We start from the raw sequence: 113,094 nt of genomic DNA, 5'->3' as shown, positions 1-113,094 counted from the left end.
CCAGGCCGCGGGCCCACGGCCGAACTTCCAGATGCCGTTCCCCTGCGGTGAGACCTGGCGGATGGCCACCTACTACGGGCATGACGACTACGACATCGACATGACCTTCACCGGCGGGGCCAGCAACGGCCGGCCGATCCTCGCCTCGTACGCCGGCACCGTCACGTTCGCCGGCTGGACCAGCGGCGGCGGCTGGTACGTGGTGATCGACCACGGCGGCGGCTGGCGGACCAGCTACGCGCACATGATCGAGTCGCCGCCGGTGCGCGCCGGGCAGTGGGTGTCGACCGGCCAGCAGATCGGCCGGGTCGGCAGCACCGGGAACTCGACCGGCCCGCACCTGCACTACGAGCAGACGCGCGACGGCGTCAAGTCCGAGGCGTACTTCAACGGCGTGCCCTCCGGCATCACCTCCGACGGCAGCCCGAACACCGGGCCGCTCTACGTCTCCGGCCCCGTCTCGTCGGCCCGGAACATGACCAGCCGGAACTGCGGGCAGGTCAGCTCCAACCGCCAGGTGTACGAGTCCGGCAGCCACAGCGGCTGGCAGATGCTGCCGGTCAACAGCATCACCGGCTCGACCACCGCGTCGATGGTCATGGGCACGAACAAGCTGCTCTACACGGTCAACGACGGCCGGGTGTACGAGGCGGCCAGCGACACGGGCTGGCGCAACCTGTGGACCGGCATCTCGGGCGTCAGCAACAACGCGCTCGCCGTGATCCACGTCGACGGCGTCAAGTACATCTACACCGTGATCGGGGGCATGGTCCACGAGGCGGCGAGCAACAACGGCTGGCGCAACCTGAACACCGGCATCTCGGGGGTCAGCTCGAACGCGTTGGCCGCGATCAGTCACAACGGCGTGAAGATCATCTACACGGTGGCCGGGGGCATGGTCCACGAGGCGTCCAGCGACATGGGGTGGCGCAACCTGAACTCCGGCATTTCCGGGGTCAGCCCGAACGCGTTGGCCGCGATCAGTCACAACGGTGTGAAGATCGTCTACACGGTGGCTGGCGGTACGGTCCACGAGGCGGCCAGCAACAGCGGGTGGCGCAACCTGAACTCCGGCATCTCCGGGGTCAGCCCCGACGCGCTGGCGGCGATGGACGTCAACGGCGTCAAGCACGTCTACACCGTGGCCGGGGGCATGATCCACGAGGCGGCGAGCAACACCGGCTGGCGCAACCTCAACTCCGGCGTCCGCGGCACCACCGTCTCGGCGACGAGCCTCAACGGGGTGAAGATCCTCTACACCGCCTGACGGCGACCGGACCGTGTCGGGGGCACCGCCCGCCGACCGCCCGCCCGCCGGTGATCAGAGAAGCCGGCGGGCGTGGCGGCCCGGGCGAGGGCGATCAGTCGATTACCCGACGTAGTCAGCTTGGGGATAATGCCTGGTCACGTGACTACATAGCGTGAGCGCGTCAATCGCAGCGCCTCGTCACGGTCGCCCCCCGACATCTGCGGGAGGTCACCGCCGAGGCGACAGACAGGAGAGTCCCCATGTCAGCTCAGGCAGCCGCCCCCCGGCTCCGACCCCACGCGTTCACCCTCATCCTCGGCGTCGCCGTGGCGGCCGGGGTGGTCGTCCCCGCCGCTCCCGCCTCGGCCGCCGTCCCCGGCCTCGTGCGCATCGCCGCGACGAGCGCCAGCGACTCGACCGACTTCCGCAGCGTCACGGCGACCTGCCCGGTGGGCAAGGTGCTCACCGGGACGGGCTACGAACTCAACGGGGCGACCGGCGAGGCGGTGGTCGACGACCTGCGCCCCAACGGCGGCCCGGCCACCGCGCCGACCGCCGTCACCGTCGGGGCGTACGAGGCGGAGGCGTTCGCGGGCAACTGGTCCCTCACCGCGTACGCCATCTGCGCCAACCCTGTCGCCGGTCTGGTGCGGGTCTTGGCGACGACCGCCAGCGACTCGAACGACTTCCGCAGCGTCACGGCCGCCTGCCCGGCGGGCAAGGTGCTGATCGGGACGGGCTACGAGCTCAACGGCGTCATGGGCGAGGGCGTCGTCGACGACTTCCGACCCAACGGCGGCCCGGCCGCCGCGCCGACCTCGGTCTTCGTGGGCGCGTACGAGGCCGACGCCTTCGCCGGCAACTGGTCCGCGACGGCGTACGCGATCTGCGCCAACCCCCTCGCCGGCCTGGCCCGCATCGCCGCGGTGAGCCCCAGTGACTCGAACGACTTCCACAGCGTCGCCGCGGCCTGCCCGATCGGGAAGGTGCTGACCGGAGCCGGCTACGCGCTCGACGGCGTCATGGGCGAGGGCGTCGTCGACGACTTCCGCCCCAACGGCGGCCCGGCCGCCGCGCCGGCCACCGTCACCTCCGGCGCGTACGAGGAGGACGTGTTCACCGGCAACTGGACCAACACCGCGTACGCCATCTGCGCGACGGCGTAGTCACCGGTGCCGGCCAGTGGTGCCGCCCCGACCCGGGGGTGGTGTCACCGGCCGGCGTACGTCAGGCGAACGTGTCACCGAACTCGCGTACCCCGTCGACGTCGAGGGTGATCCGGCTGTTGTCGGTCCACTGGCCGGTGGCGGTGCGCCAGCTCGGGTCGTCGCGTTCGTCGATGTCGGTCCACCCGGGCCGGTGGTGGCGCAGCTGGATCGGCCCGGACGATGCGCCCGGGGCGAGGACGCCCCCGGTGAAGGTCAGCTCCACCCAGCCGGGGACCGGCGTGCCCGGCAGCGGGTACCGGGTCGGCGTCGGGGTGGGCGTCGGTGTCGGCGGGCCGCCGGGCGGCAGGGGCGGCGGGAAGAACGTCATGCTGCGGCGGATCCGGTCGCAGCCCAGCGCCGCCCAGTCGCAGTTCGGCACCAGCGAGGTGTCGCCGCCCTCGAAGGTCAGGTGGTAGCGCACCCGCACGGCGGTGAGGTCGAGCGGCCCGGTTCCGGTGTTGGTGACCTTCAGGACGTGCTGGATCTGGTTGTCCGTCGGCGACCAGTCGAGGTTGAGGTAACTGACCTTGGCCCGCCCGTACGCCGTGCGGACACCGGTGACGGGGGAGGGGTCGGAGTAGCCGCCGAGGGTGTAGGCGCTGACGACGAGCCGGTACTCGCTGCCCGGCGCCAGGTTGGTCAGCGTCAGGGTGGTGGCGGTGGTGCTGCCGAGGCTCCGGTAGACGTACGGGCCCAGCCGCGCCCGCACCTCGTACGTGATCGGTTCCTCGCCGGCCGGCTCGCCCGCCCAGGTCGAGGGCGTCCAGGAGAGGGTGAGGCGGTGGGGCTCGTCGACCACGACGACGGGGCTGCCGGGTGTGGTGAGCGCCGGGGCGTCGTCCGCCCGCGCGGCGCCGACGGCGAACGGGCTCAGCAGCGCGGCGAGGACGGCGGCGAGGGTGATGCGACGGGCACGCATGGTGACGATGCTACGAGTGCCGATGGATGCTTATCAATCGTTAGGTGGCCGTCCGGTCGGTGGGGGCGCAGTGCACAGTGCGCGGGAATGCGCCGCCGTCGATCACCGGTTTTCATGTCGGTTCACCGATAGAGCGACGTCTCCTTTGATCTACGTCTGTGGATAGCGTGTCGTGGCAAAGGCCGTCCATGAAAGGCGGGCCATGAACGAATCCCATTCCCCACTTTCCCGGCGCCGGATCCTGCTCGGCGCCGCCGCGGCCTCGGCGGCCACCGTCGCCGGAGCCAGCGCCGCACACGCCGCGCCACCCGCGGGGGCAGCGCCCCCGGCAGGACCGGCCCGGCGTCCCGTCGCCCGGGACCGGATCGCCACCGCCCGGCTCGCCGGCGGACCGGCCCGCCTCCAGGCGGACTTCCACGAACGCCTCGACGCCTGGCTGGCCTTCTGGTCGGCCAACTCGCCCCGGATCTGGAGCACCCCGACGGAGGTCGAGGGCCAGGCCGGCGGCGACGGCGACGCGTTCACGCTGCACGCCATCCGGGTCATCCGTGACGACGAGACGCGGGACGCCTTCGCCGCCGGGCGCTCGGACGCCGCACACCTGGCCACCCTCGCCAGCCTGCACCACCACTTCCCGTCGGTACGCGTCGAGGCGGGTGGTGCGCTGCGGGTGGCCGACGGCCCCGCCGGCTGGACCGGCTCGGCCGGACAGGTCGCGTTCGCGACCACCGCCTGCCGGGAGTTGTGGGGGCTGCGCGCCGCCGACGCGACCGACTGGCGCGAGCACCTGAGCCGGGCCGGGCACGGGGGCGACCCCACCTCCCGCTCCGGCTGGGCGGCATTCACCAGGGCGAGTCTGCGGCGCGGGCTGCGGACCGATTCGTACTGACCATCGGAGGTAGGACATGGCACGCAGCGAGTTCCGTTTCGTCGTCGACGGCGTCGACCTGACCGTCGAACAGCAGAGCCTGATCGCGAGCGAGATCCAGAAGGCGGGCCTCAACGCCCTCACCACCGCCGGCAAGAGGCTGACCAACCCGCTCGCCGTCGGGCACGCCAACATCAAGCTCCGCCCCGAGTGGTACGGCCTGTGGGTCATCGACGGCCCGTTCGCCGAGGAACTGGGCCAGAAGATCAACGACATCGGCTTCTGGATGCAGCGGTGACGGACACCGCCCACCGGCCGGACCCGCCGGAGCGGATGTGCCCGAGCACCCCCGCGGCCAACGCCACGGTGTTCCTCGGCATGATCACTCCGGCGGGGCGGGTCGCCTACGTGACGCCCCCGCTCCCCGCCGAGGTCGCCCTCGCCCAGGCCGGCACGGACACCCCGGTCGAGTCCCGGTACCGGTTGGCCGGCCCGTGCGTCACGTCGAAGTGCGGCTTCTGGACCGGCGCGCACTGCGGCCTCGGCGAACGGGTGGCGGCGTCCTTCCAGGAGGTCGCCGGTCCGGCGGAGGAAGACCTGCCGCGCTGCGCGATCCGCCGGACCTGCCGGTGGTACGCGGAGCAGGGCCGGGCCGCCTGCGCCGCCTGCTCCCACGTGGTCACCGACGCCCGCTGAGCACCCGACCGCCCGCCTGCTCGTGGGCGACCGCCCGCCGGGCGGACCCGCGCACACGGGCCGGGCGGCGGCGTCGCCCCGCGTAAAGGGCTCGCGATGTCCCACCGTTCCGCTACGGTCTGGGCGTCATGGATCCGCGGTACGACGGGGACGTCATCGGGCGGGAGCATCCCGCAGGTCTGCTGCGCGCCGAGATCGACCGGGTGACCACCAGCCACGGCGGTCTGGTCCTCGTCGCCGGGGAGCCCGGCATCGGCAAGACGACGCTGGTCACGGCGGCGGCCGGCGAGGCCCGCCGACGAGGCGCGCTGGTGCTCGGCGCGGCCTGCTGGGATTCCGACAGCGCCCCCGGCTACTGGCCCTGGGTGCAGGTGTTGCGCGGCCTGCGCCGCTCGACCGACGACTGGGCGTTGGCCCGGGAGTCGGCCGAGCCGGCCCTGGCGGCGCTGCTCGGCGAGGCGGCCGGCGGCACCGCCGGGGAGTCGGCGGACGGCGAGGCGGCCGGCCGTCGGAGCGGTGACGACCGCGTCGACCAGGAGGAGTTCGCGCTGCACGACGCGGTGACCACCGCGCTGGTCGCGGTGTCCCAGCGCCGGCCGGTCGTGGTCGTGCTCGACGACCTGCACTGGGCCGATCCCGCCTCGATGCGGCTGCTGCGCTTCGCCGCCCAGCACACCTGGTTCGAGCGGCTGCTGCTCATCGGCACCTACCGCGACGCCGAGGTCGAGTCACCCGAGCACCCGCTGTGCGGGCTGCTGATGCCGCTGGTGGCGAAGGCGACCACACTCACCCTCACCGGCCTGTCCCGCGACGAGGTGGCCGCGCTGATGACCCGGACGGCCGGCCGGGCACCCAACGCCGACCTCCTCGACGAGGTGCACCGGCGCACCGGCGGCAACCCGTTCTTCGTGGAGCAGACCGCCCGGATCTGGCGTGCCGACGGCCGGATCGGCACGATCCCCCCGGGCGTACGGGAGGCGGTGCGAGGGCGTCTCGCCCAGTTGCCGGCGGCGGTCGTCGAAGCGCTCACCGCCGCCGCCGTGCTGGGCCGGGAGTTCCACCGTCCGGTCCTCGCCGCCTGCACGGGCACACCGGCGGCGCAGGCCGACCGGCTGCTCGACCGGGCGGTGACCGCCCGGCTCGTGGTGTCCCGTGGCGGCGGCCGGTTCGCATTCGTCCACGACCTCGTGCGGGAGACCCTCTACGACGCGCTGCCCGACGACGACCGGCGCTCCCGGCACGCGGCGGTCGTCCGGGCCGTCGACGGCGCGCCGGCGCTCGCCGAGCGGCTGATCCCCGCCGACCTGGCCCGGCACGCCCACCTCGCCGGCGCCCACCTCGACCCGTCCCGCGCCGCCGAGCTGCTGGTCGCCGCGGCCCGCGCCGCGGTCGGCCGGCTGGCCATCGACGAGTCGGTGGTCCACTTCCGCCGGGCGCTCGACGTCGCCGACGACCCGGCCCGACGCGTGAAGATCATGATCGAGCTGGGAGAGCTGCTGCACCACTCGGGCGCGGGCGACGAGGCCCGGCGGCTGCTCGCCGAGGCCACCACGCTGGCCGTGGCGGCCGACGATCCGGTGGTGCTGGCCCGGGTCGCCCTCGTCGTCCACCGCCGCCACACCGACGGCCCCGGGCGGCTCGCCGATCCGGAGGACGTGCTGCGGGAGGCGTACCGGCGGTTGATCGGCGGGTCCGCGGGCGCCGTGCCGGTCGGCACGATGGTCACCGACCTGATCGCCGCCACGGAGTCCCTGGCCCGGCGGGGGCACGACGACGAGGCGCTCACCTTCAGCCTGTGGGCCCGCCACGACACCACCTGGGGGCTGGGCTCGGCCCGCGACCGGGCCGCGATCACCGCCGAGATCCGGGACGTGGCGCGCCGCGGTGGCGACCAGGAGACGACGCGCTGGGCGACCGCGCTGCGCTGGGTCGCCCTGCTGGAGCTGGGCGACCCCCGCTACCAGGACGAACTCGCCACCTTCGTCGCCGGTGCCCGCCAGGGCGACGCCCGGCACCGGGCGGCCGCCACGATGGACGACGCCATCATCGCGGCCTTCCGTGGCGACTTCGCCCGGTCCGACGAACTGGTCGGCGAGCTGACCGCCCTCACCGAGTGGGACCACTCCGACTTCGCCTTCATGGGCCACCACCTGCGCTGGTCGCGCCTGCACCTGCAGGGCCGGGCCGACGAGGTCGACGCCCTGCTCGACGAGCTGTCCTCGACCGGCTACCCCCATCCGGAACTCGTCCGGGGCATCACCGCGGCCGAGCGCGGCGACGTCGAGACGGCCCAACGGGTGGTCGCCGGCATCGAGTCCGCCGGCACGACGTACCCGGGATCGGTGTCGCCCCTGTGGCTGCGGCTGCGCGCCGGGCTCGCCGCCGTCAGTCGCGACCCCCGGCGCTGCGCCGAGGCCCGCGACGCGCTGCGACCGCACCGCGGGCAGTGGATGTCGGCGTTGTTCGGCTGCGACCTCAGCGGCCCCGTCGACCACTGGCTGGCCCTCGTCGACGCCGCGCAGGAACGCTGGGACGACGCGGTGACCGGCTTCTCCGCCGCGCGCGACTCCGCCGACCGGCTGGGCGCCCGCCCGTGGTCGGTCCTGGCCCGCGCCGCGCTGGCCGACGCGCTGACCGGGCGGGACCGCCCTGGCGACGCGGCGTCCGCCGCCGCGCTGCGCGCCACCACCGCCCGCGACGCCGACGACCTCGGCATGCACTCGACGGCCCGCCGCCTGGCCGGCGCGCCGTCCACAGGGGCCGAGGCGTTGCCCGCCGGCCGGCCGGGGGTCGTCGCCGCGGTCGTCGGTCCGCGCCCGGCGTCGACCGTCGCTCCGGCCGCCGGCCCAGCTCCGGCCCGGGCCGTCATGGCCGGGCCGCCCGGCGCGCCGACGGTGGGGACCGGGGCGCCCGCCACGCCGGCGGTCGCCGCCGGGCCGCACCCGTCCGCCGCGGGACGGCAGGCCGGCCAGGCGTACGGGTTCCGCCGCGACGGGCCCGTCTGGCAGCTTGCCTACGCCGGCGTGGTGGTGCACCTGCCCGACGCGAAGGGGCTACGCGACCTGCACGTGCTGCTCAGCCGGCCGGGCGTCGACGTCCCGGCGGTCGAGTTGCTCGACCCGGCCGCCGGGCCGGAACTCGTCGCGGCCCGCCGGATGGGCGGCGACCCGGTCCTCGACGACGAGGCCAAGGCCCGCTACCGGCGGCACCTGGAACGGCTCGACGACGAGATCGACCGGGCCGCCGAACGCGGCGACGAGCGGAGGTTGGCCGACCTCGACGCCGAGCGCGGCGCCCTGCTCGCCGAGCTGCGCGCCGCCGCCGGGCTGGCCGGCCGCAGCCGACGCCTGGGCGACGAGGCCGAGCGGGCCCGCAAGACGGTCACCGCCCGCATCCGGGACGCGCTGCGCAAGCTCGACCAGCGCCACCCGGGCCTCGCCGCCCACCTGCGCGACACCGTCTCCACGGGTAGCACCTGCCGCTACCTCCCGCCCGAGCCGCTGCCCTGGCGCCTCTAGCCCCCGGGCACCGGTCGCGCGTCGTCGGCGAGGGCCGGTAAACCCCGCAGCCCTCCGCGGTGTCTTGCTGACTGAGAGACCCAGGAGGGTAGATGCGAGATCCGCATGGCACGGAGTTCGACGACTTCGTCCGTACGAGGTCGGTGGCGCTGTTGCGGGTGGCCTACCTGCTGGTCGGCGATCGGCACGCGGCCGAGGACCTGCTCCAGGAGGTGCTGGAGCAGATGTACGTGCGTTGGCGCCGGGTGCGGGAGTCACCGGAGGCGTACGCCCGGCGGGCCCTGGTGAACCGGTCGATCAACCGGTGGCGGCGACGGACCCGGCGGCCGGAGCAGGCACTGGGTGACAACGACGGGGTCGCCCGGGACCACGCCGACGACATCGCGCTGCGCCAGGCGGTCGTCGCGGCGCTGCGTACCCTGCCGCCCCGGCAGCGCGCCGCCGTGGTGCTCCGCTACCTGGAGGACCTGTCGGTCGCCGACGTCGCCGGGGCGCTGCGCTGCTCCGAGGGCACCGTGAAGAGCCACGCCTCCCGGGGCCTCGCCCACCTTCGGGAGGCGCTGGCCGGATCAAGTCTCGTCCTGTCCGTCCCGACCGATACCAGGAGTGCGCGATGACCATCGAAGAGCGCGAGGTGCGGGGCGTCCTGCGCCGGGTGACCGACGACCTCGTCGGCCCGCCGACCCTGCTCGACGACGTGCGACGGGGTGGGCGTCGCCGGTTGCGGCGACGTCGCGCCGTCCTGGCCGCCGTGTGCGCGGTCGTGGTGGCGGTGCCCGTCGGCGGTGCGCTCCACCTCGCGGACGGCGGGGCCGCGGCGGAGGTCGCCTCGCCGCTGTTCGACAAACCCACCCGCGGCGATCTGGCCGGCGACGGCGCGTACCTGCGGCAGGTTCGTGAGGCGTGGCGGCAGCAGGCGAGGCAACTCGGAGGCGACTTCAGGGGCGATCCGCACGTGGTCTGGGCGGGGAACACGCCGGCCGGGCCCGCCGCCTACGTCGCGCAGCGGACCGTCGACAACCCGGTCGTGTCCTGGCCGGACAGCGCCCGCGAGATCGGCCTGGCCGCGTTCGTCGAGCCCACCGCCGCAGGGCCGCGGGTCATGACGCCCGAGAACCTCGTCGACGCCAGTACCCATGGCAGCTGGCAGGCAGCGCTGCTCGGATCGCGACGCGACGTGCTGGTCGTGCTCGACACCGGACACGCGGTCGAGTTCTCGCCGACGTTCCGGTACGCGGCCGACGGCCGGATCGAGCGCACCTTCCAGCGGGTGGCGTTCCGGGACGGGGCCGCAGTGCTGTTGGTGCCGCCGCAGCGCGACAGGGTGACCGTCGCCCTGGCCAGGAAGCCGGTCAGTGCGACGACCGCCGTCCACATCGCCAACGCGAACGAAATCCTCCTTCCCGACCGGCAGGCCAGTCCGCAGCGGTCGGTCACCTACACGCTGCCCGGCGCGGAACGGGTGTGGGGCGACAGCCCCGCCGCGCAGGTCGGCAGGAACGTCTACGAGACGGAAGCGCTCGCCGCCTACGTCGATCCCGGCGGCACGCACCGGGAAGGGGAAGCTCCCCACTTGGTCGTCTACGGGGCGACCCCCGACGGCCGGCAGCTGCTGCTCGAGAGCCACCAGTACTACGGCGATCCCACCCGCGCGATCGCCCTGCTCGCCCACGCCGGCGCGCCCTTCCAGCCGGTGGCCAGCGGATTCATCGACTGGAACGCGCCGCTGCCGGTGCGGCTACGGCTGCCCGACGGGCAGGGTGTCCTCGTCGCCGCCGAGGGCGCGGCGCTGAGCTACCGGGTCGGCGCGGGGGAGTGGCACGACGCCGGGCGCGGCGCGGCGCTGCTACCCGCCGACGCCACCGAGGTACGCGTCACCGCCGCCGCCGGCGGCACGGCGACCACCGTCCGGGTCGACTCCTAGCCGGCCACCGAACGACGACGGGCACCACCACCTCCGAGGCGGTGCCCGTCGTCGGCGGGATCAGCGGCGGTTGTAGCGGTACATGGTCAGGGTGCCGAAGACCACCACGAAGCCGGCGCTCCACAGCAGGGTCCACATCGTGGCCGACGCGTCCCAGCCGCCCGACATCGCCGCGCGTACCGAGGCCACCAGCTGCGTGATCGGGTTGACCTTGACGAACGCCTGGAGCCAGCCGGGCATCGTGCCCGGGTCGACGAACACGTTGCTGAGGAACGTCAGCGGGAACAGCACCATCATGCTCGCGCCCATCACGGACTTCTCGCTGCGCAGGACGAGCCCGAAGAACGTCCAGACCCAGGAGAACGCGAACGAGAAGACCACCAGCAGGCCGATCCCGGCCAGCACGCCGGGCAGCCCGCCGTCGGGCCGGAACCCCAGCACCAGCCCGACGCCGAGGATGACCACGGCCGCCAGCACGTACCGCAGCACGTCGCCGAAGATCATGCCGACCAGCGGGGCGGGCCGCCAGACCGACAGCGTCCGGAACCGGTCGAAGACGCCCTTCTCGATGTCGGTGTTCAGCCCGACGCCGGTGTACATGGTGATCATCACGACGCTCGTCACCATGATCCCGGGCAGGAAGAACTGGAGGTAGTCGCGCGGGCTGTCGGCGAGAGCGCCACCGAACAGGTACGTGAACATCAGCACCATGATGATCGGGAACGCCGTCACGTCGAAGAGCTGTTCCGGCACGTGCTTGATCTTCAGCAGCGCGCGCCAGCCGAACGCGAGCGACGCCGACAGCGCGCCGGGCCTGGGCGGTCGCGCGCCGGGCGCGAGGACGGTGGCGAGCGCCTCCGTCGAGGGTACGTAGACGGACGGGGCCCGCCCGGTCGTGGTGGCGTTGGTCATCGGGCTGCCTCCAGCTCATCGTCCCGCTCGTCGGCCGCGACGGCGGGGTGGTCGGTCAGGGCCAGGAAGACCTCGTCCAGGCTCGGCTGACCGAGGGAGAAGTCGTCGACGACGATGCCGGCGCGGGCCAGGTCCCCGAGCGCGCGGGCCGCCTGCTCGCTGGCGTCGAGGTCGCTGCCGTCGCCGCCGACCCGCGCGGTCAGCGCGACCGGGTCGGGTGCGAGCTGCACCGGAACGCCGAGGGCCGCCTGGAGCAGCTTCTCCGCCTCCGACCGCCGCCCGGGGTCGCGCAGCCGCAGGTGGACGGTGCCGGAGCCGACCGAGGACTTCAGCTCGCCCGGGGTGCCCTCCGCGATCACCCGGCCGTGGTCCACCACCGCGATGCGGCCGGCGAGCTGGTCGGCCTCGTCCAGGTACTGCGTGGTGAGCAGCACCGTCGTGCCGTGCGCCACGACGGCCCGGACGATCTCCCACACCTGGTTGCGGCTGCGCGGGTCCAGCCCCGTCGTCGGCTCGTCGAGGAACAGCAGGTCGGGGGTGTTGAGGATGCTCGCCGCGATGTCGATGCGCCGCCGCATGCCGCCCGAGTACTTCTTGACCTGCCGGTCGGCCGCTTCGGTCAGGCCGAACGCGGCGAGCATGCCCTCCGCCCGTTCCCGGGCGGCCGGCTTGCGGTGCCCGAGCAGGCGGGCGAGGAGCATCAGGTTCTCCAGCCCCGTCAGGTCCTCGTCCACGGAGGCGTACTGGCCGGTCAGGCTCATCCGGGCGCGCACGGTGTTGGCCTCGGTGACGACGTCGTGCCCGAAGACGCGGGCCCGTCCGCCGTCGGGGCGCAGCAGCGTCGCCAGCACCCGTACCGCCGTGGTCTTGCCGGCGCCGTTCGGGCCGAGCAGCCCGTAGACGGTGCCGGCGGGGACCTGTAGATCCATGCCGGCGAGCGCCCGGGTGTCCCCGAACGACCGGGTCAGGCCCTCGGCCTCGATGGCCAGGCCGGTGGTGCGTGTCATGCTCCCTACCTTCCTCAGGTGTCACACGTTCAGGAGACGTACGGGCGCGCGGCGCGACCCTCGCGCAGGGTCAGGCCCCACCAGTGGAGCTGGTCGAGCAGGACGTCGGCGGCCCGCTCGCACCGGTCGGCCGTCGGGGGTGACGGCGCGCCGTCGAGCAGGTCGACACCGACGACGTCGCGCATGGTGACCGCGTGCAGTGCGGTGAAGACCGTCCGGAGCTGGTCGACCGCGTGCAGGCCGATGGAACCGCACCCGTACGACACGAAGCCGACCGGTTTGGCCTGCCACTCGTCGTACGCGTGGTCGATCGCCTGTTTCAACGAGCCCGGGAAGCTGTGGTTGTACTCGGGGGTGACCACGACGAACGCCTCCGCCCGCGCGATCTGCGCGACGAACGACCCGATCGCGGGAGTCGGCTCAGCCGGGCAGCTCGCGGGGAGGTCGTGGTCGGCGAGGTCGACGACCGTCACCGCCAACTCGTCGCGCCGCCGTGCCCGGTCGACGAACCAGCGGCCGATCCGGTCGCCCGCCCGCCCCTCCCGGGTGCTGCCGATGATCACGGCGAGGCGCAGTGGCGTCATGGCTCCCCCTCCCGGCTCCGGTTCCACCCGTCGGGCGCGAGACGGCGGCCAGCGCCCCGCCAGATCGAAACTGGCGGGGCGCGATGTCGGCGGCGGGTGCTGCCACGGGCGCCAGGGGAGGGGAGGGCCGGCGGGGTGACCGGGTGCGCCGGGGTGGGGGCGTCAGGCCGGGACGTAGTCGAAGGTGTCCGGGTTCGGGCCCTGCCGGCCGGCCTCGCCCCGGTCCAGCCCGGTGATCCGCTCGGCGTACCCCTGATCGGGGCCTTCCAACCGGTGATCAGGCCGGCTCGTCGAAGAGCACCGGCCAGGGGCGGGGCGCCGGCCCGGGCGGCGGCGCCGGGGGCTCCGACCCGTCGGCCAGCACCTCCGCCGCGAGCTGCCCGAACATCGGCGCGGCCGGGTGCGCGGCCCGGCGCGGCCAGGCCGCCGAGGTGCGCCGGACGAGCGGCGACCCGGCGACCGGCCGCCAGGCGATCCGGGGCTCCCGGCGCGCCGTCGCCGCCGGCTCGACCGCGACCCCGCCGCCCGCCAGCACCAGCCCGAAGAGGAACTCCGGGTTCCGCGCCGGGCGGACCCGCCCCGGCGTGAACCCGTGCCGGCGGCAGACCTCCAGCAGGTGGTCGTGCCAGCCGGGCGCGGTGGCCCGGGGCGCGGTCACCAGGTCCAGTCCGGCCAGCGCCGCCAGCTCGACCTCCCGTCCCCGGGCCAGCGCCGAGGCGCGCGGCAGCAGCACCCCCAGCGGTACGTCGACGGCGGCACCGAGGCGCAGCCCGTCGTCGGTGACGGGATGGTGGAGCAGGCCGACGTCCAGCCGCCCCTCGCTGAGCATCCGCTCCTGCTCGCCGCTGGTCAGCTCGTGCAGGTCGACGTCGAGCCCGGGGGCGCGCTCGGCCAGCCGGTCGAGCAGCTCGCGCAGGGTCACGGCCGGTGTCTCCGGCGGCACCCCCGCCCGGAGCACCCCCGACACGCCGTCGCGCACCTGGCGCATCAGGTTGCGCAGCCGGCCCTCCCCGGCCAGCAGTTCCTCGGCCTCGCCGACGAGCAACTGGCCGGCGGTGGTCAGCCGCACCTGCCGCCGGGACCGGTCGAACAGTTCGACCGCCAACTCCCGCTCCAGGCGCTGCACCGACTGGCTCAGCGGCGGCTGGGCCATGCCGAGCCGCTCGGCCGCCCGCCCGAAGTGCAGCTCGTCGGCGACCACCACGAAGTGCCGCAGGTGCCGGAGCAGGTCCACGGCCGGACCCTACGCCAGCGCGAGATCTTGGTACCGAAGCGCCCCTCGGGGGGCACTTTTCTACCAAGATCTGGTGCCGAGCGGCCGAGCGGCCGAGCGCTGCGTCCAGCGGGCGCGCGGTGGGCGGGGGCGGGGCAGCGGCTACCGTGCGCAGTGTGGTGGCGGAGCGGATCGTGGAGATCTTCGAGCGGGCCGGGGTCACCGGCTGCCTGCACGTCGTCGACCTCGACGCGGTCGACGGCGGTGCCGGTACGGGAGAGCCCGGCGGCCGGCGGGAGGTGGCGGTCCGGGCGGACGAGCAGGTGGTGATCGCCTCGATCTTCAAGGTGCTGCTGGTGCTGGAGTTCGCCCGGCAGGTCGTCGCCGGCCAGCTCGACCCCCGGGAACGGGTCCTCGTCACCGCCGACGACCGGCTCGGCGGGTGGGGGATCGCCGGCTGCGCCGACGACGCCGAGGTGTCGCTGCGGGACCTGGCCTACTTCGCCATGTCGGTCAGCGACAACACTGCCGCCGACCTGCTGCTGCGCCGGGTCGGGGCGGACGTGCTGCCGATGCTCGCCGCCGAGCTGGGGCTGCCGCGTACCCGGATCGCCGGCGGTCCCCGGCACCTGGTCGAGACGATGCTCGCCGACGTCGGCGCGCGGACGGAGGCGGACTTCGCCCGGATCTTTCCCACCCTGCCGCCCGAGCGGGTCCGCGCGATGCGGATGTTCGATCCCGCGCACACCACGTCGAGCACCGCCCGGGAGATCACCCGGCTGCTCGGCCTGATCTGGCGCGACGAGGCCGGCCCGCCCGAGGCGTGCGCGATGGTCCGGGGCTGGATGGCCCGGCAGCTCTTCTGGACCCGGCTGGCCGCCGGCTTCCCGCCGGGCGTGCGGGTGGCCGGCAAGACCGGCACCCTGCCGGGCCTGCACCTGGAGGCGGGCGTGGCCGAGTACCCCGACGGCGGGCGGTACGCCGTCGCCGTCTTCGTCCGCGCCACGCAGCTCGCCACCCGCCGCATCGACGTGGACCTGGCGATGGGCCAGGCCGCCCGAGCCGCCGTCGAGGGGCTGCGTGCCGGCTGAGTCTGTCGGCCGCAGGGCGGTGCCGACGACCCCGCTGAGCTGCTCCGATATGCGTCGGGATATCGACCGTGTCGGGCATGGATCTTGGACCTGGCGGGGGTCGTGCTGGTTGGCTCGGCACCGACCGATCAGCACCACGACGGGGAGAGTTCCGCATGCCCAACATCGACCGCCGCCGCTTCCTCCGGGACGCCGCCGCCAGCACCGCGCTGGTATCCGCCGGCGGGCTCGCCGGCGCCGCCCTGACCGGCCCGGCACACGCCGCGCCGCCGGCCACCGCGCCGGTCGCCGCCGCACCGGCCGGCCGCCGCAGCGGCCCGGTCAGCTTCCGCTGGTGGGGTACGTCCGCCTGGCGCATCGACGTCGGCGACCGGACCGTCCTGGTCGACCCCTTCCTCAGCCGGATCGACACGGGGCTGTTCAGGGGCGCCTTCGACCAGACCAAGAAGCTGGAGGTGCGCACCGACGTCGTGGACTCCCTGGTGGACCGTGCCGAGACGGTGCTCGTCACGCACACCCACTGGGACCACTACATGGACGTGCCGCACATCGCCGGCCGCACCGGCGCCCGGGTCTTCGGCACGCTGACCGCCTACCACCTCGGGCTGGCGTACGGGCTGCCGTCGGGGCAGCTCAGCCCGGTGCGGGGCGGGGAGGTGCTGGACTTCGGCGCGTACACGGTGGAGGTGATCAGCTCCCTGCACAGCCGCAACAAGTCGTACTCGATGGCCTTCCCCGGCGTACGGGTCAGCCAGCCGGCGAAGCCGGAGACGATCGCCGACCTGCCCGAGGGCGACACCCTCGCGTACCAGCTGCGGGTGCCCGGCGGCCCGTCGGTCTTCTTCATGGGCGCGAGCGACTTCGCCGAGCGGAACCTGACGGGACTGGCCCCCGACGTGGCCATGCTGGCGCTGCCGAGCACCACGGTCACCGCCGACTACGCCGAGCGGCTGCTCGACGCGCTCGACCGGCCGAAGGTCGTGGTGCCGGTGCACTTCGACAACTTCGAGACCGAGCTGCGCAACCCCGTGCCCATGGCGCCGACGGACCGCGAGCGGCTGGACGCGTTCCTCGCCGCCATCCGCCGGGTCTCCCCGCGCAGCCGGGTGATCGTGCCGGAGTACCACACCGCGTACCACTTCTGAGCAACGCGCGACGGGCCGCGGGCGGCAGCCCCCGGCCCGTCGTCGCGCCCGGGTCGGCCGCCGATGCGGGACCGGGCGGCGAGGGCTCAGCCCGTCGACATCCCGGCCAGTGCCCGCACCGAGCGCCAGTTGCGGGTGGTCGCCACCACGCCGAGCTTCTTCTCCAGGTGGTTGTTGGTGAACTTCGACCGGCCGTAGCCGCCGTCGGGATGGTGCAGGTAGACCTCGCGACCGGCGACCGTGAACGCCACGTTCTCGCCGTCGGGCACGGTCAGGGCGGCCACGGCGGCCGGGTCGGGCGCGGTCGCGAGGAAGACCACCATCAGCCGCGTGGGGTCGTCCTCCCGCCCGGCGTACGGGTTGCCGCCGGCCACCGCCGCCAGTTCCCGGCCGCTGCGCACCAGCACCGGCACCGTCAGCCCCAGCTCGTCGGCGATGGCCCGCTCGATGCCCCGCGCCAGCGCGTCGGCGTCGCGCACCGTGCTGCCGAAGACCACGTTCCCGCTCTGCAGGTACGTCTGCGGGTCGTGGTGGCCGAGGCCGGCGACCAGCCGGCGCAGGTCGGCCATGGCGACCTTCGCGCCGCCGACGTTGACCCCGCGCAGCAACGCGACCCACCTGTCCACACGACCTCCTCGACCCGCCGGTACGGGCCAGCCTAGGGCGTGGGCGACGTCGGTCGCGGCCGTCGTCGCCGGGGCGGGGCCCGCCGCTCAGCACACCGCGCTGGAGTGCCGGGTCCGTGATCCGTACCATCGGTTCTCGACAGCGGCCCCCGGCAACGGGTGCCGCGAGCGGAGCGGGACCACGGACACCGGCATGCGGGCTCATGCCGGTCGACCGGCGTGCGACCGCCTCAAGCGAGAGACCTCGCCCAGCGGTCCGCGCGCACCCATCCGTACCGGAAGGACACCGCCATGCGCGCTCCCTGGACGCGCCGTCACCACCTTCTGCCGGGGCTGCTGGCCCTGGCCTGCCTCGCCACCGTCGCCGTGGCCGCCGCCGTTCCACTGACCAGCCCGCCCGCCCGCGCCGCCGAACCCGTCGTGGTGCTCGACGCCACCTTCGAGGACGGCACCACCCAGGGCTTCCGGCCCCGGGCCGGGGAGACCGTCGCGGTCAGCACCGCCGTCGCCCACGGCGGCACCCGCAGCCTGCTCGCCTCCGGCCGCACCGCGAGTTGGCAGGGCCCCGCCCTCGACCTGCTCGACGAGATGGTCAAGGGCACCCGCTACACGCTGACGGTGTGGGTGCGGCTCGCCGCCGGTCAGCCGCCCGGCCAGGTCCGGCTCAGCGTGCAACGCGACTCCGGCGGCACCTCGGCCTACGACCAGGTGGTGGGCGACACCGCCGTCACCGCCGACGCCTGGGTCCGGCTCACCGGCACGTACGTGCTCGCGTACGACGTGGACGGGTTGTCGGCGTACGTGGAGACCGCCAGCGGCACCGCCGACCTGCACATCGACGACTTCACCATGGCGTACCAGCCGACCAAGCCGGTGCAGACCGACATCCCGGCCCTGCGTGAGGTGCTGGCCGCCGACTTCCCGATCGGGGCGGCGATCGGCAACCGGCAGATCATCGGCGACCAGGCCACCCTGCTGCGCCGGCACTTCGACACGGTCACCCCGGGCAACGCGCTCAAGTGGGACGCCACCCAGCCGGCCGAGGGCACCTTCCGGTGGGCCGACGCCGATGCGCAGGTCGGCTTCGCCACGGACAACGACCTGGCGGTACGCGGACACACCCTCGTCTGGCACCAGCAGACCCCGGCCTGGGTCTTCACCGACACCGACGGCACCCCGCTGACCTCGGACCCGGCCGACAAGGCCCTGCTGCTGTCCCGGCTGGAGGCGCACATCCGCGCGGTCGTCGGCCGCTACGGCGACGCCATCGGGGTCTGGGACGTCGCCAACGAGGTGATCGACGAGAACCAGTCCGACGGGCTGCGGCGCAGCCGCTGGTACGAGATCAGCGGGCTGGACTACCTGCGTACCGCGTTCCGGGTGGCCCGGGAGGTCGCGCCGACGGCCAAGCTCTACATCAACGACTACAACACCAACGTGCCGGCCAAGCGCGACAAGCTGCGCAACCTGGTGAGCCAGCTGCGCGCCGAAGGGGTGCCGATCGACGGCGTCGGGCACCAGATGCACGTCAACGTCCAGTGGCCGTCGATCGCCGAGACCGAGGCGATGCTCCAGGCGTTCGTCCCGCTCGGGGTGGAGCAGCAGGTCACCGAGATGGACGTCAGCATCTACGTCGACAGCAGTGAGTCCTTCCCCACCCCGCCGGCCGACCGGCTGCTGACCCAGGCGTACCGGTACCGGGACCTGTTCGCCCTCTACCGCCGCTACGCCGACGAGTTGACCTCGGTGACCCTGTGGGGGCTGGCGGACGACGACACCTGGCTGGACACCTTCCCGGTGGCCCGCAAGGACGCGCCGCTGCTGTTCGACACGGAACTCCAGGCCAAGTCGGCGTACTGGGGGATCGTCGACCCGACCCGGATCAACCCCACCCCGACGCCGACGGTCAGCCCGACGGTCTCGCCAACCGCCAGCCCGACCGTTTCGCCGACGGTCTCGCCGACCACGGGGCCGGACGCCTGCCGGGCGACGTACACCGTCTCCAACCAGTGGCCGGGCGGCTTCCAGGCGAGCGTCAGGATCACCAACACCGGCGGGCGGGCGCACGACGGCTGGACGGTGCGCTGGCGGTTCCCGGACGGGCAGCGGATCAGCCAGCTCTGGAACGGCACGGTCCGGCAGGACGGCCCGGACGTGTCGGTCACCCCCACGTCCTGGAACTCCGTCCTGCCCGCTGGCGGGACGGTCGAGTTCGGCTTCCTCGCCGGGTGGTCCACGAGCAACGACCGCCCGGCCGGCTTCACTCTCGACGGACTGGCCTGCGCGACCGGCTGACCCACCGGCCCGTCGTACCGCCACCCGACCTGCCCGCCTCCGGTCGGTGGCCGGCCGCCGTACCAGCGCGACGGTGTCTGGTGGAAGGGCCGTACCCGAGGTGTCAGCGGGCGACGGTGGGCGATGGCCGGGCCGGGCAGGCCCGGCCATCGCCGTGCCCGGCGCCCGGACGGCGCGGCGGAGCCGGGCCGGGACCCCCACGGATGCCGGAGACGCCGTCCGCTCCGGTCCGGCGTCAGAGCCGGCGGAAGGCGGGGTCCGGCGTCAGAGCCGGCGGATGGCGGCGGAGGCGAGGCGGAAGCCGATGGTGCGGTCGACGATGCGGGCGACCAGGTCCGCCTTCCGCAGCCCGCCGACGCCGCGCAACTCCAGGCTCGCGGCGAGCACCCGCAGGTCGCGGGCGGTCCAGCCGGAGAGGTACGCCGTACCGTCGTCGCGGCGGGACATGGACGCCAGCGCGGCCCGGGCCGCCACCGGGTCCGGCGCGGACGCCGCCCGCCGGGCTGACGGGCGCGCGGGGGCCCCGCCCCGGCCGGCGGATTCGGTGGCCGGCTGCCCGGCGGAGGCAGTCCCGTCGGCGGATTCGGCGGCCGGTTGCCCGGCGGGACTGGGCCGGTCGGCGCGTGCGGTGGCCGGGTGCCCGGCGGGGGCGGTTCCGGCGGGCGGTGGGGCGGGTGGGGCCGGGTCGACCGGTACCACCGCGAGCCGGGCCCGCCCCTCCGCCAGGGCGGCGAGGTCGGCGGCGGGCAGCCCCCGGAGCAGCGCGGTCACCAGGTCGGCGACGTCGCGGGTCGGGTCGGTCACGCCCCGGCCCGCTCGGGCTGGAGGTGGTCGAGGAACTCGGTGGCGAGCCGGCGCAGCTCGTCGCGGACCGCCGGGGTGGCGATCCGGTCGCGGAGCACCACGGGCACGCCGCGCGGGGTGTTCGTGGCGAACACGGTGACGTTCTCCCGCAGCGGGGTGGGGAAGACCGGCAGGCCGAGCGCCCGGACCTGGTCCATGTAGCCCTGGTGGGCGGCGATGGGCCGCTGCGCCATGAGCTGGATCATCGTGAACACCACGCCGGCCACGTCGGGGGCGACCTTGTGGTGCCGGCGGGTGGTGGCGAACCGGCGGGCGTCGGCGTTGTACTGGTCGACCAGTTCCCGGACGTTGCCGTGCAGGTAGTCGATGCCCAGCGTGGACAGGTAGTCGGCCTTCGCCGGGATGAGCAGGTGGTCGCTGGCGATGATGGCCGACTGGGTGACCACGTTGAAGTTCGGCGGGCAGTCGATCAGCACCATGTCGTAGCCGCCGAGCGCGTCGTCGTGCAGCCCCTCGGCCAGGGAGCCGCGCACCCGGAACAGTTCGGCGTCGTACTCGTCGCCGTCGGCCACCGCCCGGGCCAGCGCCAGGTCGATGTCGACGAGCTGGAGGTGGGACGCGATCAGGTCGAGTCGGCCGGCGCCGCTGAGTCGCGCGTTGGCCGGGCCGGGGGAGACGACCAGCTCGCCCAGGGTCGTCGCGGGGGTGTCCCCGCGCAGGCCGTCGTACCAGCGCTTCACCGTCCGGCCGTCGCGCAGCCGGTCCCGCCAGTCGTCGGGGTCGTAGAAGCCGAAGGTGAGGCTGGCCTGTGGATCGAGGTCGATGAGCAGCACCTTCATCCCGCGGTTGGCCAGCTCGGCACCGAGGTTGGCGGTGACGGTGGTCTTGCCGACCCCGCCCTTGTAATTGATCACCGATACGACGTACACCGGCACCTCCCCAGACCGGGAACGGTAGCGGGCCGGCGGACCGGCGCGGCACCCGCTCCGGCGGTCCGCCTTTGCACGTAACTACGTAAGTTCGTACTATCGACGTATGGCGGAGATCGAGGAGCGGCTGAGCGCGCTGGAGGCGCAGGTCGCGGCCCTGACGGAGCGAATCGGGGCGGAGCCGCCCCCGGCCGAGGCGCCCCCGGCGACCGGCGACGCCTTCTGGGCGCTCGACGGGCTGAAGCAACGGATCCCGGTCGACGGCGGCGGCGCGGTGCTCTACACCGGCACCGTCCGCCTCGACGACCAGCGCTACGACTGGCAGTACGGCCTCATGGTCGACGACGTGCTCGCCGGCGACTGGACGGAACTGGCCGGCGTGCTGACCGCCCTCGCGCACCCGGTGCGGCTGCGCCTGCTGCGGGAGATCCTCGGCGGCCGGCACGGCACCGGCGAGCTGGCCGAGATCGAGGGCCTCGGCACCACCGGCCAGCTGCACCACCACCTGCGCCAGCTCACCGCCGCCGGCTGGCTGCGCAGCGCCGGCCGGGGCCACTACGCCGTCCCGGCCGAGCGGGTCGTGCCGCTGCTGGCCATCCTCACCGCCACCCGCCGCTGACCCGCCGCACCCCGCCGCCCGGTCGAAGCCCCGCCCGGTCCGGTGGGCGCCGACCCGCCGAAAGCCCCCGACGGAGGGAAGCACCATGCGCAAGCCGATCGTCCTCGCCCTGGTCGTCGGTCTCGTCGGCGCCGTCGCGGCCATCGGGATCATGCCGCGCGAGCCCCGGCTGACTGGGCAGAGCACCGGCGACACTTCGCTGGCCGCCGACGTCCGCGCGGCGCTGCCCGACGCCGGGGGCCACCGCGGCCTCGCCGTCGCCGTGCTGGAGAACGGCCGCGTCCGCACCGCGGGCCTGGGCGACCGCGACCGGGCCGGCCGCCCGGTGGAGCCGGGCACCCCGTTCGAGATCGGTTCGATCACCAAGGTGATGACGGGGATGCTCCTCGCCCGGCAGGCCGCGACCGGCGCGGTACGCCCCGACGACCCGGTCGGCGCCGTGCTGCCCGAGCTGAGCGGGCCCACCCGCGAGGCGACCCTCGCCGAGTTGGGCAGCCACCGCTCCGGCCTGCCCCGCCTTGCGACCACCTCGGTCGGGGACCTGGTCGGGGCCTGGTGGGCGAACCTCACCGGCGGCAACCCCTACGCCGGCCGGGACGCCGGGTGGCTGCTCGACGCCGCTGGCGGGGAGGAGCCCGGCGACGGGCGCGGAGAGGTCCACTACTCGAACCTCGGCGTGGCGCTGCTCGGGCAGGCGCTCGCCACCCGGGCCGGCACGTCGTACCCGGAACTGCTCGACCGTGAGCTGCTGCGACCGCTCGGCATGACGTCGACCGTGGTGGCGACCGACGCCGACGCCCTGCCGCCCGGGCGCGCCGAGGGCTCCACGGCCGGCGGCCGCGCGGTCGAGGCCTGGGTCAGCGGCGGCTACGCGCCAGCCGGAGTCGGCCCCTGGTCGACCGCCGGGGACCTGGCCCGGCTGCTCGGCGCGACGCTCGCCGGCACCGCGCCCGGCGCCGACGCGGCCACCCCGCGCTTCACCGAGGACGATCGCAACCGGATCGGCTACGGCTGGTTCACCACCCGGTACGGCGACCGCGAGATCGTCTGGCACAACGGCGCCACCGGCGGCTTCCACGCCTACCTGGGCTTCGAGCGGGCCACCGGGCGGGGCGTGGTGGTGCTCGGCAACACCGCCAAGGGCGTCGAGCCGATCGGGCTGCGGCTGCTCGGCGTGCCGGCGCGGGACGCCGACGGCGACGGCCCGCCGCTGCCCGTCTGGATCGGCGCCGGGCTCGCGGTGGTGCTCACCTTCCTCGGCGGGCTGAGCCTGCTCGGCACCACCCGCCGGGCCCCCGACCGGCTGACCCTGGCGCCCGCCGTCGCCTGGGCGGTGCTCTACCCCGCCCTCGGCCACCGGCTGGGCGACTGGTCGATGGTTCCCGGCTGGCTCTGGCCGCTCGGCGCCGGCGTCTCGGCGGCGGGGATCGTCCTGGCCGCGTACCGCTGGCGGGGGTTGCCGTCGCTGGGCGGCGCACCGCCGTGGCGGCGGCTGACCTCGGCGGCGTTCTCGGCCCTCCTGGCGATCCTGGCCATCCTGATCCTCACCGCCTGACCCCCGCCGGCGACCACAAGGTTGGCGGAGGGAAATGCCGGAATCCCCGCCGGCGATCCCATGATCGACGCCGGAGTGGGCGGTGGGCGGGGCTGTTAGAGTCGCGCTGCTCGTCGGTGGGGTGGGAGGGGGCGACGGTGGTGGTGCCGTTCCGTGACGCACTGTCGCAGATGCTCAAGGCGCGCTTCCCGGTCCTCTACGTCGAGTCGTCCGAGGAACAGCGGGTGGTCGCCGAGGTCTGCGCCGTCGCCCGGGACGCCACCCTCGTCCGCACGCCACGGGCGGTGTGGACCTGGTCGCTGACGACGGGGCTCGTGCAACCCGACGGCGTCGCCCGCAAGGGCACCACCGACCCGGAGGACGCGCTGGCCGCCGTGCTGCGCCTCGACCACCCCAGCGTGCTGATCTTCAAGGACCTGCACCCGGCGCACGGCAGCAGCGACCGGCCGGGCACCCCCGGCGTGGTCCGCCGGCTGCGGGACGTGGTGGCGGCCTTCAAGGCCGGCCCGGTGCCGCGCACCCTCGTCCTGGTCTCGCCGGTGCTGCACATCCCGGTGGAGCTGGAGAAGGACGTGACGATCATCGACTTCCCACTGCCCACCGAGACGGAGATCCGGCGGGTGCTCGACGGCATGATCGCCGCCAACTCCGCCGGCGGCCGGATCCGCGTCGCCCTGGACGACCTCGGCCGGGAACGGCTCGCCAAGGCGGCCCTCGGGCTCACCCTGCACGAGGCGGAGAACGCGTTCGCCCGCGCCATGGTCAACGACGGCGTGCTCGACGGCAGAGACCTCGCGGTCGTGCACGAGGAGAAGCGGCAGACCGTACGCAAGTCGGGGCTGCTGGAGTTCGTCGACGCCCCGGTCGACCTCGCCGACGTCGGCGGGCTGGAGAACCTGAAGCGGTGGCTGGCCAAGCGGGACGGTTCCTGGCTGGCCGAGGCGGCGGCGTACGGGCTGCCCGCGCCCCGGGGCGTCCTGATCACCGGCGTCCCCGGCTGCGGCAAGTCGCTGACCGCGAAGGCGATCGCCTCGGCCTGGGGCCTGCCGCTGCTGCGGCTCGACGTCGGCCGGGTCTTCGCCGGGCTCGTCGGGTCGAGTGAGCAGAACATGCGCACCGCCATCCGGACCGCCGAGGCGACCGCACCCTGCGTGCTGTGGGTCGACGAGATCGAGAAGGGCTTCGTCGGCGGGGCCAACGACTCCGGCACCTCCGCCCGCGTCTTCGGCTCCTTCCTGACCTGGATGCAGGAGAAGTCCCGGCCCGTCTTCGTCATCGCGACCGCCAACGACTTCGAACGGCTGCCCCCGGAACTGCTCCGCAAGGGGCGCTTCGACGAGATCTTCTTCGTCGACCTGCCGACCCGCGCGGAGCGCGCGTCGATCTGGCGGGTCCACCTCGCCCGGCGGCTGCGCAACCCGGCCGTCGCCGGTGCCCTGACGCCCGACGACGCCCTGCTCGGCGAACTCGCCGGGCTCAGCGAGGGCTACTCGGGGGCCGAGATCGAGCAGGCCGTCGTCGGCGGGCTCTTCGACGCCTTCGCCGAACGGCGTCCGCTGCGCCGCGACGACCTGGTCCGGGCACTGGTCAGCATGGTGCCGCTCAGTGTCACCCAGGCGGAACGCATCGACGCCGTACGCTCCTGGGCCGACGCCCGCGCCGTCGCCGCCACCGCCGCCGAGGACTGGGACCTCGGTGGTCGTCCCGTCGGCCCGGGCGGCGCCCGCCCCGGCGGTCCGGGGCAGCAACGGGGGCAGGGCGGGCGAGCGGTCGAGTTCTAGTCTGTGGGTCGAAACCGAGGGAGGGGGCCCCGATGAGCGTCTCACTGATACTCCTGCCGCTGGCCGTCGCCGCCGTCGCCGCGACGCACGCCGCGACCGCCGGACGGGACGGGGAGGGGCACGTCGTCTGCCAGGTGCAGACCCGGATGCGGGACGAGACGCTGCTCGTCGCCGCGCTGCGCGACACCGGCGCGGTGGTCACCACCGAACCGGACGCCGTCATCGCGGACTGGGCCGACGTGCGGGCCGGCTTCCGGCGCGGCGAGGACGGCATCTGGTCGGCGCACTTCACGGGCGAGGTCGACGAGCCGCGGGCCGTCGAGGCGGTCCGGGCCATCGACGCCGCGTACGGGCGGCAGGTCCAGCGGGCCGTGCTGGAGCGGCTGCGCGAGCAGGCCCCCGCCGCCGGGCTGCGGCTGGAGTCCGAACAGGTCACCGAGGACGCGAGCGTCCGCCTGGTGTTCGCCGTCGAGGGCAGGTCGTGATGGGCGGGCAGCCGCGGATCGTGGTCACCGTGACCAGCGAGGGCGTCGTGAGCGCCGAGACCAGGGACGTGCTCGGCGACGGGTGCCTCGACTACATCGCCGTGCTGGAGGACCTGCTGGCGGCCCGCACGGTACGCAGCGCGTACACCGCCGACCGCGACCGCGCCGCCGTGCCCGAGTGGCAGGAGCAGCGCGATGTCGAACGCGCCTAACCCCGGCTGGCCGCCCCCGGCCGTCCCCCGGCCGAGCACGACGTGGCAGGTGTTGCAGAGCTGGTGGCTGTTGCTGCCCGTCCTCGGATGCAGCTGCCTCGGCGGCCTCGGATTCATCTACGTGGGCCTGCGGGCCCAGCGCGCGGCGTGGTGGCTCCCCGGCATCTTCTACACCGTGGTGGGCTCGGCGGCGTTCCTCGTCGTCGGCGAGTCGGACCAGGAGAGCGCCCTCAGCGACTGGGCGGTCGGCGTGCTCCTGGCCGTGTGGATCGCCAGCATCCTGCATGCCGCGCTGATCAATCCGGCGTGGCTGCGCTGGCTCACGGACCGCCGCGCCAGGTTCGCGGCGACGGCGTGGCCCGGCGGCGCGTACCCGCTGGCTCCGCTGCCCGGGGCGGCTCCCGCCGGCCCGATCCCCCGTCCCTACCCGGGCATGTCCCCGACGTATCAGCCCGGTTCGACGGCGGGCTACCCGTCCCCGGCCTACCCGCCGGGGTACCCGCCCGCGTCGCCCGCCTATCCGCCGGGGTCGTCGGCCTACCCGCCCGAGTCGTCCTACCCGCCGGGGTCGCCGTCCTATCCGTCCGCGTCGTCGTCCTACCCGCCGGGGTCGCCGTCCTATCCGCCCGCGTCGTCGTCCTATCCGCCGGGGTCGCCGGTGTACCCGCCCGCCTCTACGACGGGACATCCGCCCACGTCGACGGGGTATCCGCCGCTGGCGGCCGACCCGACGTTGGCGCCGGCCGTCGACCCCTTTCCCACCGGGCCGATCACGTCGCTTCCGTGGCAGCCGGACGCGCCGGCCCCGGGGCAGCCGGACGCGCCGGCCTCCGGGCCGCCGGCTGGACCGCCGATCGACGTCAACGCGGCCGGGCCGGGCGACCTCGCGGCGCTGCCCGGCTTCGACCCGCAGCGCGCCCGGCAGGTGCTGGCCGAGCGGGAGCGGCGCGGGTCCTTCGGCAGCCTGGCCGAGTTCGCCGCCGCCGCCAACCTGGCCCCCCACGAGTACGCGCGCCTGCGCGACGCCGTGGAGTGCGTCCCGCCCGCCGGGCCGGCGCCCGACCGGCCGCCGCCCGGCCGGGTCCTCGATGTCTGACGAGGGTCCCGGGCCGCGCCCGCCGGTGGGGGTGGAGACGGTGGCGGTGGCGCGCTTCCTGGCCGCCACCCGCGCCGAGGGCCCGGGCGAGCGGACGGCCGTCTGGGTGCAGGGCTGCGCCATCCGCTGCCCCGGCTGCTTCAACCCGCACCTGTGGAGCTTCCGGGGCGGGGACCGGGTCGCCCCCGCCGACCTGGTGCGCCGGGCGCTCGACGCCGGCACCGAGGGGCTGACCCTGCTGGGCGGCGAGCCCTTCGACCAGGCCGCCCCGCTGGCGGCCGTCGCCACCGAGGTACGCGCCGCCGGGCGTTCGGTGATGACCTTCACGGGCTACACCCGGGCGCAGTTGCACCGGGCGGTCGACGCCGGCCGGGACGACGTCGCGGCGCTGCTGGCGGCGACCGACCTCCTCGTCGCCGGGCCGTTCCTGGCCGATCGGATCGACACCCGGCGGCCCTGGGTGGGTTCCACCAACCAGGAGTTCGTGCTGCTCGGCGACCGCTTCCCGGGACTGCTCGACGAGGTGTCGCACAGCCCGGACCGGGTCGAGGTGACCGTCGACGCCGCCGGCCGGATCGCGGTGAACGGCTGGGCCGAGGTCGACGCGCTCGACGAACTGCTGGCGTCGGTGACCAGCCCTCGGCCCCGGCCCGCGGGCGTACCCCGGCGAGGGTAGCCGCGCCGGTCCGGCCGGGAGCGCCCCGTGCCGGGCCGCGGCACCCGGCTCACTCGGCGATCGGCAGCACGACCTCGTTGTGGCGCAGGAACCACGGCTTCCACGGCGGATCGAAGCGGGCGTACCGGACCGCGCCGGTGGGGCGCAGCCCGGCCGCGGTGACCGCCCGGCCCAGCGCGGTCGCCCGCCGGTCGAACGCCCGGGCCGTCCAGCGGCCCGCGAAGCGCGTCGCGGCGGCGAGCTGTGCCGGGACCAACCGGGTGCGCACCCGGGGGTCCGCCGGCTCGGGCAGCGTGTCGGCGGTGAGGCCCGCCGGCATCACGAGCCACACCAGCCAGTGGCCCGGCCGGTCCCCCTCCTCCTGCACGAACGGGACCGTCATCGCGATCGTCTGCGGGCCCGTCTCCCGGTCGGTCGCCCGCCGCGCGCGGTTGGCACCGCGCAGGTACGCGCCCAGCGGCCGGAAGGCGTCCCGGGCGGCCTGCTCGAACGCGCCCTCCGCCCGCACCTCGGCGACCAGGTGGGCCGGGTAGCGGCGCAGCTCGAAGCCGGGGTGCCGGGCCACCACCCGGTACGGCTGCTGCTCGGTCATCGCGCGCTCCCCGTGCCCCGGGACCCGTCGGGAGCAACGCTACCGGCCCTCGACCTCCGGCTCAGCCGAAGTCGCGTCCTCCGACCTGGTGCGCGGGGCGGCACGGGTCAGCCGCCAGTACTGCCGCCGGCCGTCGTCGCGGACCACCACCCCGGTGCGGCCCAGTTCGCCGCGCAGCTCCCGGGCCTCGCCACCCCGGTCGGCGTCGAGTGCCCGCTGCCGGGCCCGCAGCAGTGCGTCCGCGCCGGTCGGCAGCCCCGGCAGGTCCGGCACCCACCGCCGGTACGCGTCCCGGTGCGGGTCGCCGTCGGTCCACGGCCAGCCGTGCGTCCGGAAGGCGTCGCGCAGCCGGTCGACGGCCAGGTCCGACCGCTCCCGGACCAGTTCCTCGTCGTCCGCGCCGAGCAGCACCAGGTCCTTGCCGTCGACGAAGACGGCGCGCGCCGGTCGCCGCCCGACCTGCCGGTCCTTGCGGTCGCGGCGCAGCCGGACCCGTTCGGTGTCGACGGTGACGGCGAGCCGTTCGGCGGTGCCGACGGCGGCGACCAGCAGGCCGCCCAGCGTGCCGACGGCCAGCCCGCCGATGCCGGCCTGCGGGTCCGGCAGCCGGGCGACCAGCTCGAACAGGTCCTGCGCGGGAGCCCAGGACAGCCCGGCGATCCACTCCGCGCCGGCGACGAGCAGCCACCCGGCGCCCGCGCCGAGTGCCGGGAACCCGCCCCAGAGGATCGCCAGTTCCGCCGCGCCGCCGTCGACGACGGTGGGCGCACCGTAGCCGTCCACCGTCAGGACACCTCGCGCCGCAGCGTGCGGATCAGCCCCGCGACCAGCGGCACGGCCAGCCAGACCAGCAGCGACACGGCGAACCGTCCCCACTGCCCGGCGGTGACGTCGGGCGTGAGCAGCGGCTCCATGGTGCGGCCCGTGTCCAGCCAGCCCGCCGGGCCGCGCAGCGGCCGGATCATCTCGCCGAGGATCGACCAGACGGTCGGCAGCAGCAGGTAGCCGACGATCGCCAGCGGGGTGTTGAGCAGCAGCAGGCCGAAGCCGGCGCCCATCAGCACGTTGGCCACCTGGAGCGCCACGGCGTGCAGCACCAGGGCCCACTCCATGCGCCAGGTGCCGGCGCCGCCGGTGGCCGCGGCGACGAGCGTGCCGGCGGCGGCCACGCCGAGGCTCACCAGCACCGACGCCAGGGCCGCCAGCACCATCGCGACCAGCTTCGCGACGATCACCCGGCCCCGCCGGGGCACCAGGGCGAACGTGGTGAGCGCCGTGCGCTGGGACCACTCCCCGGTGATCGACAGGATGCCCAGCACGGGCAGCAGCAGGCCGATCGGCAGCATCGAGGGGAGGAAGAAGTTGGGGAAGGTCTGCTCGGCGTCGTCCGACCAGATCAACTGGACCACCACGAGGGCGGCGGCGAGCAGCCCGATGGTGATCAGCAGCCAGAGCCCGGCCCGGGTGTCGACGAGCTTGCGCAGCTCCACGCCGGTGAGCCGGAGCAGCGACGGCCGGCGTACGCCGGAATGGCGCTGGGGCGCGGTGGTGGCGGGCGGGCTGGCGGTGGTGGCGGTGGTCATCGGACGGCCTCCTGGGTCGACGCGCCGGCGGTCAGGGTGAGGAAGAGCTGTTCCAGGCCGCCGCTGCCGGCGGACCGCAGTTCGGTGAGGGCGACGCCGGCGTCGGCGGCGGCCTGCCCGACCGCCTCGGCGTCGGCGTGGACCAGCAGCCCCTCGGTGCCCTCGGTGGCCGTCAGCCCGGCCCGCTCCAACGCGCCGCGCAGCGCCCCGCCGTCGCGGGCCCGCACCAGCGTCCCGCCGCCGGCCAGCAACTCGGCCTTTTCGCCCTGGGCCACGATCCGGCCGCCCCCGATGACCACCAGCTGGTCCGCGACCGCCTCCACCTCGCGCAGCAGGTGGGAGGAGAGCAGCACGGTGCCGCCCCGGTCGGCGAAGTCGCGCAGCAGGCCGCGCATCCAGAAGATCCCCTCCGGGTCCAGGCCGTTGGCCGGCTCGTCGAGGATCAGCACCCGGGGGTCGCCCAGCAGCGCGTGCGCGAGGCCGAGCCGCTGCCGCATCCCCAACGAGTACGCCCGGAGGCGGCGCTTCGCCGCGACCTCGTTCAGCCCGACCAGGTCGAGCTTGGTGGCGACCTGCCGGCGGTCCACGCCCATGGTCGCCGCGGCCACGGTCAGCGCCTCCCGCCCGGTGCGCCCGGCGTGCTGGGCCGAGGCGTCCAGCAGCACGCCCACCTCCCGCCCGGGGTTGGGCAGTTCCCGGTACGGCCGGCCGCCGACCGTCGCGCCGCCGCCGCTGGGCGGGGTGAGCCCGCAGATCATCCGCATGGTGGTGGACTTGCCGGCGCCGTTCGGTCCCAGGAAGCCGGTGACGGTGCCCGGCTCGCAGCGGAACGACACGTCGTCGACGGCGGTGTGCCGCCCGTACCGTTTGGTGAGGTGTTCCACGCTGATCATGCCGGCCACGCTGCCGGAGCCACCCGGTCGCGCGCTGCGGCCGACGGTCTCGTCCGGCGGCTACCTTGGTCGACGCCAGGGTCTCGACTTTGGTAGCTGGTCGGTTCGCCGGGCGGCTGCCTAGCATGGTCGCGTGACCAGTGCCGCCGTACCGGAGCACCCCTGGCTGCTGCCGGGGGCGCTGAGCGTCGATCCGGCGGCGCGGGTGGGGCGGGGGCCGCGTCGCACCACCCGCGACTGGGTGGTGGACGGCTTCTGCTTCCTGCTCTCCCTCGGCTGGGTCCTGCTCGCCACGGCCGACGCGGCCTCGGCCGACCCGGAGTTCGCCACGCCGCTGCCGCAGCGCTGGATGGTCCCGGTCGACGCCCTGCTTGGGCTCGGCTGCTGCGCGCTGATCTGGCTGCGGCGCCGGTGGCCGGTGGGGCTCGCCGTCGCGACCGTGCCGCTGACGCTGTTCTCGATGGCGGCGGCGATCCCGCTGCTGATCATCTACTTCACCGTGGTGGTGCACCGGCGCACGGCCGTCGCGCTGGGATTGACCGCCGCCGGCCTGGTCACCAACTTCGCCTTCAGCTACCTGCGCCCGGACCCGCAGATGCCGTACTGGGCGACCACCGTCTGGGGGGTGGTGCTCAGCCTCTCCGTGCTGGCGTGGGGGATGTTCGTGCGGGCCCGGCGGCAGCTCGTCGTGTCGCTGCGCGAGCGCGCCGAGCGGGCCGAGGCGGAGCAGCAGTTGCGGGTGGCGCAGGCCCGGCACCTGGAGCGCACCCGCATCGCCCGCGAGATGCACGACGTGCTGGCGCACCGGATCTCGCTGCTCAGCCTGCACGCCGGCGCGCTGGAGTTCCGGCCGGACGCGCCGCCGGAGGAGGTGGCGCGGGCGGCCGGGGTGATCCGGGGCAGCGCCCACGCCGCGTTGCAGGATCTGCGCGAGGTGATCGGGGTGCTCCGCGCGGAGACCACCGCCGAGGAGGATCCCGAGCGACCGCAGCCCACCCTGGGCGATCTGCCGGCGCTCGTCGAGGAGTCCCGGTCGGCCGGGGCGCGGATCGGCGTCCGCGAGGTGGTCACCTTGGCGGAACGGGTGCCCGCTGCGGTGGGGCGCAGCGTCTACCGGATCGTGCAGGAGGGGCTCACCAACGCCCGTAAGCACGCCGCCGGCGCGGCGGTCACCGTCGACGTGGCCGGCGCCCCCGGCGACGGGCTGACCGTGGAGATCCGCAACCGGTGGCCGGTCGGCGGCATCGCCGGCCCGGAGATCCCCGGCGCCGGTACCGGCCTGGTCGGCATCGCGGAGCGGGTCAGCCTGGCCGGCGGCCGGCTGGAGTACGGGCGGGACGACGCGGGCGACTTCCGCCTGGCCGCCTGGCTGCCGTGGCCGGCGTGAGCGGGCCGGGCCCCGACCCCGGCCGGCCGGTACGGGTGCTGCTCGTCGACGACGACGCGCTGGTGCGGGCCGGCCTGTCGATGATCCTCGGCGGGGTGCCGGACCTGCTCGTGGTCGGGGAGGCCGCCGACGGCAGCGAGGTGCCCGCCGCCGTGGCCGCCTGCGCGCCGGACGTGGTGCTGATGGACATCCGGATGCCCCGGCTCGACGGTCTCGCGGCCACCGAGGCGCTGCGCGCGTCGCCCGACCCGCCCGAGGTGCTGGTGCTGACCACCTTCGACGCCGACGAGCAGGTGCTCCGGGCGTTGCGGGCGGGGGCCGGCGGCTTCCTGCTCAAGGACACCCCGCCGGCCGAGATCGTGCGGGCGGTGCGCCGGGTGGCGGCGGGCGAGGCGATGCTCTCCCCGGCGGTGACCCGCCGGCTGATCGACCACGTGACCGCGCCGGGCGCGGCGGGCGGCCCCGACCCGCGCCGGGAGCGGGCGCTGCGGCAGCTCGCCGGGCTCAGCGACCGGGAACGCGAGGTCGCGGTGGCGCTCGGGCAGGGCCGGACGAACGCGGAGATCGCCGCCGAGCTGTTCATGAGCGTCGCGACCGTCAAGGCGTACGTGTCGCGGCTGCTGGTGAAGCTCGGCCTGAACAACCGGGTCCAGGTCGCCCTGCTGGTACACGACGCCGGCCTCGTCTGAGGCGCGATTGAACCTTCCGGGGGCGGGGGCCGTACCAGTCGCCGAGGATGCGGTGCGGCGGGTCAGCCGCACCGCTGCCGGAGCCACGGGAGGCCTGCCGTGCGGGTTGGTGAGCAGTCGACGGATCCCATCGACCAGATCCTGGGCGAGGTGCCGGTGCCGGCGCCCCTGACCCCCGAGGACGTCCGGCTCGCGGTCCGGGCGGTGGTGGTGCACGCCGCCGAGGAGTGGCCGGCCGGGCCGCTGTGCCGCAACGACGGCGCGACGTACCCGTGCCGGCTGCACCGCTGGGGCCGGCGGGTGCTGGCGCGGCACGGGCTCAACGAGCGACAGATCGACGCCCTGGTGCGGCACGGCAACCCCTTCGTGCACGTGCCGTTCCCGTTCACGGTGACCGGCCCCGCGCCGACCACCCGCGCACCACGTACCACCGGCGGGCACCCGGGCGGCCCGCGCGCGGTCGCGCCCAGCGCCCGTCCCGCTGCCCCCGCCCGGCCGGTGGCTCCCCCCGCCCCCGCGCCGCGCTGGCCCCGGGCGAGCTGAGCGGATTCGTCCGCCGGCGGGACCGCCGGTCCCCGGCACGTCGAGCGGAGGTACGCCCGCTCGGCGGGACGCGCTGATCCCCGGCACGCCGGGCGGAGGTACGCCCGCTCGGCGGGACCCGGGGACACGACGCCGGCCCGGTGCGCGGGGTGGCACCCGCGCCCGGGCCGGCGTCGTCGTTCGCCCGGCTCGGCGTGGCCTGTCCGGACCGGCTCGGCGCGTGGTGCCTGTCCGCCCGGTTCGGCGTGGCCTGTCCGACCGGCTCAGTCGCGGCCGGCGCCGATGCCGCAGTCCGGCGCGGACCAGCTGGTGGTGTTCGAGGTGTCGTCGCTGTTGTTCTCCCGCCGCGAGTCCACGTGCACGTGGTCGTCGTGGTCCGGGTAACCGGGACCGTAGATCCCGCTGAAGCCCCGGTTGCGGGCGTCGCGGGCGATCTGGCACAGCGAGCTGGTGCGCGACACCACGTCGGCGGCGTTGCCGTAGAGGTGCTGGCTGTCGGACGCCCCGCCGACCTGGTTGTTGCAGGCGCGGCTGCGGAAACCGCTGCTGACGAGGAGGGGCTTGTCGCCGAGGCTGCGCCGCAACGCCTCCAGCTTCCACATCGTGCGCAGCGCGTTCTGCCGGGTCTGCGCGGCGGAGAGCGGACCGCCGCTCCAGCCCCCGCGACCGCAGCCGTCGTCCATCTCGCTGTAGCTGAAGTGCCGTGGCGTGCAGTCGTCGTCCTGGAGGTCGTAGAGCTTGCCGTACGTCTGCGGTCCGGCGATGCCGTCGGCGCGCAGCCCGTACGCGGCCTGGAACCGCTTGACCGCGGCGGCGGTCTTCGGTCCGTAGCGGCCGTCGTTCTCCACGATGTCCCGGTTGCCGGCCCACCCGGCGACCCGGATCTGCAACTGGCGGACGTCGTCGCCGGAGCGCCCCTGGTAGAGGTTGCGCTGCCACGTGTAGCAGCCGTCGGCATGGGCCGCTGGCGCGGCGGCCACCGTGGCGACAGCGGCTGCCGGCAACGCCAGGGCGAATGCGACAGCCGCCCGTTTCAGGGTGTTAACGCGCACAGAAGTCCTCCCGATAGGAGTGGGAATGGGGTGGCATCCGGGACATCGGCCTGCCCGTCCCGCATTTCCACCCTGGCAGGCCGACGGATGGTTCGCGGCGATTAACGAGAATTGTCCTCACGATTCGCCGTTCCTGGGTGTTGCCTGGGCATTACGCGAATTGCGAAACGCCCATTGATCGGCAACAGGCCACAGGAAAGCGCGAACGGCACGCAAGGCCGCAGGTCGGCACGCGCCGGGTGATGTTCTCCCGCCGGCCCGACCCGGTAACGTCAGCGCCGGCGGGACCGGGGGAGGGGGCGGCATGGCACGTGGTGGCGTCTTCTGCATCGAGGGCCAGTGGCACCGCGACCTCAACGAGCGCGGCTCCGTCCTGCCCACCCTGGAACTGCTCGAACGGCTCGGAAAGATACGTTTCATCCACAAGGACGCGGCCACCCGCGACGAACTCTTCTACTTCGTCGACCGCTGGCTGCTCAAGCAGTACGCCGACCACCGGGTCGGCTTCTTCGCCATGCACGGCGAGCCGAGTCGGCTCTGCCTCACCGACTGGGAATCGGTGGCGCTCGCCGACGTCGCCGAGCTGATGGCGGGCCGCTGCGAGGGTCGGCGGCTCTATTTCGGCAGCTGTTCGGTGCTGCGCGCCTCCGACGCGGTGCTGCGGGACTTCCTCGACGCCACCGGAGCGGCCCTGATCTGCGGGTACACCCGGGAGGTGGACTGGGTCGAGTCGGCCGCCTTCGAGACCGTCCTGCTCGACGTGCTGGCCAACGGGCAGCGCCACAACGCCGCCGAGCTGCGGATGGGCTCCGCGCACTGGGCGCCCCTCGCCTCGTACCTCGGCTTCCGGGTGATCTACGCCAACGGCCGCGCCTGGCGGCCCTCGGTCCGCCCCCGGGTGCCGGCCCAGCCCGCCGCCGGCCGCGCCGCCCCGCGACCCCGCTGAGGCCGCCGCGCGATCCCGGTGTGCGTCGGGCCCGTTCCGTCCGGTGCGGTCGCCGTGCGACGGAAGCCCTGGTAGGAACGAACGATGGCACGCAGCATCGCGACGAACACCCGGGTCGACCGGGCCGGGCTGACCGAGTTCCTCCGACCGCGGCACCGGGTGGTGCTCATGACCACCCGCGCCGACGGTCGGCCGCAGTCGTCCCCGGTGTCCGCCGGGGTGGACGGCGAGGGCCGGTTGGTGATCTCCACCTATCCCGAGCGGGCCAAGGTCGCCAACATCCGCCGCGACCCACGGGTGTCGGCGTGCGTGCTCTCCGACGACTGGAACGGCCCGTGGGTGCAGCTCGACGGTACCGCCGAGGTGCTGGACCTGCCGGCGGCGCTGGAGCCGCTCGTGGAGTACTTCCGCTGCATCTCGGGCGAGCACCCGGACTGGGACGAGTACCGGGCGGCGATGGTCCGCCAGGGCAAGTCGCTGATCCGGGTCACCATCGACGCCTGGGGCCCGATCGCCACCGGTGGCTTCCCCGCCCGCCTCGCCGACTGATCCAGCGCCCACGGCACCGCTGCGGCCGCCCCGCGCCGCTCAGTACGCGGCGGTGAAGCGGGCGTTCTCGTGGCGCGGCTGTTCGATCTCGTCCACGATCGCCACCGCCAGGTCCTCGTAGCTGAGCACCGAGCGGCCCTCGTGGTCGGTCACCGGCTGGTCGCCGCCGGTGCGGTAGTGCCCGGTGCGCTCGCCCGGATGGAACTCCAGCGGCGGCGGCGAGACGTACGTCCAGGTCACCCCGTCGGCCGAGGAGCGGTAGAAGTCGAGGGCCTCGGCCTGCCCCCGCGCCGCCTCGCGGTACTCCTCGGGGAAGTCCGGCTCGTCGAGGTAGCGGGTGCCCTTCGGGGTGAGCAGGGTCGAGCCGCCGCCCACGTGGATGATCCGGGGCGCGGCCGGCATGCCGCGCAGCGCGCCGACCAGGTTGCGCGCCGCGTCGAGCCAGAGGGCGTGCTCACCGCCGCCGATCGCCACCACCATGGCGTCCGTGTCGGGCGCCAGTTCCCGTACGCTCCGCTCGCTGGTGGCGTCCCCGGTGACCACCGTGACCGCCGGCGGCAGGTACGAGGTGGCCTCCGGCCGGCGCACCGCCGCGGTGACCCGGTGCCCCCGGCCCACCGCCTCGGCGGCGATCCGCGATCCCGCGGTGCCACCCGCGCCGAACACGACGATGTTGCTCATACCGCCTCCCGCCAGGCCCGTCCGGCCCGGCGGACGTGGCTCGTCTCCAGGCTATTGACCGGCGACATCGCGCGCTGGCGGACCGTGGATCCCGCGCGGCGCAACCGCCCCTTGCGTCGTCGCACGCTTCGGGGTGCACTGGTGTCGGACCGTGACGTTGGAGGCGGGGGTGGCGCCATGACGGAGCAACGTGACCCGCCCGAAGCGCCGACCGGGCGTCCCGGTCCGGTGGAGGGGCAGTCGGAGGGGCCGAGGCCGGCCCGGTCCGATCGGGTGCGGGCACTGGTGCGCCGGCTCTCGCCTGCCGGGCCGCCCGCCGGCCGCTGGTTCGCCGGGGTCCTCGCGGCCGTCGTCACGGCGATGCTGACCGCCTGGCTCCTCGCCTGGGGACTCCTTCCCGTCACGCCCCCGCCGCCTCCGCCCGGCCCCGACGCGCTGCCGTTCACGGTCGCGGTCCGCGTCGGCCACGACCCGCCGGACGGCTGGGTGGTCGAGGCGCCGTTGGCGCACGTCCCCGCACGACCGGCCTGGTCGGAAGACTGGTCGCGGTGGGCCAGGGATGCCGCCGCAGTGCCGGCCTCCCGGCAGCACGTCTCCTTCACGGTGCAGGGGGTCGACGAGGCCCAGGTGACCCTCACCGACCTGCGGGTGCGGGTGGTGGCGCGGCGTCCCGCCCTGCGGGGCGTGTTCGCCGCCCCGGGCGGAGGCGGCCCGACGGCCTACCGGTGGGTCCACGCGACCCTGGACGAGGATCCTCCGCTGCTCACGGCCGGCCTGTTCGAGGAGGGCGAGGAGTTCGTCCCCGAGCACGAGCGCAGGGAGATCCGCTTCCCGTACCGGGTGTCCCTGTCCGACGCCGAGACGTTCCTCGTCATCGGCTACACGGAGAACTGCGACTGCGACTGGAAGGTCGAGGTGGACTGGGCTGCGCAGGGACGCATCGGCACCGTCACGGTCGACGACGCGGGACGCCCCTTCCGGGTCACCGGCGCGGCCGGGGTGCGCACGGAGTGCTGGACGTCCCCGGACGGGACGGAGGAGTGCCGGCAGCGGTGACCCGGCTCAGTCGACCAGGGCGGAGTAGACGAGCTGCCGCAGCTGCGGCCGGATCGGGTAGGTGCTCGACGGCATGAGCTGGGTGAAGAACAGGGCCGTGACCTCCTCGGCCGGGTCGACCCAGAAGGCCGTGCTCGCCACGCCGCCCCAGTAGTACTCGCCGGGGCTGCTCGGCACCCGGCTCGGCACGGGGTCGTCGACCACGGCGAAGCCGAGCCCGAAGCCGATCCCGTCGAGGGTGGTCTCGGCGAAACCACCGGCGGAGAGGGTCTCCAGGTCCTGCCCGCCGGGCAGGTGGTTGCGGGTCATGAAGCGCACCGTGCGCGGCCCCAGCAGGCGGGCCCCGTCCAGCTCGCCGCCGCGCAGCAGCATCTGGGTGAACCGGTGGTAGTCGGCGGCGCTGGAGATCAGGCCGCCGCCGCCGGAGAGCAGCAGCGGCTTCTCGTACGCCAGGGCGCCCAGCTTGTCGTAGCGGAACGCGCGGCCGGTGCGCGGGTCGGGCGCGTAGAGGGCGGCGAGCCGGTCGGCGGTGTCGCCCTCGGCCCACCAGTGCGTGTCGGTCATGCCCAGCGGGCGGAAGATCCGGTCGGCGAAGAAGGCGTCCAGGCTCTGCCCGGAGACCACCTCCACGAGCCGGCCGAGCACGTCGGTGGCGACCGAGTAGCCCCACGCGGTGCCGGGCTGGAACAGCAGGGGCAGCTCGCCGAACGCCTGGCAGGCCGTCGCCAGGTCGACGTCCGCCGGCGGGTACAGGTCGTAGCCGGCGGCCCGGTAGATGCCGTCGACCACCGAGGTCTGCATGAAGCCGTACGTCAGGCCGGCGGTGTGGGTGAGCAGGTGCCACACCCGGATCGGCTCGGCCGCCGGCACCGTGTACGGCTTGAGCGCCGAGCCCTTGGAGTAGACCCGCAGGTCGGCGAACTCGGGCAGCCACCGGCTGATCTGGTCGGTCAGCTCGAAGCGGCCCTCCTCCCACAGGATCATCGCGGCGACGGAGGTGACCGGCTTGGTCATCGAGTAGATGCGCCAGAGCGTGTCCGCCTCGACGGGCCTGCCCGCCTCCGCGTCGCGCAGCCCGTACGTCGACGAGTGGGCGATTTCGCCGCGGCGGGTGACCAGCACCTGCCAGCCGGCGAGGCGACCGTCGTCGACGTACCTGCCGAAGTGCTCGTCGATGCGCGCCAACCGCGCCGGGTCGAAGCCGATCTGGTCCGGGTCGATGCTGCGTGCCACACTCACGTCGCCGAAACTACTAGCCGGTACGCCTCGCCGGAAGGGGCAGCCCGCCGTTGTCCCACCACCTCGATAGCCTGGCCCGATGCCCGAGCTGACCGAGGACGAGACCTTCCGCAACGAGGACTGGTACGCCGAGGAGCTGGTGGACCGGCACTTCGTCCGCTGCACGTTCTTCGACGTCGACCTGTCCGAGGCGGTGAGCCGGGGCGCGGTCTTCGACGGCTGCACCTTCGGCAACACGCGCTTCAACTCCTCCCGGCACACCGACTCGGCCTTCACCCGCTGCACCTTCCAGCGGTGCAACCTCTTCGAGGCGGAGTTCACCGGCTGCAAGCTCGTGGGCAGCACCTTCACCCAGTGCGACCTGCGACCGCTGACGGTCGCCGGCGGCGACTGGTCGTTCGTCGCGCTGCCCGGGGCCGACCTGCGCGGGGTCCGCATCACGGACGTGCGGATGCGCGAGGCGGACCTGACCGGGGCCAACCTGACCGGGGCCACGGTGACCGGCGTCGACCTCTCCGCCGCGCAACTGCACCGCTGCCGGCTGACCGGGGCCGACCTGCGCGGCAGCGACCTGACCGCGCTCGACCCGACGGCGGTGGAGCGGGCCGGGGCGATCGTCGACGCCGCGCAGGCCATGGTGATCGCGCAGGCGCTGGGCTTCGAGATCCGCTGAGAGAGCCGACCCCGGGCGTCCCGATCGCCTGCCGGGCCGGCGGCACCGACCCGAGACCACCGTCCTGGTCGATGTCCGCTACCGTCCGGTGACGAACTGGACACGCCCGTCCGTCCGGCGCGACGGACGTGGCGGTGCGGGCGCGGGCCGCCCACAATGGACGTCCGCGTCCGGCCGGGGCCGGTGGGGAGTGGAGGGCCGGTGGCGGAGGAAGACCTCACCCGACAGCACATCCGGCCGTCGGGATACGGCGACCCGGCAGCCCCGCCCGGGACCCGGCAACCGCCCCTTCCGCCGGCCGGGCACACCCGCACCGGCCTGCGGCGGCTGGCCCGGGCCAGGCAGCGCCGCCGGTGGGCCGTCGAGGGGATCGCCGTGGTCGCCTGCCTGGTCGCCCTCGTGTCGTACCTGACCGCCGGCGACCCCGAGCCGGGCGGGGAGACCGTCGGCGACGTACCGGCGGACGCCGGCCGGCCGAGCGGCTTTCCCGGGGTGGAGGGGCGCGACCTCGACGCCGGCCTGGTCTCGCCCGGGCTGCGGCCCCGGCAGCGTCCGCCGAGCCCGTCCCCGACGCCACCCACGCCACCCACGCCGTCGACGTCGGCGCCACCGGTGCGGGCGGTGCTCGCCGCCAGCATGGCCGAGGCGCCGGACGAGGTCGACCTGACCACGGTGGGCCGCCGCGACTGGGTCCACTGGGGCCTGCGCGGCGCGGAGTCGACGGTCCGCAAGCGCGGCGGCTCCGGCGAGATCCGCGACGAGGGCGGCACCGGCCGGCGGGGCGGCTGGGACGACAACCAGGAGAGCTTCAGCTGGCGCGACGGCAGCCCGGTGGCGTCGGCGAGCGGTTCGCCGCACGGGGTCTACCGATGCGGCGCCGGCAGCGGCTTCACGCTCGCGGTGGCCGCCGACGGCCAGGCGCGCACCGTCCGGCTGTACGGCGGGGTGTGGATGGCCAGGGGCCGGCTGGACGCCCGCCTCTCCGTCGGCGGTCCGAGCCGGACCTTGCGGATCGAGGACCGGCACACCAGCCGGTCCACCGAGTTCACCATCCGGTTCCAGGCGCCGAAGGGCAGCCGGCTGGTGCTGACCTGGACGGTGGAGCAGGCGTTCAGTGACGACTGCGGCAACGTCGGCGTCCAGGCGGTCGCGCTGGGATGACCCGGGTGCCCGGGCGGCCCCGTTCGCCCGGCGACCGGCCGCTGCCCGGAGTAGCGTGATCGCGACGACCGGGTGCGCGAGGGCGAACGGGAGGGCCGATGGGCGAGCAGGTGCTGGACAGCCCGCAGGGCTGGGTGGCCGACCACATCCGGCGGTACGTCGAGACCGGCGGCGCCGAGGGGCACGAGTGGCAGCCCGGGGTCTTCACGCTGCTGCTGACCACCCGGGGACGGCGCAGCGGGAAGCTGCGCCGCACCGCGCTGATCTACGGCCGCGACGGCGACGCCTACCTGGTCGTCGCCTCGCAGGGCGGCGACCCGAAGCACCCGGCCTGGTACCTCAACCTGCTCGACGAGCCGCTGGTCGAGGTGCAGGTGGGCGCCGAGCGGTTCACCGCGCGGGCGCGTACCGCGACGGCGGGGGAGAAGCCGCGCATGTGGTCCACGATGGCCGCCATCTGGCCGGCGTACGACGAGTACCAGGAGAAGACCGACCGGGAGATCCCCGTCGTCGTGCTCGACCGCGTCTGAGCGGGGCGACCCGCCGTCGTTACCCCACGGGTAATCGACGCCGGGCACGCGCCGGCGGGAGACTCGGCGTACCGCCCCGGTCGTCCGGCCGGGCGGACCGGCTCCCGGGAGGCACCATGCCCGCGTTCGCGCTCGCCCACCTCTACGACACCCCGGCCCACGAGGACATCCTCACCTACATCGAGCGGATCCAGGCCACGCTGGACCCGTTCGGCGGCCGGTTCCGGGTGCACGGCGCCGAGGTGGAGGTCAGGGAGGGCGACTGGCCGGGCACCGTGGTCATCATCGAGTTCCCCGACCTGGACCGGGCCCGGGCCTGGTACGACTCGCCGGCGTACCAGGAGATCCTGCCGCTGCGCACCCGGCACATCCCGGGTGCGGCGCTGATCGTCGACGGCGTCGCCCCCGACTACGACCCCCGCCGGACGGCCGCCCGGCTGCGGGAGCGGGCGGCCGGCTGACCGGCGGCTCCGCCCCGACGGTGGTCCCGCCCGGACCGCCGTCCGGTGCCGGCGGGCGGGTCGGTGTCCACCCTGCGGGACAGTTTGTCCGTCGCGCCGCGTCGCGCCTGTCGTAACTTTCTGCTGTCCATCTCCGACCATCCCTTGTGGAGGCCACACCGATGAGCAGCGTCACCGCCCGCACCGTCCGTCCGACCGCCCCCCGGGGCGCCGGGGAGCCGTCCGGGGAGGTGCTCCGGGATATCCCGCTGCCGCCGTACGTGACCGTCGAGGACGCCCAGTTCGCCGTGCGGGCGGTCGTGGTGCACGCGCCCCGGCACTGGTCCGGCGGGACGGTCTGCCGCAACGACGCCAGCCCGCACCCGTGCCGGCTGCACCGCTGGGGTGCCCGGGTGCTGGCGCAGCGCGGCCTGCGTCCCGCCGAGATCGCCGCGCTGATCGAGCGCGGCGACCCGGCGGCCGAGCTGCCGCACCGCCCCGGCGCCTGAGCGCCGGCGGGGCCCCCGCACCGGGCCCCGCCGGCCGGTCAGCAGGCGTTCGGCTTGACCCAGGCGCACTCCAGGCCCTCCGGGACCCGGGGGGTGTCGGGCGCCGTCGGGGCCGCGGCCCGCGCGCCGGTCACGCCCCTGCCCGTGTACGAGGCCAGGGCGATCGCGATCTGGTCCTCCAGCGTCTTCACGGAGGAGGCCAGGTAGTTGTTGAGCAGGATCGAGAACGCCAGCACCCGCCCGTCGGCGTCGGTGACGTAGCCGGAGAGGCCGGAGACGCCGGTCAGGCTGCCAGTCTTGGCGTGCACGTTGCCCGCCGCCGCCGTGCCCCGCATCCGGCTGCGCAGCGTGCCGCCGACGAACCGGTCCGCCTCGCCGGCGACCGGCAGGGCCGCGTACCAGGTGTCGAACCAGGGCTCGTCGCGCACGGCGGTGAGCAGGTCCACGAACTCGTCGGCGGGGATGAGGTTGCGCCGGGAGAGTCCGGAGCCGTCGCGCTGGCGCAGCGTGCCGGTGTCCATCCCGGCGTCGGCGACGTACTCGCTGATCGCGGTCAGCCCGGCCGACCAGGTGCCGGAGCCGGAGAGCACCCGGCCGATCTCCTTGGTCAGCACCTCGGCGTGCCCGTTGTTGGACAGCTTGAGGAACGGCACCATCAGTTGGGCCAGGGGCATCGAGCGGTGCCGCGCCACCTCGGCCGCGCCCTCCGGGGTGGCCTGGCCGAGCACCGTCTGACCGAGCACCCGTACGCCGTGCCGGCGCAGCGCCGACCGGAAGACGTCGGCGGCGTAGCCGGTGGGCTCCCAGACGCTGACCCAGTCGTTCGCCGGCGCGGCGCCGAGCGCGATCTGCCCGGTCACCACGACCGTGTTGCTGCCGTGCGCGCGCTCGAAGGAGACCGACGTCTCCCCGCCGGCGACCGTCTCGGCCCGGTTGTCGATCTTCAGGTACCGGGTGGCCGGGGTGGTGGTGACGACCGGACGCGCGCCGGCGGTCGCGCCGGGGGCGGCGTGGACGATGACGGTGCCCGCGTCGTAGTCGGTGTCCGGCGCCACGGTCAGGGCGGAGACCTGCGCGGCGTAGTAGTACGGCTCGTCGTCCCAGGTCCAGTCGGGGCCGAGGCGGGTGCTGTCGTAGCGGGTGTCGTCGGCCACCAGGTTGCCGGTGACCACCCGGACGCCCGCGGCGGCGACCCGCGCGGCCAGCGCGTCGTAGTCGGCGGCGAGCATGGTCGGGTCGCCGCCGCCGCGCAGGTAGAGGTTGCCGGAGACCAGGCCCGCCCGGCGGGCGCCGCTGGTCCGCACCTCGGTGCTGAAGTGGTGGCCCGGCCCGAGCAGTTCCAGCGCCGCCGCCGAGGTCAGCAGCTTGGTGTTGGAGGCGGGCACCAGGCGGCGGTCGCCGTTGCGGTGGTAGACCGTCTCTCCGGTGGTCGCGTCCTTGACCACCACCGAGGCCTGCGCCCCGGCCAGCCGGCTGTCGGCGAGGATCGCGTCGATGGTGGCGTTCAGCCGGGTCGCCGCGGGGGTCGGGGACTCGGCGGTGGCGGTGGGCGCGCCCGCCGTGGCTGCGGCGGCGACGAGTGCCACCAGCGCGAGCGTCCGGGGGAAGAGACGACGATGCATGGGGTGATGCTGCCATGCAGGTATCTGCCAGAAAAGAGCGTCGATGGAAAGAAATTTCCGTGGGCCCGGCGGGCTGTGACCGGCGAGACGCTCCCGGCGGGCAGCGGGGCCGGCCCGCCCGTGTTGTACCCGGCATGGACGAGCGCTCCGTCGACGTGCTGGTGATCGGGGCCGGGCAGGCCGGCCTCTCCGCCGGCCACCACCTGGCCCGCGCCGGGTTCGCCCCCGGGGACGGCTTCGTGATCCTCGACGGGGGCGACGGGCCGGGCGGGGCGTGGCGGCACCGCTGGCCCACGCTGCGGCTCGACCGGGTGCACGGCTTCCACGACCTGCCCGGCCTGCCCTTCCCGGTGGCGGGACCCGACCGGCCGGCGGCCGAGGTGGTCAGCGCCTACTTCGCCGCGTACGAGCGCGAGTTCGACCTGCCGGTGCGGCGGCCCGTGCGGGTCCGGGAGGTGCGCGACCGGGCCGACGGCCGGCTCGCCGTGCACACCGACCACGGCTCCTGGACCACCCGTGCCCTGGTCAACGCCACCGGCACCTGGACCCGACCGTTCTGGCCGCACTACCCCGGCCGGTCGACCTTCCGGGGCCGGCAGTTGCACACGGCCGACTACCGGGGACCGGCGGAGTTCGCCGGCCGGCGGGTCGTGGTGGTGGGCGGCGGGACGTCGGCCGTGCAGTTGCTCGCCGAGGTCTCCACCGTGGCCGCCGGCACCACCTGGGTAACCCGGCGCCCGCCCGACTTCCGCGACGAGGAGTTCACCCCCGAGCGGGGGCGTGCGGCGGTGGCCCTGGTCGACGCGGCGGTACGCGCGGGCCGCCCGCCGGACAGCGTGGTCGGCGTGACCGGGCTGCCGCTCACGCCGGAACTGCGCCGGCTGCGCGAGCGCGGCGTGCTCGACCGGTTACCCGTCTTCGACCGGATCACGCCGGACGGGGTGGCCTGGGACGACGGACGGTTCGTGCCCGCCGACGTGATCCTGTGGTGCACCGGTTTCCGGGCTGCGCTGGACCATCTCGCGCCGCTGCGCCTGCGCGCGCCGGGCGGCGGTATCACGATGGACGGCACCCGGGTGGTCGCCGACGAGCGGATTCACCTGATCGGGTACGGCCCCTCCGCGAGCACGATCGGCGCCAACCGGGCGGGCCGCGCGGCGGTACGCGAGATCCGGGCCCGGTTCGCCCCGGCCCGTGCCGTGCACTGACCCCGCTCTATTTGACGGATGCCCCGGCAGGGGGCACCGTAGGCCGTGGAGGGGCCCTGAGCTGCCCCGAAGCGCGACGGCGATGTGCGTGTCGCCCTTCCATCGCCTCCCACGTGTGCTCGCCCGCGGGCCGAGTCCCGGTCCCGCACCGCGAATCCGAGAATCCACGAGGAGTTCCGCCATGCTCACCATGACCGACAACGCCGTGCTGGTCATCCGAGACCTCGCCAACCAGCAGGACGTCGCCGAGGACGGCGGAGTGCGGATCGCCGCCGACACCGACGCGGGTTCGCTCACCGTCGAACTGGTCGCCGAACCGATCGAGGGCGACCACGTGGTCGACAATCAGGGCGCCCGCATCTTCCTGGACTCCGACGCCGCCGAGCTGCTCGGCGACGCGTCGGTGGACGCGAGCGTCGACGACGAGGGCATCGTGCAGTTCGGGTTCACCGAGAAGCAGTGACGGCCGGGCGCCGCCTCCGCACCGGTGCCCGGCGGGGAGGCGCTCAGCCGGCCCGGCGGGTCTCCCCGTTGCGGTGCGGCCGGGCGGGACGGCCCCGCTCCGGCGGCGCCTGATCGGATCGCCACGGCCGGGACTCCCGCCCCCGCTGCGGCAGCGCGGCCAGCACGTGCGCCAGGTGGTGCGAGGTGCTCCACGCCGCCCAGTTGCTGGCAGACCCGGCACCGGCGCCCCGGCGGGCCCGCCGCAGGATCTCGTGGTCACCCCAGGAGAAGGCCGCGCCCGTGGCCGGCCAGTGCGGCGCCGAGACCACGGTGCGGCACAGGTCCGCGAAGCGGTCGTCGCCGCGTCCGCCCCGCCGCGACCAGCGGTACACCCACCAGGCGCCGTCGGTGGTGTAGCGGACGGTGGGCAGCCGGTCTCCCGCCTGGTCGGCGCCGGGCACCGCGGAGCCGACGCCGTAGTCGCCGTACCCGACGCCGAGGTCGGCCAGCCGCTGCCAGAGCTGCCAGTCCCAGCGGTCGACGCGCACCGGTTCGTCGGTGGGCAGGGCGGACACCGCCGGGGGCATCCCGCCCGCCGCCACGCTCACGGAGGACCAGGCGTGCCGGCGGGCCCACTCCGACAACCGGCGGACCCGGGGCTCGGCCACCCGTACGTCGGCCCGGCAGCACACGTCGCCCGCGTCGAGGAGCAGATCGCACTGCTCGGGCACCAGGCCGGTGAGCCGCCAGACCCGCTCCGCCGCCGCCGTGGCCGCGTCCGGGCCGGCCCGATCGTGGCCGACCCGCAGCCGGACGACCGCCCGCTGGGCGTGGGCCCGGGCCGCGGCACCGTGCGCCACCAGGCGCCGGTCACTGTCCGCGAGCCCGATCACCGGCACCAGCGGTACGCCCCAGCGGACCAGTTCGGCCTCCGGGACGTCGGGCAGGCCGGTGACGTCGACCGCCGTGAGCAGCCCGTCGGGCAGCCGACGGAGCACGTCAAGCGTGAACTGGTCGAGGACGGACACCTGGAGGACCGGGGCGAGCAGGGGGGCGACGACGTCGTCGAGATGACCGAGCGCCTCCAGCTCACCCCGCCGATTGGCGAGGATGGGGCGGTAGACCGGTTCCGCCGCCCGGCCCTCGTGGGCGGGCACCATACCCCAATGTAGCCAGACATCGGTGTCGGTCACAGGGCCGACCGGCCCGTCCCGCCCGCCAGGGCGGGCGGCATCCGGCGGCGACAGCTCGCCCGGAGGGCGTCGGGTCGCCGGCGCCGTTCCCTGGGCCGGGCCCGCCCGCCGCACCCACGCGCCGCCGCAGCCCGCAACGACGACACCGCCGCCCCGCAGTGCGGGACGGCGGCGCTACCGGCCACAGGTCAGTCGTCGTCGCCGTCGTCGTCGTCCGAGTCGTCATCGTCGTCGTCGTCATCGTCGTCGTCGACCGGCTCCTGCTCGGCCTTGACCACCGTGCCGTCGCCCCGGTCGACGTCGATCTCGTGCTCGGTCTGCCCGGCCACGATCTCGACGCTCCACACGGCCCGGCCGTCCTCGTCCTCGCGCTCGACCTCGACGATCTTGCCGCCGCCCGCCCGGGCCAGCGCGATCTCGCCGGCCCGCTGCTCGCTCACCGCGTCGCCGCCGGTGGCCGGCGCACCACTGCCCGACGGGGAGCCGGGCGCCGCCGGGGTGCCGCTGGCGGTCGGGGCGCCGCTCGTCGCCGGGGCGCTGCTCCCGGTGCCGCTCGGGGTGCCCGGCGTGGCCGGGGTCGTCGGGGCGGTGGTGGCGGCGGCCAGGGTGGTCGCCCGGGCCGCGCCGTTGTCGGCCGCCGCGACGCCGAAGGTCGCACCGGTCACGACGAGCACGGCCGCGCCTCCGAGCGACGCCAGCATCAGGGACTTGCGCTTCATCTCGTTCACCCTTCCTCGGTTGCTGGTTCCCAGGATCGCGCCCGTCCGGATAGCGCCACGCTGCCCGAACGCTAAGGCCGGGTTAAGCCTGTCCGGGCCCGGACCGGAGGACGGGTCAGGACGGAGGCGGGCCCAGTTCGAGGCGCACCTCGGCGCCCCCGGAGGGCGCGGCGTGCAGGGTGAGGCGGCCACCGCTGGACTGGGCGGCGCGGCGGGCGATGTCCAGGCCCAGGCCGGTCGAGCCGGCCGTGCTCGCGCCCCGGCCGATCGTGCCGGGCGGCATCCCCGGGCCCTCGTCCGCCACGACCAGCGCCGCCCGGCCCGCCTCCTCCGCCGTCAGCCGGACGGTGAACGCGGTGCCGTCCGGGGTGTGCGCGAAGACGTTGCCGAGCAGGGCGTCCACCGCCGCCGCCAGCTCGTCGGCGGGTACGCCCACCGGCAGCGGCCCAGGCGCCAGGCCGAGCGTCACGGCCCGCCCGGTGTCCTCGGCCAGCACCGACCAGAACGCCACCCGCTCGGCCACCACGGCCGCCGCGTCGGCGCTGGCCGCTCCGGCCGTCGGCACGCGCCACCGGGCCTGTCGGATCAGGCCCGTGACCGCCCGCTCCAGCCCGTCCACGGCCGCGGTCACCCGGGCGGCGTCCTCCGGGTCGCGCAGCGACTCGGCCTCCAGGCGGAGCGCTGTCAGCGGGGTGCGCAGGCGGTGCGAGAGGTCCGCGACCTCCTCCCGCTCCTGCACCAGCAGCACCTGGATCCGGCCGGCGAGGTGGTTGAGGGCGCCGGCGACCTCGCGCAGCTCCCGCGGCCCGGCGGGCGTGACGCGCGCGGCCAGTTCCGCGTTCGCCAGCCGGTGCGACACCGCCGAGAGCTCACCGATCGGCCGGACCAGGGTGCGGGCCAGCCGGTCGGCGACGGCCAGCCCGATCAGCACCAGCAGCACGCCGAGCAGGGCCAGGACCAGCCAGGACCGGGTCACCCCGGCGGTCAGCTCGGCGGGCGGTACCACTGTGCGGATCACGCCGGTGCCGTCCGGGCGGCCCTGCACGGCGATCACCACCTCGCGCCCCCGCCCGGACTCGGCGGTGAGGCTCTGCCCCCGCTCCGCCAGCGCCACTGCGGCCGTACGGGGGGCCGGGGCGCCGAGCACGGTGCCGTCGGGCAGGAACACCGTGACCGGCCGCGCGGACTCCGTGGCCAGTTGGTCGACGGTCAGCCGGATCGTCGCGGTGTCGGCGGTACCGACGACGGTGACGAGGCTCTGCGCGTCGGCCGTGGCCCGCACGGTGGCCCGGTCCGCCGCGACCGTACGCACCAGCAGCGCCAGCGGCACCAGGAAGGCGACCAGGGTGAGCACGCTGACCGCGGCGACCAGCAGCGCCAGTCGGGCCCTCATCCGGCGCTCCCCGGCGCTTCGAGCCGGACCCCGACGCCCCGGACGGTGTGCAGGTAGCGGGGCGCCTGCGCGCTCTCCCCGAGCTTGCGTCGCAGCCAGGACAGGTGCACGTCCACGGTCTTGTCGGCGCCGCCGTACGGGACCCGCCACACCTCGGCGAGCAGCTCCCGCTTGGTGACCACCTGGCCGGGCCGGCCCGCGAGGTGGTGCAGCAGGTCGAACTCGCGCGGGGTCAGCTCGACGGGCGCACCGTCCAGGGTGACCTGCCGCGACCGCGGGTCGACCCGCAGCCCGCCCACCACCAGCGCCGGGTCCTCCTCCGGGGCGGACCCGCTCCCGCGCCGGAGCACCGCCCGGATCCGCGCGTCGAGCTGCGCGGCCGTGAACGGCTTCACCACGTAGTCGTCCGCCCCGGCGTCGAGCACCCCGACGATCTCGGTCTCGTCGTCGCGGGCGGTCGCGACGATCACGGGCACGGCGCTGACCGCGCGGAGCATCCGCAGCAGCTCCCGGCCGTCCAGATCGGGCAGTCCCAGGTCGAGCACCACCAGGTCGGGCCGGTCGTCCAGCGCGTCGCGCAGGCCGGTCATCGCCGTCGAGGCGGCGGCCACCGCGTGCCCCCGCTCGCGCAGTGCCCGCAGCAGCGGCGTTCGGATCGTCAGGTCGTCCTCGATGAGCAGCAGGCGGGCCACAGGTGGCAGGCTAGCCGCCACGCGGCGCGCCGGCCCGGACGTTAACCCTCCCTTAGCCTCGTCCGGTGCCCGTCCCAACCTCGGATCGGTCAGACTCGGGGCATGCGCCGCCGTTCGTTCCTCGCCGTCGCCGGGTGGCTGGCCACCGCCGCCCTCGCCACTCTGATCGGGGTGGCCGCGATCCGGTGGGTGGGGGAGAGCATCGCCGGCACCCCGGGCGGGGTGCTCAGCCAGGAGGAGATCGAGCGGGCCCTGGCCTCGCCCGGGCCCACCGTCCCCGGGGCCGGCGGCCCGTCGTCCCCGACGGCGGGCGGGACCGGCGGGCCGCCGTCGCCGGGAGCGACGGGCTCGACCCCGGCGGGAGCACGTCGGGCCTTCGCCACGACGGGTGGCAGCGCGGTGGTCGAGTGCGGGCCGGGCGGGGTACGGCTGGTCTCCTGGACGCCCGCGCCGGGCTACCGGGTCTCGGACGCGGAACCGGGGCCGGACGACGACGTGGAGGTCGCCTTCGCCGGCCCGTCCGGGGAGTTCGAGCTGAAGCTGCGCTGCGTGGGCCTGGAGCCGGTGTCGGTCGAGGACGACGACTGAGCCGGACACGAGCGCGCGGCGCCGTTCGGATCCCGGGGATCGGAACGTCGCCGCGCTCTGGCCGTCTCCCACCACCGCAGCCGTACGGCGGTACGCCGGCGGGGACCTGGCTCGACCGGCCACCGTGCGCCGGCTACTCCCTCGATCCCCGTCCATCAGGGATCGAAACCCCCGAGGAGTGGCGAATTCCACCATCTGCGAGTCCCGGCGTGGCGTCGGGCCGCAGCGGGTATGTGCGTCGGCATGGAGCATTTCACTATCGCGACCGTCGCCGAGAAGAGCCCGGACTTCCGGCGGGTGCTGTGGACCGGTGAGCACACCCAGCTGGTGATCATGACGATTCCGCCGGGTGGTGAGATCGGCGAGGAGGTCCACGAGGACATCGACCAGATCCTGACCTTCGTCAGCGGTACGGGCGAGGCGCAGGTGGCGGGTGAGAAGCGCGAGGTCGTGCAGGGCGACCTGGTGGTGGTGCCGGCCGGCACGAAGCACAACTTCGTCAACACCGGCCCCAACCCGCTGGTGCTCTACACGGTCTACGGCCCGCCCGAGCACGCCGACCAGGCGGTGCACCGGACCAAGGAGGAGGCCGACGCCGCCGAGGCCGCCGGCGAGGACGAGCCGCCCACCTCCTGACCGTCGGTGCCGCCTGAGGCGGCCGGAACGGGGTACCCGCAGCGGGTGGACCAACTGGCGATCTCCGACTACGGGTTCCTCTCCGACTGCCGTTCGGGTGCCCTGGTCGGTCGGGACGGCTCGATCGACTGGTGGTGTCCGGACCGGTTCGACTCCCCGTCGGTCTTCGGCCGCCTGCTCGACACGGAGGCCGGGCACTTCCGGCTGGCGCCTACCGCCGCCGGGCTTCCCGGGCACCGGGTGGAGCGGGCGTACGTGGCCGACACGCTGGTGCTGCGCACCGTGCACCACACGCCGGAGGGGAGCGTCGCGGTCACCGACGCGCTCGCCGCCGAGTTCGGCGCCCGTGGCCACCAACTGGGGATGAACTCCCCGGCGGTGCTGCTACGGGTCGTGGAGGGACTGGCCGGGCGGGTGCGGATGTCGCTCGACTTCCGCCCCCGCCCGGAGTACGGCCTGCTCACCCCGTACCTGCACGGGCAGCCCGACGGCGGGGTGCTGGCCGCGGCCGGTCCGGTGGTGCTGGCCCTGCACACCGGCGGGGTGCCGCCGCACGTCGACCGGGACCGGGTCCGGCAGGAGTTCGAGGTCTCCGCCGGGCAGGTGGTCGGCTTCGACGTGGCGTACGGGCAGGCGTACGGGACGGTGCCGGTCCGGCTGGAGCCGGTGGCCGCGCTCGCCGAGACGGTGCAGGCCTGGCAGGCCTACCGCGAGTCGCACCACTACGACGGCCGCTACCGGGAGCAGGTCCGGCACAGCGCGACCGTGCTCACCGGCCTCACGTACGCCCGCAGCGGCGCGGTGGCCGCGGCCCTGACCACGTCGCTGCCGGAGCGGATCGGCGGCGGCCGCAACTACGACTACCGCTACTCGTGGCTGCGCGACTTCGCCATGACGCTGCGCGCCCTCTGGGTGGCCGCCTGCCCGTCCGAGGCGTCCCGGCTCTTCGCCTGGGCGGCCCGCTCGATCGGCCGGGTCGGCCCCGACCCCGTGCCCGTGCTCTTCGGCCTGGAGGGGGAGCGGGACGTCTCCGAGCACGAGTGCGCCCACCTGCGCGGCTACGGCGGCAGCCTGCCGGTGCGGGTCGGCAACGACGCCTGGCGGCAGCGCCAGCTCGACGTGCCGGGCGAGGTGCTCTCGGCGGTCTGGCGGCTGCGCGACCACCTGGGGGAGTCACTCGACACGGAACTGCGCGAGATGGTGCTCGGCCTGGCCGAGCAGGTCGCCGCCACCTGGCATCTGCCCGACCGGGGCATCTGGGAGACCCGGGACACCGACCGGCACTACCTCACGTCGAAGGTGCTCTGCTGGGTGGCGCTGGACCGGGCGGTGCGGCTCGCGCCCCGGCTCGGCGACCGGGCCGACGCCCGGCGGTGGGCGAGGATCCGCGACGAGATCCGGACCGCCGTGCTGCGCGACGGCTGGCACGAGCGGACCGGCGCGTACGGCGGTGCGTTCGGCTCGCCGGAGCTGGACGCCTCGGTGCTGCTGCTGCCGCTGGTGGGGTTCCTGCCGGCGACCGACCCGCGGATGCGCGCGACCATCGAGGCGGTCGAGCGCGGGCTGGGCGCCGGGGCCGGACTCCTCCGCCGCTGGGACACCGACCCGGCGGGCTTCCTGCCCTGCTCGTTCTGGCTGGTGGAGTGCCTGGTCCTGGCCGGTGAGCAGGGCCGGGCCGAGGCGCTCTTCGAGCGGCTGCTCGGGCACGCCAACGACATCGGCCTGTTCAGCGAGCAGATCGACCCGCGTACCGGCGCGCAGCTCGGCAACACGCCGCAGGCGCTGTCGCACATCGGCCTGGTCAGCGCCGCCTGGCGGCTGACCGACCCCACCACGGACTGACCGCGGGCTCAGGAAGGGCCCTCACCGGAAGGGGTCCCTTCCTGACACGTCACGCCGGCAGCACCGGCACGTCGGTGACGTCCACCGTCTCCGGGTACTTCACGCCGGCTCCGGTGTTGAGCACCACCACGCGTTCGCCGGCCCGGATCCAGCCGCCGGCGCGCAGGTGCCGGGCGGCGGTCAGGCAGGCGGCCCCCTCCGGGCAGAGCAGCAGCCCTTCGCGGGCGGCGAAGTCCCGCAGGTCGGCCAGGATCTCGGTGTCGTCCACGGCGATCGCGGTGCCGGCGCTGGCGCGCAGCGCGTCGAGGATCAGCTCGTCGCCGAGCGGGGCGGGCACGGTGATGCCGAACGCCACGGTGTGCGCGTCGGCCCAGGGGCGCGCCCGCTGCTCACCGGCGGCGAAGGCGCGCACGATCGGCGCGCAGCCCGTCGACTGCACCGCGACCAGGCGGGGCAGCTTGTCCTCGATCCAGCCCAGCTCGCGCAGCTCGTGCAGCGCCTTGTGGATGCCGATCAGGCCGACCCCGCCGCCGGTGGGATAGATGATCACGTCCGGCACCTGCCAGCCGAGCTGCTCGACGATCTCGTACCCCATCGTCTTCTTGCCTTCGAGCCGGTACGGCTCCCGCAGCGTGCCGGCGTCGAAGATCGCGCCGCCGGAGTCGGCGACCAGCCCCGCGACGTGCCGCCCGGCGTCGCCGATCAGCCCGTCGACCAGGCGTAGGTCGGCCCCGGCGGCCACGCACTCGCGCCGGCAGATGGCCGGCGCGTCCAGCGGCATGACGATGGTCGCGCCCAGCCCGGCCCGCGCGGCGTAGGTGGCCCAGGCCGCGCCCGCGTTGCCGTTGGTGGGCATGGCGATGCGCGTCACGCCCAGCTCGCGCGCCCGGCTGACGCCCACCGCCGCGCCGCGCGCCTTGAACGAGCCGGTGGGGGTCAACCCCTCGTCCTTGACCAGCAGGTCCGCGATGCCGATCTCCGCGCCGTAGGTCGGGGTGCGCAGCAGCGGCGTCCAGCCCTCGCCCAGCGTGGTCTCGTGCCGGGGGTCGGCCACCGGCAGCAGCTCGCGGTAGCGCCACAGGTCGGCCGGGCGCAGCGGGAACCGTTCCGGGGTGAGCACCTTCGCCACCGCCGCCAGGTCGTAGCGGGCCAGCAGCGGGGACCCGCAGTCGCAGAGGTTGGTCAGCTTGGCGGCGTCGTGCTCCCGCCCGCAGCGCGGGCACTCCAGGTGCGTCAGGTACACGATGCTCCTCGCCGTCTCAGCTCGTGCCTCGGCTCGCGTCGATGCTCAGCCAGCGCCGGCTGCGCCCGCCCGGCTCGTAGACCGAGTCCAGGCGCTTCGCCACCACCCCGGGCAGCCCCTGCTCCCGCCCGGTCCGCAGCGCCTCCCGGCCGGCACCGGGGAACCACGGCGGAGTCTGCCAGTGCGGGCCGGCGAGCGCCAGGCCGTCGAGCAGCTCCCGGCGCTGCGCGTACGGCAGGTCGAGGCTGGTCACGCCCTCCATCCAGAGCAGATCGAAGATCAGGTACTGGGCGTCGGGGGTCCGGCGTCCGCCGCGCGCCGGCCGCACCCGGCCGGCCCGGTCGATCCGCACCAGGACGCCGTCCAGCACGGCCTCCGTGGGCGCCAGCTCCTCGGCCAGCTCCCGCAGCCAGGGGTACGTCCCGGAGACGTCCTCGTCGTCCTCCGCGAGCAGCCGCAGCCGCCCACCCGAGACGTACGCGACGGCGCGTACCCCGTCCCAGCGCAGCTCGTAGCCCCACTCCGGCTCGTCCGCCGGCAGCTTCGCCGCCCGGGTGGGGTGCATCGGACGGACCAGCTCCGGCATGCTCGTCCAGCCCTCGGGCGGCGGGTCGGTGCGCCGGACCATCCAGTCCCGCCCGCCCCTGCCGCCGGTGGCGAAGAGGACGTACCGCCCGGAGGTGCGCTCGCCGTCCAGCACGACGATCACCTCGTCGTCGCGCCACTTCTCGCAGTGGTAGGTGCCCTGGTCGTGGACGGTCATCCGGCCGCCGCCGTATTCGCCGGCCGGGATCTCGCCGTGGAAGTCGAGGTATTCCATCGGGTGGTCCTCGGTGTGCACGGCGAGGTGGTTGCGGCCGGTGTCGCGGGGCAGCCCGCGCGGCACCGCCCAGGAGGCCAGCACCCCCTCGTGCTCCAGGCGCAGGTCCCAGTGCAGGCTCCGGGCGTGGTGCTGCTGGATCACGAACCGGGCCGTGCCGTCGGCGGGCCGCTTCCTCCCCGGGGGCCGCTTCGGCACCGGCTCCGGGGTGCGCGCCGCGTCCCGTCTGCGCCGGTACTCCTCCAGCGGGTCAGCCACATCCGCATTCTCCGGCAATCCGCGCCGACCCGCCGGCCGCCCGGGTGTCCGGTTGCCCGGGCATGTCGTGGGTCATCACGGGTAGACCGCGGCATGGACCACGAGGACCAGCCCACTGTTGCGCTCCCGGGCGAGGGGCGGATGCCCCTGCTCGGCTTCGGCACCTGGCAGGCCACCGGCCAGGCCGGGTACGACGCGGTGCTCGCCGCGCTCGACGCCGGCTACCGCCACGTCGACACCGCCACGATGTACGGCAACGAGGAGGAGGTCGGCCGGGCGGTCCAGGAGAGCGGGCTGCGCCGCGAGGACGTCTTCGTCACCACCAAGCTGCCGCCGGACCGGGTCGGACGGGAGCGGGAGACGCTCGAGGCCAGCCTGACCGCGCTCGGCACCGACCACGTCGACCTGTGGCTGATCCACTGGCCGCCGGAGAACCCGGCGGACAACATCCCCGTCTGGCGCGAGCTGCTCGCTGCCCGGGACGAGGGGCTCGCGCGCGCGGTGGGGGTGAGCAACTACGGCACCGGCCAGCTCGACGAGCTGATCCAGGCGACCGAGGAGAACCCGGCCGTCAACCAGATCCGGTGGAGCCCCTCGTTGTACGACCGGCAACGGCACAAGGAGCACCGGGACCGGGGAGTGGTGCTGGAGGGTTACAGCCCGTTCAAGACCAGCGACCTCGCCCACCCGGTGCTGACCCGCATCGCCGCCGCGCACGACGTCTCCCCGGCCCAGGTGGTGCTCCGCTGGCACGTCGACCACGAGATCGTGGTCATCCCCAAGTCGGTGACCCCGGAGCGGATCCGCGTCAACGCCGACATCTTCCACTTCTCGCTGACCGCCGAGGAGATGCGCGACATCGACGCCCTCGGCAACCCCTGACGAACCCCTTCCGGCATTCGGAGCGGGGCCCGGTCCGGGGTCCGCCGTTGCCAATTTCCTTCAGCCTGAATAGGGGCGATGAAGGGTATCGACATAGATGCTCGTGACGATATACCGTGCGCGTCACCAGTTCATCGATGAGTCGGAACCCCTCCGCCCTTGTCTGAAGGAGCGCCATGAACGCGTCACGACCCGCCCGCCTCCCCCGACGCGGGGTGCTGGGCATGTCGGCCCTGGTGGCCACCGCGGTGGCCGTAGCCGCCAAGCCCGCCACGGCGAGCGCCGCGCCGCTCGCCGCGCCGAAGGCCGAGTGCCTCGCCGACCTGCTCGGGGAGTCCTGATGGCCACCATTCCCTGGCTGGTGGACGTCCTGCGGGGAGCGGGCGTCCAGGTCGTCGTCGAGGGCGACTGGCTCAACCGCATGCGCGCGGGCTCGTTCGACCCGATCGGCGTGCTCTGGCACCACACCGCCGCCACCTCCAGCGCCAGCAACCCGCACCCGGCGCTCAACGTCTGCATCAACGGCCGCTCCGACCTGCCCGGCCCGCTCTGCCAGGCCCTCGTCGACTACCACGGTGTCTTCCACGTCATCTCCGCCGGGCGCTGCAACCACGCGGGCGTCAGCCGGGGCAGCGGGCCGATCCCCGCCGGCGACGGCAACACCCTGATGATCGGGTGGGAGATCGACTACAACGGCGTGAACCAGGAGATGACGGCGGCGCAGTACAACGCGTCGATCGCCGCCACGGCCGCCGTGCTCAAGCGGCTGGGCAAGGACGCCAGCTACGCCCGGGGCCACCGCGAGACGAGCACCAGCGGCAAGATCGACCCGTCCTTCATCGACCTGAACACGATGCGCGCCGACGTCGCCGCGAAGATGGCGGGCGGCGGCAACACCTGGAGTTCCGTGGTGGACAACTCCACCGCCGGACGCTTCACCGCCAGCGCCAGCTGGGGCACCTCGGCGTACTCGGCCCAGCGCTACGGGACCGACTACCGCTTCGCCCAGCCCGTCGCCGCCAGCGACGCCGCCTGGTACAAGTTCAACGTCCCGGCGACCGCGAACTACCGGGTCGACGCCTGGTGGCCGGCGGTCTCCGGCTACAACACGGCGACGCCGTACATCGTGGCCACCACCACCGGCAACCGGACGGTCATCGTCAACCAGGCGGCGACCGGCGGGCAGTGGCGCTCCCTCGGCACGTTCACGCTGCCGGCCGGGGACGCCAACCGGGTCGCGGTCAGCCGGTGGAGCTCCGCCGCCGGCCTCGTCATCGCCGACGCCGTCCGGCTCACCCGGGTCTGACGGGCCGACCACCCCTCGCGTACGGCGGCTCCCGGGGGACGGGGAGCCGCCGTACGCACGTCTTGATGAGGGGGCGAGGTGCCGAGGGGCGGTCGCCCTCCGGCCCGGGTCGCGTGGGCGTGGCCGACGGCGATCACCGTAGCTTCCACGGTGGCCGGTGCCGTCCGCCTCACTTCGGCTCCGACCTGTCGGTTCGTCGTTCTCCGCGGCCCGCGGGAGTGCGACCGTGCCATGGTCGCGGTGCCATTCCGGGGACCGTGGCGCACCCTGTCGTGGGGGATTCCGGCAGCTGTTCCGGTGTGAGTGGACGGGGCGGGGAGAAGTGTCCCGAGCGACAGCCGGGGATTGCGCCGAGAATCGCCTCCCGGCGAGTACGAGCAGGGCTCCAAGCGGCTCACCCGTCAGCGGCTGGACCGCGAGTCTGCCCCGATCGTCGACATCGACGCCCGCTACACCTACGACGCGTCCGGCAACATCCAGCGGATCGTGAACAACCCGTCCGGTACGCAGGACACGCAGTGCTTCACCTACGACTACCTGCGCCGCGTGGACCGGGCGTGGACGTCGGCGAGCACCGCGACCGACCCCTGCGCCGGCGGCCCCTCGGTGACCGGCGTGGGCGGCCTCGCGCCGTACTACCACGCCTACCCCTACCCCGCCGCCGGCCAGGCGCAGCCGCACACGCTGAGCCAGATGACGGAGTCGACCCCGGCGGGTGACCGGCTGTACTCCTACCAGTACGACGCGGCCGGCAACACCACGAAGCGGACGAGGACCGGCGAGGACCAGACCCTGGTCTGGGACGCGGAGGGCAACCTCGAATCGGTAACCGACGCCGCCGGCAAGAAGACCAGTTTCACGTACGACGTCGACGGCTCCCGGATACTGCGCAAGGAGCCGAACGCCACCACCCTCTACCTGCCGGGCATGGAGATCCGGCTGAACCATCAGACCCGGGTCACCGACGCGACCCGCTACTACGGCCTGCCGGGTGGCGGGACGCTGGTCCGCAAGACCGACGGCATCCGGTACGTGGCGAGCGACCACCACGGCACCGGCCAGGCGACCGTCGACGGGGCCGGCGCGATCACGCACCGGCGGACCACCCCGTTCGGGGAGAGCCGGGGAACGGCACCGGCGCCGGGTCAATGGCCGACGGAGAAGGGCTTCGTCAACGGGAACATCGACTCGACGACGGGCCTGGTGAACATCGGCGCTCGCGAGTACGACACGATCGCCGGCCGGTTCATCTCGGTCGACCCGATCATCGAGTCAACGACCCGCAGCAGATGAACGGGTACGCGTACGCCAACAACAACCCGATCTCGTACTCGGACCCCGACGGGCTGAAGGCGTGCTCCGACGACGTCTGCGGCCCGGGCGCCGACTACGAGGACATGTACGGCAACTACCACAAGGTCAAGGGCCACAACGACGGCTGCGGTGGTTGCTCGGGCGCGTACGACCCGGACGAGCCGACGAAGAACGTGCACAACAACCCGCGGGCGTCGGCCGAGGAGCGGGCCGCGGCGGCACGGGCGGCGGCGGAGAAGGAGCGGCAGCGCCGCATCGCCGAGGCCAAGGCGAGGATGCTCAACATCGCCAAGGCCCTGGGGAAGATCGCGATGGAGGAGCTGGGCATCACCGATGCCCTGGACTGCTTCCTCAAGGGCGACATGGACGGCTGCATAGCCACGGCGGTCAACGTGGTGTCGTCGGCCTTCGGTGGTGCGCTCGGCAAGCTGGCCGCCAGGTACGGCGCGCCATGGAAGTGGGAGAAGGCCGCCGCGCTGGCCAGCCGCGTCAAGGGCCTGCTCGTCGATCTGGTCGACAAGGCGAAGGCATTCATCAAGTGCAAGAACAGCTTCGTGCCGGGCACGTTGGTGGTGATGGCCGACGGGTCGCGCAAGCCGATCGAGGACGTCAAGACCGGTGACGTCGTGCTGGTGACCGATCCGGTGACCGGCAAGACGACGACCAAACCGGTGGTGGCGACCATCATCGGCCAGGGCACCAAGCACCTGGTCGAGGTCACCATCGACCCCGACGGCGACGAGGGCGACGCCACCGGAACTGTCGTCGCCACTGGTAACCACCCGTTCTGGGTGCCCGAACTCCGTGAGTGGGTTGAGGCCGCCGATCTGAAGGCTGGTCAGTGGCTGCGCACCTCGGCCGGTACCCACGTGCAGATCAGCGCGACCCGGCAGTGGACGGAGCCGGCACAGGTCCACAACCTGACTGTCGACGACATCCACACGTACTATGTGCTCGCTGGTGAGAAGTCGCTCCTTGTGCACAACTCGTCTTGTGCGGTGCACGGAGGCCCCACTGGCCTGCCGAGTGGTGACCTGCGTGACCGCAGCAGTGCACCTGTCCGGACGGGGCGCCCGGAACTGATGGGGCGCCGGGGCTTGACGAGGGCGCTCCCGAGGAGGCAAACCGGCGCATCACCTTCGCGGATGAGTTGCGCACGCAAGAAACCACCCGTACCTCGATCGCCCGCGGTATCAACGCCGAGATGAATGCGATCAAAAACGTCAAGGGTCAAACGGCTCCAGTGGGCGGAGCTATTATTCTCGTGCTCGGCGTCTGGGCCAAGTGGAAAAACAGGGGTCGCTAGGTGGCGTCGACATCGAGTACCATGACCCGGTCGTCGATCGAACGAGGATGTCGTGGGTAGGTCGATCTGGCTGATGCTCGCTGTGCTCCTGTGCGGAGGGGCGTTGGCGGGAGGTCTACTACTTCTCAGACGAAGGCGCAGAGTCCGCGTCGAGGACGATCCTGAAGCTCGTAGGGAGGCTGCTCGACGTGCCATACGACAGATGTCGAGCGAGCGTCGTGGCAAAAAGGGCACCATTCGCGGCAAGGGTGGTGGCGGTAACGAGCGCACAGCACAGGATGCATCTTCGGGTACGGACTTCTCGGGAGGAATCTGATTCCGGTCCGTCGTGCGGGGCGCCCGAGTGGTGTTCCCGCCAAAGAGCTGACCGAATAGCACCTGTCTGAGTGCCTTGAATAATTAGATAAGCGGCAAGTGAAAGAGGGAGACGTGGCCGAGTCCACGTCTCCCTCTTTCTTTTCGAAAGCCCGCCGGGTTGGCCCGGACGGATAGACGCTAGAGATCACCCCACGGGTGCTGCTCGTGGGCGGGAGGGGTGGGCGTGCCGTCAGAGGGTTGGGAGTGGCTCAAGGATCAGCCTCCGAAGTGGGAGGCTCCCGACGATCTGCATGCTCCGACTGTCTCACCTGCGCTGAACCTCGGTGTCCAGGTGATCGGCAGCAACATCGCCGGTAACGACATCGTGGAGGTCGCGGCGGAGTTCCTCGCGGCGGAGGCCCGGCTCGAGTTGTGGATGGGCCGCCTTGATCCGCCCCTGCCGCTACGTCGGCGGTTCGAGGTGGGGCGGGAGACCGGCGAGGCCGTCCGGACCACGTACGAGGCGTGGATCGACTTCCAGAAGGCGCACCGGGCGGCGGGCGGACGGGTGGCGATGGTCGGCCGGGAGAGATCGAGGCTGATCGCGGCCTTCCGGGAGGCGACCGCCGTGCTGAAACGTGCGGTGGACCGGGGAACGGGCGAGGGGGCGTGACCGGCGGCCGGTCACGCCCTCTCGATCACGCTGTCAGGACCGGGAGCAGGCCACGCCGTTGAGGGTGAAGCTGGTCGGCGAGGAGTACGCGCCGCTCAGCGTGCCCTGGTAGCCGAAGCTGGCCGTGCCGCCCGGGGCGAGCGAACCGTTCCAGCTGATGTTCCGCGCGGTCACCGCCGAACCGCTCTGGCTCACCGTGGCGTTCCACGAGCTGGTGATCTGCTGCCCGGCGGGCAGGTTGTAGGCCAGCGTCCAGCCGTTGATCGGGCTCGACCCGGTGTTGGTGATCTGCACGTCGGCGGTGAAGCCGTTGCTCCACGAGTTCGGCGTGTACTTCACCGCGCACCCGGCGCCGCCCGGCGGGGGAGTGCTCGGCGGGGGCGTGGTGGGCGGCGCGGTCGTGGGCGGCGGGTTGCCGCCACCGTTGACCGCCGCCGAGAACGAGGTCACCGCGAGGCCGGCGCCGCCCTGCCACGGCTCGAAGCCGGCCTGGATGCTGGTCAGGTACCAGGAGTTGGTGATCGCGCCCCGGTTGCGGGTGTCGTTGATGAACGCCAGCAGGTTGAGGTTCGCGCTGCTGATCGCCGACGGCGCCAGGTAGGAGATGACGTTGTTGGAGCCGTTGCTGCCGCGCCAGACCTCCCAGCTCCGCCCGTCGATGGTGGCGGTGCCGACCGGGGAGCCGATGGGCTGGATCGGCCCCTGCCGGTTGAGCCAGATCATGATCTCCATCTGGTTCACCCCGTCGCGCTTCGGCGACGGGTCCAGCCAGATGTCGTACGAGGCGTTGTAGATCGCGTTGCTGACGTACCGGTAGGCGATGTTGCTGGTGGCGCTGCTGATCTGGCTGACCTGGATCGGCAGGTTGGTGCCCGGGGAGCAGTTGGTGTAGTGGCAGCCGAGGAAGATCGACGGGTACGCGGTCGGCGCGCCGTTGGTCGGGTTGCTGCCGTTCTGGGTGGTGATCTCGAAGCCGCTGCTGGTGACGTTGATGCACTGCTGGGCGGTGGTGCCCCAGCGGTTGTTCTGCACCACGTAGCGGCCCTGGACGGTGGTGGAGCCGTACTGCTCGCAGATCTGCGTGTCGGCGCTGGCGGTGCCGCCGAGGGCCACGGCGACGATCGAGCCGGCGGCGAGCAGCGCGGCTGCCGCGAGGGCCCGGAGTGGACGTTTCATGATGCTCCTTCGGCTTCGGCGCGGAACGCCGGACGGAGTCGGTCGGCGGGCGCGGGAGCGCTCCCACAACCCTTCGACACATTTACATCTCTGAAACCGCAGCGCAACGGGCCTGGGGTATTGGAGAGGTAAGTGAGGTTTGTCACGCCCGAGTCGCTCGGCGGCAGGTCGTCCTCCGAAGCGGGCGCGGCGGGCGCCGAGGAGTGTTTCGCCTGGGACGATTGACTCTGGTGTGTGCCGATTGCGCCGAGTAGTGTCTTGCCTCCAACGCGTGCCGAACCCCTCCGGAGGCGTACACCACCATGGGTGGCTCTCCCCTGCGCATCCTCGTCGTCGGCGCGGGCATCGCCGGCCTGGCCGTGGCCCGGGCGCTGCGGATGGCGGGCTTCCGCCCCGACGTCACCGAGAGGCTGCCCCCGGGCGAGAACGCCGAGACCGGTCTCTACCTACCCGGCAACGCGGCCCGGGCGCTGTGCCGCCTCGACCTCGACGGGCCCGTACGCCCGCTCGGGCACGTCATCCACCGGCAGCGGTTCCTCGACGCGGCCGGGGCGCCGCTGTGCGAGGTGGATCTCGACGCGCTCTGGTCCGGGGTCGGCGAGTGCCGGGCGCTGCCCCGGACGGAACTGCACCGGGTGCTGCTCACCGGCGCTGGCGGCGCCGTGCGGCACGGCACCGAGGTGCGCGCCGTCGACCTGCTGCCGCACTCCGTCGGCGTCACCTTCGTCGACGGCACCGCCGCCGAGTACGACCTCGTGGTCGGCGCCGACGGGCCGCGCTCCTCGATCCGGGCCCTGGCCGCGCTCGGCGGTCCGCCCCGACCCGCCGGCCAGGTCGTCTACCGCAGCGTGGTGCGCGACGGGCCCCCGGTTGCCGAGTGGACCGCCCTGCTCGGCCAGCGCGCCGGCTTCCTGGTCGTGCCGATCGGCGCCGGACGGCTGCACTGCTACGCCGACGAGGCCGGCACCGTCGCGCCGGCCGACCCGACGGCCCGGCTGCGCGAGCTCTTCGGCGACTACGGCGGACCGGTGCCCGCCGTGCTGGAGGCGCTGGACCGGGTGCACGTCGCGGTCACCGAGGAGGTGGAGCTGGGCTGCTGGTCCCGGGGACGGGTGCTGCTCGTCGGGGACGCCGCGCACGCCACCGCACCGACGCTGTCCCAGGGCGCCGCGATGGCGCTGGAGGACGCCGTGGTGCTCGCCGACTCCCTCCACGCGACCGGAGGCGACGTCGAGGCGGCCCTGGCGGCGTACGAGAGTCGTCGTCGCCCGCGTACGCGATGGGTGCGGGACCGGACCCGGGACCGCAACCGGACCCGGGACGTGCCGCCGGCGCTGCGTGACCCGCTGCTGCGCGGGCGCGGCGAACGGATCTTCGGCGAGCACTACCGGCTGCTGCTCGGCCCGCTGTAGCGGCCGGCGGCCGAGGGCCCGGTGCGCCGGGGCCGTGCAGGCTACCCGACCACCCCACGCGGCGTAGCCACCTGCCGGGGACTATCCTCCTTGCGGATGACGGCCCGCAGATAACCAGCGCGTGCCGAGCGGGACAACCCAGAACCGGAGGCCACTCGTGACCACCGTCGCACCCAAGCCGGTCGTGACCCGGCCCTGGCCGGTCCGAGCGCCGGTCAAGGGGTCGGCCATCGCGCGGCTGCTGCGTACCACGGACGCGAAGCAGATCGGGATCATGTACATGGTCACCGCGTTCGCGTTCTTCATGATCGGTGGCCTGATGGCCCTGATCATGCGGGCCGAGCTGGCCCGACCCGGGCTGCAGTTCCTGTCGCCCGAGCAGTACAACCAGCTGTTCACCATGCACGGCACGATCATGCTGCTGTTCTTCGCGACGCCGATCGTGTTCGCCTTCGCGAACTACGTGGTGCCGCTGCAGATCGGCGCGCCCGACGTGGCGTTCCCCCGGCTGAACAGCTTCGCCTACTGGCTGTTCCTCTTCGGCGGCACGATGACCATGGTCGGCTTCCTCACCCCGGGTGGCGCGGCCGACTTCGGCTGGACCGCGTACGCGCCGCTGAGCTCCGTCGAGCACTCGCCCGGCGTGGGCGCGAACCTGTGGGTCGTCGGCCTGGTCATCTCGGGTCTGGGCTCGATCCTCGGCGCGGTCAACGTGATCACCACGATCCTGACCCTGCGCGCGCCCGGCATGACGATGTTCCGGATGCCGATCTTCACCTGGAACATCCTGGTCACCGGTCTCCTGGTGATCCTGGTCTTCCCGCTGCTGGCCGCCGCGCTGATGGCGCTCGCCGCCGACCGGCTCCTGGGCGCCCACGTCTACGACCCCGCGACCGGCGGGCCGATGCTCTACCAGCACCTCTTCTGGTTCTTCGGCCACCCCGAGGTGTACATCATCGCGCTGCCGTTCTTCGGCATCATCTCCGAGATCATCCCGGTCTTCTCCCGTAAGCCGATCTTCGGCTACAAGGGCCTGGTCGCCGCGACCATCGCCATCGCCGGCCTGTCGATGAGCGTCTGGGCGCACCACATGTTCTCCACCGGCCAGGTGCTGCTGCCGTTCTTCAGCTTCCTGAGCTACCTGATCGCCGTGCCGACCGGTATGAAGTTCTTCAACTGGATCGGCACCATGTGGCGCGGCCAGATCAGCTTCGAGACGCCGATGCTCTTCTCGATCGGCTTCCTGGTCACCTTCCTCTTCGGTGGTCTCACCGGCGTGCTGCTGGCCAGCCCGCCGATCGACTTCCACCTGCACGACTCGTACTTCGTGGTGGCCCACTTCCACTACGTGCTCTTCGGCACGATCGTGTTCGCCGTCTTCGCCGGCATCTACTTCTGGTTCCCGAAGATGTTCGGCCGGATGCTCGACGAGCGGCTGGGCAAGGTGCACTTCTGGCTGACCATGATCGGCTTCCACACCACGTTCCTGGTGCAGCACTGGCTGGGCAACGAGGGCATGCCGCGCCGGTACGCCGACTACCTGCCCGGCGACGGCTTCACCACGCTGAACATGGTCTCCACCATCGGCGCGTTCATCACCGGCATCTCGACCCTGCCGTTCATCTGGAACTGCTGGAAGTCGTACAAGGCCGGCCCGGTGGTCGAGGTCGACGACCCGTGGGGTCACGGCAACTCGCTGGAGTGGGCGACCAGCTCCCCGCCCCCGCTGCGGAACTTCGACCGGATGCCGCGGATCCGCTCCGAGCGGCCGGCGTTCGACCTCAAGTTCCCCGAGCTGGCGGCCGGCGGCCAGAGCCTGGCCGGCCCGCCGGAGGGCGGCGCCAAGCCGCTGACCAGCGAGTCCGACGGCGGCGCCAGCTACCGCGAGGACACCGCGAGCGACGCCGACCGGCGCTGACGCTCCGCACCACGTACGACGGGCGCCACCCCACCCGGGGCGGCGCCCGTCGGCGTTGCGAGGGGTACGCGCCCCGTGGCGGGCGCGGCGCTGACGACTCGGACGGGTCGCCCTGACCCCTCCGCTGCCGCCCACCCCGGCGGCCCCGCCCAGCGCCACAGCCTGAGCGCGGGCCTCCTGATCAGTTGATGGAGAACCGGGCCACACGGCGCATGGACACCGGCTGGGCATCAACCGATCTTGTCGCCTGCCCGGTGCCCCGCCGGACTGCCGGGACCGGCCCAGGGCCGCTCAGCCAGGGCCGTCGGGCCGGGGGCGCCGGGTCAGGTGGCGGGGGTCGGGACGAGTTCGGGGGTGGGCGCGAGGGTGGCGGCGGTGCGGCGGCGGCGCAGCTCGATCGGGAGCACGGCCAGCGCCACCAGCGCCCCGACCGCGCCGGTGACCGCGAAGCCCCAGGCCGGTGCGGAGGCGTCGATGACGGCGCCCGCGAGGGGTGCGCCGATCGCCATGCCGATCGTGACCGCCGAGCCGTGCAGGCCCATCGCCTCGCCGCGTACGGAGGCGGGGACCAGCCGGCTGACCGCGTCCGAGGTGGCCGCGATGGTCGGCGCGCAGAGCGCCCCGGCGGGGATCAGCGCCAGGCAGAGCAGCCACCAGTGCGCCCCGCCCAGCCCGACCGGGATGGTGCAGAGGCTGAGGGCGGCCATCAGGACCAGCGGCGGGAAGGAGCGGGTGACCGCCCCGTACGCGAAGCCGCCGACCAGCGACGCGACCGCCCAGACGGCGAGGACGACGCCCGTCCACCCGACGTCGCCGTTCTCCCGCAGCACGGCGACCACCGCCACGTCGGTGCCGCCGAGCACCAGCATGCCGGCGGCGCTGACCGCCAGCACGGCGAGCAGGCGCGGGGTGAGCCACGACCGGCGGGGCACCCGCGGCTGCGGGCCGGCCGGCTCGCCGCCGCCGCGGATGGGCGGGTTCAGCACCCAGAACGCGATGCCGGCGGCGACGATGCCGGCGCCCACCAGGTGGAGCGTGGTGCGCGGGGAGATCGCGGTGGCCGCCGCAACGGCCAGCGCGGGGCCGACCATGAACGACAGTTCCACCGACATCGAGTCCAGCGCGTACGCGGGGCGGCGCCGCTCCGGCGGCACCATCGCGGCGATGGACTGCCGGATCACCGAGAAGATCGGCAGGGCGAGCGAGCCGGCCAGGAACGCGGCGGGCAGCAGCACCGGGTACGGAAGCATCGGTGCGGTGGACCAGAAGACCGCCTCGGCGATCCCGGTCAGCACGAGCACCGGCCGCAGGCCGCGCCGGTCGACCAGGCGGCCGAGCAGCGGGCCGCCGATCGCGGCTCCCACGGTGATCGCCGCGCCGACGAGCCCGGCCGCTCCGTAGCCGCGCCCGAGGTCGAGCACGACGTAGAACGTCAGGGTCACCCCGGTGGCGGTGAGCGGGACGCGGGCGAGCACCGACACCAGCAGCAACGACCGGAGACCGGGCAGGGCGAGCGCCTCCCGGTAAGGCTTCAGGTTCATGTCGGTGCGTACCTCCGCCGGACATCCTCGGCCGGAGGTACGACACCCGCCAACGAATTACGGCCTCATGCGGCCCTGATCACAGGCTCCCCGCGCAGGGTCACCCCGGCGCCGTCCATCGCCCGCAGCGCGACGTCCGTGGTGGGCGGGGCGACGGCGGCGGTGAGGTCCAGCAGGACGGTGGTGGCGAAGCCCTCCCGGGCGGCGTCCAGGGCGGTTGCCCGTACGCAGTGGTCGGTGGCGATCCCCACCACGTCGACCCGGTCCACGCCACGCTGGCGCAGCCAGTCGGCCAGGCTCTCGCCGCCCTCGGCGTGCCCCTCGAAGCCGGAGTACGCGGCCGCGTACTCGCCCTTGTGGAAGATCGCCTCGATCCGGTCGGTGGCCAGGTCGGGGTGGAACTCCGCGCCCGGGGTGCCCACCACGCAGTGCCGCGGCCAGCACTCCACGAAGTCCGGCGGGTCGCCGAAGTGGGCGCCCGGGTCGACGTGGTGGTCCTTCGTCGCGACGACGTGGTCCCAGCGGTCCGGCTCGGCGGCGAGGAGCCGGGTGATCCCGGCCGCCACGCCGGCCCCGCCGCCCACGGCCAGCGAGCCGCCCTCGCAGAAGTCGTTCTGCACGTCCACGATGATCAGCGCGTTGCTCACCTGCTGCTCCTTCGTCAGTCGGCCGGGACGACCGTGACCGGGATGGCCGGGTCGCCGGCGGAGAGCTTGAGGCCCTCCCAGGGGATGGAGATCAGGCACTGTCGCAGGTGTTCCCGCGACTCGTCCAGGGTTGGCCGGTCAACCGGTTCGCCGCCGGCCAGGAACGAGTGCTGGAGCAGCCGGTCGTTGGGCCGGGGGTCCGGCACGCCCTGCGGCACGACGATCTCCTCGGTGGCGGTGCCGGTCGGCTTGTGCCGGCGTACGGCCACCTTCCGGCCGCCGATGGTGGCCTTGTGCTCGGAGCGCTTGACCACCGGGCGGCCCTCGACCTCGACGAGCTTGTAGACCAGCCCGGCGGTGGGCGCGCCGGAGCCGGTGACCACGGCGGTGCCTGCGCCGTACATGTCGACAGGCTCGGCGGCGAGCGAGGCGATGGCGTGCTCGTCGAGGTCACCGGAGACGATGATCTTGGTTTCGGTGGCGCCCAGGGAGTCGAGCAGCTCGCGGGACTGCTGCGCGATCACCGCCAGGTCGCCCGAGTCGATCCGCACCGCCCGCAGGTCGGGCCCGGCCACCGCGATCGCGTTGCGGATGCCCTGGCTGATGTCGTACGTGTCGACCAGCAGCGTGGTGTCCTTGCCCAGCGTGGCGACCTGCGAGGCGAACGCGGCCCGCTCGTCGGAGTGCAGCAGGGTGAACGCGTGCGCGGCCGTGCCGGCGGTCGGGATGCCGTAGCGCAGCCCGGCGGCGAGGTTCGAGGTGAACCGGAAACCGGCCAGGTACGCGGCCCGCGCCGCGGCCACCGCCGCCTCCTCGTGCGCGCGCCGGGAGCCCATCTCGATGAGCGTCCGTCCGCGTGCCGCGGTGACCATCCGCGCGGCGGCTGCGGCCACGGCGCTGTCGTGGTTGAGCACGGAGAGGATGAGCGTCTCCAGCACCACGCACTCGGCGAAGCCGCCGGAGACGGTGAGGATCGGCGAGCTGGGGAAGAACAGCTCGCCCTCGGCGTAGCCCTCGATGTCGCCAGTGAAGCGGTAGTCGCGCAGCCAGGCGGCGGCCTGCTCGTCGACCACCCCGGTACGCCGCAGGAAGTCGACCTCGTCGGCGTCGAAGCGGAAGTCGCGGATCAGCTCGATCAGCCGGCCGGTGCCGGCCACCACCCCGTAGCGACGACCTGCGGGCAGCCGGCGGCTGAACACCTCGAAGACGCAGCGGCGGTCGGCGGAGCCGTCGCGGAGGGCGGCACTGACCATGGTCAGCTCGTAGTGGTCGGTCAGCAGCGCGGGGCGAAGGGTGCTCACCGCCCCAGCCTAGGGTTCACCCGCCATCGCCGCCGTCGTGGCCCGGGATCGCCCGCAGGGCGGCCCGCAGCTCGGCCCGGCCGGCGACGCCGAGCTTGCCGTAGATCCGCTGGAGGTGGTTCTCCACCGTGCGGGCCGAGAGGTAGAGCCGCTCGGCGATGACCCGGCTGGTCACCCCGTCGGCGGCGAGCCGGGCCACCTGCCACTCGCGTTCGCTCAGCGCCGGGAGGCCGGCCTGCAACGCCGGGGTACGGACCAGGTCGCAGCGGCCGAGCAGGGCGGCGAGGTGTTCCCGGGCCGCGGCCGTCGCCGGGGACCGCTGCCGGCGCAGCCGGTCCAGGGCGGTGGCGGTGGCCTCCGCCGCGTAGACGGTCAGCTCGAGCGCGTCGAAGCCGTCGGCGACCGCCAGCAGTTCGTCGGCGGAGCCGCCCGCGGTGGCCCGGGCGTGCCGGGCGAGCAGCGGGGGCAGCAGCCCGTCGACCCGCTCGGAGAGCTCGGCGAGCCGCTGCGCGACGGTGCGCCGGCCGCCGTCGGAGCAGGTCGGGCCGAGCGGCGCGGTCGCCTGGCCCAGCCGGACCAGGTCGTGCAGCACGTGCACCTCGTGGCCGGCGAAGCCGTCCGCGCGCAGCCGGTCGGCCAGCCCGCTCAGGTGCTTGACGGCGCCGGACACGTCGCCACCGGCGGCGAGCACCGCGCCCCGGGCCTGCTCCAGCCACGGGTACAGCACGATCATGCCCGGGGCGTGGGTGCGGTCGGCCTCCGCCATCGCCTCGGCCGCCTGCGCGGCGTCGCCCCGCAGCGCCGCCGCCTGGGCCCGCTCGGCCTGGGCCAGTCCCGCGTAGACCCGGCTGGTGGCGAGCACCGCGCAGGCGCCGAGGCTGGTCCGCAGCGCCGCGTCGCTCTGGCCGCGCAGCCGGGCCGCGTACGCCTGGAGGATGGCCAGGTAGCCGGTGCCGAGCCGGAAGTCGCCGGCCCCGGCCAGGTCGGCGAACTCGTCGGCCACGATCGCGTCGATGCCGGCCAGGTCGCCCGCGAGCGCCAGCCGGGTGCCCCGGGCCAGCTCCAGGGCCAGTTGCAGGTACGGCATGTCCGCCCGCCACCGGCCCGCCTCGGCCTGCACCCGGTTGATCGCGGTGGCGCTGCGGTGCAGCTGTCCCTGCGCGGCCTGGAGGTGGGCGATCGTGCTGCGCGCCAGCTCCCGGGCGGCGACGCTCGCGGCCGGCCGGTCCAGCACCGTCTGCCCGAGCCGCAGCGCGATGCCGGTGTCCAGCCGGTGCAGCCGCATGATGCCCTCGAAGGCCAGCACCCGGGCCTGGTCGGCGGAGTCGGTCAGGGTCGACCGGCGGGCGGCGATCTCCTCCACCGTGGACTCCCGGCTCAGCCCCCAGTAGCTGACCATGCCCCGCACGGTCAGCCAGCGGCTCAGCCGCCGGTCGCCCTCGATGTCGGTGGCGACCGCGTCCAGCACCCCGATCGCCTCGTCCGGCCGGTCGGCGAACATCAGGATGGTGGCCAGCAGCTCCGCCGCGTCGAAACCGCCGCCCGCGTCGAGCGCCGCGCGGGCCAGCCGGGTCGCCAGCGGTACGTCGTAGCGGGCGAACGCCTGCCGGGCCGCGTCGAGCAGCAGGGCCGGATCCTGCGCGGTGCCCGAGTCGAGCCGCCACACGGCCACCCGGAGCAGGTCGTCGCGGCGTCGCTTGCCGACCAGCTCCAGCAGCTCGGCGAGGCGGGCCTGCAACCGTCGCGTCCGGCTGACGGGGCAGCGGCGGCGCATCACCTCGCCGTAGAGCGGGTGGGCCAGCCGCACGTTCGCCCGGCGGTCGTCGTGTTCCACGGCGATCAGCCCGCGTTCCTCGGCGGTCTCCACGTCCACCGGGTCGGCGGCCTGGTTGAGCAGGTGCAGGCCGAGCGGTTCACCGAAGGCGACCAGCTCCACCACCCCGCGTACGCCCGAGGTGAGCTGGCCGATCCGCACGTCGATCAGGTCGGTCAGGTTGGGCGCCAGCTCCAGCCGGCCGGTCCACTTCCAGATCCCGTACGTGCGGGTCAGCTCCCCGCGGTCGGCGGCGAACACCAGCTCGCGCAGCAGCAGCGGGTTGCCCTCGGAGAGCCGGCCGAGCCGGTCGGCGGAGGTGGCGTCGACCGGTCCCTCCAGGATCGCGGAGAGCAGCCGTGTGGTCTCGGCCGGCGGCAGCGGCCTCAGCTCGACGTGGTCGACCAGGCCGTCGGTCCACAGGGCGCGGATCGGCAGCGGGAGCTGCTCGCCGTCGCGTGACGTGCCGACGACCGTGGCGTTGTCGGAGCGGGCCACCAGGTGCACCAGCGCCGCCGACGGCGGGTCGAGCAGGTGCGCGTCGTCGACCGCGAGCACGATCCGGCGGCCGGCCGCCTGCTGCTGCAGCACGTCCACCGCCCAACGCAGGATGCCGGCGGGGGAGAGGCCCTGTGGCTGCTCCGTCGGGAGCACCTGGACGAGACCGCCGAAGGGGAGCGCGGCCGTGGTGGCGCTGGCCGCGATCGTCCAGACGGCGTACCCGTCGCGGGGGAGGGCCGCCATCCCCTCGCGCAGCAGGCGGCTCTTGCCGATGCCCGCGTTGCCGCTGAAGAAGATGCCCCGCCGCTCCGCGCCGGTCACCGCCGACAGCAGACGGTTGAGCTCATCCGTTCGGCCGACGAACCCCCACCGACTCATCGGGGCAGCATATCGATCGGAATCCGTCCGCGTGCACATCGTCACGCACCGAAGTTGAGTAGTCTCGTGATTACCTCTGAGTATTCGAAGTGTTCGGTCCCGGGACCTGGCCGCCCGTACTCTTCCGGCATCCGGGTGCCGTCACCGGACGATTCCATGCGGCCGGCCGCTGCCGGTCGCCTGCCACGGGAGGCCGCTTTCGATGAAGCCCGGTCCTCTCCCCGCCGTCGACAGGCCCGACGACATGGCCGGAGCCGAACTGCCCCGTCGGGACCGGCTGCCCGTCCGGCTGGGGGTGACCGAGCCCCGCCCGGAGGAGCCGCTGGCCGTGATCGGCGTCGGCCCGGCCGCCGCGGGGCGGCGCGAGGTGCTCGCCCACCTGCTCCAGCTCGATCCCGCCATGCTCGCCGTGCCCGCCGGCAGTTGGCTCGTGGTGCGCCACTCCCAGGTGCCGACGCGGGCCGCGTACGTGCCCGGCTACCGCCAGCCCCACTCCTACGGCGCCGACCGGCTGGCCGCCGGGCCGGCGCTCGCGCGCCCGCCGCGCCGGGTCGAGCTGAGCCTGCCCGAGCCCCTGCTGCGGCACTTCAGCCTCGTCGACACGCCGGACACGGGTGCCCTCGGGGCGGCCGGCGGCCGGCTGCTGCTCGACGCGGCGGGCCGGTCCGGGGCGGTGCTCTTCGTGATCGCCGCCGACCAGGCCTTCACCGCGGTCGAACTCCACCTGCTCGCCGACCTGGCCCGTGCCGGCGTCGGGGTCGTCTTCGCGGTCACCCCGGGCGCCGGCGGCTGGGCCCCGGTGCCGGAGGGCGCGGCCACGACGGAGGGCACGGGGGCGTCCGTCGGGTCGGCCCCCGCACCGGTGGACCCGGTCGCGGTCACCGTCGAGGCGCACCGGGCGGCCCTGCTGGCCGCCGTGCCCGGGCTCGCCGACGCCCGCTGGTTCCCGATCGACGCCGCGGCTGACGGGGCGGACCTGCGCCGGGCGCTGGTCGGCTGGGCCGCCGACGAGGGGCTGCGACGGGCGAGCGCCGAGCCGCCGGTGCTGCCGGGGTCGCAGGGCCGGGTGCCGGTGGTGGCCGACCCGGGTGGCTGGTCGGAGCAGCTCGACCGGCAGGCCCGGTCCTCCTCCCGGCGCATCCGCCAGCACCTCGCCCTGGAGGTGGCGAACATCCACCTCCGCGTGGTGCAGGAGATCGTCTTCGGGGTCGGTTGCGCCGGCCTGCCGCAGCTGCTCGACCGCGAGATGGAGGCGCTGTCGCTGCTGGCCACCGCCCAGTGCGACGAGGCGGTGCGCGGGCTCGTCGAGGAGGCCGCCGGTCGGGTCTTCGGCGCGCCGCTGCCGGCGGGTGTCCGGCGGCGCCTCGACGCCCCGCTGCGCTGGGGCCTGACGGAGCACCGGGGCGAGCACGAGCTGGACCGCGTGCTGCTCGTCACCAGCACCGGCGGCGTGGCGGGACTGGCCGGGACCGGCGCGACCGACACGCTGGCGAGCTACCCGGGCGTGGCGCGCGTGGAGGTGCTCCCGCCGGTGGCCGTGGCCCTCTCGGGCGGCTGCTGGCAGCACTGGCGCAGCCCCGGCAACCACGACCCCAACGCCGCCCGGGCCTGGGCGCAGCGCGCGCTGCGGGAGGTCGAACTGGAACTGTGCCGGGAGGTGTCCCGGCGGTTCGAGGTGGTCCGCCTCTCGCTGGACGGGGTGCTCTCCGATGCTGTCGACCACGGCATCCTGCTCGCCTGAGGGCGATCTGGTCGCCTGCGGCGTCGGTGCCGGGCGGCCGTCGCCCGCTGCCGCCCACGCCCTTGACCAGGCAGGACGCGGCGATCCGCGCCGGGCCGGCGTTCCGGTTCCTCGGTTCGCCGACTCCGGTGGCACGATGGGGGGCATGGCGGCTCCGCAGGTTGCACCTGTCGAGACGCCGGACACCGATGAGGTGCCGGCGTCCGACCGGCCGTGGGTGACGATCGTGTGGGACGACCCGGTCAACCTCATGACGTACGTGACCTGGGTCTTTCAGAAGCTCTTCGGCTACAGCCGGGAAAAGGCGGAAGAGCTCATGCTCGACGTGCACCACAAGGGCCGCGCCGTGGTCTCCAGCGGCGCCCGGGAGCGGATGGAGCACGACGCGTCGCAGCTGCACGCGTACGGGCTGTGGGCGACGGTGGACCGGTCGTGAGCATGTTCCGTCGCCAGGGCGACCGCTACGTCGTCACCTTCGCCGTCGACGAGGTGCGGGTGCTGCGGAAGGTGGCATCCGAGGTGGTCGGGCTGCTCACCGACGGCTTCGACCACACCGACCCGGTGGTGGGCCGGCTCTTCCCCGAGGTCTACCCGGAGGACCCGTCCGGCACGGCCGAGTTCCGCCGCTACACCGAGGGCGACCTCAAGACCGCCAAGATCGACCAGGCTGGCGCGATCCTCGCGTCGCTGCCCGACGAGGCCGGCGGCGAGGTGCGTCTCGACGCGGAGGCGGCCGAGGCGTGGCTGCGGGCGCTCAACGACGCCCGGCTGGCGATGGGCGTCCGGCTGGAGATCAAGGACGGCACCGATCTCGGCGAGGAGCTCGACGACGCGGTCGCCGAGGACCCGACCTCCAGCCGGGTGTTCCAACTGTCGGTCTACGCGTACCTCGGCTATCTCCAGGAATCCCTGCTCAACGCCTTGATCGACTAGGCGTGACCGGCACCACCTCAACGTCGCGGCAGGTACGCGTTAGGCTGGACCACGTGCTGAGCATCGACCGGTCGATCATCGACGCGATCGTCGCCCACGCCCGGCGGGACCATCCCGACGAGGCGTGCGGCGTGGTCGCCGGTCCCGCCGGCAGCGACACCCCCACCCGGCACATTCCGATGGACAACGCGGCCCGTTCCATGACGTTCTACGAGTTCGACTCGATGGAGCAGCTGCGGGTGTGGCGCGAGATGGACGACCGGGACGAGGAGCCCGTCGTCATCTACCACTCGCACACCGCCACGGAGGCCTACCCGTCCCGCACGGACATCTCGTTCGCCGGTGAGCCTGGCGCGCACTACCTGCTGGTCTCCACCCGCGACGCCGACACGGAGGAGATCCGCTCCTTCCGGATCGTCGACGGCGTGGTGACCGAGGAGCCGGTCCGGATCGTGGACGCGGGGGTGGACCCGCACGCCGTGCAGTCCTACATGTTCGGGCAGAGCCCGGCGACGGTCGACTACGAGTGTTCCGGCCGCTGATCCAGCGCCGTCACACCCGTTTACGTCCCGTCACCCTTCGGCACGCCCGACCATCATCGAGGAGCACGACACCATGGCCATCGAGGTTCGCATCCCCACCATCCTGCGCAGCTACACCGGCGGCGCGAAGGTCGTCGAGGGCGCCGGCGACACGCTGGGCGACCTGCTCGCCGACCTGGACTCCCGGCACGCCGGCCTGAAGGCCCGGCTGGTCACCGACGCCGGTGCGCTGCACCGCTTCGTCAACGTCTACGTCAACGACGAGGACGTCCGTTTCCTCGGCGCGCTGGACGCCAAGCTCAACGACGGCGACAGCGTGACCATCCTGCCGGCCGTCGCCGGTGGCGCGTTCGGCTTCGCCGCGGCTGCCGCGATCGCCCAGCACGGCGCCGCGGTCGCCGCGCGGTCGGCCGCCGCCGCCCGCTGACGGGGGCGGTCGCCATGGCGCGGTACGACAGCCTTCTCGACGCCTGCGGAGGAACTCCCCTGGTCGGGCTGCCCCGGCTCTCGCCGACGGTGCCCGACGGGGCGCCGCCGGTGCGGCTCTGGGCGAAGCTGGAGGACCGGAACCCGACCGGCAGCATCAAGGACCGGGCGGCCACGTTCATGGTCCGGGCGGCCGAGGAGTCCGGCCGGCTCCGGCCGGGCGACACGATCCTCGAACCGACCAGCGGCAACACCGGCATCTCGCTGGCGATGGTGGCCAAGCTGCGCGGCTACCGGCTGGTCTGCGTGATGCCGGAGAACGTCTCGACCGAGCGGGTGCAGCTGCTCCGGATGTACGGCGCGGAGATCATCTTCTCGCCGGCGGCGGGCGGCTCCAACCAGGCGGTCGCCACCGCCAAGCAGATCTCGGCCGAGCACCCCGACTGGGTCATGCTCTACCAGTACGGCAACGAGGGGAACGCCCGGGCGCACTACGAGACCACCGGCCCGGAGCTGCTGCACGACCTGCCCACGATCACGCACTTCGTGGCGGGCCTCGGCACCACCGGGACGCTGATGGGCACCGGGCGCTACCTGCGCGAGAAGGTCGACGGCATCCAGGTCGTCGCGGCCGAGCCGCGCTACGGCGAGCTGGTCTACGGGCTGCGCAACATCGACGAGGGCTACGTCCCCGAGCTCTACGACGCGTCGGTGCTGTCCCGGCGCTTCTCCGTCGGCACCCGCGACGCGGTGCTGCGGACCCGGCAGCTCGTCGAGGTGGAGGGCATCTTCGCCGGCTTCTCCACGGGCGCGATCCTGCACGCCGCCCTGGCGGTGGCGCACGAGGCCGTCCGCGCCGGCCAGCGGGCCGACGTGGCCTTCGTGGTCTGCGACGGCGGCTGGAAGTACCTCTCCACCGGGGCGTACGGCGGCACCCTCGCCGACGCGGAGGAAGCCCTGGAGGGCCAGCTCTGGGCGTGACGTCCCGTGGCCGGGCGGCCGACCCACGTCGGTGGCCCGGCCGCCCGTCACGGCCCCCGCGACGTGGCCGGCCCGCTCACCCAGCGCTACCGTCGGACGCCGTCTCGTCACGGGATCCGGGCGGGCGGCCCGGACGGGTGTCACGTTGGTGACAACTTCCTGTGGATGACTCTTGTCGTCGCGCGGGCGCGCGTAGGCTGCCCTGCGTGGTGTACGCGCCGGTAGAGATCATCCACAGCGGGACCGTCGACGCGGAAACTACGCATAGTTACAGTGAGAAGACTCGATGCGACTGACCGTCCTGGGCTGCGCGGGCAGTTTCCCCGGTCCCGAGTCCCCCTGCTCGGCCTACCTCGTCGAGGCGGACGGCTTCCGGCTGCTCGTCGACTTCGGCTCCGGGTCGCTGTCCAACCTCCAGCGCTACGCGGGGCTGCACGCCCCCGACGCCATCATCCTCACCCACCTGCACTGCGACCACATCCTCGACGCGGTGACGTACGTGGTGGTCCGCCGCTACGCCCCGGACGGCCCCTACCCGTCGCTGCCCGTCTACGCCCCCGCCGGCGCACCCGACCGGTTGGCCGCCGCGTACGGGCAGGAGGACGGCACGGTCGAGGACGTCTACCAGTTCTACGCCCTCGAACCCGGCACCTTCCCGATCGGCCCGTTCGCGGTCACCGTCGACCGGGTGAACCACCCCGTCGAGACGTACGGCGTCCGGCTGGAGCACGGCGGCCGGGTGCTCTGCTACTCCTCGGACACCGCGCCCTGCGACGCCCTGTTGCGGCTGGCCCAGGACGCCGACACGTTCCTCTGCGAGGCGAGCTACCTCGACGGCGTGGAGAACCCGCCGGACCTGCACCTGACCGGCGGGGAAGCCGGCGAGGTGGCGACCAAGGCGGGGGTGGGCCGGCTGCTGCTCACCCACCTCGTGCCCGCCTGGGGCAGCGAGGCGCACACCGTGGCGTCGGCCGGCGCCGCCTTCGACGGGCCGCTCGAGGTGGTCCGGCCCGGCGCCAGCTACGAGATCTGACCGGGCAATCCGACGTCCGGCCGCTCCGTGCCTCGCGCGGGGCCTCGAAAACCGGGTCGTCCGCCTAATATCTCGCCGGTGAGCGACTCCCCCTCCGGGTCGGCCGGCTGGCAGCCCCACCCGCCAACTCCTCCCACGGGCCCGCCCGGCCCGACTGGTCCGCTGTTCCCGCCGGCCCCGGCCGGGACCTGGCCAGGCCACCCGCCGCCGCACCCGCCGTCGGCCGCCGGGCCCTACCCGCCGCCCGGACAACGTGTCGCGTACCCGCCGGTGGCCGGCCTTCCGCCGGCCGGGTCCGGCTCGGCACCGCCGCGCCGGTCCACGGGGCTGCGGGTGCTTTTCGTGCTGCTCGCCGGGCTGCTCGCGACCGGGCTCTGCGCCGGTGGCGGCATCGCGGGCTACCTGGGTTGGTGGGAGCCCCGGCAGGACATGGCCGAGCGGCGCGCGATCTTCGCGGACTGGGGGCGGCCGCACAGCTTCACCTCCGACGGGCTCGTCGAGGGCGACGACGCGTCGTCGCAGGTGTACCGGTTCACCTGCCCGCAGGGGCGGTGCCCGGTGGACCTCGGCGAACGGGTGCACGACTGGCTCGTCACCGCCGGAGCGCAGGACGCCAGGATCGAGGACGTGACGCGTTGCGTGGCCCACGGCTTCCAGTACGGCGGCCCCACCTGCACCTGGACGTGGCGGGCGAACGGTTGCCGGGCGACCGTGACGACGACGGGCCTGGACAAGGTGCCGAGCGGCTGGGACCGGCCGCTCGTGCTCAACGTCCGCATCCGTGAGTGCGACTGATCCGGGCGGCGGACGCGCCGTCGACCGGGCCGGGGCACCCCGGAACGGCACGACCACCGCACCGCATAGGGTGCAGGGATGGCGCGACCTGACGGGCGGCGACCCGACGAACTCCGACCTGTGACGTTGACCCGGGGCTGGAGCACCCATCCGGAGGGCTCGGTGCTCGTGGAGTTCGGCGGCACCCGGGTGCTCTGCACCGCCAGCGTGACCGAGGGCGTGCCCCGCTGGCGCAAGGGCTCCGGGCTCGGCTGGGTCACCGCCGAGTACGCGATGCTGCCACGGGCCACCAACACCCGCTCCGACCGGGAGAGCGTGAAGGGCCGCGTCGGTGGGCGTACGCACGAGATCTCCCGGCTGATCGGGCGGAGCCTGCGGGCGTCCATCGACCTGAAGGCCCTCGGCGAGAACTCGATCGTGCTCGACTGCGACGTGCTCCAGGCCGACGGCGGCACCCGTACCGCCGCGATCACCGGCGCGTACGTGGCGCTGCACGACGCGGTGACCTGGCTGGCCGGGCGCAAGTCGCTGGCCGGCAAGCCGGAGAAGGTGATGCACCGCTCGGTGGCCGCGATCAGCGTCGGCATCATCGACGGCGAGCCCCGGCTGGACCTCGACTACACCGAGGACGTTGCCGCCGAGGTCGACATGAACGTGGTGTGCACCGGCACCGGCGAGTTCGTCGAGGTGCAGGGCACCGGGGAGGCGGGCGTGTTCGCCCGCGAGCAGCTCGACGCCCTGCTCGACCTGGCCGTCGCCGGCTGCGTGGAACTGGCCGAAGCCCAGCGGAAGGCGCTCTCCCTCCCGTGAGCGCGAGGAGTGAGCTTGCGAGCCCCGCAGTCGCGAACAAAGGTGGATTCTGATGAACAAGGTGCTGCTCGCCACCCGTAACCGCAAGAAGCTCGTCGAGCTCCAGCGGATCCTCGACGGCGCGCTCGGCGCGCACCGCGTCGCCCTGATCGGGCTGGACGACGTCGAGGAATACCCGGAGCTGCCCGAGAGCGGCCTGACCTTCGGCGAGAACGCGCTGATCAAGGCGCGGGAGGGCTGCCGGCGCACCGGCCTGCCGACGATCGCCGACGACTCCGGGCTGGCCGTCGAGGCCCTCAACGGCATGCCGGGGGTGTTCAGCGCCCGCTGGGCCGGCCGGCACGGCAACGACCAGGCCAACCTCCAGCTCGTGCTGGACCAGATCGCGGACCTGCCCGACGAGAACCGGGCCGCGTCCTTCGTCTGCACGGTGGCCCTGGTGCTGCCCGGCGGCAAGGAGCACCTGGTCGATGGCCGGCAGAGCGGCCGGCTGCTCCGGTCGCCGCGCGGCGACGGCGGGTTCGGCTACGACCCGATCTTCCTCGGCGACGGTCAGGACCGCACCAACGCGGAGCTGACGCCGCAGGAGAAGGACGCGGTCAGCCACCGGGGCAAGGCGCTGCGCGAGCTGGCCAAGCTGGTCGCCAAGGTGCTGCCGCCCGCGAGCTGACGGACCCGCCCCGGTGGGAGGGGTGCTGACGGGGTTCGCCGTCATCGTCACCGTCATCGCCGTCGGCTACGCGCTCGGCCGCGGCGGGGTGCTGGGGCCGGAGGCGGCCACCGTCCTCTCCCGTGTCGCGTTCTTCGTCGCGACTCCGGCGCTGCTGTTCGAGACGGTGGCCCGGGCGGACGTGCCCGCGGTCGTCTCGTCCGCCCTCGTCGTCACGGTGGTCAGCACCACCGCCGTGGCGTCGGTGTTCGTCGCCGTCGCGCGGCTCTGCTGGCGTCGCTCCGTCGCGGACGCGACGATCGGCGCGCTGGCCTCGTCGTACGTCAACGCGGCGAACATCGGCATCCCCGTCGCGGTCTACGTCCTCGGGGACGCCTCGTTCGTCGCGCCCGTGCTGATGTTCCAACTGGTCGTCATGACGCCCGTCGCGTTCGCCTTCCTCGAGGCGGCCACGGCGGGAAGCAGGCCGTCGCTCGGCACGGTGGTGCTCCAGCCGCTGACCAACCCGGTCACCATCGCGTGCGCGCTGGGCGTCGCGGCCAGCCTGACCGGCTGGCTGCCGCCGGAGCCGGTCCTGCGGCCGATCGAGCTCGTCGCGGCGATGGCGGTGCCCGCCACGCTGATCGCGTACGGCCTCTCCCTGCACGGCGCACCACGGCCCGGCTCCGGCGACACCGGACGCGACGTCCGGCTCGCGGTCGTCCTCAAGACGGTGGTCCAGCCGGCCGTCGCCTACCTCGTCGCCCGCTTCGCGATGGGGCTGCCGCCCAACCTCGTGCTGGCCTGCACGGTCACCGCCGCACTGCCGACGGCGCAGAACGTCTTCGTCTACGCGATCCGCTACGGCCGGGGCACGGTCCTGGCGCGCGACTCGATCCTGCTGTCGACGGTGGCCGCCGTGCCCGTGCTGATCGGGGTGGCGGTGCTGGCGGGCTGACACCCGGCCGGCGCCCGGGCCACCGTGGCGCCACGGCGGCCCGGCGCGGGCCGTCAGTCGAGGGGGCCGATCTCGCGCTCGATGGCGGCGCGCAGCTCGGGCCCGGCCAGCACGGCCCGGGCGGCCTCCATCAGCGGGGCCAGGAAGACGTCCGGCCCGGGTTCCCCGGCGATCCCGCCGAGCGCCGCGACGGCCGCCCGCCCGGCCGGCGACGGGGTGAGCGGGGCGCGCAGCTGGAGCCCGCGTACCCCGGCGAGCAGTTCGACGGCGAGCAGGCTGGTCAGGTTGTCCAGCACGGTGCGTAGCTTCTTGGCCGCCGCCCAGCCCATGGAGACGTGGTCCTCCTGCATGCCGCTGGTGGGCAGCGAGTCGACCGACGCCGGCGCGGCGAGCCGCCGGTTCTCCGCGACGATCCCGGCCGCCGTGTACTGGGCGATCATCAGCCCGGAGTTGACTCCGGCGTCGGGGGAGAGGAACGCCGGCAGCTCCCGGGACCGGGTGACGTCGAGCAGCCGGTCCACCCGGCGCTCGGCGATCGCGCCCACCTCGGCGGCGGCGATGGCCAGGAAGTCCGCGGCGAAGCCGAGCGGCGCGCCGTGGAAGTTGCCGGTCGACTCGACGCGGCCGTCGGGCAGCACCACCGGGTTGTCCACCACCGAGACCAGCTCCCGCCCGGCCACCGTCCGGACGAAGTCCAGGGTGTCCCGGGCCGCCCCGGCGACCTGCGGCGCGCACCGCATCGAGTACGCGTCCTGCACCGCGTGCGCGAGGTCGTCGCGGTGCGAGTCCATCACCCGGGAGTCCTGGAGCAGCCGGTGGATGTTCGCCGCCGAGGCCGACTGCCCGGGGTGCGGCCGGATGGCGTGCAGCTCCGGCAGGAACGGCCGCTCCGAGCCGAGCATCGCCTCGATGGCGAGGGCGGCGGTGACGTCGGCCATCGTGAACAGGTGCGCGGCGTCGTGGATCGCCAGCAGCAGCATGCCGAGCATGCCGTCGGTGCCGTTGATCAGCGCCAGCCCCTCCTTGGCGGCCAGCCCGACCGGCGACAGCCCGGCCCGGCGCAGCGCGTCGGCGGCGGGCAGCCGCTCGCCGGCCGGGCCGAGCACCCAGCCCTCGCCGAGCAGCACCAGCGCGCAGTGCGCCAGCGGCGCCAGGTCGCCGGAGGCGCCCAGCGAGCCGTGCTCCGGCACCCACGGCGTCACGTCGTGGTTGAGCAGGTCGACAAGCGCCTCGGCGAGCAGGGGCCGGACCCCGGAGCGGCCGAGCGCCAGCGAGCGGACCCGCAGCAGCATCATGGCCCGGACCACCTCGCGCGGCATCGGCGCGCCCACCCCGGCCGCATGGGAGCGGATCAGCGCGTGCTGGAGCTCGGCCCGCCGCTCGGGCGCGACGAAGGTGTTCGCCAGCGCGCCGAAGCCGGTGGAGACGCCGTAGACCGGCCGGCCGGCGGCCTCGATGCCGTCGACGATGGACCGGCTGACGGTCATGGCGTCGACGGTGGCCGGGTCGAGGACGACCTTGGCGGTGCCGCGCGCGACGGCGAGCACGTCGGCGGGGGAGATCCCGGTGGGCAGGACGGTGACGGTCATTGGGGCACTCCGTTGCGCAGAACCTGGCGGATCAGTGGCACACCGGGCCGGTAGGCCAGGTGCAGGTGGGACGGGGCGTCGAGGATCATCAGGTCGGCCCGGGCCCCGGGCCGCAGCACCCCGACGTCGTCGCGGCGCAGCGCCCGGGCGCCGCCGGCGGTCGCGGCCCAGACGGCCTCCGCCGGGGTCATCCGCATCTCGCGTACGGCGAGCGCGACGCAGAACGGCATCGACGAGGTGTACGACGAACCGGGGTTGCAGTCGGTCGCCAGCGCCACGATCACGCCGGCGTCCAGCAGTCGGCGGGCGTCCGGGTAGGGCGAGCGGGTGGAGAACTCGGCGCCGGGCAGCAGGGTCGCGACGGTGGTCGGCTCGAATCCGGAGACCCACGTCTCGCCGGCCGAGGCCAGCGCGTCGACGTCGGCGTCGGTCAGGTGGGTGCAGTGGTCGACGCTCGCCGCGCCCAGCTCGACGCCGAGCTGGACGCCCGGCCCGGGGCCGAGCTGGTTGGCGTGCACCCGCACGCCCAGCCCGACGGCCTGCCCGCAGGCGAGGATGGCGCGGGCGTGGTCGACGTCGAACGCGCCCCGCTCGCAGAAGACGTCGATCCAGCGGGCGTGCGGCGCGGCGGCGGCCAGCATCGGCCCGCAGACCAGGCCCACGTAGTCGTCGGGGCGGTCGGCGTACTCGGCGGGGACCACGTGCGCGCCGAGGAAGGTGGTCTCCTCGCTGACCTCGGCGGCGATCGCCAACGAGCGGGCCTCGTCGGCGACGGTGAGGCCGTACCCGCTCTTGATCTCCATGGTGGTGGTGCCCTGCCGCATCGCCTCGCCGCGCAGCCGGCGCACGGTGGCCCGCAGCTCGTCGTCGGTGGCCGCCCGGGTCGCGCCGACGGTGGTCCGGATGCCGCCGCCGGTGTACGGCTGCCCGGCCATCCGGGCGGCGAACTCGGCGGCCCGGTCCCCGGCGAAGACCAGGTGGGCGTGGCTGTCCACGAAGCCGGGGAGCACGGCGGCGCCCCGGGCGTCCAGTCGCCGGTCGGCGGCCGGCGCGTCGCGGGACGGCCCGATCCAGGCCACCCGCCCCTCCTCGACCAGCAGGGCGGCGTCGCGCCGGATGCCCAGCGGGCCGCCCTCGTCGCCGGGCGGGTCGTTGGTCACCAGCTCGCCGATGTCGTCGACCAGCAGACTGCTCACGAGGTCACCTCCTCGATCGTCGCGGTCAGTTCGGCCGGCACGTCGACGGTCAGGTGCCGGCCGTCGCGCACCACCGTCCGGCCGTCCACCACGACCTGCGCGACGTCGGCGGCGCCCGCCGCGAACCAGACCCCCACCGGCGGTACGCCGGCCGTGCGCGGGCTGTCCAGCCGTACGGTCACCAGGTCGGCGCGCGCCCCCACGGCGATCCGCCCGGCGTCGCGCCAGCCCAGCGCGGCGTGACCGCCGACGGTGGCCGCGTCGCGCAGCTCGGCGGGGGAGAAGTGGCCGCGCCGGCGGGTGCGCAGCCGCTCGTCCAGTTCGACCGCGCGCGCCTCCTCGAAGAGGTCGATCACGGCGTGGCTGTCGCTGCCCAGGCTGAGCGGCAGGCCGACGTCGGCCATCCGCCGGGCCGGGCCGATCCCGTCGGCCAGGTCCCGCTCGGTGGTGGGGCAGAGGCAGACGCCCGTGCCGGCGTCCCCGAGCAGCGTGAGGTCGCCGCCGGTCAGGTGGGTGGCGTGCACGGCCGTGGTGTTCGGGCCGAGCGCCCCCCGGTCGGCGAGCAGCCGGGCCGGGGTGCAGCCGTGCGCGGCCCGGCAGGCGTCGTTCTCGGCGGGCTGCTCGGAGAGGTGCACGTGCAGGGGTGCGCCGCGCCGGTCCGCCCAGCCGGCCACGGTGGCGAGCTGTCCGGCGGGCACCGCGCGCACCGAGTGGATCGCCGCACCGACCCGGGCGTGGTCGTCGGCGGGCCGGAACGCGTCGACCCGCTCCGCCCAGCGCAGCGCGTCGCCGTCGCCGAAGCGCCGCTGCGGTCCGGCGAGCGGCTCCCCGTCGACGGTGGCGGTGAGGTAGCAGGTGTCCAGCAGGGTGATCCGGATCCCGGCGTGCGCGGCGGCCTCGACCAGCGCCGCGCCCATCGCGTTCGGGTCCGCGTACGGGGTGCCGTCCGGGTCGTGGTGCACGTAGTGGAACTCGCCGACACAGGTGATGCCGGCCAGCGCCATCTCGGCGTAGACCGCCCGGGCCAGGGCCAGGTACGAGTCCGGGTCCAGCCGCTGCGCCACCGCGTACATCCGGTCGCGCCAGGTCCAGAAGTCGCCGCGCCCGCCGTGGGTGCGCCCGCGCAGTGCCCGGTGGAACGCGTGCGAGTGCGCGTTGGCGAGCCCGGGCAGGGTCAGCCCGGGCAGCCGCTCGGCATCGGTCATGACCTCGACCCCGGCGGGCGGCGTGCTCCCGGCCGTCAGCGGCGTCACCCCGGTGATCCGCCCGTCGGTCGTCTCGATCAGCACGTCGGGGGTCGGCTCGGCGTGGTCGGGCAGCCAGGCGTACTCGGCCAGCCAGCGGGTCCCGGTCATGTCGTGTGCCCCCTGTCGAGCTGAATCGTCTGCGACATCAGTCGATCACGGTGGGGCCGGGTCGGCTGTGGTGCCGGCCGATCGCCGCCGGGCTGAGTCGTCTGCGACATCAGCTCGAAAGGGCCGCAACAGCGACCCCGGCCCCGCAGACGGGAAGGAGAACGTCGCCCGATCGTGGTCAGCGGCGGCATGCCAGCTCCTCCAGCACCCGGGCCAGGGCGGTGACCCCGGCCGCGCAGTCGGCGTCGCTGGCCGACTCCGCCGGCGAGTGCGACACCCCCGTCGGGTTGCGCACGAAGAGCATCGCCGTGGGCAGGTGCGCGGCGAGCACCCCGGCGTCGTGCCCGGCTCCGGTGGGCAGCACCGGCGCGTCGAGCAGGGTCGCCAGCCGGTCGGCCAGGCCGCCGTCGAAGGAGACCAGCGGGGTGGCCGACTCCTCCGTCAGCGCCAGCTCCGTACCGTCGCGGCGGGCCCGCTCGGCGGCCTTCGCGCGTACCGCGTCGACCAGCCCCGTCAGCGTCTCCGGCTCGGCGGCCCGGGCGTCCAGCCAGCCGGTCACCCTCGACGGGATCGCGTTGGTGGCGTTCGGCTCGACCGCCACCCGGCCGACGGTGGCGTGGGCGCCGCGCAGCCGCGCCTCCTTGTTGGCCGCCAGCACCGTGAAGGCGTACGTCAGCATGGGGTCGCGGCGGTCGGCCATCCGGGTCGTACCGGCGTGGTTGCCCTCGCCGGTGAACTCGAAGCGCCAGCGGCCGTGCGGCCAGATCGCGCTGGCCACCCCGACCGGCGCGCCGGCGTCCACCATCGCGCGGCCCTGCTCGACGTGCAGCTCGACGAAGGCGGCGAAGCCGCCGAGCAGCTCGGGCCGGGCGCCCGCCGGCCGGGCGCCCAGCGCCTCGGCGAAGCTCACCCCGCCGGCGTCGCGCAACCCGGCCGCGCGCTCCACCGCGATCTCCCCGGCGAGCAGCCGCGACCCCAGGCACGGTACGCCGAACCGCGCGCCCTCCTCCTCCACGAACGCGCCGACCACCACGGGTCGGGTCGGCGCGACGCCGGCCGCGCGCAGCTCGTCGACGGCGAGGAACGCGCTGACGATGCCGAGCGGCCCGTCGTACGCCCCGCCGTGCGGCACCGAGTCGAAGTGACTGCCCGTCAGCACCGCGTCGCCGGCCTCCGGGTCACCCCACCGGGCGAACAGGTTGCCGTTGCCGTCGTCGGTGACCGGCATGCCCCGGCGGTCGGCCTGCGCGCGGAACCACTCCCGCAGCCGCAGCTCCGGCCCGGTCAGCGCGTACCGCAGGTAGCCGCCGCTGCCCTCGTCGCGCCCGACCGGCGCGATCTCGTCCCACAGCGCCCGGAACCGGGCGGCGAGGCCGCTCATGCGGTACCTCCGTTGTTCGCGACTGCGGGGCTCCGCTGCGCTGCACTCCTCGCGCTCACGGGTTGTCCCCCTCCGCCATCGGCACCCGCACGCCGGTGGCCTCCGCGACCTCGCGGGCGGCGTCGTAGCCGGCGTCGACGTGCCGGATGACGCCCATCGCCGGGTCGTTGGTCAGCACCCGCTCGATCTTCTGCCCGGCCAGCGCCGTGCCGTCGGCCACGCAGACCTGCCCGGCGTGGATGGACCGGCCGATGCCGACCCCGCCGCCGTGGTGGATCGACACCCAGGACGCCCCGCTGGCGGTGTTGACCAGCGCGTTGAGCAGCGGCCAGTCGGCGACCGCGTCGGAGCCGTCGGCCATCGCCTCGGTCTCCCGGTAGGGACTCGCCACGCTGCCGCAGTCCAGGTGGTCCCGGCCGATCACCACCGGCGCGGAGAGCTCGCCGGAGGCGACCATCTCGTTGAACCGGACGCCCGCCTTGTCGCGCTCGCCGTAGCCGAGCCAGCAGATCCGCGCCGGCAGGCCCTGGAACGCGACCCGCTCGCCGGCCATCCGGATCCACCGCGCGAGGGACTCGTTCTCCGGGAACAGCTCCAGGATCGCGCGGTCGGTCGCGGCGATGTCGGCCGGGTCCCCGGAGAGCGCCGCCCACCGGAACGGGCCCTTGCCCTCGCAGAACAGCGGCCGGATGTACGCGGGCACGAAGCCGGGGAAGTCGAAGGCCCGCTCGAAGCCGCCGAGCTTCGCCTCGCCCCGGATCGAGTTGCCGTAGTCGAAGACCTCCGCGCCGGCGTCCAGGAACCCGACCATCGCCTCGACGTGCTTCGCCATCGACGCCCGCGCCCGGTCGGTGAACTCGGCCGGCTTCGCCTTCGCGAGGTCCGGCGCGTCGGTCAACTCCACCCCCTCCGGCACGTACGACAGCGGGTCGTGCGCGCTGGTCTGGTCGGTGACGATGTCGATGTCGGCACCCCGGCGCAGCAGTTCCGGGAAGACCGTGGCCGCGTTGCCGACCACGCCGACACTCAGCGCCCGCCGGTCCCGCTTCGCGGCGAGCACCCGCTCGACGGCGTCGTCCAGGGAGTCGGCGACCTCGTCGAGGTAGCGGTCGTGCACCCGCCGGTCCAGGCGGGTCCGGTCCACGTCGACGATCAGGCAGACGCCGCCGTTCATGGTGACCGCGAGGGGCTGCGCCCCGCCCATCCCGCCGCAGCCGGCGGTCAGCGTCAGCGTGCCCGCCAGGGTTCCCCCGAACCGTTTCGCGGCGACGGCGGCGAACGTCTCGTAGGTGCCCTGGAGGATGCCCTGGGTGCCGATGTAGATCCACGAGCCGGCGGTCATCTGCCCGTACATGGTGAGGCCGAGCTGTTCGAGGCGACGGAACTCCGGCCAGGTGGCCCAGTCGCCCACCAGGTTCGAGTTGGCCAGCAGCACCCGGGGCGCCCACTCGTGCGTACGCATGACGCCCACCGGCCGGCCCGACTGCACCAGCATGGTCTCGTCGTCGCGCAGGTCGGTCAGGGTACGCACCAGCGCGTGGTACGACGGCCAGTCCCGCGCCGCCTTCCCGGTGCCGCCGTAGACCACCAGGTCGTCGGGGCGCTCGGCCACCTGCGGGTCGAGGTTGTTCATCAGCATCCGCAGCGCGGCCTCCTGGGGCCACCCACGGGCGGTGCGTTCGGTGCCGCGTGCGGCGCGGACGGGCTGGGTCATCTCGGCTCTCCTCCGGGTCATCCGAGGAACAACTGGCGGCGGGCGGCGGAGGCTTCGAAGGCCTCCAGCCGGCGCTGGGTGTCGGTCGGGGTGGCGTCGCAGATGGCCTGGAGCAGCACCATGGCCAGGGTCATCGGCGCGGTGTGCAGGTCGAAGACGAGCTGCGCGCCGACCGCGGCGGGCAGCACCACGTCGGCGTGCTCGGTGGCCGGGCTGACCGGCGAGTCGGTGATGGCCACCACGGTGAGGCCGGCAGCCCGCGCCTCGCGCAGCGCGTCCAGGGTCTCCCGGGGATAGCGGGGCAGGACGAAGGCGAGCAGGGCGCCCGCCCCGGCCTCGGCGGCCTGTTCGAGGCGGTCGGTGAGCAGGCTGCCGCCGTCGTCGAGCACCCGTACGTCGGGGTGCACCTTCGCGGCGAAGTAGGCGAAGTAGGCGGCCAGCGGGGCGGCGGCGCGCAGGCCCAGCACCGGCAGGGGGCGGCTGGCGGCCAGCAGCCTCCCGGTCTCGGCGATCCGGTCCCGGTCGGCGAGCTGCCCGGCGAGGCGGTCGAGGTTGCCGATCTCGGCGCGTACCGCCTGCTGGAGCTCGTTGTCGGCGCCGGTCGCGTCGCCCGGGGCACCGGCGGACAGCTCGCGCAGCCGGCGGCGCAGCGCGGGGTAGCCGTCGTGGCCTAGCGCGACCGCGAACCGGGTGACCGACGGCTGGCTGACCCCCGCCAGCTCGGCGACCTCGGCCGCCGACAGGTACGCGGCGGCCGGCGCGTGCTGCACGAGGCAGTGCGCGATGCGGCGCTGGGTGGGGGTGAGCCGGACCCCCTGGAACAGGTCCAGCACCCGCTCGGTGGGCGCCACGACAGCTCCCTCATTCATGCCGCGACTCTATGCATGAAAACTTTCACAAAGCAACCGTCCGTTGCGGAGTTCCCCCGGGGAACTGCCCGTCCCGCTGAGTGTCGGGCCAGCGACCGGCAGGGGGAGAGCTGGCCCTGCCTCGGTACTATCCCCACGGCGTTGAGCGGAGGAGTGCGCATGCAGCCGGAAGGCCCCTACAGGTTCACCCACATGTTGGGCGGATCTCCGGTCGGAAAGGCCTGGGCTGCCATCGACGGACAGGGCCGCCTGGTCACCGTGGCGGTCCTGGACGCCGCAGTGGCCGCAGCCCCCGGGTGGCGGGAGGCGTTCGCGGGAATCGTCAACTCCCTCGCGCAGGCGCAGGCGCCGAACGCGCTGCCCTACACGTACGCGGACTTCTCGGCCGCCTCGCCCTGGGTGGCGTACTCCTCCGAGGTGGGCCCGGGGGCCGAGAAGCTCTTCCGGGCGCTCGGCGTCGAGTACGAGCCCGCGCCGGCCGCCGCGCCCCCCGTCTCGGCCCCTCCCCAGCAGGTCTCCGGGATCCCGCAGTCGGTCTCCGGGGTCCCGCACCCGGTCTCCGGGATGCCGCATCCGGTGTCCGGGATGCCGCATGTGCCGTGGGCGATGCACACCAGCCCGGTCTCCGCCCAGCCGGCGTCGGCGACCCCGTACCCCGTTTCGGCCGCTCCGGCCTCGCCCGCCGCCTCCCAGGGCGTCCCCGCGCCGGTGGCCGGCGAGACGGTCCAGATGCCGGTCGTGCAGCCCCGTCCGCCCGCCGAGCCGCCGCCGGGCGACCCGTTCGCCGCGCCGGCCCGCCGGATCCAGTCCTCCACCCCGCCACCGCGCCGCACCGGGCGTTGGGTCGCCGTCGCCGCGCTGCTGCTGGTGGCGGCCCTGGGCGGCGGGGTCGGCGGCTGGGCGGTCACGACGGGCGGCTCGGGCGAGCCGGCGGCTGCGCCCGCGCCCACCTCCACCGCCTTCCCGACCGCCACCCCGGTCAACCCGGGCCTCAAGCCCTGGGCGCAGGCAGCCCTCTACAGCCCGGAGGAGCGGGCGCTCGCGACAGCGGCCCCGTCCATGGTCTTCGTGGAGGTCATCTTCACCGGCTACGTGCGGAACAAGCAGGGCGACGCCCCGCTGCGGGAGGCGCCCGTCACATTCAGCCGGCGATGCAGCGGGTTCGTGGTAAACCACGACGGACACGTCCTCACCAATGGTCAGTGCGTGCAGCCGACCGAGGACATCGTGCTCGCCGGCGCCCTCTCCGCCCTGGCCAACGTCCTCGTCAGCGAGAAGAAGCTCGACGCGAAGGACGTCTCCGCCTACACCCGGGCCAGGATGAGGACGACCCGCTTCACCGGCGCGGAGGCCACGACGGCACCCGAGGTCAAGCTCTTCGGACAGTTGAACGCGGCCAAGGGCGACGTCACGGACAGCCCGGCGATCCCCGGCACCATCGTCCGGGCACTCACGCTGGAAGAGGGCAACCTCGCGCTGGTCAAGCTCGCCCAGCAGAACCTTCCCGCCGCCGAGCTGAACCCCTCCGCCGCCGTCAGCCCGGAGACCCCGCTGCTGATCCTGGGCTACGGCACCACCGATGCCAGCTTCCGGTCCGCCACCTACACGGTGCTGTCCAAGCCCGTGCGGGTGACCGGGGTGGACACCCAGTCCACGGTCGGCGCGTACCGCATCAGCGAGGACGTCGGCCTCTACTCCCGGGGCGGGATCGCGATCGACCCGCAGGGCCGCGTCGTCGGGTTGCTCGACAACGACCTCCTCCGGCCCGACAAGGCCAACCGGCTGGTCGCGCCGGTGTCCACGATGACCGGCCTGCTCGGCGCGGCGGGAGTGCAGAACAGCCTCGGTGAGCCCGACAAGCTCTACCGCTCCGGCCTGGACGCGTACTTCGCCGGCGACGAGCCGGTCGCGATCTCCCGCTTCTCCGGTGTGCTGGAGCAGTCCCCGGCCAACCTGCTGGCCCAGGCGTACCGTCAGGCGGCCGTCGACAGCGGTGGAGGCGAGGGCGGCTCGTCGGCCCGGCCGGGCTGGGCGGTGCCGCTGCTCGTCGCCTCCGGTGTCGTGCTCCTGATCGGGCTCGTCGCGCTGACCGCGATGTTGTTCAGCCGGCGGGGGAACCGGGCGTAGGGCGGGCCTGGCGCGTGTCCCGGGGGCGGCGCCCGTCCGGCGCCTACGGCCGGCGTCCGCCCGTACCGGTGAGGTAAGGGCCGAGGCGTGTGCCCAGCACGACCAGCGCGAAGGCCCAGGGCAGCACGAGGGCGGCCGCCAGGTCGGGCCACCCGCCGTCCGGGCCCGTGCGCAGGACCCAGAGCACCGCCGCATGGCTCAGCACGACGGCGATGCCGCAGGCGGCGAGCCGGCCGACGATGTGCGCCGCGGGCGCGCCGACGCGCCCGTCGAGAGCCTCGGCCAGCAGGATGAATCCGCAGCTGAGCAGGATCGCGGTCAGCACACCGAACACCGGGTTGCCGAAGTCGCCGGCCTTGATGTCCAGCGAGCCACTCGCACCGATCAGCACCAGGCCCGCACCGGCCGAGACCATGCCGGCACCCATGCCGGCCGACAACCGCGACCGCAGCTCACGCAGGTGGCGACCGCAGAGCACGAACAGCAGGCAGGCCGGGACGAGGAACACGCCGAGCGGCCCGGCCGTGACCACGTCCGGAGCGAGGTGGGCGGCCAGCAGCCCTGCCAGGGCCATCCCCCAGGTGACGGCCGTCCCGAACCGCTCCAGCCAGCGGTACGCGACCGCGATCAGGAACAGCACCGAGACGAACCAGAACGCCGAGAACGGCCGGACGGCGGCCGTGCCCCCGTACAGCGCTCCGCTGAAGGTGTCCGATCCCACGCCGCCCTTCACCGCCGCCGCGGCCGCGAGCATCGCGAGCAGGATCACCAGCCAGGCCAGGTACGGCACGCCGAGGGTCTGCCACCGCTTCCGCAACTCGCCGCCGATAGGTCGGCCGGGCGTCCAGAAGTAGCCGGTGAGGACGAAGAACAACGGGACGTGCCAGGTGTAGATGACCGCCCTGGTGGTGTCGTCGATCCAGACGTGGCCGACGACGACGGCCGCGATTCCGATGATCCGGAGGGTGTCGATCCCGACGGACCGGGTGCCCACCGCGGGCGTCGTGGTGGTAGCGGCCATGGCGGGCATCATCGCAGACAATGACGACGGGTCATGTCCCGCCCCGCGCCGACCGCCCGCCTCCCGACGGGGGTCGAGGGGCGACGCCGGGAGCGTGGCGTGGTCGCAGGTCCCGGGCGCGCACGATCCGTCGCCGCGCATCGCATAGCCTTGCCGCGACGAACCGTCCGACCAGTGGAGGTCCGAGGGTGCCCGATGCTCTCTCCCCCTTCCAGCGCTTCCGGTCCGTGCCCCGGAAGGTCTGGATCGCCGTGGGGACGGTCGGGCTGCTCGTCTTCTCACTGGCGGTGCTCGCCTGGCCCTCGTCGCCAGTGGGGGAGCCGCAGGCGGCATGGTCGACGCCCGGCGGCGACGGGACACGACCGACGGTTGCCCCGGTCGACGGCACGACGTGCGCGGCGAACGTCACCGGCATGGCCGACTTCACGCCGGTCGCGGCGGTGGACCTGCCCGACCGCGTCGACTGGACCAACCGCAACCCGGCGTACGCGTTCGACCGCACCGCCGAGGTGGCTCGCGGCTTCGACCGGGTCGGCTACTGCCTCGAACTGACCGGCCCGGCCGGCCGGCAGTGGGTGTGGACCGCGATGGCGCCGTTCACCACCGACGCCCGCCGCCTCGGTCTGCCGACCCGGGGCGGTCAGATCGTGCGACAGCGGGTCAGTGACCTGGAGATCGCCTCCAACGTGGCGGGCCTGACGACCGGCACGGGGCTTCCCGGTTACCTGGAGATGTGGCCCAACTCGTACAACGCCGGGGCGTCCGGTCAGGTGCCCGGCGCCTCCGCCGCCCGTTTCGACGCCGACGACGACCTGCGCGGCGCCCTCGGGTACGGCTCGTTCCAGGTCCACCTGGTCGCCCCCACCCGCCCCTCCACCGTCGCACCGCAGACGGTGCTCGCGGTCAACGGGTTCACCTCGAAGAAGAACACGCTGTCGCTCGGCATCGGTACCGCCCCTGACGGCCACCCCGACTGGACGCTGGCCGACAACGCGGGCGCCTTCACCGAGCGCCGGTTGACGGTGTACGCGAGGCCGTCGGTGCTCACCCTCGCCCAGCACCCCCGCGACCGGCAGCTGTACCCGAGGGACGCCGAGAGCGGGGCCGTGGTCCCCGTGACCGGCAAGGTGCGCGACGCCCGAGTCAGGGCCGTACGCCTCAAGATCACCAGCGGGGCCGAGGGATGGGAGGAGACCCTGCCGGTCACCGGTACCGGTGACTTCACCTTCCGCCGGCGCATCCTGGCGGCGCTGCGGGAGTACCGCTTCGAGCTGCACGTGCTGGGCGATGGTCTGAGCCGCCGGGTCGGCCTCTGGGACGGGGTGGTCGCGGGTGACGTCTACGTCATCCAGGGCCAGTCCAACGCCGTCTCGGCGAAGTACCGGGGATCGTCCGCGGGGGAGGAGTCACCCTTCGTCCGCAGCTACGGCTCGTCCACCGTGGACCGTACGCTCTCGGCGTCCGACCGGGAATGGAACTACGCGGTCAGCGAGGCGATCCGGCAGCCCGGCTCGGTCGGCCAGTGGGGGATCCGGATGGCCCACCGGCTCTCGGACACCTACCAGGTGCCGGTGGCCGTCCTCAACGGCGCCGAGAACGGCAGGCCCGTCTCGTTCTTCCAGCGCAACGACGCCAGCCCGGGCGACCTCGCCACCAACTACGGTCGCCTGCGGCAACGTCTGGTGGCCGCCGGGGTGGTCGGGCGGGTCAGGGCCGTGCTCTGGTTCCAGGGCGAGTCGGACGACAACGACGCCGCGCGGCACGTGGCCGGGTTCACCGCCCTGCTCGGCGACTGGCGGCGGGAGATCGGCACCGACATTCCCGGCGGAAGCCGGTACTACGTCTTCCAGGTGCGCACCTCGCCCTGCGGTGACAGCGGTACCGGCCAACTGCGGGAGGCCCAGCGGCGGATGCGCGACACCCTCGGCGTGACGGTGCTGTCCACCAACGGCCTGTCCGGCCACGAGGGCTGCCACTTCGCGTGGGAGCAGGGCTACCGCGAGCTGGGCGACCGGGTCTTCCGCGTGCTGGCGCACGACCTGTACGGCGGCCCGGGGGACGGGGTGGCCTCCCCCGACCCGCGGTCGGCGGCCTTTGCCGACGCCCGACGCACCGAGGTGGTCGTCCAACTGCGCGACGACGATCCGCTCACGGTCCAGCCCGGGGCGCAGGCGGACTTCCGCATCCATGGCGGCACCGTCACCGTCACCGGCGTCGCGTACCGCGACGGCGGCCGGCTGGTGCTGACCCTGTCCGGCCCGGCCGACGGCGTCTCGGGGGTGAGCTACCTGGGCCACGCCGGGGCGGGGCCGTGGATCGTCAACGCGACGGGCGCCGGGCTGCTGGCCTTCCACAACCTGACGATCGCCGCCGGCGGCTCGTGATCCACCCGGGCCGGCTGGCCACCGCCTGGTCGCCGCTGCGTGCCGCGCTTCGGCAGGCCCGCGGGCTCACCGATCGGTCAGCGCGCCGGTCCGGCCCTGCGCGTGCCACGGCGTCAGCTTCCGCAGCGCCGCCCACCGTCCGTCCGGCCGGTCGGCGGCGTCCACCGGCCCGGTGGCCGGTACCGGGTCCGCCGTGGCGGACGCCGAGGAGGTCAGCATGAGCGTGATGAAGATCCACGACAGCCCGTCGACCGAGAGCGGGTTCCAGGTGACCTCGGTGAACGAGTAGATGACGAGCAGCACGACGGGCGCCTTCGCGGAGAAGGCCCGACCGTCGGTGACGCTCCCGTGCAGCAGGGTCGCCGCCCACAGGCCCCACAGCGTCAGCGCGACCAGGCCGCCGGCGAAGATGACCAGGACGTACCCCGAGTGGAAGAAGTGGGTGGGCGCCTCGCCGACGTCGCGCAGGTAGTACCACTTGGAGACCCCGACGCCGGTCGCCTCCGTGCCGGCGATGTACTCGCGGGCGGCCATCCAGATGTTGCCGCGATTGCTCAGGGTGGTCTTCGACGCCGTCCACGTCAGGTAGGTGGCCAGCCCGAGGGCGGCCACCACCAGGGCCACGCAGAGCGGGAAGCTGATCCGGAGGAACTGCCGCCACCGTTCGAGGACGAGGCTGCCCAGCAGCCAGAGGCCGGCGGCGGCGAGGGCCAGGTAGCTGGTTCGCGAGCCCGTGGCGACGATGATCAGCAGGCAGAAGGACGCCGATGCCAGCAGTTCCAGCCTCCGCATCGCGCAGAGGCTGGCGACCAGCGTGAACGACGCGAGCATGGCGATGTAGTTCTCGGAGTCGTAGAAGCTCTTGAACAGTGCCCCCGCCATCGAGCACTTCTCCAGCTTTCCGGCGGTGCACGCCCGCCACGACTGCCCGGAGAAGAGGGTCGGGATCGTCATCACCGACAGGACGGCCAGCCCCGTCCAGGCCATCGCCCGGTTGGTGAGGGCGGTGTCCCGGGACAGCAGGGCCACGGCGAGCAGCAGCAGCGCGGACGCCCCGTACGCCGCGAGTCTCGAGCCGTAGAGCCCGGCACCACTGAGGCTGTCCACGGCGAAACACCAGGCGAGCAGCGCACCGGCCATCAGCAGGCTGATCCGGCGCCAGATGTCGGTGGAGCCGCGCAGGCTGCGGCGGCCGGACACGACCAGCCAGACCAGCATGCACAGCACCAGCAGCCCGATGAGCGCGGAACTGCGGTCGCCGGCGAGCACGGGCGCGGCGTTGGTGAGCACCGCGAACCCGATGAGGGCGACCGCCGGTGCGCCGCCGCCGAAGGACGCGGTGACCTGCCGCCGGGCACGGACCAGCCAGACGGCAACCGTGAGACCACTCACCGTCAGCAGGAAACCGAAGAGGCCGACCAACTCAGGCCCTTTCTCTCGACGACGTCGGACCGGCGGCCGGCACGGCGTCACCGGGCGGCTGCCGGCGGAGGGCGGCGGCGAGGCAGCCCCACAGCAGTACGCAGAGGAGCGCGTCGCAGACCAGGCTGGAGACGACGGCTCCCTGCCAACCGTAGGCGGGGATGAGCCAGACGTTCAGCAACGCGTTGACGACCCCGACCGCGATCTGACACACCGTACGGCGGCCCTGCATCCGGCTGCCCGAGAGGGTGTCGGCCGCGAGGTAGTGCAGCGCCTTCAGCACGAGCAGCGCACTCAGCCCCTGCAGCGCCGTCTCGGCCGCCGCGAACTCGGCCCCGAAGACGTACGGCATCGTCCACGCGAATGCGACGAGCGCCAGGCTGGCCGGCGCGCTGAACATCAGGTAGCGCGGCAGCAGCCGTCGGGTGAGGGCGAAGGCGGCCCGGGTCCCGTCCCGGCCGGCCTCGAAGAACTTGGGGTACGCGACCGCCGCCATGGAACGGCCGGGGGTGTACGCGAAGTCGACCACCCGGTACGCCGCCGCGTAGATGGCGGCGCTCTCGGGGGTGCTCAGTCGCGACAGCATGACCTTGTCGAGGTCGTTGTAGACGGTCTGGGCCGACAGCCCCACGGCGAACAGCATCCCGGTCCGGGCCTGCCCCAGCGCTCCGCGGATGTCGAAGCCGAACCCGCCCGCGCCGCGCAGCCCGAACCCGATCACGAGCACGCTGATGACGGCGGAGATGACGGCCGACAGGGTCGCCCAGCCGTACAGCGTCATCGGTTCCGCAGCCGCGATGCCCAGGGCCAGCGCCCCGGCCAACCGACACACGTGCAGGAGTGCGGGGATGACCGAGGCGAGGAAGACCTGGCCCCGGGCCTGCACCGAGGCGGCCACGACCTCGACGAGGCGCCACGCCACCAGGTCGGCGAAGGCGAGGCAGGCGACCGCGACCACGCTCACCTGGGCGCCCCAGATGGCCACCCCCGCGGCGGTCACCAGGACCGTCGCGCCCGCGCCGAAGACGAGGGTGAGCAGCAGGCCCCGGGCGAGATGGCGGGGCCAGTCGGACGGCGAGTCGGCGTAGCTCTGGAAGATCAGGCTCGGCGCCCCGGCCGACGCGAACGGCGACACCACGGCGATGAGCGCGGTGATGCCGACGAACAACCCGTAGGTGTCGATCGGCATCTCCCGCGCGAGCAGAACGAAGAGCGCGCCCTGCGCGATGGTGCGTAGCAGGGTCCCCGTGAAGAACTTCCCGGACTTGCGCAGGAAGCCGTCGCCCCGGCCGGACAGGGAGGACCTCCGCCGGTGCGATCGCGGGCGGGCACCTTCGGGGGCCGCCACGGACCCGGCCGTGCCCCGGGCGAGCGTCACCGCTGCAACGCCTCCACCCACTGGCGGCTGACCACGGCGGGATCGAGGGCCGCGCAGCGTGCGTGCCAGGCCTTCTCGAAGTCGGCGTGGGTGGGACGCCCCTCCTGCGTCATCCTCCGCACCGCCTCCGCGAGCGCCACGGGGGTGGGCTCCGCCGCCAGCGTCCCCGGCACCAGCGTCGGGATCAACTCGTCCAGCGCGGGCACCGGCAGCGTGGCGACGGGCAGGCCGGCCTCGGCCGCCTCGACCAGGCTGAACCCGAACGTCTCGGCTCGGGAGGGGTGCACCAGCAGATCGGCCTCGGCGAGGAGCCCACCGACGCCGGGAACCCGGCCCAGGAACGTCACGCGGCCCTCCAGGCCCAGGTCACGCGCCTGGTTCTGGAGCAGTTCGCGTTCTTCGCCGTCGCCGGCCAGCGTCAGGTGGTAGGTCTCGGGCAGGAGGGCGAGGGCGGACAGGGCGCAGGAGTGGTTCTTGTACGGACGGAAGGCCGCGGTGGTGAGGAGTTGGATCCTGCGCGGGTCGACGACGGCCCGGGGCGCGACGAACGGGGTGAGTGGCATCGGGTTGGTGATGGTGACGACGGGCTGCTCCGGTGCGAGGTGCCGTAGGGTCCTCGCGACGCCCCCCGAGACGGCGACGACGAGCCGGGGCCGCAGCACACCGACCCGGGTGACCCGGGCGAGCGTCCGCACCCTGCGGTCGATGCGCAGCCGCTCCGGGAGCAGGGAGTGTTCCCATGCCACGAAGCTCCTGCCGGAGCCGGTGAGCGCCGCGCCCGCCGGCACGCTTCCCCACAGGCCGCTGGCCACGATCTCGACGTCCTTGGGAAGGGCCTGCAACCGTCGGCGCAGCGGCGGCACCGCCTCCATCAGGCGGGTGATCCGGGACCCCAGGTTGAGGGTGTCGATCGGCAGATCGCCGAGGCCGGCCGGGATCCCCCGCGACATCACGGTCGCCGAGACCTCCACGCCCTGCGCCCGGAGGCCCTGCATGAGCAGCGCGGCCGCCCGCTCCATGCCGTAGAAGGGCTCCAGTTGGGGCAGCACGAAGTGCAGACGCATCAGCGTTCTCCGTCGGTCGGGCGGGCACCGGCGGCGACGCGGGACTTGCGCATCGCCACCCGTTCCAGGGTGGCCCGCGGCACGAGGCCGAGAGCGGCCAGCACCGCGTTACGGGCCGACAGCGGCGAGTTCCGGCGAATGGCGCGCACCATCTCCCGTACGCCCTGCCCGTCGCGGGACTGGAGGGCGTAGCGGAGGGTCTGCGCGGCGATGAAGTCGGAGAAGGTCTCGGGGGACCACACGCCCTCCCACCGCTTGGCCCACTCCCACGACTGGCGCCAGTCGGCACGGGCGGAGATGGAGCCGGGGCTGCCCACGGTGTAGACGGCGGTGGCCTCCTCCACCTGCACGATCCTGGCGCGGGGCAGGCGAGCCGCCCGCACCAGCCAGTCCCAGTCCTGGTGCCGGGGCAGCGTCTCGTCCCACGGGCACCGGGTGGCCAGTTCGTGGGTGGTCACCAGGGTGGAGGTGGGCAGCGACTGGCGGCCGACGCCGAGGTGCCGGCGGCGGAAGAGGTAGTCCTCGGGAAGCATGCCGTCGCTGATCAGCGTTTCCGGGGCGGCGGTCGGGAGGGGAACGGCGCCGGCCTTGCGTTGCAGGATCCGGGACGACACGACGGGCAGCCAGCCCTCGGCGGCCAGCCGGTCGACCACCGGTACCTGGATCGCCAGCTTCGTCGGGAGCCAGGTGTCGTCGTCGTCCAGGAACGCCACGTGGCTGCCCGGGGCGGCGTGCGCGACCCCGAGGTTGCGCGCGTGCGAGCCCCGCCGGCCCCCGCCGGTGCACACGATCTCGTCCACGTGGCCCCGCAGTTCCTGCACGGACGCGGGAATCTCGGCCAGGTCGCACACGACCACGATGTGTACGGACACCCCCTGCTGCCCGCGCGCCGCCAGCACCGCCTCCGCGATGCTGGGCCTGCCCGTGGTCGGGATCACGACCGAAACGTCCGGCAATTGACTCTCCAAGCACTCGGCGCGCGGTGGACGGCGAGCGCGCACAGGAAACAGCAGACTGTGGGGGCCGGGGCCAGGGTGCCCGCGGAGTCCCCGGTCGGGGTGGCCGTCGAGGGGACGGCCCCCGCTCAACGGCTCAGCGACCACCGCCGCGGAAGACTTCGGACACCGTCCGGATCAGCACCTTGGCGTCGAGCCACAGCGACCAGTTCTCGATGTAGTAGTTGTCGAACCGTGCCCGGTCGGAGATCGGGGTGTCGCCGCGTAGGCCACTGACCTGCGCCAGCCCGGTGAGCCCCACCGCGACCCGGTGACGCATGGCGTAGTTGGGGTACTCGGCCGAGAACTTCTCGACGAAGAACGGCCGCTCGGGCCGGGGCCCGACGACGCTCATGTCGCCCCGCAGGATGTTCCAGAGCTGCGGCAGTTCGTCCAGCGACGTGCGGCGCATGAAGCGGCCGATCGGTCCGACGCGCTGGTCGTGCGCGATCGACCAGTTCGTCTGTGACTCGTGCTCGTCGACGGGACGCATCGAGCGGAACTTGATGATGTGGAACGGCTTGCCGTGGCGGCCGATCCGTTCCTGGTAGAAGAAGATGCCGGGACCGCCGTCGAGGAGCGTCGCGATCGCGCAGAGCAGCAGCACGGGGCTCAGCAGGAGCAACGCGGTGGCGGCGAAGGCGATGTCCGATGCGCGCTTGAGCGCCCAGCGGGGCCCGGACAGAGTGATGTCGCCGACCTTGACGATGGGGATCGCACCGATGTGGTCGCCGTGCGAGCGGGAGCCCCAGAGCCGCGGCACGGCCCACAGGTCGCAGCTCGCGCTGCGGGGCTGGCGGAGGACCTCCATCAGGGTCAGCTCCGGGCAGATCGGGTCGGCGATGATGAGCACGTCGCACTCGACCATCCGGACGAGCGGTTCCAGCTGGTCCAGGGTGCCGATCAGTGGGAGCGCCGTCGGCGTCTGCGGGGGCGTGGAGTCGACGCAGCCGACGAAGCGCAGCCCGTACTGGGGGTAGCGGCGCAGCAGCCGGGCGAGTTCCACGGCGATCGGGCCGCTGCCGATGATGATGGCGTTGTGCTCCACCCACCGACGCTTGCGCGCGATGGTGGCGAACTCCCGCGAGAAGGCGCGACCGACGAGGACCAGCCCGGCCGCGATGATCACCCCGCGCGCGAACCCGCCCACGTAGTCGGCGGAGTCGTGACGCAGCGCCGCGATGATGGTGACCACGGCCGCGGACGCGAGCAGCCGTCCGCAGAGGCTGGGCAGCTCGTCGAGGATGCTCACGTGGCGGCGGGCCCGGTAGAGCCCGCCCGCCGCGAAGATGGCCACCGTCAGGCCGGCCATGCCCAGCGTCCCGCGCCAGTACTGGTGGCTGAACAGCAGGGGCGCCAGCAGGGCGGCCACGTCGACGGGGGCCGTCATCATCCAGGCCCGCAGCCCCCGGGTGCGCGTGGACGCGCGGGAACTGGCGTACGGCAGCACCGCCGTCACGTCGAGGCCGGGTCGGGGCGCTCCGCTCGCCTGACCGCCTGCCGGTGGCGTGGAGGTGGGCAGCGAACCGGTGGCACCGCCTGCGGCGTCGGCCTCGTCGCTCACCCCCACTGCCATGTCTCGTGCCGCCACCTCATCGCGCTGCGGTGTCGTGGCGTGGTGGCCCATCGCCTGTTGCCTGGACATGGTTGGTCCTTCCCCGTTGACTGCCTCGGGGCGGCACACGGCGGCTTCGAGGCGAACGAAGGATACGACCAGGGCGGGCGGCCCACCAGAGCCGCATCGGGCAGTCCAACCTCCTACTTTCCGGCGTTGAGGATGTCTGCTACGGCGTCACGCCGGACCGCGTCGTAGAAGGACTTGGCCTTGTCGGTGTTCGCGAACACGACGCTCTCACTACCCACCCGGCCGGTGCCCTTGGTCGGGCTGGTGATGAAGCGCAGGTTGTTGCCGCGCAGGCCGCGCAGGTCGGTCGCCATGCTCAGCAGGGACATGTTCTCGTCCACCGACACGGCATTCGACGTGGCCTTGACGAAGGAGTTCAACCTTCCCGGGTTCGTGACGATGCCCCCGGACACGGCCCGGTCAAGGATGGCCTTGATGACCTGCTGCTGGTGTCGGATGCGGGCGAAGTCCCCGTCGGGGAACTGCTTGCGCTGGCGCGAGTAGTCGAGTGCCGTCTCGCCGTCCATCCGCTGCATCCCCTGCCGGAAGGTACGGAACGGGGGGTGGATCGAGGTGAAGTTCTTCTCCGCGTTGATGTCGATGCCGCCCAGGGCGTCGATGATCTCCTTGAACCCCGCGAAGTCGACCATCATGACGTGGTCGATCCGCACGCTCGTGAACTTCTCGACGGTCTGCACCATCAGCGGCACGCCACCCCACGCGTACGCTGCGTTGATCTTCGCGTCCCGGCCGCCCTGGTTGCCCTCCTTGGACCGGGGCACGGCGACCCAGGTGTCCCGGGGGATCGAGATGAGCTGGGCGCTCGACCGGTCCTTCGGCAGATGGGCCAGGATGATCGTGTCGGTGCGCGAGCCCGACGTGCTCTCCGGGTCGCGGGTGTCGCTGCCCAGGATCAGGATGTTCATCGCGCCCTTGGCCACCGTCTGCGGGCGCCCCGCCTCGGGCACGTCCGCGAATGCGTCGACGCGCTCGATGTCCGACTCCACCGAACGCAGGTAGAGCCCTCCGGCGATCATGCCACCGCCGCCGAGCAGCGCCACCACCAGCAGGCTGATGAGGGCGACGCGTCGCCACCGGCGCCGAGGCTTCGCGTGCTTGCCCGGCTGGGGTTCGGTCTGGTCGGCGACCGCGTCCGGCTCGACGAACTGTTGTGGAACTGGCATGGCGCGATGCTACTTATCCGCGAGGACGTGCGCGTACCCTCATCCGGCTGATGGCCGGCCCCCGTCCGTGCAGACCCGTCCACCTCGTCATGCGACCTCAGGGCCCGGACGGCGAGTCCGTCCGCGGCCAGCGCGGCGGTGGGCCCCCACAGCGACGCGGTGGCTCGCGTGCAGACGTCGAATGTCCTCATTGTCTGCTGGGGCTGCGGTCGGGAGTCGGGTGACTCTACGGTTACGGCGCTTCGCGATCGTCTCGTTGGCCGACGGGGGCACCGACGGTCAGGGCTGTCGGGTGTGGCTATTTCGGGCGACTGGATGGTTTCGGGCACTCCACTTCCAGACAGGAGCGCATGCATGAAACTGTCCATCCGGTCGAGAGGCGTGCTGATCGGCGCCGCGACGGCAGTCGTGGTCCTCGCGGGCGGTGCGGTCGGGGTGGGAGGCGCCCTCGCGGCGGATCCCACCGACGTACCGACCGAGACCAACGGCGGATCGATCGTCGAGGACTTCAAGTACCCGAACGCCGCCGAGATCCTCGCGACGCAGAACGTCAAGTTGATCCGTGGCGACGGGCACATCCTCCTGGTCGACTGCGCCACGCCGCCGGTCGGCGACATCGGCCTGTTGAAGGTCCGGACCACCGACGAGCAGATCGGCGCCGACGGCATCGGACGCGTCTGTTTCAAGGTGACTTCTCCGTCCGGGTGGCTCGAGCTCGAGGTTCCCGGGGTGTACGAGATCCGCGGTGACGGTCAGCGCACGGGCACGGGCCACGAGGTGACCGCCGAGCTCGAGAGCGACGAGGGCGAGGAGATCACCGTCGACGTGGACCCGGACGGCAGCACCCAGGTGGGCCTGGGCGCCGACCCGACCGCTTCGCCCACGATGCTCCTTCGGCTCACGGTGACCGGCTGACGTCAGCCGGTCGCGTCTTCCTTGAACACGAGCACCTCGACGGTCCGAACCGTCGAGGTGCTCCTCGGCTCGTCCCACTGCGGCACGGGCCAGTCCTGCGCATCATCCAACGGGGATCGGAGTGACCGTGAGTACGTCACCTGGTGTTTTCCTATCCAAACCTCCTCTTCCGGGCGCGGTCCGACGCCGAGCGCTCGTCGCAGCGCTCATGGTGCTGGCACTGCTCACCGGCTTCCTGCGAGCCACGCCCGCTCGGGCCGAGGACCCGGCGGTCCCCCCGGACCGCGCGCTGGTCGTCAACGCCTGGAAGTCGGGGGGAATGCAGGTCCGGGCGGCGGCCGAGATCGCGCTGCTCGGCACCGACGCGCAGGTCAGTGAGTTCCTCAACGGTGGTCTGGAGAAGGCCCAGCGATTCGACGAACTCGACGCGGTGGCCGGCGTGGTCGGCGAAGGCGGGCCCTCCGTGCGGGCCGCCGCCAAACAGGCACTGGACGCCGCCGACGCCGGCGACCTGGAGGCGGTCTCGGCGTTCCTCTCGCATGGCTGGCAGGGGCCTTCCGACATCGACACTCGGCTGTCGGTCAACCAGGTGATGGCTGTCGGGGGCGATCAGGTCCGCGAGGCGGCGCAGCAGGCCCTCGACTCCGAGAACCCGGCGGTGATGCGGGCGTTCCTCGACTCCGGCTGGCAGTTGCAGTGGCAGACCGATCAGCGGCTGCGGATCAACCAGGCGATGGCCACGGGAGGACCGCAGGTCCGCGCGGCCGGGCAGAAGGCGCTCGACGCCGGGACGCCGGAGGCGCTCGAGACCTTCCTGGCGTACGGCTGGTCGGTGGCGGCGGCCCAGGACGAGGAGGTCGCCACCCTTACCGGTCTGCTGGCCCAGGCGCAGGCCGCGGGCGAGGTGGCCGCCAGGGAGACGAAGCACGCCACGCAGGAGGCGGACCGGGCGAAGGCCGCGTCCGCTGCCGCCCGGCGGGCCGCAGCGGACGCTGCGCGGGCCACCGAGGCCGCGAGGTCGAACATGAAGGAGGCTGCCGCACAGGCCAGGCGAGCCGCAGTCGCGGCGCAGAAGGCGGCGCAGGCGGCGAAGGTCGCCGTGCAGGCGGCCGCCGCCGCGAGCCGTGCGGCACGGGCCGCCTCGACCGCCGCCGCGCGAGCGGCGTCCGCGGCCTCGAAGGCCGGTCAGGCGGCGACCAAGGCATACAAGGCAGCCGCCGACGCGGCGACGGACAGGACGAAGGCGGCGGACGCCCGCGCGAAGGCGGAGCAGGCCAACGCGGCGGCCCGGGACGCGGAGGAATTCGCCAAGAAGGCCGACGCGGCCGGTAAGGCGATCGAGGCGGGCCGGGACGCCGTGGCAGCGGCAAAATCGGCCGCCGCCCACGCGAGGTCGGCCGCGGCCGCGAACGACGACGCCGCCAGGCACGCCAACAGCGCCGGCGCGGACGCCCGGGAGGCGGTGGCCGCAGCCAACCAGGCCCGGGCCAACGCCGACCGGGCCACCAGGGCGGCAGCCGCCGCGGAGAAGTACCTCCAGGTGGCGATCAATGCCGCCTACGCGGCCCGCGACGCCGCGAAGCGTGCGGCGGTGAACGCCCGGGCTGCGGCGCAGGCCGCGATCTTCGCGGCCGACCATGCCGGAGAGGCGGCAGAGGCGGCGAGGCGCGCCACCGAGTACGCCAACGCGGCGACGCAGGCTGCCACGGACGCGGTGAACGCCGGCGTGCAGGCGGCGGCGGTCTACGAGGCGGCCCGCGAGGCCGACGTGGAGCGGCTGGCGGTCTCCCGGGACCAGGGGCTGGAGGCCGCGCAGGCGGCGAACACCGAGTACGAGTCCCAGCAGCGCGCGGGCGACTGGGACGTCGAGCAGGCGGCGAAGCGGGATGCGGAGACCAGGAGCCTGATCGCCGAGGTCCAGAACCCCGCCACTGCGCCGGCCAGGGCCGTCGCCGCCAGCCGCCAGGTTGCGCTGAACCTCACGTCGTCGCGGGGTGCCTGGACGCAGCAGGCTGCCATGGCGGCCCTGGCAGGCAGCGATGAGCAGGCGGTCGCGTTCGTCCGGACGGGGCTCGCCGCCACCGAGGCCCGGGACAACCGCCAGGCGGTCATGGACCTGGCGATCACCGAGAACACCGCACTGCGGGACGCGGCGCTGGCCGCGCTGGCCGGCAGCGACGCGGTGGTCGCGCAGTTCCTGCGCACCCAGAACTACCCGGGGCGCTACACGCAGGATCGGCTGAAGGTCAACCAGATCCTCGCTGCCGCCCGCACCGCTGGTGATGTCGTGCTCGAGCAGAAGGCACAGGAGGCGCTGGACGCCGACACCCTGCAGGCTCTGCGCGACTTCCTGGACACCGGCCAGTACACGGCTGCCGCCATCGGTGAGCGTGTGCGGGTCAACCAGGTCATCGCCGACCCGGCCAGTGGACCGGAGCTCAAGGCCGCAGCCCAGATCGCTCTGGACGGGCCCGCGCCCGGCCTGCGGGAATTCCTCGAGAGCGGCCGGTACATCGCCGCCGAGCGGGACTACGACAACGCCATTCACCTCACGGTCGTCGGCAGCCTCCTCGAGCGGATCAACGAGGTCGCAGAGACCGCCGTGACGAACTCGTTCGAGGCGCAGGCCGTCGCGGCACGGGCGCGTAACGACGCCGCTCTGGCCGAGCAGCACGCCCGGGACGCGCTTCTCTCGGCGGACAAGGCGGAGGGTTACGCGAACAAGGCGAGGGGCTACGCGAGCCAGGCCGCTCAGTCGGTGCAGAAGGCCGCAGCCGCTGTCGCGACCGCCAAGGACGCGTCCACCCGGGCCAACGCCTCGGCCCGCAGCGCCATCCGGTCCGCCGCCTGGGCGGTCGCCTCGCACAAGAAGGCGATCAAGGCTGCTGCCGAGGCCAACGCCGCCGCCAAGCGTGCGTACGACTCGGCCAGGGCCGCCGGGGAGGACGCCAACGCCGCCGTCGCCGCCGCCAAGCAGGCGTACGACACGTACTCCCACGCCCAGGGCCTCGAGATCGCGAAGTGCCACACGGAGTATGCGGCCGATCCCATCGTCGAGCTCGAGAGGATTCTGAGCGGCACGCAGCACGAGTGGTACCGCAACTGCGTCGCCAACGTCGTTCCCGACCCTGCGGAGCTGGCCAACCGGGCCTACACCAACGCCGCCCTGTGCGACATCTATCCCCAGGGCAGCCAGCTCTACCAGAACTGCATCCACTCCACCCTCGACCCCGAGTTCAAGGGGATGCAGCCGCTGATCTTCTTCGTCGAGTTGGTGAAGGGGCTCGTCGCCACTCTCGCTCCGGTCGGGGCGCTCGCCATCGTGCTCTGCGTCGCCACCGTCGTCTGCGGAGCCGTCGCGGGGACTCTGCTCACCGTCGGCGAGGTCGGGCTCAACGTCTACAAGCTGATCAACGGGGATCAGACCCTCGCGCAGACCCTGCTCAAACTCGGCCAGACAGCGCTCGAAACCCTGGTGTTCCTCGGTGCCGCGAAGCTCATCAGCGCTGGCTTCCAGAGCGCCCGTGCTCTCTACATCGCCAACCAGAACGCCAAGAAGGCGCAGGCGGAGCTGAAGGCGGTGAACGCCATCCGGCTGAAGATGGTGGAGGTCACCTCCTGCCTGTGGCGTGGCAGTGCCGTCACCCTCGCAGGTGTCGCGCTTCTCGCCCCAGTCGGTGCCTCCACGGCCACCGCCCCTGCCCCGTCGGTCGTTCACGACGCACGGCAGATCTCTCTGGCGGCACCGCAATCCGCGCCAGGGTGTGGCGTCGAAACGGTACGGGAGGCCGAATACGAGTGGCGGCATCCGGAGAGCAGGAGCCTGTTCGACGCCTATCTCGACGACAAGGGCGGTCTCTGGATGCTGGTCGAGGTCACAGAGGGGTCCCCCGTCCGAGGCAGAGACATCTTCATTCGGATCATGTCGCTGTTCGGGAGCCGCGTGAAGACGGTTGAAGGTAACCTCGTGGACTCCAACAAGGATTCCTTCGCCGCCGCGCTTGCCGCCGGAAAGACTCCTACAGAGGCGGCATGGGCGACCTGGACCGGAAAGATGGCGCGTGAGCACGGCTACACGAAGATTCTCCACGTCGATCAGGAGGTTCTTCCGGACAAGCCGGTGCGGATCACCTTCGGGAGGCCATAAGTGATCGTATGGGACGAGTGGCATCCGTTCCTTCGCCGGATCGTGAACGAGGGCGGCGACATCGGCGACGTGGCGCGTGCCATCAGAGATCACGGCGAAGGCCGGTACATCCAGGCGGGGCGCGCGGCGCGAGAGGAGTTCGGCCTGCCCCTGCCCGACGTCCTGAAGATCATTGCCTGGGCCGAGGCGAAGGGTGGCGACGAGGGCCTGGCTGAACTTCGGGCGGAGATCCGCACTCCACTGAAGTGATCGCTGATACCTGTCTCCTCCGAGCGGACGTACGAGTTCGGACGGCCTGGGTGATGTGACCCGCTGAACCGATCGCTGGGCGTCTGTGATGGTGAACCTCCCGAGCGGGAGTGCCTCTGGTTCGAGGCGCTCCCGCTCGGGCGCATCCCGCCCCGCCTTCCGCTCGCCCACTTCACCGGCGCCGGCGCCAGCTTCCACTACACCTGACCGCCTGCGGCTGGTAGAACCCTTGCGTGGACGCAACGAAGCTCCGACGGGCCATCGCCCGCACCCCTCTCGCCCCCGTCGCGGCCTTCCCCAAGCGCCTGGCCCGCGTCGTCCGCCACGACGCCAAGGTGCTGCGCACCTCGGCCCGCTGGCTGGTCACCTCGCGGGAGCACCACAACTACACGTACGAGCTGACCAAGCTGAGCCGGCACCACCTCGCCTGGTTCGTCAGCGTGGTCTGCGACGTGCCCGTCAAGCAGGTCCGCGCTTACTTCGCCGAGATCGAGTCGGACGACGCGCTGCGCCGGCACATCGAGTCCGCCACCGCCGGCGCCGCCCGCCGGGGCCTGGCCGACCGGCAGGTCCGCTACGCCCGCCGCATCGGGTGGTACGCCATCGTGCGCGCCACGAAGCCGACGCACGTGGTCGAGACCGGCGTCGACAAGGGGCTCGGCAGTTGCGTGCTCGCCGCCGCGCTGTTGCGCAACGCCGCCGACGGGCAGCCCGGCCGGGTCACCTCGCTGGACATCAACCCGGAGGCCGGCTACCTCGCCCGCACCGCGCCCTGGTCGGAGGTGGTCGACCTGGTGATCGGGGACTCGATCGCCTCCATCGCCGCGCTGGACCGGCCGGTCGACCTCTTCCTGCACGACAGCGACCACAGCCGGGCCCACGAGAAGCGCGAGTTCGAGGCCGTCGAGACCAAGTTGGCGCCGGGCGCGATCCTGCTCACCGACAACGTCACCGCCACCAACGTCCTCGCCGAGCACGCCGAGCGCACCGGCCGGCGGTTCCTCGCCTACCGGGAGACCCCCGCCAACCACTGGTACCCCGGGGACGGCATCGGCGTCGCCTGGTGATCGCGGTCGTGCGGGCCGGGTCGGCGCGAGGTGCCGGAGGCCCTCGACCAGCCGGGGCACGCTGAACGGGCGTCCCACGCGACGACGCCGGCACGGGAGCAGGCGGGGGCGACGGTCGCGCGCGGGCCGTGGCAGGGTTGCCGGATGCGGTTGAGTGCCATCCACACGTACCCCGTCAAGGGTTGTCGCCGGCTCGACCACGACGTCGCGGGCGTCGAGCCGTGGGGCCTGGCTGGCGACCGGCGCTGGATGATCGTCGACGCGGACGGCGTCGGCGTCACCCAGCGGGAGACCACCCGCCTGGTCGGCCTGCACGCCACGCCCCACGACGGTGGCCTGCTGCTGCGCGCCGAGGGGCACGACGACCTGGCCGTGCCCGAGCCGGTCGGCGGCGAACCCGTCGCGGTGCGAACCTTCCGCAACCGCAAGCTGCCGGTGCCGGCGCTCGCCGCCGGTCCGGCGGCCGACGCCTGGATCGGCGCGCTGCTGGGCCGCGCCGTCCGGCTGGTCTGGCTCGCCCGACCGACCCGGCACATCCCGCCGGGCGACCGGGAGCACGACACCGGTGAGCAGGTCAGCTTCGCCGACGCCTACCCGCTGCTGCTGGCCACCGCCGCCTCGCTCGACGCGCTCAACGGGTGGCTCGCCGAGGCCGGCGAGGAGCCCGTGCCGATGGCGCGGTTCCGCCCCAACCTGGTGGTGGAGGGCGCGCCGGCCTGGGCCGAGGACGACTGGGTCGGCCGCCGGCTGCGCATCGGCGCCGCCCGCTTCCGCGCCGCCGGGCCGTGCGACCGCTGCGTGGTCACCACCACCGACCAGGAGACGGGGGTACGCGGGAAGGAGCCGTTGCGCACCCTCGCCCGGCACCGCAAGGTCCGGCAGAAGCTCCTGTTCGGACTCCACCTCGTTCCCGCGGCCCCGGGCAGCGTCGCGCTCGGCGACGAACTGGTGGTGGAGGACTGACCGGCGGCCCGCCGGCTCGCTTCGCGCGCCGGCGGGCGGACCCTCGCGCGTGGCGGCCCTCGGCGCGGCGCGGCGGCCCGGCGGACTTGTCCGCCCCGGCGGCGGTACGGCAGCATCGACCGGCGTGACCGACGGTACCGCTCCCACGGCAGACCTGCGCGCCCCCGGGCGCCGCCGCGCGCCACGCTCCCGGGCTCCCCGCCGGCTCGCCGTCGGCGGTGTCGCGGTGCTCGCGGCGGTGCTCGGCCTCAGCCTGGCCCTGCGCTCCGGGCCCACCCCCGCCTGCGCCGCGCCGCCGGCCCTCGCCGCGCCGCCCGCCGCCGGCGTCGTCCACAAGGGACAGGCCACCTTCTACGACTCGGAGGGCGCCGGCGGGAACTGCTCCTACCCGGCCGCGCCCGCGAACCGGCTCTACGTCGCGTTGGGCCCCGACGCGTACGCGGCTGGCGCGGCCTGCGGCGGCTACCTCGACGTGACCGGCCCGCAGGGCACCGTGCGCGTACTCGTCATGGACCAGTGCCCGGAGTGCGCCGACGGGCACCTCGACCTCTCCCGGGAGGCGTTCGCCCGGATCGCCAACCCCGCGGAGGGGGTCGTGCGGGTCAGCTACCGCGCGGTGGTCGACCCGCCGCTGACCGGCCCGCTCACCTTCCGGATGAAGGAGGGCTCGTCGCGGTGGTGGTTCGCCGTCCTGGTCGCCGGCCACGGCAACCCGCTGCGCGCCGTCGAGGTGCGGCCGGTAGGCGCCGGTGGCTGGCGCTCGGCGGCGCGGGAGGACTACAACTACTGGCTCGTCCCGTCCGGCGCCGGGCCCGGCCCGTACGAGATCCGGGTCACCGACACCCGGGGTCACCGGGTCACCGCCACCGGCGTCCGGATGGCGCCGGGGCAGGTTCAACGCGGCACGGTCCGGATGTACGGCCGGGGTGGCGCCGCCGCGACCCGCTCACCGTCGCCCACGCGGCCCCCCTCGGCCCGGCCCGGTCCGACCGGCACGGCCCCGGCGACCCCGTCGGCGGTGCGGTCCCCCGACCGGCCGGTGGCGGACGCGGCGGTCGAGCCTTCCGCGCTCGCGTCCACGTCGCCGCGCGCCTGCGGGGGCTGAGGGCGCGCCCGGCTCAGCGCCCGGGTGCCGGCGGGGCGGTCAGGTCCAGCCACATGAGGATCTCGTCGCGGTCGTCGCCGGGGGCGACCCGCAGCGCGCCGGGCAGCCGCCCGATCTCCCGGTAACCGAGCCCCCGGTAGAACCGGTCGAGCCCCAGCCCGTCCCGGACGGTCACGTGCAGCGCCTCCCAGCCCATCCCGCGGCCGAGGCGCTCGGCCTCGCGCATCAGCGCGGCGCCGTACCCGTTGCCCTGGGTGTCCGGGTGGACCATCACCCGCTTCAGCACGCACCAGTGCGCCTTCAGGTCGAACCGGTTGTCGCAGAAGATCAGCGCGGCGACGGGCCGCTCACCCGAGTACCCCACGAGGAGGCGGTCCGGGCCCTCCGCGATGCCGGCGAAGGTGGGATCCGCCGTGTGCCGTACGTCGGCGACGGTGACCGGCGGCACGAAGCCGACCGCCCCGCCGGCGTTGGTGACGTCGACCCAGAGGGCGACGATCCGTTCCCGCAACTCGGGGGTCAGCTCGGGATCGAGGACGAAGCGCAGGCTCACCCGGTAATCCTGACCGCGCGGGCCCCGCGCCGACCCGCGATCGTGACGCGCGCGACAGGGCGCTCGGTGCGGGAGGGGGGACTCGAACCCCCACGTCCTTTCGGACAATAGGACCTAAACCTACCGCGGCTGCCGTTACGCCACTCCCGCCGACCCGCTGAGTCTAGAGTGTCGCGCCGATCCGGTGGTGGGCTCGGTCCCGGCGCGGGCGGCGACCTCAGTCCAGCCCGAGATCCCGGCGCAGCTTGGCGACGTGGCCGGTGGCCTTCACGTTGTAGAGCGCGCGCTCGATCTTGCCGTCCGCGTCGATGACGAAGGTCGAGCGGATCACGCCGGTCACCGTCCTGCCGTACGACTGCTTCTCGCCGTACGCGCCGTAGGCGGTCAGCACGGACCTGTCGGTGTCGGCGACCAGCGGGAAGGTGATGGCGTCGCGCTCGCGGAACTTCGCCAGCTTCTCCGGCTTGTCGGGCGAGATCCCGACGACCTCGTAGCCGGCGGCCTGGAGCGAGGCGAGCGAGTCGCGGAAGTCGCAGGCCTGCTTGGTGCAGCCGGGCGTCATGGCCGCCGGGTAGGCGTACAGCACGACCTTGCGGCCGCGCAGGTCGGTCAGCGAGAGCGTCTCGCCGGTGTCGGTGGGAAGGCTGAACTCGGGCGCGGGGTCACCGGGGGAGAGGCGGTCGGGCGCGGTCATGGCACGACCCTACCGCCGGCCCCGGCCGTCCCCGGACGGCACGCCGACCCCGACGGGAGCGCGTCCTGGCCGCCTCCGGGACGGCGCAACGAGCCGGCCGGGACGCCGCCCCGGCCGGCATGCCGGGTCGGCGGCGGACACGCAATCGGGCGTACGCCAGTTGCCAACTCTTGGCAACAGCCAAGCGGGGGAAATAGGCTGACGTCAACGGCCAGGCCTGGCCGGGCGACGCGTGGGAGGCCGCGTGGAGAACCTGGCGATGCACATCTCGAACGGGATCGTCGACGGTCCCGTCGCGGCGGTGTTCGCGGCGGTGGCGCTGCTCGCGATGACGTTCTGCGTCCTGCGCGGCAGGCGTGACCTGGACGACCGGTTGGCCCCGATGGCCGGGCTCGTCGCGGCCTTCATCTTCGCCGTGCAGATGCTCAACTTCCCGATCTTCACCGCCGGCGTCAGCGGTCACCTGCTCGGCGGGGCGCTCGCCGCGATGCTGGTGGGACCGTGGGTCGGCGCACTCTGCGTGGCCGTGGTGCTGGTCGTGCAGGCGCTCGTCTTCGGCGACGGCGGCGTGGCCATGCTCGGGCTCAACATCACCAACATGGCTGTGCTCGGCACCGCTGCGGCGTACCTGCTGATCGCGCTGCTGCTCCGGGTGCTGCCGCGCACCCCGGCCGGCCTGGGCGTGACCGCCTTCGTCTCCGCGCTGGTCAGCGTGGTGGTCGCGTCGATGGGCTTCGTGCTCCAGTACCAGCTCGGCGGCACCACCGACCTCGGCGGCAACCTGGGCGGTCTGGCCGGCACGATGGCCGGCGTGCACCTGCTGATCGGCATCGGCGAGGGCCTGATCACCGCGACCACGGTGGTCACCGTCGCGAAGGTGCGGCCCGATCTCGTCTACGCGCTGCGCGGGCTGCGCGCGGCGTCCACGCCCGCCGTCCCGGCCGTCGGAGGTGTCCGGTGAGGAAGCGTTCCTGGGGATTCGTCGTCGGCGGGCTGCTGGTGGCCCTGCTCCTCGCCGGGGTGGTCAGCAACTTCGCCTCGTCCCACCCCGACGGGCTGGACTCGTCGCTGCGCGAGGGCTGCACCTTCGACGCCGACGACAACATCACCGGCGGCAACTGCCCCGCCCAGCGGGAGCGCGAACACGAGGTCGGCGGGCCGCTGGCCGACTATGGGGTGGCGGGGATCGACAACGAGTTCCTCTCCACCGGCCTGTCCGGCGTCCTCGGCGTGCTGCTCACCTTCGCGGTGGCCGGCGGGGCGTTCTGGCTGGTCCGCCGCCGCGGCCCCCGGGACGAGGACGCGGCCGGGGGCGCCCGCACCCCCGTCGGGGCGTCGGGTCGGGAGTAGCGACCGGATGGGCGCCGGGCACGCGCACGTGCTGTACCGGGACGCCGCGTCACCGGTGCACCGGCTCCCGCCCGAGGTCAAGATCGCGGCGATGGTGGCGTTCACCCTCGCCGTGGTCGGCACCCCGCGCGAGGCCTTCTGGGCCTTCGGCGCGTACGCCCTGCTGGTCGCGGTGGTGGCGGCGCTGGCCCGGGTCGGGCCCGGCTGGCTGCTGCGCCGGTCGCTGATCGAGCTGCCGTTCGTGCTGTTCGCGGTGGCGCTGCCGTTCCTCGGCGCCGGTGAGCGGGTCGACGTGCTCGGCCTGAGCCTGTCGTCCGACGGGCTGCTCGGGGCGTGGAACATCGTCGCCAAGGGCACCCTGGGCGTGCTCGCCTCGCTGCTGCTCGCCGCGACGACCACGACCCGGGACCTGATCGTCGGCCTGGACCGGCTGCGCTGCCCGCAGATCCTCACCCAGATCGCCACGTTCATGCTGCGCTACCTGGACGTGCTGGTGGGCGAGGCCCGCCGGATGCGGGTGGCGCGGATGTCCCGGGGCGACGATCCGCGTTTCCTGTGGCAGTTGCGCGGCTTCGCGACCGGCGTCGGCGCGCTCTTCCTGCGCGCGTTCGAACGCGGCGAGCGGGTCTACCTGGCGATGCTGTCGCGCGGCTACACCGGGCGGATGCCGGCGGTGTGGCAGGGCGCGGGCGCGGCGACCGCCGGGCAGTGGCTGGTCGCGGCCACCGTGCCGGTCCTGGCGGCCGGCATCGCCGCCACGGCCGTCGTGCTGACATGATCGGTGCCGTGCAGACCGCCCTCTCCCTGGACGTTCGTGGTGTC

General features: G+C 73.9%; 105 protein-coding genes, 1 tRNA gene and 1 pseudogene (2 of these 107 only partly in view). 64 read left to right on the top strand and 43 right to left on the bottom strand.

The window, feature by feature from the left end:
- Together ACLQ20_RS00770 and ACLQ20_RS00765 are read left to right on the top strand one after the other, a co-directional pair.
- A protein-coding gene (locus ACLQ20_RS00770) for a M23 family metallopeptidase (RefSeq protein ID WP_327030607.1) crosses the window boundary here: on the top strand, positions 1-1,267 show its 3' portion. It extends 110 nt beyond the left edge of the window; the window shows 1,267 of its 1,377 coding nt (coding positions 111-1,377); its start codon lies off the left edge, out of view; it ends in the stop codon at positions 1,265-1,267.
- A 242-nt stretch (positions 1,268-1,509) separates the two neighbouring features.
- Complete coding sequence (locus ACLQ20_RS00765; protein ID WP_425853886.1) at positions 1,510-2,415, top strand: hypothetical protein; 906 nt, start codon at positions 1,510-1,512, stop codon at positions 2,413-2,415.
- 61 nt (positions 2,416-2,476) lie between these two features.
- Here ACLQ20_RS00765 and ACLQ20_RS00760 read toward each other — a convergent pair whose 3' ends face one another.
- Positions 2,477-3,376, bottom strand: coding sequence for a cellulose binding domain-containing protein (locus ACLQ20_RS00760; protein WP_425853885.1), 900 nt, complete (start codon positions 3,374-3,376; stop codon positions 2,477-2,479).
- A 202-nt stretch (positions 3,377-3,578) separates the two neighbouring features.
- Between ACLQ20_RS00760 and ACLQ20_RS00755 the strand changes: the two genes are divergently transcribed.
- The 6 genes from ACLQ20_RS00755 (at position 3,579) to ACLQ20_RS00730 (ending at position 10,382) form a co-directional block, all read left to right on the top strand.
- Entirely contained in the window at positions 3,579-4,265 is a 687-nt protein-coding gene (locus ACLQ20_RS00755; protein WP_425853884.1) for a hypothetical protein, read from the top strand.
- A gap of 16 nt (positions 4,266-4,281) precedes the next feature.
- Positions 4,282-4,542 carry a hypothetical protein gene (locus ACLQ20_RS00750; RefSeq protein WP_151454240.1) on the top strand — a complete coding sequence of 87 codons (261 nt, stop codon included), beginning with the start codon at positions 4,282-4,284 and terminating at the stop codon, positions 4,540-4,542.
- Positions 4,539-4,940: a hypothetical protein gene (locus ACLQ20_RS00745; protein ID WP_425853883.1), complete on the top strand. Its 402-nt coding sequence runs from the start codon at positions 4,539-4,541 to the stop codon at positions 4,938-4,940. Before ACLQ20_RS00750 ends, ACLQ20_RS00745 begins: the two co-directional genes overlap by 4 nt.
- Before the next feature lie 128 nt (positions 4,941-5,068).
- Complete coding sequence (locus tag ACLQ20_RS00740; protein ID WP_425853882.1) at positions 5,069-8,458, top strand: ATP-binding protein; 3,390 nt, start codon at positions 5,069-5,071, stop codon at positions 8,456-8,458.
- Between the two features lie 92 nt (positions 8,459-8,550).
- Positions 8,551-9,075, top strand: coding sequence for a SigE family RNA polymerase sigma factor (locus ACLQ20_RS00735; RefSeq protein WP_425853881.1), 525 nt, complete (start codon positions 8,551-8,553; stop codon positions 9,073-9,075).
- A complete protein-coding gene (locus ACLQ20_RS00730; RefSeq protein ID WP_425853880.1) occupies positions 9,072-10,382 on the top strand; it encodes a hypothetical protein in 1,311 nt (436 codons plus the stop codon). The genes ACLQ20_RS00735 and ACLQ20_RS00730 overlap by 4 nt, the downstream gene beginning before the upstream one ends.
- A gap of 60 nt (positions 10,383-10,442) precedes the next feature.
- Here the strand turns inward: ACLQ20_RS00730 and ACLQ20_RS00725 are convergent, their stop codons facing one another.
- The 4 genes from ACLQ20_RS00725 to ACLQ20_RS00710 form a co-directional block, all read right to left on the bottom strand.
- Positions 10,443-11,294, bottom strand: coding sequence for an ABC transporter permease (locus tag ACLQ20_RS00725; RefSeq protein ID WP_425853879.1), 852 nt, complete (start codon positions 11,292-11,294; stop codon positions 10,443-10,445).
- Complete coding sequence (locus ACLQ20_RS00720; RefSeq protein ID WP_425853878.1) at positions 11,291-12,301, bottom strand: ATP-binding cassette domain-containing protein; 1,011 nt, start codon at positions 12,299-12,301, stop codon at positions 11,291-11,293. The genes ACLQ20_RS00725 and ACLQ20_RS00720 overlap by 4 nt, the downstream gene beginning before the upstream one ends.
- A gap of 29 nt (positions 12,302-12,330) precedes the next feature.
- Positions 12,331-12,885, bottom strand: a complete 555-nt coding sequence (locus ACLQ20_RS00715; RefSeq protein ID WP_358115795.1) for an NADPH-dependent FMN reductase — start codon at positions 12,883-12,885, stop codon at positions 12,331-12,333.
- Positions 12,886-13,162: 277 nt separating this feature from the next.
- Positions 13,163-14,119, bottom strand: a complete 957-nt coding sequence (locus ACLQ20_RS00710) for a LysR family transcriptional regulator (RefSeq protein WP_151457212.1) — start codon at positions 14,117-14,119, stop codon at positions 13,163-13,165.
- A 146-nt stretch (positions 14,120-14,265) separates the two neighbouring features.
- On the opposite strand from ACLQ20_RS00710, the gene ACLQ20_RS00705 reads away from it, so the two are divergent.
- Positions 14,266-15,189 carry a serine hydrolase gene (locus ACLQ20_RS00705; protein ID WP_425853877.1) on the top strand — a complete coding sequence of 308 codons (924 nt, stop codon included), beginning with the start codon at positions 14,266-14,268 and terminating at the stop codon, positions 15,187-15,189.
- A 155-nt stretch (positions 15,190-15,344) separates the two neighbouring features.
- Positions 15,345-16,334 (top strand): MBL fold metallo-hydrolase, encoded by a 990-nt coding sequence (locus ACLQ20_RS00700; RefSeq protein WP_425853876.1) that lies wholly within the window; start codon positions 15,345-15,347, stop codon positions 16,332-16,334.
- A gap of 86 nt (positions 16,335-16,420) precedes the next feature.
- On the opposite strand, the gene ACLQ20_RS00695 is transcribed toward ACLQ20_RS00700, so the two are convergent.
- The gene (locus ACLQ20_RS00695; protein WP_425853875.1) at positions 16,421-16,960 is read right to left on the bottom strand and encodes a DUF1697 domain-containing protein; all 540 of its coding nucleotides are present in this window, start codon (positions 16,958-16,960) and stop codon (positions 16,421-16,423) included.
- A 291-nt stretch (positions 16,961-17,251) separates the two neighbouring features.
- On the opposite strand from ACLQ20_RS00695, the gene ACLQ20_RS00690 reads away from it, so the two are divergent.
- Positions 17,252-19,255, top strand: coding sequence for an endo-1,4-beta-xylanase (locus ACLQ20_RS00690; protein ID WP_425853874.1), 2,004 nt, complete (start codon positions 17,252-17,254; stop codon positions 19,253-19,255).
- Positions 19,256-19,519: 264 nt separating this feature from the next.
- Here ACLQ20_RS00690 and ACLQ20_RS00685 read toward each other — a convergent pair whose 3' ends face one another.
- Positions 19,520-20,059, bottom strand: a complete 540-nt coding sequence (locus ACLQ20_RS00685) for a hypothetical protein (RefSeq protein WP_425853873.1) — start codon at positions 20,057-20,059, stop codon at positions 19,520-19,522.
- The gene (locus ACLQ20_RS00680; RefSeq protein ID WP_132233766.1) at positions 20,056-20,988 is read right to left on the bottom strand and encodes a ParA family protein; all 933 of its coding nucleotides are present in this window, start codon (positions 20,986-20,988) and stop codon (positions 20,056-20,058) included. The genes ACLQ20_RS00685 and ACLQ20_RS00680 overlap by 4 nt, the downstream gene beginning before the upstream one ends.
- 106 nt (positions 20,989-21,094) lie before the next feature.
- On the opposite strand from ACLQ20_RS00680, the gene ACLQ20_RS00675 reads away from it, so the two are divergent.
- The 7 genes from ACLQ20_RS00675 (at position 21,095) to ACLQ20_RS00645 (ending at position 27,412) form a co-directional block, all read left to right on the top strand.
- Positions 21,095-21,607 carry an ArsR/SmtB family transcription factor gene (locus tag ACLQ20_RS00675; protein WP_425853872.1) on the top strand — a complete coding sequence of 171 codons (513 nt, stop codon included), beginning with the start codon at positions 21,095-21,097 and terminating at the stop codon, positions 21,605-21,607.
- A gap of 85 nt (positions 21,608-21,692) precedes the next feature.
- Positions 21,693-23,162 carry a serine hydrolase domain-containing protein gene (locus ACLQ20_RS00670; RefSeq protein WP_425853871.1) on the top strand — a complete coding sequence of 490 codons (1,470 nt, stop codon included), beginning with the start codon at positions 21,693-21,695 and terminating at the stop codon, positions 23,160-23,162.
- 116 nt (positions 23,163-23,278) lie between these two features.
- Positions 23,279-24,943, top strand: a complete 1,665-nt coding sequence (locus ACLQ20_RS00665) for an AAA family ATPase (RefSeq protein ID WP_358115815.1) — start codon at positions 23,279-23,281, stop codon at positions 24,941-24,943.
- A gap of 32 nt (positions 24,944-24,975) precedes the next feature.
- Positions 24,976-25,428 (top strand): hypothetical protein, encoded by a 453-nt coding sequence (locus tag ACLQ20_RS00660; protein ID WP_151456979.1) that lies wholly within the window; start codon positions 24,976-24,978, stop codon positions 25,426-25,428.
- Entirely contained in the window at positions 25,428-25,640 is a 213-nt protein-coding gene (locus ACLQ20_RS00655; protein ID WP_425853870.1) for a DUF2997 domain-containing protein, read from the top strand. Before ACLQ20_RS00660 ends, ACLQ20_RS00655 begins: the two co-directional genes overlap by 1 nt.
- On the top strand, positions 25,624-26,736 hold the full coding sequence (locus tag ACLQ20_RS00650; protein ID WP_425853869.1) for a helix-hairpin-helix domain-containing protein: 1,113 nt from the start codon (positions 25,624-25,626) through the stop codon (positions 26,734-26,736). The genes ACLQ20_RS00655 and ACLQ20_RS00650 overlap by 17 nt, the downstream gene beginning before the upstream one ends.
- A complete protein-coding gene (locus ACLQ20_RS00645) occupies positions 26,729-27,412 on the top strand; it encodes a 4Fe-4S single cluster domain-containing protein (RefSeq protein ID WP_425853868.1) in 684 nt (227 codons plus the stop codon). The genes ACLQ20_RS00650 and ACLQ20_RS00645 overlap by 8 nt, the downstream gene beginning before the upstream one ends.
- A 49-nt stretch (positions 27,413-27,461) precedes the next feature.
- Here ACLQ20_RS00645 and ACLQ20_RS00640 read toward each other — a convergent pair whose 3' ends face one another.
- Genes ACLQ20_RS00640 through ACLQ20_RS00625 form a run of 4 tightly spaced genes read right to left on the bottom strand, consistent with a single transcriptional unit; the run spans position 27,462 to position 30,480 of the window.
- A complete protein-coding gene (locus tag ACLQ20_RS00640; RefSeq protein WP_151456983.1) occupies positions 27,462-28,004 on the bottom strand; it encodes an SOUL family heme-binding protein in 543 nt (180 codons plus the stop codon).
- Between the two features lie 39 nt (positions 28,005-28,043).
- Positions 28,044-28,787, bottom strand: a complete 744-nt coding sequence (locus ACLQ20_RS00635; RefSeq protein ID WP_425853867.1) for a YqeB family protein — start codon at positions 28,785-28,787, stop codon at positions 28,044-28,046.
- A 2-nt stretch (positions 28,788-28,789) separates the two neighbouring features.
- The gene (locus ACLQ20_RS00630; protein WP_151456985.1) at positions 28,790-29,587 is read right to left on the bottom strand and encodes an ABC transporter permease subunit; all 798 of its coding nucleotides are present in this window, start codon (positions 29,585-29,587) and stop codon (positions 28,790-28,792) included.
- On the bottom strand, positions 29,584-30,480 hold the full coding sequence (locus tag ACLQ20_RS00625) for an ABC transporter ATP-binding protein (protein WP_425853866.1): 897 nt from the start codon (positions 30,478-30,480) through the stop codon (positions 29,584-29,586). Before ACLQ20_RS00625 ends, ACLQ20_RS00630 begins: the two co-directional genes overlap by 4 nt.
- A gap of 133 nt (positions 30,481-30,613) precedes the next feature.
- On the opposite strand from ACLQ20_RS00625, the gene ACLQ20_RS00620 reads away from it, so the two are divergent.
- From ACLQ20_RS00620 to ACLQ20_RS00610, 3 genes are all read left to right on the top strand, one after another.
- On the top strand, positions 30,614-31,867 hold the full coding sequence (locus ACLQ20_RS00620; protein ID WP_425853865.1) for a sensor histidine kinase: 1,254 nt from the start codon (positions 30,614-30,616) through the stop codon (positions 31,865-31,867).
- The gene (locus ACLQ20_RS00615; RefSeq protein ID WP_327031156.1) at positions 31,846-32,556 is read left to right on the top strand and encodes a response regulator transcription factor; all 711 of its coding nucleotides are present in this window, start codon (positions 31,846-31,848) and stop codon (positions 32,554-32,556) included. Before ACLQ20_RS00620 ends, ACLQ20_RS00615 begins: the two co-directional genes overlap by 22 nt.
- A 99-nt stretch (positions 32,557-32,655) precedes the next feature.
- Entirely contained in the window at positions 32,656-33,099 is a 444-nt protein-coding gene (locus ACLQ20_RS00610; RefSeq protein WP_425853864.1) for a hypothetical protein, read from the top strand.
- Positions 33,100-33,362: 263 nt separating this feature from the next.
- On the opposite strand, the gene ACLQ20_RS00605 is transcribed toward ACLQ20_RS00610, so the two are convergent.
- Positions 33,363-34,151: a D-Ala-D-Ala carboxypeptidase family metallohydrolase gene (locus tag ACLQ20_RS00605; protein ID WP_425853863.1), complete on the bottom strand. Its 789-nt coding sequence runs from the start codon at positions 34,149-34,151 to the stop codon at positions 33,363-33,365.
- A 304-nt stretch (positions 34,152-34,455) separates the two neighbouring features.
- On the opposite strand from ACLQ20_RS00605, the gene ACLQ20_RS00600 reads away from it, so the two are divergent.
- Together ACLQ20_RS00600 and ACLQ20_RS00595 are read left to right on the top strand one after the other, a co-directional pair.
- On the top strand, positions 34,456-35,097 hold the full coding sequence (locus tag ACLQ20_RS00600; RefSeq protein ID WP_311412426.1) for a DUF6642 family protein: 642 nt from the start codon (positions 34,456-34,458) through the stop codon (positions 35,095-35,097).
- Positions 35,098-35,181: 84 nt separating this feature from the next.
- A complete protein-coding gene (locus tag ACLQ20_RS00595; RefSeq protein ID WP_425853862.1) occupies positions 35,182-35,646 on the top strand; it encodes a PPOX class F420-dependent oxidoreductase in 465 nt (154 codons plus the stop codon).
- A 39-nt stretch (positions 35,647-35,685) separates the two neighbouring features.
- Here ACLQ20_RS00595 and ACLQ20_RS00590 read toward each other — a convergent pair whose 3' ends face one another.
- Entirely contained in the window at positions 35,686-36,327 is a 642-nt protein-coding gene (locus ACLQ20_RS00590) for an NAD(P)-dependent oxidoreductase (RefSeq protein WP_132233794.1), read from the bottom strand.
- Positions 36,328-36,504: 177 nt separating this feature from the next.
- Here ACLQ20_RS00590 and ACLQ20_RS00585 point away from each other — a divergent pair, with 177 nt between their 5' ends.
- Positions 36,505-37,383: a hypothetical protein gene (locus tag ACLQ20_RS00585; protein WP_425853861.1), complete on the top strand. Its 879-nt coding sequence runs from the start codon at positions 36,505-36,507 to the stop codon at positions 37,381-37,383.
- 6 nt (positions 37,384-37,389) lie between these two features.
- On the opposite strand, the gene ACLQ20_RS00580 is transcribed toward ACLQ20_RS00585, so the two are convergent.
- The gene (locus tag ACLQ20_RS00580; protein WP_425853860.1) at positions 37,390-38,622 is read right to left on the bottom strand and encodes a serine hydrolase domain-containing protein; all 1,233 of its coding nucleotides are present in this window, start codon (positions 38,620-38,622) and stop codon (positions 37,390-37,392) included.
- 79 nt (positions 38,623-38,701) lie between these two features.
- Between ACLQ20_RS00580 and ACLQ20_RS00575 the strand changes: the two genes are divergently transcribed.
- From ACLQ20_RS00575 to ACLQ20_RS00555, 5 genes are all read left to right on the top strand, one after another.
- On the top strand, positions 38,702-39,295 hold the full coding sequence (locus tag ACLQ20_RS00575; RefSeq protein WP_151453600.1) for a pentapeptide repeat-containing protein: 594 nt from the start codon (positions 38,702-38,704) through the stop codon (positions 39,293-39,295).
- A gap of 201 nt (positions 39,296-39,496) precedes the next feature.
- On the top strand, positions 39,497-40,456 hold the full coding sequence (locus ACLQ20_RS00570) for a hypothetical protein (protein WP_425853859.1): 960 nt from the start codon (positions 39,497-39,499) through the stop codon (positions 40,454-40,456).
- A 98-nt stretch (positions 40,457-40,554) separates the two neighbouring features.
- Positions 40,555-40,986 (top strand): nitroreductase family deazaflavin-dependent oxidoreductase, encoded by a 432-nt coding sequence (locus tag ACLQ20_RS00565; RefSeq protein ID WP_132233802.1) that lies wholly within the window; start codon positions 40,555-40,557, stop codon positions 40,984-40,986.
- Between the two features lie 116 nt (positions 40,987-41,102).
- Positions 41,103-41,447 (top strand): DUF1330 domain-containing protein, encoded by a 345-nt coding sequence (locus ACLQ20_RS00560; protein ID WP_151453601.1) that lies wholly within the window; start codon positions 41,103-41,105, stop codon positions 41,445-41,447.
- Positions 41,448-41,608: 161 nt separating this feature from the next.
- A complete protein-coding gene (locus ACLQ20_RS00555; protein WP_192581317.1) occupies positions 41,609-41,935 on the top strand; it encodes a hypothetical protein in 327 nt (108 codons plus the stop codon).
- A 38-nt stretch (positions 41,936-41,973) separates the two neighbouring features.
- Here ACLQ20_RS00555 and dacB read toward each other — a convergent pair whose 3' ends face one another.
- Positions 41,974-43,557 (bottom strand): D-alanyl-D-alanine carboxypeptidase/D-alanyl-D-alanine endopeptidase, encoded by a 1,584-nt coding sequence (gene dacB, locus ACLQ20_RS00550; RefSeq protein ID WP_151453602.1) that lies wholly within the window; start codon positions 43,555-43,557, stop codon positions 41,974-41,976.
- Positions 43,558-43,691: 134 nt separating this feature from the next.
- Here dacB and ACLQ20_RS00545 point away from each other — a divergent pair, with 134 nt between their 5' ends.
- Positions 43,692-44,765, top strand: coding sequence for an NAD(P)-binding domain-containing protein (locus ACLQ20_RS00545; RefSeq protein ID WP_151453603.1), 1,074 nt, complete (start codon positions 43,692-43,694; stop codon positions 44,763-44,765).
- A gap of 181 nt (positions 44,766-44,946) precedes the next feature.
- The gene (locus tag ACLQ20_RS00540; RefSeq protein ID WP_132233810.1) at positions 44,947-45,228 is read left to right on the top strand and encodes an adhesin; all 282 of its coding nucleotides are present in this window, start codon (positions 44,947-44,949) and stop codon (positions 45,226-45,228) included.
- Positions 45,229-45,271: 43 nt separating this feature from the next.
- Here ACLQ20_RS00540 and ACLQ20_RS00535 read toward each other — a convergent pair whose 3' ends face one another.
- The 4 genes from ACLQ20_RS00535 to ACLQ20_RS00520 form a co-directional block, all read right to left on the bottom strand.
- Positions 45,272-46,369 (bottom strand): beta family protein, encoded by a 1,098-nt coding sequence (locus ACLQ20_RS00535; RefSeq protein ID WP_192581318.1) that lies wholly within the window; start codon positions 46,367-46,369, stop codon positions 45,272-45,274.
- A gap of 221 nt (positions 46,370-46,590) precedes the next feature.
- Complete coding sequence (locus tag ACLQ20_RS00530) at positions 46,591-47,121, bottom strand: PepSY domain-containing protein (protein WP_425853858.1); 531 nt, start codon at positions 47,119-47,121, stop codon at positions 46,591-46,593.
- A 115-nt stretch (positions 47,122-47,236) separates the two neighbouring features.
- Entirely contained in the window at positions 47,237-48,514 is a 1,278-nt protein-coding gene (locus ACLQ20_RS00525; RefSeq protein ID WP_425853857.1) for an ATP-binding protein, read from the bottom strand.
- Entirely contained in the window at positions 48,511-49,206 is a 696-nt protein-coding gene (locus ACLQ20_RS00520; protein WP_151453606.1) for a response regulator transcription factor, read from the bottom strand. Before ACLQ20_RS00520 ends, ACLQ20_RS00525 begins: the two co-directional genes overlap by 4 nt.
- 102 nt (positions 49,207-49,308) lie before the next feature.
- On the opposite strand from ACLQ20_RS00520, the gene ACLQ20_RS00515 reads away from it, so the two are divergent.
- From ACLQ20_RS00515 to ACLQ20_RS00505, 3 genes are all read left to right on the top strand, one after another.
- Positions 49,309-49,794, top strand: coding sequence for a septum formation initiator (locus tag ACLQ20_RS00515; protein ID WP_327030632.1), 486 nt, complete (start codon positions 49,309-49,311; stop codon positions 49,792-49,794).
- A gap of 243 nt (positions 49,795-50,037) precedes the next feature.
- Positions 50,038-50,430 carry a cupin domain-containing protein gene (locus ACLQ20_RS00510; protein ID WP_121399025.1) on the top strand — a complete coding sequence of 131 codons (393 nt, stop codon included), beginning with the start codon at positions 50,038-50,040 and terminating at the stop codon, positions 50,428-50,430.
- Positions 50,431-50,475: 45 nt separating this feature from the next.
- Positions 50,476-52,272, top strand: coding sequence for a glycoside hydrolase family 15 protein (locus ACLQ20_RS00505; RefSeq protein WP_425853856.1), 1,797 nt, complete (start codon positions 50,476-50,478; stop codon positions 52,270-52,272).
- Between the two features lie 49 nt (positions 52,273-52,321).
- On the opposite strand, the gene ACLQ20_RS00500 is transcribed toward ACLQ20_RS00505, so the two are convergent.
- Both ACLQ20_RS00500 and ACLQ20_RS00495 read right to left on the bottom strand, forming a co-directional pair.
- Complete coding sequence (locus ACLQ20_RS00500; protein ID WP_425853855.1) at positions 52,322-53,515, bottom strand: threonine synthase; 1,194 nt, start codon at positions 53,513-53,515, stop codon at positions 52,322-52,324.
- Positions 53,516-53,531: 16 nt separating this feature from the next.
- Positions 53,532-54,593 carry a DNA polymerase ligase N-terminal domain-containing protein gene (locus ACLQ20_RS00495; protein ID WP_425853854.1) on the bottom strand — a complete coding sequence of 354 codons (1,062 nt, stop codon included), beginning with the start codon at positions 54,591-54,593 and terminating at the stop codon, positions 53,532-53,534.
- 93 nt (positions 54,594-54,686) lie between these two features.
- On the opposite strand from ACLQ20_RS00495, the gene ACLQ20_RS00490 reads away from it, so the two are divergent.
- The 5 genes and pseudogenes from ACLQ20_RS00490 to ACLQ20_RS00470 all read left to right on the top strand — a co-directional run bounded on the left by ACLQ20_RS00490 (position 54,687) and on the right by ACLQ20_RS00470 (position 60,371).
- A complete protein-coding gene (locus ACLQ20_RS00490) occupies positions 54,687-55,475 on the top strand; it encodes an aldo/keto reductase (RefSeq protein ID WP_151453611.1) in 789 nt (262 codons plus the stop codon).
- Positions 55,476-55,651: 176 nt separating this feature from the next.
- Entirely contained in the window at positions 55,652-55,816 is a 165-nt protein-coding gene (locus ACLQ20_RS00485) for a hypothetical protein (RefSeq protein ID WP_165947736.1), read from the top strand.
- Positions 55,816-56,781, top strand: coding sequence for an N-acetylmuramoyl-L-alanine amidase (locus ACLQ20_RS00480; RefSeq protein WP_151453612.1), 966 nt, complete (start codon positions 55,816-55,818; stop codon positions 56,779-56,781). Before ACLQ20_RS00485 ends, ACLQ20_RS00480 begins: the two co-directional genes overlap by 1 nt.
- 369 nt (positions 56,782-57,150) lie before the next feature.
- Positions 57,151-59,072 (top strand): annotated as a pseudogene (locus ACLQ20_RS00475) (polymorphic toxin-type HINT domain-containing protein); the annotation flags it as partial.
- Between the two features lie 978 nt (positions 59,073-60,050).
- Positions 60,051-60,371: a hypothetical protein gene (locus tag ACLQ20_RS00470; RefSeq protein WP_327030637.1), complete on the top strand. Its 321-nt coding sequence runs from the start codon at positions 60,051-60,053 to the stop codon at positions 60,369-60,371.
- Between the two features lie 33 nt (positions 60,372-60,404).
- On the opposite strand, the gene ACLQ20_RS00465 is transcribed toward ACLQ20_RS00470, so the two are convergent.
- On the bottom strand, positions 60,405-61,547 hold the full coding sequence (locus tag ACLQ20_RS00465; protein ID WP_425853853.1) for a GH12 family glycosyl hydrolase domain-containing protein: 1,143 nt from the start codon (positions 61,545-61,547) through the stop codon (positions 60,405-60,407).
- Between the two features lie 302 nt (positions 61,548-61,849).
- Between ACLQ20_RS00465 and ACLQ20_RS00460 the strand changes: the two genes are divergently transcribed.
- Complete coding sequence (locus ACLQ20_RS00460; protein ID WP_425853852.1) at positions 61,850-62,959, top strand: FAD-dependent monooxygenase; 1,110 nt, start codon at positions 61,850-61,852, stop codon at positions 62,957-62,959.
- A 157-nt stretch (positions 62,960-63,116) separates the two neighbouring features.
- Positions 63,117-64,877, top strand: a complete 1,761-nt coding sequence (ctaD, locus tag ACLQ20_RS00455) for an aa3-type cytochrome oxidase subunit I (protein WP_132233840.1) — start codon at positions 63,117-63,119, stop codon at positions 64,875-64,877.
- Between the two features lie 323 nt (positions 64,878-65,200).
- Here ctaD and ACLQ20_RS00450 read toward each other — a convergent pair whose 3' ends face one another.
- The 4 genes from ACLQ20_RS00450 to ACLQ20_RS00435 all read right to left on the bottom strand — a co-directional run bounded on the left by ACLQ20_RS00450 (position 65,201) and on the right by ACLQ20_RS00435 (position 71,058).
- The gene (locus tag ACLQ20_RS00450) at positions 65,201-66,418 is read right to left on the bottom strand and encodes an MFS transporter (RefSeq protein ID WP_358115869.1); all 1,218 of its coding nucleotides are present in this window, start codon (positions 66,416-66,418) and stop codon (positions 65,201-65,203) included.
- 65 nt (positions 66,419-66,483) lie between these two features.
- Positions 66,484-67,065 carry an isochorismatase family protein gene (locus ACLQ20_RS00445; RefSeq protein ID WP_151453616.1) on the bottom strand — a complete coding sequence of 194 codons (582 nt, stop codon included), beginning with the start codon at positions 67,063-67,065 and terminating at the stop codon, positions 66,484-66,486.
- Between the two features lie 14 nt (positions 67,066-67,079).
- Positions 67,080-68,366 (bottom strand): nicotinate phosphoribosyltransferase, encoded by a 1,287-nt coding sequence (locus tag ACLQ20_RS00440; protein ID WP_311412452.1) that lies wholly within the window; start codon positions 68,364-68,366, stop codon positions 67,080-67,082.
- A gap of 16 nt (positions 68,367-68,382) precedes the next feature.
- Positions 68,383-71,058: a LuxR C-terminal-related transcriptional regulator gene (locus ACLQ20_RS00435; RefSeq protein WP_327030643.1), complete on the bottom strand. Its 2,676-nt coding sequence runs from the start codon at positions 71,056-71,058 to the stop codon at positions 68,383-68,385.
- 202 nt (positions 71,059-71,260) lie between these two features.
- Here ACLQ20_RS00435 and ACLQ20_RS00430 point away from each other — a divergent pair, with 202 nt between their 5' ends.
- The 11 genes from ACLQ20_RS00430 (at position 71,261) to ACLQ20_RS00380 (ending at position 79,926) form a co-directional block, all read left to right on the top strand.
- Complete coding sequence (locus ACLQ20_RS00430; RefSeq protein WP_358115876.1) at positions 71,261-72,799, top strand: hypothetical protein; 1,539 nt, start codon at positions 71,261-71,263, stop codon at positions 72,797-72,799.
- Positions 72,800-72,944: 145 nt separating this feature from the next.
- On the top strand, positions 72,945-73,235 hold the full coding sequence (gene clpS, locus ACLQ20_RS00425) for an ATP-dependent Clp protease adapter ClpS (RefSeq protein ID WP_101414370.1): 291 nt from the start codon (positions 72,945-72,947) through the stop codon (positions 73,233-73,235).
- A gap of 2 nt (positions 73,236-73,237) precedes the next feature.
- On the top strand, positions 73,238-73,732 hold the full coding sequence (locus ACLQ20_RS00420; protein WP_192581321.1) for a DUF2017 domain-containing protein: 495 nt from the start codon (positions 73,238-73,240) through the stop codon (positions 73,730-73,732).
- A 53-nt stretch (positions 73,733-73,785) separates the two neighbouring features.
- The gene (locus ACLQ20_RS00415; protein WP_132233852.1) at positions 73,786-74,274 is read left to right on the top strand and encodes a Mov34/MPN/PAD-1 family protein; all 489 of its coding nucleotides are present in this window, start codon (positions 73,786-73,788) and stop codon (positions 74,272-74,274) included.
- A gap of 73 nt (positions 74,275-74,347) precedes the next feature.
- Positions 74,348-74,701, top strand: a complete 354-nt coding sequence (locus tag ACLQ20_RS00410; protein ID WP_132233854.1) for a MoaD family protein — start codon at positions 74,348-74,350, stop codon at positions 74,699-74,701.
- Between the two features lie 14 nt (positions 74,702-74,715).
- On the top strand, positions 74,716-75,681 hold the full coding sequence (locus ACLQ20_RS00405) for a PLP-dependent cysteine synthase family protein (RefSeq protein ID WP_151453620.1): 966 nt from the start codon (positions 74,716-74,718) through the stop codon (positions 75,679-75,681).
- Between the two features lie 286 nt (positions 75,682-75,967).
- Entirely contained in the window at positions 75,968-76,714 is a 747-nt protein-coding gene (locus tag ACLQ20_RS00400; protein WP_132233858.1) for an MBL fold metallo-hydrolase, read from the top strand.
- Positions 76,715-77,047: 333 nt separating this feature from the next.
- A complete protein-coding gene (locus tag ACLQ20_RS00395; protein ID WP_425853851.1) occupies positions 77,048-77,509 on the top strand; it encodes a hypothetical protein in 462 nt (153 codons plus the stop codon).
- Positions 77,510-77,587: 78 nt separating this feature from the next.
- Complete coding sequence (rph, locus tag ACLQ20_RS00390; RefSeq protein ID WP_132233860.1) at positions 77,588-78,319, top strand: ribonuclease PH; 732 nt, start codon at positions 77,588-77,590, stop codon at positions 78,317-78,319.
- Positions 78,320-78,371: 52 nt separating this feature from the next.
- Positions 78,372-78,989, top strand: a complete 618-nt coding sequence (gene rdgB / locus ACLQ20_RS00385; RefSeq protein WP_151454393.1) for an RdgB/HAM1 family non-canonical purine NTP pyrophosphatase — start codon at positions 78,372-78,374, stop codon at positions 78,987-78,989.
- A gap of 22 nt (positions 78,990-79,011) precedes the next feature.
- Positions 79,012-79,926: an AEC family transporter gene (locus tag ACLQ20_RS00380; protein WP_225852162.1), complete on the top strand. Its 915-nt coding sequence runs from the start codon at positions 79,012-79,014 to the stop codon at positions 79,924-79,926.
- Positions 79,927-79,979: 53 nt separating this feature from the next.
- Here the strand turns inward: ACLQ20_RS00380 and hutH are convergent, their stop codons facing one another.
- The 6 genes from hutH to ACLQ20_RS00350 form a co-directional block, all read right to left on the bottom strand.
- Entirely contained in the window at positions 79,980-81,515 is a 1,536-nt protein-coding gene (gene hutH / locus ACLQ20_RS00375) for a histidine ammonia-lyase (protein ID WP_151454395.1), read from the bottom strand.
- Complete coding sequence (gene hutI, locus ACLQ20_RS00370; protein ID WP_151454396.1) at positions 81,512-82,711, bottom strand: imidazolonepropionase; 1,200 nt, start codon at positions 82,709-82,711, stop codon at positions 81,512-81,514. The genes hutH and hutI overlap by 4 nt, the downstream gene beginning before the upstream one ends.
- Entirely contained in the window at positions 82,708-84,066 is a 1,359-nt protein-coding gene (locus ACLQ20_RS00365) for a formimidoylglutamate deiminase (RefSeq protein WP_425853850.1), read from the bottom strand. Before ACLQ20_RS00365 ends, hutI begins: the two co-directional genes overlap by 4 nt.
- Positions 84,067-84,244: 178 nt before the next feature.
- On the bottom strand, positions 84,245-85,447 hold the full coding sequence (locus tag ACLQ20_RS00360; RefSeq protein ID WP_425853849.1) for an allantoate amidohydrolase: 1,203 nt from the start codon (positions 85,445-85,447) through the stop codon (positions 84,245-84,247).
- A 55-nt stretch (positions 85,448-85,502) separates the two neighbouring features.
- Positions 85,503-87,161 (bottom strand): urocanate hydratase, encoded by a 1,659-nt coding sequence (gene hutU, locus ACLQ20_RS00355; RefSeq protein WP_425853848.1) that lies wholly within the window; start codon positions 87,159-87,161, stop codon positions 85,503-85,505.
- A gap of 17 nt (positions 87,162-87,178) precedes the next feature.
- The gene (locus ACLQ20_RS00350) at positions 87,179-88,030 is read right to left on the bottom strand and encodes a MurR/RpiR family transcriptional regulator (protein ID WP_151454400.1); all 852 of its coding nucleotides are present in this window, start codon (positions 88,028-88,030) and stop codon (positions 87,179-87,181) included.
- A gap of 159 nt (positions 88,031-88,189) precedes the next feature.
- Here ACLQ20_RS00350 and ACLQ20_RS00345 point away from each other — a divergent pair, with 159 nt between their 5' ends.
- Positions 88,190-90,157: a trypsin-like peptidase domain-containing protein gene (locus ACLQ20_RS00345; protein WP_425853847.1), complete on the top strand. Its 1,968-nt coding sequence runs from the start codon at positions 88,190-88,192 to the stop codon at positions 90,155-90,157.
- 43 nt (positions 90,158-90,200) lie between these two features.
- Here ACLQ20_RS00345 and ACLQ20_RS00340 read toward each other — a convergent pair whose 3' ends face one another.
- Complete coding sequence (locus ACLQ20_RS00340) at positions 90,201-91,178, bottom strand: acyltransferase family protein (protein WP_425853846.1); 978 nt, start codon at positions 91,176-91,178, stop codon at positions 90,201-90,203.
- 188 nt (positions 91,179-91,366) lie between these two features.
- Between ACLQ20_RS00340 and ACLQ20_RS00335 the strand changes: the two genes are divergently transcribed.
- Entirely contained in the window at positions 91,367-93,562 is a 2,196-nt protein-coding gene (locus tag ACLQ20_RS00335; RefSeq protein WP_425853845.1) for a sialate O-acetylesterase, read from the top strand.
- Positions 93,563-93,628: 66 nt separating this feature from the next.
- Here the strand turns inward: ACLQ20_RS00335 and ACLQ20_RS00330 are convergent, their stop codons facing one another.
- The 6 genes from ACLQ20_RS00330 to ACLQ20_RS00305 form a co-directional block, all read right to left on the bottom strand.
- The gene (locus tag ACLQ20_RS00330) at positions 93,629-94,954 is read right to left on the bottom strand and encodes an O-antigen ligase family protein (RefSeq protein WP_425853844.1); all 1,326 of its coding nucleotides are present in this window, start codon (positions 94,952-94,954) and stop codon (positions 93,629-93,631) included.
- Between the two features lie 31 nt (positions 94,955-94,985).
- Entirely contained in the window at positions 94,986-96,362 is a 1,377-nt protein-coding gene (locus ACLQ20_RS00325) for a lipopolysaccharide biosynthesis protein (protein WP_425853843.1), read from the bottom strand.
- Positions 96,359-97,426, bottom strand: coding sequence for a glycosyltransferase (locus tag ACLQ20_RS00320; protein WP_425853842.1), 1,068 nt, complete (start codon positions 97,424-97,426; stop codon positions 96,359-96,361). The genes ACLQ20_RS00325 and ACLQ20_RS00320 overlap by 4 nt, the downstream gene beginning before the upstream one ends.
- Positions 97,426-98,364, bottom strand: a complete 939-nt coding sequence (locus ACLQ20_RS00315; protein WP_425853841.1) for a glycosyltransferase family 2 protein — start codon at positions 98,362-98,364, stop codon at positions 97,426-97,428. Before ACLQ20_RS00315 ends, ACLQ20_RS00320 begins: the two co-directional genes overlap by 1 nt.
- 154 nt (positions 98,365-98,518) lie before the next feature.
- On the bottom strand, positions 98,519-100,066 hold the full coding sequence (locus ACLQ20_RS00310; RefSeq protein ID WP_425853840.1) for a sugar transferase: 1,548 nt from the start codon (positions 100,064-100,066) through the stop codon (positions 98,519-98,521).
- Positions 100,067-100,179: 113 nt separating this feature from the next.
- Positions 100,180-101,229 carry an LCP family protein gene (locus ACLQ20_RS00305; protein WP_425853839.1) on the bottom strand — a complete coding sequence of 350 codons (1,050 nt, stop codon included), beginning with the start codon at positions 101,227-101,229 and terminating at the stop codon, positions 100,180-100,182.
- A gap of 354 nt (positions 101,230-101,583) precedes the next feature.
- On the opposite strand from ACLQ20_RS00305, the gene ACLQ20_RS00300 reads away from it, so the two are divergent.
- The 6 genes from ACLQ20_RS00300 to ACLQ20_RS00275 all read left to right on the top strand — a co-directional run bounded on the left by ACLQ20_RS00300 (position 101,584) and on the right by ACLQ20_RS00275 (position 109,675).
- Positions 101,584-102,144, top strand: a complete 561-nt coding sequence (locus ACLQ20_RS00300; protein WP_151454405.1) for a hypothetical protein — start codon at positions 101,584-101,586, stop codon at positions 102,142-102,144.
- Between the two features lie 208 nt (positions 102,145-102,352).
- Complete coding sequence (locus tag ACLQ20_RS00295; RefSeq protein WP_425853838.1) at positions 102,353-106,291, top strand: ALF repeat-containing protein; 3,939 nt, start codon at positions 102,353-102,355, stop codon at positions 106,289-106,291.
- Positions 106,292-106,540, top strand: coding sequence for a hypothetical protein (locus ACLQ20_RS00290; RefSeq protein ID WP_151454407.1), 249 nt, complete (start codon positions 106,292-106,294; stop codon positions 106,538-106,540).
- A gap of 233 nt (positions 106,541-106,773) precedes the next feature.
- A complete protein-coding gene (locus tag ACLQ20_RS00285) occupies positions 106,774-107,607 on the top strand; it encodes a class I SAM-dependent methyltransferase (protein ID WP_327030655.1) in 834 nt (277 codons plus the stop codon).
- 144 nt (positions 107,608-107,751) lie between these two features.
- The gene (locus tag ACLQ20_RS00280; RefSeq protein WP_425853837.1) at positions 107,752-108,570 is read left to right on the top strand and encodes an MOSC domain-containing protein; all 819 of its coding nucleotides are present in this window, start codon (positions 107,752-107,754) and stop codon (positions 108,568-108,570) included.
- A 124-nt stretch (positions 108,571-108,694) separates the two neighbouring features.
- On the top strand, positions 108,695-109,675 hold the full coding sequence (locus tag ACLQ20_RS00275) for an expansin EXLX1 family cellulose-binding protein (RefSeq protein WP_425853836.1): 981 nt from the start codon (positions 108,695-108,697) through the stop codon (positions 109,673-109,675).
- A 13-nt stretch (positions 109,676-109,688) separates the two neighbouring features.
- On the opposite strand, the gene ACLQ20_RS00270 is transcribed toward ACLQ20_RS00275, so the two are convergent.
- From ACLQ20_RS00270 to bcp, 3 genes are all read right to left on the bottom strand, one after another.
- Positions 109,689-110,228 carry a GNAT family N-acetyltransferase gene (locus ACLQ20_RS00270; protein WP_151456740.1) on the bottom strand — a complete coding sequence of 180 codons (540 nt, stop codon included), beginning with the start codon at positions 110,226-110,228 and terminating at the stop codon, positions 109,689-109,691.
- Positions 110,229-110,295: 67 nt separating this feature from the next.
- A tRNA-Leu gene (locus ACLQ20_RS00265) sits at positions 110,296-110,378 on the bottom strand.
- Between the two features lie 67 nt (positions 110,379-110,445).
- Positions 110,446-110,922 carry a thioredoxin-dependent thiol peroxidase gene (gene bcp / locus ACLQ20_RS00260; protein WP_151456739.1) on the bottom strand — a complete coding sequence of 159 codons (477 nt, stop codon included), beginning with the start codon at positions 110,920-110,922 and terminating at the stop codon, positions 110,446-110,448.
- A 244-nt stretch (positions 110,923-111,166) separates the two neighbouring features.
- On the opposite strand from bcp, the gene ACLQ20_RS00255 reads away from it, so the two are divergent.
- The 4 genes in view from ACLQ20_RS00255 to ACLQ20_RS00240 are tightly spaced (at most 7 nt apart) and all read left to right on the top strand, a layout consistent with a single transcriptional unit that may run on beyond the window.
- Positions 111,167-111,883: an energy-coupling factor ABC transporter permease gene (locus ACLQ20_RS00255; protein ID WP_151456738.1), complete on the top strand. Its 717-nt coding sequence runs from the start codon at positions 111,167-111,169 to the stop codon at positions 111,881-111,883.
- Positions 111,880-112,272 carry a PDGLE domain-containing protein gene (locus ACLQ20_RS00250; protein ID WP_151456737.1) on the top strand — a complete coding sequence of 131 codons (393 nt, stop codon included), beginning with the start codon at positions 111,880-111,882 and terminating at the stop codon, positions 112,270-112,272. The genes ACLQ20_RS00255 and ACLQ20_RS00250 overlap by 4 nt, the downstream gene beginning before the upstream one ends.
- A 7-nt stretch (positions 112,273-112,279) precedes the next feature.
- Positions 112,280-113,050 (top strand): cobalt ECF transporter T component CbiQ, encoded by a 771-nt coding sequence (gene cbiQ / locus ACLQ20_RS00245; RefSeq protein ID WP_151456736.1) that lies wholly within the window; start codon positions 112,280-112,282, stop codon positions 113,048-113,050.
- Positions 113,047-113,094, top strand: partial view of an energy-coupling factor ABC transporter ATP-binding protein gene (locus ACLQ20_RS00240; protein WP_425853835.1) — the beginning only. The gene runs 720 nt beyond the window's last position; only the first 48 of its 768 coding nucleotides appear in the window; its start codon is at positions 113,047-113,049; its stop codon lies beyond the right edge, outside the window. Before cbiQ ends, ACLQ20_RS00240 begins: the two co-directional genes overlap by 4 nt.

Origin of the sequence: Micromonospora sp. DT46 (genome assembly GCF_049841735.1) — a bacterium.
GTDB lineage: Bacteria > Actinomycetota > Actinomycetes > Mycobacteriales > Micromonosporaceae > Micromonospora > Micromonospora reichwaldensis.
Note: the sequence above shows the minus strand (reverse complement) of the source record. Positions and strands in the feature narration are given on the sequence as shown.

Coding starts and splice junctions, on each gene's coding strand:
- ACLQ20_RS00765 (WP_425853886.1), top strand. CDS start 1,510: ATGTCAGCTCAGGCAGCCGCCCCCCGGCTCCGACCCCACGCGTTCACC.
- ACLQ20_RS00760 (WP_425853885.1), bottom strand. CDS start 3,376: ATGCGTGCCCGTCGCATCACCCTCGCCGCCGTCCTCGCCGCGCTGCTG.
- ACLQ20_RS00755 (WP_425853884.1), top strand. CDS start 3,579: ATGAACGAATCCCATTCCCCACTTTCCCGGCGCCGGATCCTGCTCGGC.
- ACLQ20_RS00750 (WP_151454240.1), top strand. CDS start 4,282: ATGGCACGCAGCGAGTTCCGTTTCGTCGTCGACGGCGTCGACCTGACC.
- ACLQ20_RS00740 (WP_425853882.1), top strand. CDS start 5,069: ATGGATCCGCGGTACGACGGGGACGTCATCGGGCGGGAGCATCCCGCA.
- ACLQ20_RS00735 (WP_425853881.1), top strand. CDS start 8,551: ATGCGAGATCCGCATGGCACGGAGTTCGACGACTTCGTCCGTACGAGG.
- ACLQ20_RS00730 (WP_425853880.1), top strand. CDS start 9,072: ATGACCATCGAAGAGCGCGAGGTGCGGGGCGTCCTGCGCCGGGTGACC.
- ACLQ20_RS00725 (WP_425853879.1), bottom strand. CDS start 11,294: ATGACCAACGCCACCACGACCGGGCGGGCCCCGTCCGTCTACGTACCC.
- ACLQ20_RS00720 (WP_425853878.1), bottom strand. CDS start 12,301: ATGACACGCACCACCGGCCTGGCCATCGAGGCCGAGGGCCTGACCCGG.
- ACLQ20_RS00715 (WP_358115795.1), bottom strand. CDS start 12,885: ATGACGCCACTGCGCCTCGCCGTGATCATCGGCAGCACCCGGGAGGGG.
- ACLQ20_RS00700 (WP_425853876.1), top strand. CDS start 15,345: ATGCCCAACATCGACCGCCGCCGCTTCCTCCGGGACGCCGCCGCCAGC.
- ACLQ20_RS00690 (WP_425853874.1), top strand. CDS start 17,252: ATGCGCGCTCCCTGGACGCGCCGTCACCACCTTCTGCCGGGGCTGCTG.
- ACLQ20_RS00675 (WP_425853872.1), top strand. CDS start 21,095: ATGGCGGAGATCGAGGAGCGGCTGAGCGCGCTGGAGGCGCAGGTCGCG.
- ACLQ20_RS00670 (WP_425853871.1), top strand. CDS start 21,693: ATGCGCAAGCCGATCGTCCTCGCCCTGGTCGTCGGTCTCGTCGGCGCC.
- ACLQ20_RS00660 (WP_151456979.1), top strand. CDS start 24,976: ATGAGCGTCTCACTGATACTCCTGCCGCTGGCCGTCGCCGCCGTCGCC.
- ACLQ20_RS00655 (WP_425853870.1), top strand. CDS start 25,428: ATGGGCGGGCAGCCGCGGATCGTGGTCACCGTGACCAGCGAGGGCGTC.
- ACLQ20_RS00650 (WP_425853869.1), top strand. CDS start 25,624: ATGTCGAACGCGCCTAACCCCGGCTGGCCGCCCCCGGCCGTCCCCCGG.
- ACLQ20_RS00645 (WP_425853868.1), top strand. CDS start 26,729: ATGTCTGACGAGGGTCCCGGGCCGCGCCCGCCGGTGGGGGTGGAGACG.
- ACLQ20_RS00640 (WP_151456983.1), bottom strand. CDS start 28,004: ATGACCGAGCAGCAGCCGTACCGGGTGGTGGCCCGGCACCCCGGCTTC.
- ACLQ20_RS00630 (WP_151456985.1), bottom strand. CDS start 29,587: ATGACCACCGCCACCACCGCCAGCCCGCCCGCCACCACCGCGCCCCAG.
- ACLQ20_RS00625 (WP_425853866.1), bottom strand. CDS start 30,480: ATGATCAGCGTGGAACACCTCACCAAACGGTACGGGCGGCACACCGCC.
- ACLQ20_RS00600 (WP_311412426.1), top strand. CDS start 34,456: ATGGCACGTGGTGGCGTCTTCTGCATCGAGGGCCAGTGGCACCGCGAC.
- ACLQ20_RS00595 (WP_425853862.1), top strand. CDS start 35,182: ATGGCACGCAGCATCGCGACGAACACCCGGGTCGACCGGGCCGGGCTG.
- ACLQ20_RS00590 (WP_132233794.1), bottom strand. CDS start 36,327: ATGAGCAACATCGTCGTGTTCGGCGCGGGTGGCACCGCGGGATCGCGG.
- ACLQ20_RS00585 (WP_425853861.1), top strand. CDS start 36,505: ATGACGGAGCAACGTGACCCGCCCGAAGCGCCGACCGGGCGTCCCGGT.
- ACLQ20_RS00575 (WP_151453600.1), top strand. CDS start 38,702: ATGCCCGAGCTGACCGAGGACGAGACCTTCCGCAACGAGGACTGGTAC.
- ACLQ20_RS00565 (WP_132233802.1), top strand. CDS start 40,555: ATGGGCGAGCAGGTGCTGGACAGCCCGCAGGGCTGGGTGGCCGACCAC.
- ACLQ20_RS00560 (WP_151453601.1), top strand. CDS start 41,103: ATGCCCGCGTTCGCGCTCGCCCACCTCTACGACACCCCGGCCCACGAG.
- ACLQ20_RS00555 (WP_192581317.1), top strand. CDS start 41,609: ATGAGCAGCGTCACCGCCCGCACCGTCCGTCCGACCGCCCCCCGGGGC.
- dacB (WP_151453602.1), bottom strand. CDS start 43,557: ATGCATCGTCGTCTCTTCCCCCGGACGCTCGCGCTGGTGGCACTCGTC.
- ACLQ20_RS00545 (WP_151453603.1), top strand. CDS start 43,692: ATGGACGAGCGCTCCGTCGACGTGCTGGTGATCGGGGCCGGGCAGGCC.
- ACLQ20_RS00540 (WP_132233810.1), top strand. CDS start 44,947: ATGCTCACCATGACCGACAACGCCGTGCTGGTCATCCGAGACCTCGCC.
- ACLQ20_RS00535 (WP_192581318.1), bottom strand. CDS start 46,369: ATGGTGCCCGCCCACGAGGGCCGGGCGGCGGAACCGGTCTACCGCCCC.
- ACLQ20_RS00530 (WP_425853858.1), bottom strand. CDS start 47,121: ATGAAGCGCAAGTCCCTGATGCTGGCGTCGCTCGGAGGCGCGGCCGTG.
- ACLQ20_RS00525 (WP_425853857.1), bottom strand. CDS start 48,514: ATGAGGGCCCGACTGGCGCTGCTGGTCGCCGCGGTCAGCGTGCTCACC.
- ACLQ20_RS00515 (WP_327030632.1), top strand. CDS start 49,309: ATGCGCCGCCGTTCGTTCCTCGCCGTCGCCGGGTGGCTGGCCACCGCC.
- ACLQ20_RS00510 (WP_121399025.1), top strand. CDS start 50,038: ATGGAGCATTTCACTATCGCGACCGTCGCCGAGAAGAGCCCGGACTTC.
- ACLQ20_RS00490 (WP_151453611.1), top strand. CDS start 54,687: ATGGACCACGAGGACCAGCCCACTGTTGCGCTCCCGGGCGAGGGGCGG.
- ACLQ20_RS00485 (WP_165947736.1), top strand. CDS start 55,652: ATGAACGCGTCACGACCCGCCCGCCTCCCCCGACGCGGGGTGCTGGGC.
- ACLQ20_RS00480 (WP_151453612.1), top strand. CDS start 55,816: ATGGCCACCATTCCCTGGCTGGTGGACGTCCTGCGGGGAGCGGGCGTC.
- ACLQ20_RS00465 (WP_425853853.1), bottom strand. CDS start 61,547: ATGAAACGTCCACTCCGGGCCCTCGCGGCAGCCGCGCTGCTCGCCGCC.
- ACLQ20_RS00460 (WP_425853852.1), top strand. CDS start 61,850: ATGGGTGGCTCTCCCCTGCGCATCCTCGTCGTCGGCGCGGGCATCGCC.
- ACLQ20_RS00450 (WP_358115869.1), bottom strand. CDS start 66,418: ATGAACCTGAAGCCTTACCGGGAGGCGCTCGCCCTGCCCGGTCTCCGG.
- ACLQ20_RS00435 (WP_327030643.1), bottom strand. CDS start 71,058: ATGAGTCGGTGGGGGTTCGTCGGCCGAACGGATGAGCTCAACCGTCTG.
- ACLQ20_RS00430 (WP_358115876.1), top strand. CDS start 71,261: ATGAAGCCCGGTCCTCTCCCCGCCGTCGACAGGCCCGACGACATGGCC.
- clpS (WP_101414370.1), top strand. CDS start 72,945: ATGGCGGCTCCGCAGGTTGCACCTGTCGAGACGCCGGACACCGATGAG.
- ACLQ20_RS00420 (WP_192581321.1), top strand. CDS start 73,238: ATGTTCCGTCGCCAGGGCGACCGCTACGTCGTCACCTTCGCCGTCGAC.
- ACLQ20_RS00410 (WP_132233854.1), top strand. CDS start 74,348: ATGGCCATCGAGGTTCGCATCCCCACCATCCTGCGCAGCTACACCGGC.
- ACLQ20_RS00405 (WP_151453620.1), top strand. CDS start 74,716: ATGGCGCGGTACGACAGCCTTCTCGACGCCTGCGGAGGAACTCCCCTG.
- ACLQ20_RS00400 (WP_132233858.1), top strand. CDS start 75,968: ATGCGACTGACCGTCCTGGGCTGCGCGGGCAGTTTCCCCGGTCCCGAG.
- rph (WP_132233860.1), top strand. CDS start 77,588: ATGGCGCGACCTGACGGGCGGCGACCCGACGAACTCCGACCTGTGACG.
- rdgB (WP_151454393.1), top strand. CDS start 78,372: ATGAACAAGGTGCTGCTCGCCACCCGTAACCGCAAGAAGCTCGTCGAG.
- hutH (WP_151454395.1), bottom strand. CDS start 81,515: ATGACCGTCACCGTCCTGCCCACCGGGATCTCCCCCGCCGACGTGCTC.
- ACLQ20_RS00365 (WP_425853850.1), bottom strand. CDS start 84,066: ATGACCGGGACCCGCTGGCTGGCCGAGTACGCCTGGCTGCCCGACCAC.
- ACLQ20_RS00360 (WP_425853849.1), bottom strand. CDS start 85,447: ATGAGCGGCCTCGCCGCCCGGTTCCGGGCGCTGTGGGACGAGATCGCG.
- hutU (WP_425853848.1), bottom strand. CDS start 87,161: ATGACCCAGCCCGTCCGCGCCGCACGCGGCACCGAACGCACCGCCCGT.
- ACLQ20_RS00350 (WP_151454400.1), bottom strand. CDS start 88,030: ATGAATGAGGGAGCTGTCGTGGCGCCCACCGAGCGGGTGCTGGACCTG.
- ACLQ20_RS00345 (WP_425853847.1), top strand. CDS start 88,190: ATGCAGCCGGAAGGCCCCTACAGGTTCACCCACATGTTGGGCGGATCT.
- ACLQ20_RS00340 (WP_425853846.1), bottom strand. CDS start 91,178: ATGGCCGCTACCACCACGACGCCCGCGGTGGGCACCCGGTCCGTCGGG.
- ACLQ20_RS00320 (WP_425853842.1), bottom strand. CDS start 97,426: ATGCGTCTGCACTTCGTGCTGCCCCAACTGGAGCCCTTCTACGGCATG.
- ACLQ20_RS00310 (WP_425853840.1), bottom strand. CDS start 100,066: ATGTCCAGGCAACAGGCGATGGGCCACCACGCCACGACACCGCAGCGC.
- ACLQ20_RS00305 (WP_425853839.1), bottom strand. CDS start 101,229: ATGCCAGTTCCACAACAGTTCGTCGAGCCGGACGCGGTCGCCGACCAG.
- ACLQ20_RS00300 (WP_151454405.1), top strand. CDS start 101,584: ATGAAACTGTCCATCCGGTCGAGAGGCGTGCTGATCGGCGCCGCGACG.
- ACLQ20_RS00295 (WP_425853838.1), top strand. CDS start 102,353: ATGGTGCTGGCACTGCTCACCGGCTTCCTGCGAGCCACGCCCGCTCGG.
- ACLQ20_RS00280 (WP_425853837.1), top strand. CDS start 107,752: ATGCGGTTGAGTGCCATCCACACGTACCCCGTCAAGGGTTGTCGCCGG.
- bcp (WP_151456739.1), bottom strand. CDS start 110,922: ATGACCGCGCCCGACCGCCTCTCCCCCGGTGACCCCGCGCCCGAGTTC.
- cbiQ (WP_151456736.1), top strand. CDS start 112,280: ATGGGCGCCGGGCACGCGCACGTGCTGTACCGGGACGCCGCGTCACCG.